The sequence below is a fragment of the Sphingomonas aerophila genome (assembly GCF_014199305.1).
GTDB classification, from domain to species: domain Bacteria; phylum Pseudomonadota; class Alphaproteobacteria; order Sphingomonadales; family Sphingomonadaceae; genus Sphingomonas; species Sphingomonas aerophila.
The window spans coordinates 1-114,401 of sequence record NZ_JACIJK010000011.1 but is presented as its reverse complement, the minus strand read 5'-3'; the positions used below and the strand labels follow the sequence as shown (position 1 = coordinate 114,401).

100 protein-coding genes, 1 tRNA gene and 3 pseudogenes (1 of these 104 running past the window's edge) are annotated in these 114,401 nt (G+C 63.7%); 39 read left to right on the top strand and 65 right to left on the bottom strand.

Annotated features, from left to right (window positions below; all coding sequences use genetic code 11):
- Together FHS94_RS16500 and FHS94_RS16495 are read right to left on the bottom strand one after the other, a co-directional pair.
- Positions 1–288: the 5' end (the start) of a radical SAM protein gene (locus FHS94_RS16500; RefSeq protein WP_184059893.1), read on the bottom strand. The gene continues 1,179 nt to the left of window position 1, outside the view; the window shows 288 of its 1,467 coding nt (coding positions 1–288); it begins with the start codon at positions 286–288; the stop codon falls past the left edge of the window.
- Complete coding sequence (locus tag FHS94_RS16495) at positions 191–964, bottom strand: prolipoprotein diacylglyceryl transferase family protein (RefSeq protein WP_184059891.1); 774 nt, start codon at positions 962–964, stop codon at positions 191–193. The genes FHS94_RS16500 and FHS94_RS16495 overlap by 98 nt, the downstream gene beginning before the upstream one ends.
- A 226-nt stretch (positions 965–1,190) precedes the next feature.
- On the opposite strand from FHS94_RS16495, the gene dinB reads away from it, so the two are divergent.
- Genes dinB through FHS94_RS16480 form a run of 3 tightly spaced genes read left to right on the top strand, consistent with a single transcriptional unit; the run spans position 1,191 to position 3,741 of the window.
- Positions 1,191–2,279, top strand: a complete 1,089-nt coding sequence (gene dinB, locus FHS94_RS16490) for a DNA polymerase IV (protein ID WP_184059889.1) — start codon at positions 1,191–1,193, stop codon at positions 2,277–2,279.
- Entirely contained in the window at positions 2,279–2,839 is a 561-nt protein-coding gene (locus tag FHS94_RS16485) for an alpha-ketoglutarate-dependent dioxygenase AlkB (protein WP_184059887.1), read from the top strand. The genes dinB and FHS94_RS16485 overlap by 1 nt, the downstream gene beginning before the upstream one ends.
- Positions 2,836–3,741 carry a 3'-5' exonuclease gene (locus tag FHS94_RS16480; RefSeq protein WP_184059886.1) on the top strand — a complete coding sequence of 302 codons (906 nt, stop codon included), beginning with the start codon at positions 2,836–2,838 and terminating at the stop codon, positions 3,739–3,741. Before FHS94_RS16485 ends, FHS94_RS16480 begins: the two co-directional genes overlap by 4 nt.
- A 230-nt stretch (positions 3,742–3,971) precedes the next feature.
- Here FHS94_RS16480 and FHS94_RS16475 read toward each other — a convergent pair whose 3' ends face one another.
- Together FHS94_RS16475 and FHS94_RS16470 are read right to left on the bottom strand one after the other, a co-directional pair.
- A complete protein-coding gene (locus FHS94_RS16475) occupies positions 3,972–5,057 on the bottom strand; it encodes a Ca2+-dependent phosphoinositide-specific phospholipase C (protein ID WP_184059884.1) in 1,086 nt (361 codons plus the stop codon).
- 3 nt (positions 5,058–5,060) lie between these two features.
- On the bottom strand, positions 5,061–7,718 hold the full coding sequence (locus FHS94_RS16470) for a TonB-dependent receptor (RefSeq protein ID WP_343055328.1): 2,658 nt from the start codon (positions 7,716–7,718) through the stop codon (positions 5,061–5,063).
- Positions 7,719–8,066: 348 nt separating this feature from the next.
- Between FHS94_RS16470 and FHS94_RS16465 the strand changes: the two genes are divergently transcribed.
- From FHS94_RS16465 to FHS94_RS16455, 3 genes are read left to right on the top strand one after another with little or no spacing between them, the layout of a single operon-like run.
- Positions 8,067–11,132, top strand: a complete 3,066-nt coding sequence (locus FHS94_RS16465) for a TonB-dependent receptor (RefSeq protein WP_184059882.1) — start codon at positions 8,067–8,069, stop codon at positions 11,130–11,132.
- Positions 11,132–12,253, top strand: coding sequence for an alkaline phosphatase (locus tag FHS94_RS16460; protein ID WP_184059880.1), 1,122 nt, complete (start codon positions 11,132–11,134; stop codon positions 12,251–12,253). Before FHS94_RS16465 ends, FHS94_RS16460 begins: the two co-directional genes overlap by 1 nt.
- The gene (locus FHS94_RS16455; RefSeq protein WP_184059878.1) at positions 12,253–13,329 is read left to right on the top strand and encodes a phytase; all 1,077 of its coding nucleotides are present in this window, start codon (positions 12,253–12,255) and stop codon (positions 13,327–13,329) included. Before FHS94_RS16460 ends, FHS94_RS16455 begins: the two co-directional genes overlap by 1 nt.
- 20 nt (positions 13,330–13,349) lie before the next feature.
- On the opposite strand, the gene FHS94_RS16450 is transcribed toward FHS94_RS16455, so the two are convergent.
- Both FHS94_RS16450 and FHS94_RS16445 read right to left on the bottom strand, forming a co-directional pair.
- Positions 13,350–14,672, bottom strand: a complete 1,323-nt coding sequence (locus FHS94_RS16450; RefSeq protein ID WP_184059876.1) for an alkaline phosphatase family protein — start codon at positions 14,670–14,672, stop codon at positions 13,350–13,352.
- Between the two features lie 2 nt (positions 14,673–14,674).
- A complete protein-coding gene (locus FHS94_RS16445) occupies positions 14,675–17,047 on the bottom strand; it encodes a TonB-dependent receptor domain-containing protein (protein ID WP_246348681.1) in 2,373 nt (790 codons plus the stop codon).
- Between the two features lie 311 nt (positions 17,048–17,358).
- Here FHS94_RS16445 and FHS94_RS16440 point away from each other — a divergent pair, with 311 nt between their 5' ends.
- The gene (locus FHS94_RS16440; protein ID WP_184059874.1) at positions 17,359–18,195 is read left to right on the top strand and encodes a TIGR00266 family protein; all 837 of its coding nucleotides are present in this window, start codon (positions 17,359–17,361) and stop codon (positions 18,193–18,195) included.
- Positions 18,196–18,405: 210 nt separating this feature from the next.
- Here FHS94_RS16440 and FHS94_RS16435 read toward each other — a convergent pair whose 3' ends face one another.
- A complete protein-coding gene (locus FHS94_RS16435; RefSeq protein ID WP_343055327.1) occupies positions 18,406–19,176 on the bottom strand; it encodes a S1/P1 nuclease in 771 nt (256 codons plus the stop codon).
- Positions 19,177–19,379: 203 nt separating this feature from the next.
- Here FHS94_RS16435 and FHS94_RS16430 point away from each other — a divergent pair, with 203 nt between their 5' ends.
- On the top strand, positions 19,380–19,613 hold the full coding sequence (locus FHS94_RS16430; protein WP_184059871.1) for a hypothetical protein: 234 nt from the start codon (positions 19,380–19,382) through the stop codon (positions 19,611–19,613).
- Positions 19,614–19,995: 382 nt separating this feature from the next.
- Here the strand turns inward: FHS94_RS16430 and FHS94_RS16425 are convergent, their stop codons facing one another.
- From FHS94_RS16425 to FHS94_RS16410, 4 genes are all read right to left on the bottom strand, one after another.
- A complete protein-coding gene (locus FHS94_RS16425; protein WP_184059869.1) occupies positions 19,996–21,456 on the bottom strand; it encodes a CHAD domain-containing protein in 1,461 nt (486 codons plus the stop codon).
- A gap of 126 nt (positions 21,457–21,582) precedes the next feature.
- Positions 21,583–21,840 (bottom strand): phosphatidylserine decarboxylase, encoded by a 258-nt coding sequence (locus tag FHS94_RS16420; RefSeq protein ID WP_184059868.1) that lies wholly within the window; start codon positions 21,838–21,840, stop codon positions 21,583–21,585.
- A gap of 629 nt (positions 21,841–22,469) precedes the next feature.
- Positions 22,470–23,135, bottom strand: a complete 666-nt coding sequence (locus tag FHS94_RS16415; RefSeq protein WP_184059866.1) for a dihydrofolate reductase family protein — start codon at positions 23,133–23,135, stop codon at positions 22,470–22,472.
- Positions 23,136–23,148: 13 nt separating this feature from the next.
- Complete coding sequence (locus FHS94_RS16410) at positions 23,149–23,877, bottom strand: Crp/Fnr family transcriptional regulator (RefSeq protein WP_184059864.1); 729 nt, start codon at positions 23,875–23,877, stop codon at positions 23,149–23,151.
- Between the two features lie 994 nt (positions 23,878–24,871).
- Here FHS94_RS16410 and FHS94_RS16405 point away from each other — a divergent pair.
- The gene (locus FHS94_RS16405) at positions 24,872–25,105 is read left to right on the top strand and encodes a DUF6894 family protein (protein WP_184059862.1); all 234 of its coding nucleotides are present in this window, start codon (positions 24,872–24,874) and stop codon (positions 25,103–25,105) included.
- A gap of 644 nt (positions 25,106–25,749) precedes the next feature.
- Here FHS94_RS16405 and FHS94_RS16400 read toward each other — a convergent pair.
- A complete protein-coding gene (locus FHS94_RS16400; protein WP_184059860.1) occupies positions 25,750–25,941 on the bottom strand; it encodes a hypothetical protein in 192 nt (63 codons plus the stop codon).
- Positions 25,938–26,093, bottom strand: a complete 156-nt coding sequence (locus tag FHS94_RS16395; RefSeq protein ID WP_184059858.1) for a hypothetical protein — start codon at positions 26,091–26,093, stop codon at positions 25,938–25,940. Before FHS94_RS16395 ends, FHS94_RS16400 begins: the two co-directional genes overlap by 4 nt.
- 666 nt (positions 26,094–26,759) lie before the next feature.
- On the opposite strand from FHS94_RS16395, the gene FHS94_RS16390 reads away from it, so the two are divergent.
- The gene (locus FHS94_RS16390) at positions 26,760–27,257 is read left to right on the top strand and encodes an energy transducer TonB family protein (RefSeq protein WP_184059856.1); all 498 of its coding nucleotides are present in this window, start codon (positions 26,760–26,762) and stop codon (positions 27,255–27,257) included.
- A gap of 375 nt (positions 27,258–27,632) precedes the next feature.
- Complete coding sequence (locus FHS94_RS16385; RefSeq protein ID WP_184059933.1) at positions 27,633–27,815, top strand: hypothetical protein; 183 nt, start codon at positions 27,633–27,635, stop codon at positions 27,813–27,815.
- Between the two features lie 112 nt (positions 27,816–27,927).
- On the opposite strand, the gene FHS94_RS16380 is transcribed toward FHS94_RS16385, so the two are convergent.
- The 9 genes from FHS94_RS16380 to FHS94_RS16340 all read right to left on the bottom strand — a co-directional run bounded on the left by FHS94_RS16380 (position 27,928) and on the right by FHS94_RS16340 (position 39,622).
- A complete protein-coding gene (locus FHS94_RS16380; RefSeq protein ID WP_184059854.1) occupies positions 27,928–28,269 on the bottom strand; it encodes an SWIB/MDM2 domain-containing protein in 342 nt (113 codons plus the stop codon).
- Positions 28,270–28,749: 480 nt separating this feature from the next.
- Positions 28,750–29,643 (bottom strand): sterol desaturase family protein, encoded by an 894-nt coding sequence (locus FHS94_RS16375; protein ID WP_184059852.1) that lies wholly within the window; start codon positions 29,641–29,643, stop codon positions 28,750–28,752.
- A gap of 198 nt (positions 29,644–29,841) precedes the next feature.
- Positions 29,842–30,936, bottom strand: coding sequence for an alpha/beta fold hydrolase (locus FHS94_RS16370; RefSeq protein WP_184059850.1), 1,095 nt, complete (start codon positions 30,934–30,936; stop codon positions 29,842–29,844).
- A gap of 282 nt (positions 30,937–31,218) precedes the next feature.
- Entirely contained in the window at positions 31,219–33,267 is a 2,049-nt protein-coding gene (locus FHS94_RS16365) for an amidohydrolase family protein (protein ID WP_184059848.1), read from the bottom strand.
- Positions 33,268–33,514: 247 nt separating this feature from the next.
- Entirely contained in the window at positions 33,515–36,496 is a 2,982-nt protein-coding gene (locus FHS94_RS16360) for a TonB-dependent receptor domain-containing protein (RefSeq protein ID WP_184059846.1), read from the bottom strand.
- A gap of 662 nt (positions 36,497–37,158) precedes the next feature.
- Positions 37,159–37,836, bottom strand: a complete 678-nt coding sequence (locus FHS94_RS16355) for a hypothetical protein (protein WP_221234826.1) — start codon at positions 37,834–37,836, stop codon at positions 37,159–37,161.
- 387 nt (positions 37,837–38,223) lie between these two features.
- Entirely contained in the window at positions 38,224–39,078 is an 855-nt protein-coding gene (locus FHS94_RS16350; protein WP_184059842.1) for a transglutaminase family protein, read from the bottom strand.
- 22 nt (positions 39,079–39,100) lie between these two features.
- Positions 39,101–39,403 carry a hypothetical protein gene (locus tag FHS94_RS16345; RefSeq protein WP_184059840.1) on the bottom strand — a complete coding sequence of 101 codons (303 nt, stop codon included), beginning with the start codon at positions 39,401–39,403 and terminating at the stop codon, positions 39,101–39,103.
- On the bottom strand, positions 39,404–39,622 hold the full coding sequence (locus FHS94_RS16340) for a hypothetical protein (RefSeq protein WP_184059838.1): 219 nt from the start codon (positions 39,620–39,622) through the stop codon (positions 39,404–39,406).
- A gap of 691 nt (positions 39,623–40,313) precedes the next feature.
- On the opposite strand from FHS94_RS16340, the gene FHS94_RS16335 reads away from it, so the two are divergent.
- On the top strand, positions 40,314–40,490 hold the full coding sequence (locus tag FHS94_RS16335) for a hypothetical protein (RefSeq protein WP_184059836.1): 177 nt from the start codon (positions 40,314–40,316) through the stop codon (positions 40,488–40,490).
- A gap of 31 nt (positions 40,491–40,521) precedes the next feature.
- Here the strand turns inward: FHS94_RS16335 and FHS94_RS16330 are convergent, their stop codons facing one another.
- The 8 genes from FHS94_RS16330 to FHS94_RS16295 form a co-directional block, all read right to left on the bottom strand.
- Entirely contained in the window at positions 40,522–40,704 is a 183-nt protein-coding gene (locus tag FHS94_RS16330) for a hypothetical protein (RefSeq protein ID WP_184059834.1), read from the bottom strand.
- 396 nt (positions 40,705–41,100) lie between these two features.
- On the bottom strand, positions 41,101–41,643 hold the full coding sequence (locus FHS94_RS16325) for a hypothetical protein (RefSeq protein ID WP_184059832.1): 543 nt from the start codon (positions 41,641–41,643) through the stop codon (positions 41,101–41,103).
- Positions 41,640–42,878 carry a metallophosphoesterase gene (locus tag FHS94_RS16320; protein ID WP_184059830.1) on the bottom strand — a complete coding sequence of 413 codons (1,239 nt, stop codon included), beginning with the start codon at positions 42,876–42,878 and terminating at the stop codon, positions 41,640–41,642. Before FHS94_RS16320 ends, FHS94_RS16325 begins: the two co-directional genes overlap by 4 nt.
- A complete protein-coding gene (locus tag FHS94_RS16315) occupies positions 42,875–44,239 on the bottom strand; it encodes a protein kinase domain-containing protein (RefSeq protein ID WP_184059828.1) in 1,365 nt (454 codons plus the stop codon). The genes FHS94_RS16320 and FHS94_RS16315 overlap by 4 nt, the downstream gene beginning before the upstream one ends.
- 28 nt (positions 44,240–44,267) lie before the next feature.
- The gene (locus tag FHS94_RS16310) at positions 44,268–45,179 is read right to left on the bottom strand and encodes a vWA domain-containing protein (RefSeq protein ID WP_184059826.1); all 912 of its coding nucleotides are present in this window, start codon (positions 45,177–45,179) and stop codon (positions 44,268–44,270) included.
- Between the two features lie 258 nt (positions 45,180–45,437).
- Positions 45,438–46,184, bottom strand: a complete 747-nt coding sequence (locus FHS94_RS16305) for a Crp/Fnr family transcriptional regulator (RefSeq protein ID WP_184059824.1) — start codon at positions 46,182–46,184, stop codon at positions 45,438–45,440.
- Positions 46,185–46,463: 279 nt separating this feature from the next.
- The gene (locus FHS94_RS16300) at positions 46,464–48,383 is read right to left on the bottom strand and encodes a hybrid sensor histidine kinase/response regulator (RefSeq protein ID WP_246348678.1); all 1,920 of its coding nucleotides are present in this window, start codon (positions 48,381–48,383) and stop codon (positions 46,464–46,466) included.
- Between the two features lie 116 nt (positions 48,384–48,499).
- Positions 48,500–49,105, bottom strand: coding sequence for a PAS domain-containing protein (locus tag FHS94_RS16295; protein WP_246348677.1), 606 nt, complete (start codon positions 49,103–49,105; stop codon positions 48,500–48,502).
- Positions 49,106–49,264: 159 nt separating this feature from the next.
- On the opposite strand from FHS94_RS16295, the gene FHS94_RS19480 reads away from it, so the two are divergent.
- Positions 49,265–49,585, top strand: a complete 321-nt coding sequence (locus FHS94_RS19480; RefSeq protein ID WP_246348675.1) for a hypothetical protein — start codon at positions 49,265–49,267, stop codon at positions 49,583–49,585.
- A gap of 436 nt (positions 49,586–50,021) precedes the next feature.
- On the opposite strand, the gene FHS94_RS16290 is transcribed toward FHS94_RS19480, so the two are convergent.
- Both FHS94_RS16290 and FHS94_RS16285 read right to left on the bottom strand, forming a co-directional pair.
- Positions 50,022–51,218: a threonine ammonia-lyase gene (locus FHS94_RS16290; RefSeq protein ID WP_184059923.1), complete on the bottom strand. Its 1,197-nt coding sequence runs from the start codon at positions 51,216–51,218 to the stop codon at positions 50,022–50,024.
- Positions 51,219–51,823: 605 nt separating this feature from the next.
- Positions 51,824–53,194 (bottom strand): hypothetical protein, encoded by a 1,371-nt coding sequence (locus tag FHS94_RS16285; protein ID WP_184059820.1) that lies wholly within the window; start codon positions 53,192–53,194, stop codon positions 51,824–51,826.
- A gap of 524 nt (positions 53,195–53,718) precedes the next feature.
- On the opposite strand from FHS94_RS16285, the gene FHS94_RS16280 reads away from it, so the two are divergent.
- Positions 53,719–54,771 (top strand): NAD(P)H-dependent flavin oxidoreductase, encoded by a 1,053-nt coding sequence (locus tag FHS94_RS16280; protein ID WP_184059818.1) that lies wholly within the window; start codon positions 53,719–53,721, stop codon positions 54,769–54,771.
- Between the two features lie 131 nt (positions 54,772–54,902).
- Here the strand turns inward: FHS94_RS16280 and FHS94_RS16275 are convergent, their stop codons facing one another.
- The 10 genes and pseudogenes from FHS94_RS16275 to FHS94_RS16235 all read right to left on the bottom strand — a co-directional run bounded on the left by FHS94_RS16275 (position 54,903) and on the right by FHS94_RS16235 (position 60,635).
- The gene (locus FHS94_RS16275) at positions 54,903–55,220 is read right to left on the bottom strand and encodes a putative quinol monooxygenase (RefSeq protein WP_184059816.1); all 318 of its coding nucleotides are present in this window, start codon (positions 55,218–55,220) and stop codon (positions 54,903–54,905) included.
- Between the two features lie 117 nt (positions 55,221–55,337).
- A pseudogene (locus FHS94_RS19945) lies at positions 55,338–55,592 on the bottom strand (cupin domain-containing protein); the annotation flags it as partial.
- Positions 55,525–55,746 carry a hypothetical protein gene (locus FHS94_RS19810; protein ID WP_343055326.1) on the bottom strand — a complete coding sequence of 74 codons (222 nt, stop codon included), beginning with the start codon at positions 55,744–55,746 and terminating at the stop codon, positions 55,525–55,527. The gene FHS94_RS19810 and the pseudogene FHS94_RS19945, both read right to left, overlap by 68 nt.
- 59 nt (positions 55,747–55,805) lie before the next feature.
- Positions 55,806–56,084 (bottom strand): carboxymuconolactone decarboxylase family protein, encoded by a 279-nt coding sequence (locus FHS94_RS16265; protein WP_343055331.1) that lies wholly within the window; start codon positions 56,082–56,084, stop codon positions 55,806–55,808.
- A gap of 82 nt (positions 56,085–56,166) precedes the next feature.
- The gene (locus FHS94_RS16260; protein ID WP_343055325.1) at positions 56,167–57,366 is read right to left on the bottom strand and encodes an MFS transporter; all 1,200 of its coding nucleotides are present in this window, start codon (positions 57,364–57,366) and stop codon (positions 56,167–56,169) included.
- Positions 57,367–57,485: 119 nt separating this feature from the next.
- On the bottom strand, positions 57,486–58,394 hold the full coding sequence (locus tag FHS94_RS16255; RefSeq protein ID WP_184059815.1) for a LysR substrate-binding domain-containing protein: 909 nt from the start codon (positions 58,392–58,394) through the stop codon (positions 57,486–57,488).
- A 135-nt stretch (positions 58,395–58,529) separates the two neighbouring features.
- On the bottom strand, positions 58,530–58,934 hold the full coding sequence (locus tag FHS94_RS16250) for a thiol-disulfide oxidoreductase DCC family protein (protein WP_184059813.1): 405 nt from the start codon (positions 58,932–58,934) through the stop codon (positions 58,530–58,532).
- Positions 58,931–59,743: a hypothetical protein gene (locus FHS94_RS16245; RefSeq protein ID WP_184059811.1), complete on the bottom strand. Its 813-nt coding sequence runs from the start codon at positions 59,741–59,743 to the stop codon at positions 58,931–58,933. Before FHS94_RS16245 ends, FHS94_RS16250 begins: the two co-directional genes overlap by 4 nt.
- Entirely contained in the window at positions 59,740–60,309 is a 570-nt protein-coding gene (locus tag FHS94_RS16240; RefSeq protein WP_184059809.1) for a DUF4166 domain-containing protein, read from the bottom strand. Before FHS94_RS16240 ends, FHS94_RS16245 begins: the two co-directional genes overlap by 4 nt.
- A gap of 5 nt (positions 60,310–60,314) precedes the next feature.
- Positions 60,315–60,635, bottom strand: coding sequence for a hypothetical protein (locus tag FHS94_RS16235; RefSeq protein ID WP_184059807.1), 321 nt, complete (start codon positions 60,633–60,635; stop codon positions 60,315–60,317).
- 165 nt (positions 60,636–60,800) lie between these two features.
- Here FHS94_RS16235 and FHS94_RS16230 point away from each other — a divergent pair, with 165 nt between their 5' ends.
- Positions 60,801–62,561 (top strand): sensor histidine kinase, encoded by a 1,761-nt coding sequence (locus FHS94_RS16230; RefSeq protein WP_184059919.1) that lies wholly within the window; start codon positions 60,801–60,803, stop codon positions 62,559–62,561.
- Positions 62,558–63,913 carry a sigma-54-dependent transcriptional regulator gene (locus tag FHS94_RS16225; protein ID WP_184059805.1) on the top strand — a complete coding sequence of 452 codons (1,356 nt, stop codon included), beginning with the start codon at positions 62,558–62,560 and terminating at the stop codon, positions 63,911–63,913. The genes FHS94_RS16230 and FHS94_RS16225 overlap by 4 nt, the downstream gene beginning before the upstream one ends.
- A gap of 147 nt (positions 63,914–64,060) precedes the next feature.
- Here FHS94_RS16225 and rtcR read toward each other — a convergent pair whose 3' ends face one another.
- The gene (rtcR, locus tag FHS94_RS16220) at positions 64,061–65,644 is read right to left on the bottom strand and encodes an RNA repair transcriptional activator RtcR (protein WP_184059803.1); all 1,584 of its coding nucleotides are present in this window, start codon (positions 65,642–65,644) and stop codon (positions 64,061–64,063) included.
- Positions 65,645–65,889: 245 nt separating this feature from the next.
- On the opposite strand from rtcR, the gene FHS94_RS16215 reads away from it, so the two are divergent.
- The 7 genes from FHS94_RS16215 to FHS94_RS16185 all read left to right on the top strand — a co-directional run bounded on the left by FHS94_RS16215 (position 65,890) and on the right by FHS94_RS16185 (position 74,122).
- Positions 65,890–65,967 (top strand) — tRNA-Pro (locus FHS94_RS16215).
- Between the two features lie 17 nt (positions 65,968–65,984).
- Positions 65,985–67,544: a TROVE domain-containing protein gene (locus FHS94_RS16210; RefSeq protein ID WP_184059801.1), complete on the top strand. Its 1,560-nt coding sequence runs from the start codon at positions 65,985–65,987 to the stop codon at positions 67,542–67,544.
- A 681-nt stretch (positions 67,545–68,225) separates the two neighbouring features.
- Complete coding sequence (locus FHS94_RS16205) at positions 68,226–69,449, top strand: RtcB family protein (protein WP_184059799.1); 1,224 nt, start codon at positions 68,226–68,228, stop codon at positions 69,447–69,449.
- A 24-nt stretch (positions 69,450–69,473) separates the two neighbouring features.
- Complete coding sequence (locus tag FHS94_RS16200) at positions 69,474–70,271, top strand: nucleotidyltransferase domain-containing protein (protein WP_184059797.1); 798 nt, start codon at positions 69,474–69,476, stop codon at positions 70,269–70,271.
- Entirely contained in the window at positions 70,268–71,281 is a 1,014-nt protein-coding gene (gene rtcA, locus FHS94_RS16195) for an RNA 3'-terminal phosphate cyclase (protein WP_184059795.1), read from the top strand. The genes FHS94_RS16200 and rtcA overlap by 4 nt, the downstream gene beginning before the upstream one ends.
- Positions 71,282–71,487: 206 nt before the next feature.
- Positions 71,488–73,482 carry an AAA family ATPase gene (locus FHS94_RS16190; protein WP_246348674.1) on the top strand — a complete coding sequence of 665 codons (1,995 nt, stop codon included), beginning with the start codon at positions 71,488–71,490 and terminating at the stop codon, positions 73,480–73,482.
- A gap of 214 nt (positions 73,483–73,696) precedes the next feature.
- Positions 73,697–74,122, top strand: coding sequence for an SRPBCC domain-containing protein (locus tag FHS94_RS16185; protein WP_184059793.1), 426 nt, complete (start codon positions 73,697–73,699; stop codon positions 74,120–74,122).
- A gap of 106 nt (positions 74,123–74,228) precedes the next feature.
- Here the strand turns inward: FHS94_RS16185 and FHS94_RS19195 are convergent, their stop codons facing one another.
- The 5 genes from FHS94_RS19195 to FHS94_RS16165 form a co-directional block, all read right to left on the bottom strand.
- Positions 74,229–74,396: a hypothetical protein gene (locus tag FHS94_RS19195; protein WP_221234825.1), complete on the bottom strand. Its 168-nt coding sequence runs from the start codon at positions 74,394–74,396 to the stop codon at positions 74,229–74,231.
- A 183-nt stretch (positions 74,397–74,579) separates the two neighbouring features.
- Complete coding sequence (locus FHS94_RS16180; protein WP_425506195.1) at positions 74,580–76,361, bottom strand: DUF885 domain-containing protein; 1,782 nt, start codon at positions 76,359–76,361, stop codon at positions 74,580–74,582.
- Positions 76,362–76,744: 383 nt separating this feature from the next.
- Entirely contained in the window at positions 76,745–77,938 is a 1,194-nt protein-coding gene (locus FHS94_RS16175) for a hypothetical protein (protein ID WP_221234823.1), read from the bottom strand.
- The gene (locus tag FHS94_RS16170; protein WP_184059789.1) at positions 77,935–79,554 is read right to left on the bottom strand and encodes an alkaline phosphatase D family protein; all 1,620 of its coding nucleotides are present in this window, start codon (positions 79,552–79,554) and stop codon (positions 77,935–77,937) included. The genes FHS94_RS16175 and FHS94_RS16170 overlap by 4 nt, the downstream gene beginning before the upstream one ends.
- A 37-nt stretch (positions 79,555–79,591) precedes the next feature.
- Positions 79,592–82,522, bottom strand: a complete 2,931-nt coding sequence (locus tag FHS94_RS16165) for a carboxypeptidase regulatory-like domain-containing protein (protein ID WP_246348671.1) — start codon at positions 82,520–82,522, stop codon at positions 79,592–79,594.
- A gap of 510 nt (positions 82,523–83,032) precedes the next feature.
- Between FHS94_RS16165 and FHS94_RS16160 the strand changes: the two genes are divergently transcribed.
- A complete protein-coding gene (locus FHS94_RS16160; protein ID WP_184059785.1) occupies positions 83,033–84,595 on the top strand; it encodes a carboxylesterase family protein in 1,563 nt (520 codons plus the stop codon).
- Positions 84,596–84,701: 106 nt separating this feature from the next.
- Here FHS94_RS16160 and FHS94_RS16155 read toward each other — a convergent pair whose 3' ends face one another.
- Positions 84,702–85,571, bottom strand: a complete 870-nt coding sequence (locus FHS94_RS16155; protein WP_184059783.1) for a CE1 family esterase — start codon at positions 85,569–85,571, stop codon at positions 84,702–84,704.
- 336 nt (positions 85,572–85,907) lie between these two features.
- On the opposite strand from FHS94_RS16155, the gene FHS94_RS16150 reads away from it, so the two are divergent.
- Positions 85,908–87,872, top strand: a complete 1,965-nt coding sequence (locus FHS94_RS16150; RefSeq protein WP_184059781.1) for an MGH1-like glycoside hydrolase domain-containing protein — start codon at positions 85,908–85,910, stop codon at positions 87,870–87,872.
- 221 nt (positions 87,873–88,093) lie between these two features.
- Here FHS94_RS16150 and FHS94_RS16145 read toward each other — a convergent pair whose 3' ends face one another.
- Positions 88,094–88,834, bottom strand: a complete 741-nt coding sequence (locus FHS94_RS16145; protein ID WP_184059779.1) for an SDR family oxidoreductase — start codon at positions 88,832–88,834, stop codon at positions 88,094–88,096.
- An 80-nt stretch (positions 88,835–88,914) separates the two neighbouring features.
- On the opposite strand from FHS94_RS16145, the gene FHS94_RS16140 reads away from it, so the two are divergent.
- Positions 88,915–89,559: a TetR/AcrR family transcriptional regulator gene (locus FHS94_RS16140; RefSeq protein WP_184059777.1), complete on the top strand. Its 645-nt coding sequence runs from the start codon at positions 88,915–88,917 to the stop codon at positions 89,557–89,559.
- A 459-nt stretch (positions 89,560–90,018) separates the two neighbouring features.
- Here FHS94_RS16140 and FHS94_RS16135 read toward each other — a convergent pair whose 3' ends face one another.
- The 3 genes and pseudogenes from FHS94_RS16135 to FHS94_RS16125 form a co-directional block, all read right to left on the bottom strand.
- Positions 90,019–90,441 (bottom strand): DUF3768 domain-containing protein, encoded by a 423-nt coding sequence (locus FHS94_RS16135; protein ID WP_184059775.1) that lies wholly within the window; start codon positions 90,439–90,441, stop codon positions 90,019–90,021.
- A gap of 44 nt (positions 90,442–90,485) precedes the next feature.
- A pseudogene (locus FHS94_RS16130) lies at positions 90,486–90,752 on the bottom strand (tyrosine-type recombinase/integrase); the annotation flags it as partial.
- Positions 90,753–90,779: 27 nt separating this feature from the next.
- Entirely contained in the window at positions 90,780–91,064 is a 285-nt protein-coding gene (locus FHS94_RS16125; protein WP_184059771.1) for a site-specific integrase, read from the bottom strand.
- A 588-nt stretch (positions 91,065–91,652) separates the two neighbouring features.
- On the opposite strand from FHS94_RS16125, the gene FHS94_RS16120 reads away from it, so the two are divergent.
- Both FHS94_RS16120 and FHS94_RS16115 read left to right on the top strand, forming a co-directional pair.
- The gene (locus FHS94_RS16120; RefSeq protein WP_184059769.1) at positions 91,653–92,414 is read left to right on the top strand and encodes an energy transducer TonB; all 762 of its coding nucleotides are present in this window, start codon (positions 91,653–91,655) and stop codon (positions 92,412–92,414) included.
- Positions 92,415–92,543: 129 nt separating this feature from the next.
- On the top strand, positions 92,544–93,008 hold the full coding sequence (locus tag FHS94_RS16115; RefSeq protein ID WP_184059767.1) for a hypothetical protein: 465 nt from the start codon (positions 92,544–92,546) through the stop codon (positions 93,006–93,008).
- A gap of 598 nt (positions 93,009–93,606) precedes the next feature.
- On the opposite strand, the gene FHS94_RS16110 is transcribed toward FHS94_RS16115, so the two are convergent.
- The 3 genes from FHS94_RS16110 to FHS94_RS16100 all read right to left on the bottom strand — a co-directional run bounded on the left by FHS94_RS16110 (position 93,607) and on the right by FHS94_RS16100 (position 96,353).
- On the bottom strand, positions 93,607–94,017 hold the full coding sequence (locus FHS94_RS16110; protein ID WP_184059765.1) for a hypothetical protein: 411 nt from the start codon (positions 94,015–94,017) through the stop codon (positions 93,607–93,609).
- A 67-nt stretch (positions 94,018–94,084) separates the two neighbouring features.
- Complete coding sequence (locus FHS94_RS16105; protein WP_184059763.1) at positions 94,085–94,453, bottom strand: hypothetical protein; 369 nt, start codon at positions 94,451–94,453, stop codon at positions 94,085–94,087.
- A 1,597-nt stretch (positions 94,454–96,050) separates the two neighbouring features.
- Positions 96,051–96,353 (bottom strand): hypothetical protein, encoded by a 303-nt coding sequence (locus FHS94_RS16100; RefSeq protein ID WP_184059762.1) that lies wholly within the window; start codon positions 96,351–96,353, stop codon positions 96,051–96,053.
- A gap of 412 nt (positions 96,354–96,765) precedes the next feature.
- On the opposite strand from FHS94_RS16100, the gene FHS94_RS16095 reads away from it, so the two are divergent.
- The 3 genes from FHS94_RS16095 to FHS94_RS16085 all read left to right on the top strand — a co-directional run bounded on the left by FHS94_RS16095 (position 96,766) and on the right by FHS94_RS16085 (position 98,097).
- Positions 96,766–97,227 carry an acyl carrier protein gene (locus FHS94_RS16095; protein ID WP_184059760.1) on the top strand — a complete coding sequence of 154 codons (462 nt, stop codon included), beginning with the start codon at positions 96,766–96,768 and terminating at the stop codon, positions 97,225–97,227.
- 105 nt (positions 97,228–97,332) lie between these two features.
- Complete coding sequence (locus FHS94_RS16090; RefSeq protein WP_221234822.1) at positions 97,333–97,500, top strand: hypothetical protein; 168 nt, start codon at positions 97,333–97,335, stop codon at positions 97,498–97,500.
- A 135-nt stretch (positions 97,501–97,635) separates the two neighbouring features.
- A complete protein-coding gene (locus tag FHS94_RS16085; protein ID WP_184059756.1) occupies positions 97,636–98,097 on the top strand; it encodes a hypothetical protein in 462 nt (153 codons plus the stop codon).
- Between the two features lie 888 nt (positions 98,098–98,985).
- Here FHS94_RS16085 and FHS94_RS16080 read toward each other — a convergent pair.
- From FHS94_RS16080 to FHS94_RS16065, 4 genes are all read right to left on the bottom strand, one after another.
- Positions 98,986–100,872: an ATP-binding protein gene (locus FHS94_RS16080; protein ID WP_184059754.1), complete on the bottom strand. Its 1,887-nt coding sequence runs from the start codon at positions 100,870–100,872 to the stop codon at positions 98,986–98,988.
- A 124-nt stretch (positions 100,873–100,996) separates the two neighbouring features.
- Positions 100,997–102,472, bottom strand: coding sequence for an ATPase domain-containing protein (locus FHS94_RS16075; protein WP_246348669.1), 1,476 nt, complete (start codon positions 102,470–102,472; stop codon positions 100,997–100,999).
- A gap of 157 nt (positions 102,473–102,629) precedes the next feature.
- Positions 102,630–103,025 (bottom strand): BLUF domain-containing protein, encoded by a 396-nt coding sequence (locus FHS94_RS16070; RefSeq protein ID WP_221234821.1) that lies wholly within the window; start codon positions 103,023–103,025, stop codon positions 102,630–102,632.
- A gap of 584 nt (positions 103,026–103,609) precedes the next feature.
- Positions 103,610–105,022: a DUF927 domain-containing protein gene (locus tag FHS94_RS16065; RefSeq protein ID WP_343055324.1), complete on the bottom strand. Its 1,413-nt coding sequence runs from the start codon at positions 105,020–105,022 to the stop codon at positions 103,610–103,612.
- Positions 105,023–105,166: 144 nt separating this feature from the next.
- On the opposite strand from FHS94_RS16065, the gene FHS94_RS16060 reads away from it, so the two are divergent.
- From FHS94_RS16060 to FHS94_RS16040, 5 genes are all read left to right on the top strand, one after another.
- Positions 105,167–105,415 carry a helix-turn-helix domain-containing protein gene (locus FHS94_RS16060; RefSeq protein WP_184059748.1) on the top strand — a complete coding sequence of 83 codons (249 nt, stop codon included), beginning with the start codon at positions 105,167–105,169 and terminating at the stop codon, positions 105,413–105,415.
- A gap of 291 nt (positions 105,416–105,706) precedes the next feature.
- Positions 105,707–107,563 carry a M48 family metalloprotease gene (locus tag FHS94_RS16055; RefSeq protein ID WP_184059746.1) on the top strand — a complete coding sequence of 619 codons (1,857 nt, stop codon included), beginning with the start codon at positions 105,707–105,709 and terminating at the stop codon, positions 107,561–107,563.
- 116 nt (positions 107,564–107,679) lie between these two features.
- Positions 107,680–107,883 (top strand): hypothetical protein, encoded by a 204-nt coding sequence (locus FHS94_RS16050; RefSeq protein ID WP_184059744.1) that lies wholly within the window; start codon positions 107,680–107,682, stop codon positions 107,881–107,883.
- Between the two features lie 9 nt (positions 107,884–107,892).
- On the top strand, positions 107,893–108,411 hold the full coding sequence (locus tag FHS94_RS16045) for a hypothetical protein (RefSeq protein ID WP_184059742.1): 519 nt from the start codon (positions 107,893–107,895) through the stop codon (positions 108,409–108,411).
- A 124-nt stretch (positions 108,412–108,535) separates the two neighbouring features.
- On the top strand, positions 108,536–108,772 hold the full coding sequence (locus FHS94_RS16040) for an excalibur calcium-binding domain-containing protein (RefSeq protein WP_184059911.1): 237 nt from the start codon (positions 108,536–108,538) through the stop codon (positions 108,770–108,772).
- Positions 108,773–109,400: 628 nt separating this feature from the next.
- Here the strand turns inward: FHS94_RS16040 and FHS94_RS16035 are convergent.
- Positions 109,401–109,880 carry a hypothetical protein gene (locus FHS94_RS16035; protein WP_184059740.1) on the bottom strand — a complete coding sequence of 160 codons (480 nt, stop codon included), beginning with the start codon at positions 109,878–109,880 and terminating at the stop codon, positions 109,401–109,403.
- Between the two features lie 565 nt (positions 109,881–110,445).
- Here FHS94_RS16035 and FHS94_RS16030 point away from each other — a divergent pair.
- The 3 genes from FHS94_RS16030 to FHS94_RS16025 all read left to right on the top strand — a co-directional run bounded on the left by FHS94_RS16030 (position 110,446) and on the right by FHS94_RS16025 (position 111,894).
- Complete coding sequence (locus FHS94_RS16030; RefSeq protein WP_184059738.1) at positions 110,446–110,877, top strand: hypothetical protein; 432 nt, start codon at positions 110,446–110,448, stop codon at positions 110,875–110,877.
- A 98-nt stretch (positions 110,878–110,975) separates the two neighbouring features.
- Positions 110,976–111,158 carry a hypothetical protein gene (locus FHS94_RS19190; protein ID WP_221234820.1) on the top strand — a complete coding sequence of 61 codons (183 nt, stop codon included), beginning with the start codon at positions 110,976–110,978 and terminating at the stop codon, positions 111,156–111,158.
- A gap of 370 nt (positions 111,159–111,528) precedes the next feature.
- Positions 111,529–111,894, top strand: coding sequence for a hypothetical protein (locus FHS94_RS16025; protein WP_343055323.1), 366 nt, complete (start codon positions 111,529–111,531; stop codon positions 111,892–111,894).
- A gap of 506 nt (positions 111,895–112,400) precedes the next feature.
- On the opposite strand, the gene FHS94_RS16020 is transcribed toward FHS94_RS16025, so the two are convergent.
- The 4 genes and pseudogenes from FHS94_RS16020 to FHS94_RS16005 all read right to left on the bottom strand — a co-directional run bounded on the left by FHS94_RS16020 (position 112,401) and on the right by FHS94_RS16005 (position 114,248).
- A complete protein-coding gene (locus FHS94_RS16020) occupies positions 112,401–112,691 on the bottom strand; it encodes a hypothetical protein (protein WP_184059736.1) in 291 nt (96 codons plus the stop codon).
- Between the two features lie 88 nt (positions 112,692–112,779).
- Positions 112,780–112,860, bottom strand: a pseudogene (locus FHS94_RS16015).
- Between the two features lie 496 nt (positions 112,861–113,356).
- A complete protein-coding gene (locus tag FHS94_RS16010) occupies positions 113,357–113,788 on the bottom strand; it encodes a hypothetical protein (RefSeq protein WP_184059734.1) in 432 nt (143 codons plus the stop codon).
- Positions 113,789–113,906: 118 nt separating this feature from the next.
- Positions 113,907–114,248, bottom strand: a complete 342-nt coding sequence (locus tag FHS94_RS16005) for a hypothetical protein (RefSeq protein ID WP_184059733.1) — start codon at positions 114,246–114,248, stop codon at positions 113,907–113,909.
- Positions 114,249–114,401: the final 153 nt, after the last annotated feature.

Genomic DNA, 114,401 nt, shown 5'->3' with positions numbered 1-114,401 from the left:
GCCATGATCGGTGCGCGAGTGAATGGCGAGCGGCCGATCGCCGGGCTTGAGCCAGTCCTTGGCGGCGCGCCAATAGCCGACATCATCGGAGATCAGCGTCTTAGTCACGCCGTGCTCGCGACAGCGCTTGCGATAGAAGACGAGTTCGTCTTCGACAATGATCTTGGCGGGCACCGGCCGTAGGCACGTCTCACACAGGCTCGTCGTCTCGCCGAAGAACAGGTACGGCGCCACGCCGCGCAGTGGCGCGCTCGCGTCGGCGGTCGGCAGCGTAGAAAGCGCATCCATAAGCGACCAGCCCCAAGCATAGCAGATGAAAGATGTTTAGCGGCCCGATAAGCATTGGATAGGGCTTGAGGAACTCCCAGGCGAACCGCTGCACGCCATACCATCCGGCAAGTACGTAAAAGCTGCGGCGGTATGCCCAGGACTGCCGTGCGGCCAACGCGATCACAAAGACGAGCAGGAACGCGAACAGCGCGAGGCTCTCATAGACTTCGACCGGATGCCGCCCGATGCCGTCGCCGAGATCGACCGCCCACGGCAGTGCCGTCGGCACACCGTACGTCCGGTCGGGAAGGCCCGCGAAGAGGCATCCCCAGCGGCCGAAGACGATGCCGATCGCCAGCGGGCCGACAAAGGCGGTGCCGGTCGATCCCTTGATCCCGGCGGCCCACTTATAGCCCTCGACGGCGACGATCGCACCCGCGAGTGCGCCGGCGATGCTGTGCGACACCATCGGGGTGGTCATGCGAAGCGAGTTGATCGATCCCATCGCCCACGCACCGGCCAAAGCGCCGGCCGCCAGCGCGGCGAAATAGCCAGGTCCAGTGACCCGCGACAGCCGCTCGGCGGCCTCGCGCAAACGCCAGCGATGCAGCACCGTGCCGGTGAGCGCTGAGGCCGCCCAGGCAAGTATGTCGAAAAGGCCATGCGCCCAAGGCGCGGTCGGGATCGCTAGCATCGCTTGCTGTCGTTCAATGCTTTCAGTCCTGCCGCAAGCGGCACGGGAAGCGCAGGTGAACGAACCGCAGGTTTAGAGGAAAGCCAAATCCGTCTGAATGTCGCCGTCTGGGTCTCACGGATCGTCAGGGGGGCGATAGATGCTATCATCAGGGAAGGACGTTCGGAACCTCAACCCTTTACCACCCCTGTTCTCAACTCGTTCCGTGTTTGATACTGCGACGTTTATGACCGCCGTCGCGCGCAAGATCATCCATGTCGACATGGACGCCTTCTTCGCGTCGGTGGAGCAGCGAGACGATCCCTCGCTTCGCGGCAGGCCCGTCGCGGTCGGTCATGCCGAGGCGCGGGGCGTCGTAGCGGCGGCGAGCTACGAGGCGCGCGCGTTCGGCGTCCGCTCCGCGCTACCGTCGATCACGGCGCTGCGCCGCTGTCCCGACCTCGTGTTCGTGCCGCCGCGCTTCGACGTGTACCGCGACGTGTCCCGCCAGATCCATGATGTCTTCGCGCGCTACACCGACCTCATCCAGCCGCTGTCGCTCGACGAGGCGTATCTCGACGTCACCGCCGACGAGCGTGGGCTGAAAACCGCTTGGCTGACCGCCAAGGCGATCCGCGCCGACATCCTGGCGGAAACCGGGCTGACCGCGTCGGCCGGCGTCTCGTACAACAAGTTCCTCGCCAAGCTTGCCTCGGATCATCGCAAGCCCAACGGCCAGTTCGCGGTGACGCCGGACATGGGGCCGGCCTGGGTTGAGACGCTGCCGGTCAGCCGCTTCCACGGCGTCGGGCCAGTGACTGCGGAGAAGATGAGGCGGCTGAAGATTGAGACCGGGGCCGACCTTAAGGCCAAATCGCTGGCGTTTCTGCAGCAGCATTTCGGCAGTTCCGCCGAATGGTATCACGCCATTGCTCGTGGGGAGGACGATCGTCCCGTCAATCCGCACAGGGTGCGCAAGTCGTCGGGATCGGAAACGACCTTCAACTGCGATCTTGTCGAGGCGGCCGAGATCGAGGCCGGCGTGCTCAAGATGGCGGACGACGTCTGGAACTGGTGCGAAACGCGGCAGGCGTTTGGCCGGACCGTGACGGTCAAAGTGAAATATGCCGATTTCCACCAGATCACCCGGCGCCGCAGCCAGCCCGTTGCGGTTACCAGTCGCGACGCGCTGCACGGGGCGGCGCTCGCGCTGATCCGCTCGCTGCTGCCGACCGAGAAGGGCGTCCGGCTGGTCGGCGTGACGGTCTCCAACTTCGCCGAGGTGCAGACCGAGGCGGCGGACGAACTGCCGATCTTCGTCGAGGCGGCAGCTTGATGCTTGACCTGTTCGACACACCGCTGCTGTCGGGCCTCGCTCAGCGTCCGTCACTCATCAGCGCGGATGAGGAGCGAATGCTGATCGAGCGGATCGACGCCACCGATCTGACGTCATTCCGTTTTCAGGGCTGGACGGGCAAGCGCCTGACGACCTCGTTCGGCTGGAGCTACGATTTCGAAGTCGGGCGTCCGAAGGAGGCCCCGCCCATGCCCGACTGGCTTCTCCCCATCCGCGACAAGGCAGCTCGGTTCGCCGGACTGACGCCGGCGGATCTGATCCAGGCACTGCTCATCCGCTATGACCCCGGCGCTGGTATCGGCTGGCATCGCGATCGGCCGATCTACGGCCATGTCCTCGGCATTTCGCTCGGGGAGCCAGCGATGATGCGCTTCCGGCGCCGACGGGTCGACGGGTTCGACCGCCTATCGGTGCCGCTCGATCCGCGCGGCGGCTATCACATGACCGGGCTCGCGCGACACGAGTGGGAGCACAGCATCGCACCCATGAACCGGCCGCGCTGGTCGATCACTTTCCGCAGCTTGGCGGAAAGGCGATGACCGAGGTGACGGGCGGACCCGTCGCGGAGCAGGCTGGCAGCGTCGGGGCCCCCGACTTCGTCGTGGTCGACGTCGAGACGTCCTGCTCGCAAATCAGCAGCATTTGCCAGATCGGGATCGTGGGGTTCAAAGACGGTCGGGAAACCTTCGCCTATGAAACCCTCCTCGATCCACGCGACCACTTCTCGTCGTTCAATACGCGTATCCACGGCATCACGTCCGATCACGTTACGGGTTCGCCGACGTTCGCTGACGTCCACGCGGTCATTGCCGCGCACCTGTCGGGCCGAGTCACCGTCGCCCACTCGCTCTTCGACAAGGGCGCGCTTGCCGCAGCTTGTTTGATCCATCAGCGCAATCCGATCGATGCGACGTGGCTGGACAGCGTGCGGGTGGCGAAACGCGCCTGGCCAGATTTGCCGAGCCATCGGCTCAACGTCCTGACAAGATTTCTTGGGTTGCCCCACAAGCATCATGACGCGCTGAGCGACGCGCGTGCGGCCGGGATGGTGATCGTGCGTGCGATTGAGCACACGGGGATGGGGCTTGCTGGGTGGCTTGCACCCAGCAAGCCACGGCGGGCCAAGATGCCGCCGCCTGCCCCGATCGGTCCGCTCAAGGGAGAGCGCATCGTGATCCTCGGCGCTGCCCGCGATGGCCGACTTGCCCGAACGCTAGCGGGCGCGGGCGCGCGCATCATGGCCTCTGTCGGAGCAACCACGACCCGACTGGTCATCAGTGATGACCAACCCTTTGGTCGCTTCGTCACCGCGCATGCCGATTATCGCCAAGCGGAAGCACTTCGAGGCGAGGGGGCGAGCATTGCGATTACCACGGAGGCCGAAATGGATGGGCAGCTCGGCGCTCTTGATCGTCCTTCGATCGGCTCTCCAGATAGCTGAAGGAATGACCGAAGGTGGCGAGAGAACTGAATGCGCCGAGCGACCACAATTGGGTCCCCGCGGCCGCGAATGGTGGATCGTTAGATGCAGATTACAGCCCTTTGTCGTGCCTGACGCGTTATCAAAGCGTGCTGCTGGAACAGATCGCCCGGCGCTAATCGTCAGCCCCGTGCGATCTCCTTCGAAGCCTAAGCTGGCAGGGGGAAAGGCGGTCGCGGACTATCCCGGGACTACGGCCGTAGCTTGCAGCCCACCGGCACGCGCACGGGGCTACACCGAGCCATCGCCTTCTCGGGCAGTGTCACCTGGAAGCTGAGGTGGAGGGGATCAGGCGCGCCCGGATAATAGTCGGTGCTGACAGCCTGTGCACCGCTCGCCATCGCAGCCTTAGCCTTGGCAAGGTCGTGACGACGTGCCTCCACCGTATTAGCGTCGGTGCGCGTCCGAACGATGAAGCCTTCGCGCACCCAACGCGTGATCCGCTCGCCATCGACGATCGGGTCCTGGACGATTTGTATGGCGGACTCCGGCTGTTCGTCGGGGTACCAGCCGAACATGGCCCGGCCTGCCAGGGAGGGGTGGCCCGCCCGGTAAGCGTCCGAGACTTGAGGCCGCACGTCTAGCAGAACGAAGATGCGGCCCCGCGCCGCGTTCAGCGTCGGCCAGCCGCGCGTCCGGACCGCCTCCCGCAGGGATGCGGCTTTCCCGCGCACCTCGTCAGGCGTGATCAGGCGATTGCCGCGCAGCACCGAGCGGATTTCCCCGTCCAGCGAGTCGAGTAGCGCGGCGTTGTCGAGCGGCAGGGGCGAGGTGATCCCCGGACGCTCCGATGGCGTGTCGGCGGCATTGATAGTGATCATGATGGGCAGATGATCGGGATGCGACTGCGACCAACCATCCACCTCGCGCAGGCAGCGGACGAGCGTCACGCAGCCGCTGATGTAGTCGACGTCGGGGATGTGGAAGACCTTGAACCCCGGCCTGAGCATCGCGGCCCGGTCAAACCCGGTGCGTTCGCCTGCGGCCCGCGCCAACGCTTCCCCTTTCGGATTGGCGTAGCGGCCGCCGTCGGGATCGGCGAAGATGTCGATCTCGAGCTGGCGGACTCCCGCGTCTAGCTGCCTTGCGAGCGGCAGGTGATAGTAGTCGAGGCCGTCGGCAAGCCGCGGCTCAGTCTCGCGCAGCTTCGCCATGACCGCAGCGGGTATCTGGGACTTGAAGCTGTTGTGCGAGCCGACGACCTGGATGTCGTTCATCGCCTTGGGGGCACCCGCGCCAGCCGAGGCCAGCGCGGTTGCGAGCAGCAGCGCCTTCATCGATCAGAACTCCGTCCGGACGCCGAACAGGATCGTGCGGCCGTAGAAGTTTATCTCGCCATAGCGCAGCGGCAGGTCGCTGTAGCTGTATTGCTTGGCGCCGGCGATGTTGATCGCCTCCAAGCTCACCAGCGTCTTGTTAGTGACGCGGAACGAGATGTTGCCGTCGAGCGAGCCGAACGCGTCCTGGTAGGTCGGCGCCTGTGTCGTGCTGCCCGTGCCCGAGAGGTACTTGTCCCGCCATACATAGGACAAGCGCGCCGAAACGGGTCCGTAATCGTAGAAGCCCACGAGGTTGAAACTGTTCTTGGAAAGGCCGATCAGCTCGTCTTTGATGGGTCGGGCGCCCGCCGTGTAGTCAGCCTGCACCGAGGTATGAGTGTAGGATGCCTGGATGCCCAAGCCATCGAGCGGCTTGGGCAAGAACGTGAACACCTGGTTGTAGGAGGCCTCCGCGCCATAGACCTTGGCATTTCCGCCATTGACCTGAGTGCTAAGCAAGACGGTGCCGCGGCCCGGGATGTCGATGTTAACGTTCTGGGCGGTGATGTAGTCGTCCATGGCCTTGTAGAACAACGCGCCGGTCAGTGAGCCCCGGCGGTTGAAATACCATTCGAGCGAGCCGTCGAACTGAGTGGCCAGGAACGGCACCAGGTCCGGGTTGCCGCCGCTGGCGGTCGGCGCGTCGGTCGACACGCTGATCTGCGGCGAGCTCTGGGTCACGTTCGGTCGGGTGAGCACCCGGCTGGCGGCGAGCCGACCGACCAGGGTCGGGGTGAGCTCCGCGCGCAGGTTGAAGCTGGGCAGCCAGTTGTTGAACGTCTTGGGGAAGCTCGCCGGGGTGGGCACGGTGCCGAGCGTTAGCGTGCCGCTGGCGACCTGGTCGGTGTGCACGTAGCGCACGCCGATGTTGCCGGTGATGGCGGAGCCGAGCTCATAATCGGCTCGGACGTACGCGCTCGCGGTCTTCTCCTTGACCAGGTAGGAGGCGCGCAGGTCGCCCGCGGTCAGGGGACCATTGGCGATCGCGTCGGTGAACAGCTTATCGTAGAAAACGCCAGTGATCGGCACGATCCAGGTGCGCGGGCCATTGCCCGACACCGTGTCCAGAAAGTCGTCGAACGGGATCTGCTGGTAGCCGTTCGGCGCGAATGTATTCAGGGGCACCTCGCCCGGATCGACCGTGAAATCCCGGCGCGCATAGTCGCGCTTGCGCCAGTGGTACTCGCCCCCAGCTGCGATCCTGCTCAGGAAGCCGTCCATGGTATGGCCGACATCCAGGCGGGAGTAGAAGTCCCAATCCTTGCTGTTCTTGGGCGCGATGTTGAACGGGTATAGGACGTAGTTGGCGGGGTTGGTTACGTCGACCGGCGTGATGAAGGTCGGGATCCGCTTGTAGCCGCCCGACGTATCGTAGGTGAGCGGCCCGTTGAACTGTATGCGGCTGCGCACCGTCCCCTCGGCATAGCTCGGGTGGAAGCTGTGGGCGTAGGACCAGTTGACGTTGCCGGACACGTTCCAGCCTTCCGGGTTCCAGTCCTGCTTGAGCCCGACCGTGAAGAGGTCGTGGCGGTTGAGGCTGTACTCGCGGGTGCCCATGAACCGGACGTTGTTGATCGTCGCGCCGACGACCGTGTTGCCCTCGATCTTAGTCAAACCTGGAACGATTCTGGTGCCGGGATCGTCCGGATAGATGTCTAGCCCGAACTCGTCATAGGCGACGTCCAGCCGGGTTGCGAGCATATCGAGGGTGGTTAGCAGCTCAGGCGAGGGCTGCCATTGCGCGGAGACGAGGCCGGACACGCGCTTGCGGTCTTCGGTCTCGATGGTCGGACGCGTGCGGGTCGGCGTATAAAGGCCTGCGGGGAGGCCGCCGGCCGCGGCCGAGGTGAACTTGTTGAGGTTCCAGCTGGTGTTGTACCAACGGTCGTTGCGGACTTCCTTGCCCCAGTACTGGGCACCGGCGAGCAGGCCGAAGGTGCCGTCGGGGCTTTTCCAGCTGGTGATCGCGGTGGCATTCGGCTTCACCCTGTCGGTCATGGTCGTGTAGGTGCCACGCAGGTTCAGCGTCGTCTTGCTGCCCACTTCCAACGGGCGGAAGGTATGGACGTCGATGTTGCCGCCCAGCGCGCCCTCGGTCATGTCCGGGGTGGGGGTCTTCACCACGTCGATTTGCGACACGAACTCGGCGGGCAGCATCTCGAAGCGGAACTGGCGGCCGTTGGCGCCGCCATTCTCGATCAGGTCGTTGATCGCGACGGTGCGGCCGTTCAGAAGCGTGCTCTGAAACTGGGGTCCTAGGCCGCGGACGCTGACATACAGGCCCTCACCGCGGGGACGGGTGATCGCCACGCCGGTGACGAGCTGCAGCGCCTCGGCGACGTTCTGCGTCGGAAACTTGCCGATGTCGGTCGAGGCGATCGAGTCCACGCCAAAGGCTGCCCGGCGCTTGGTCTCCGTCGCGGCGGCAAGGCTGCGGGCGTAGGAGCCGGTGACGACCACATCCTCGGCGTCCTGCTGTTGAGTTTCGGCGGGCGCCGAACTCTGCTGACCCGTACCAAGCCCGGCGTCAACGGTCTGGGCCTGAGCGGGCTGTGAGATGCCCAGCGCGCCCAGCGTGAGCGGAAGCGTGGCCTGAAGCAGGCTATACAAGCGTGGCACGTGTTGATCTCCCCTTCGGCTTATATGCCGTTCGGTGAGGCAGTTATTGTCGATACGTTTCTTCGCGAGGACAGAAGTGTTACGGATTGGTGTCAATCCCAGCTAGCATTCGCACGCCGCGCGACGCGGCGGAGACTGACGTTGGGTGGAGTTTACGGTCGATGTGCCACGGGAGTCCTAGTTTCAGGCTGACCCGGACACTGCTGACCACGTTCGGACTGGCTGAAATTGCTCTCGCCGCTCGCGTCAGGTCTGTCATCATTCCGGAACAGCCGCGTAACATCGCTGTCACGCGCTGTCGGTACCGGCTCCATAAGCCAACGGCACCGTCGGCACGGGGGACATTACATGAGCAACCATTTCGCTGCGCGGCCTCGCTGCGCGGCCCTGATCGCGCGCACGCTGCTCACGGGCACTGCCATAGCGCTCGTGACGCAGCCCGCACTGGCGCAGCAGGAGCAGTCGCCTGCGCCCTCCAGCGCTGATGCCGGGCAGGGCGCGGGCCGGGTGAGCGGAACGATCAGCGATGCCGGGCGTGGCACCTATCTGGACGGTGCGTCAGTCGAGATACCCTCTCTAGGTCTGTCCGCGGTGGCCGATCGTTCGGGCCATTACGAGTTCCTGTCGCTGCCGGCCGGCACCTATGAAATGGTCGTCCGCTACGTTGGCTATCCCGACGTGCGCCAGCCTTTGACGGTCGCTGCCGATCAGCCCGGCATCGCGGACGTGGCAATGAACACCACCACCGAAGCGCTCGGCGACGTGGTGGTCACCGGATCGCGCCCGATCGCGGAATCGGAAGCCGCCGCTCTTCAGGCGCAGCGCACCAGCCCGTCGCTCGTTTCGGTGATTGCGTCCGACTCGATCGGCCGTCTGCCCGACCAGAATGTCGCCCAAGCTGTCAGCCGTCTTCCGGGTGTCGCCGTGCAGCGTGACCAGGGCCAAGCGCGCTACGTCAACCTGCGTGGTTCGCCGATCAACTGGACGACCTTGTCATTTGACGGCATCAACGTCGTGAGCCCGGAGGGCCGCGACGCGCGCTTTGACTCAATTCCGTCGGCGATCGCGTCGCAGATCGTGGTACGCAAGGCTGTGACTCCGGACATGACCGGCGAAACGATCGCGGGCAATATCGACATCATCACCCGCTCTGCTTTCGACTATCCCGGCGCCAAGCTGCAGGCCAAGGGTGGGGTCGGCTATGTCGAGCTCGGTAAGAAGACCGAATATGAAACCTCGCTCGTCTATTCCGATCGCTTCGAGACGGGCATCGGCGACTTCGGCCTGACTTCTTCGGCAAGCCTTTATCGCCGGCACATGGTCACCGACAATTTCGAGACCGATTGGGAAGCCGTCGAGCAGGACCGCCGGCCCGGATTTGAGAACCGAATCTGGGCACGCGAGACCGAGAACAAGCTGTATCGCCTGACCCGCCAGAACTACTCCCTCTCGACCCGTCTCGACTACCGGCCCGACAGCGACAATCGCCTCTTCGCTGAAACGATCTATTCGGCGTTTGAGGACGACGAGCAGCGCAGCAACTACATTTTCGACCTCGACGACCAGCAGTCGCGCACGCCTAACGGCACGACAGCCTGTGCCGCCAACCCGCTCCCTGCTTCCAACACGACCGGCTATGCGGATGTCTGCACGGGAAACGCGCCGCTACGGGGCACCGTGTATGGCATCGATCTGAACTCCAACTTCACCGTCCGTGCGTACAAACAATCCGTGTTCACCAACACGGTGGGTGGCGATCACGAATTGGGCGATTGGAAGGTCAACTGGCGCGGCAACTACACTCGCTCGATTGACGATCGAAGCCAGCCTGCACAGCTCAACTATGACTCGCCGGGCTTTGGCACCAATGGGGCGAGCGCGGGCAATCGCCTGACCGTCGGCTACGACTTGACCGATCCGCAGCTGGCGCGCGTGGAGCTGTTCCGGACGACGCGGGCCACCAACGGTGCACTGGGCCGCGGCGACCGGGTAACCTCGATCGAGGACTTCCCGCGCACCCTGTTGCGATTGCGCTCGCTGCGGGCGAAGGACGTGACCGACGCCTATACGGCGAAGCTCGACGTTTCGCGCGCGGTCAGCCTTTTCGACGCTCCGGTCACCTTCCAAGCGGGCCTGCGCTTTGACGATCGCACCAAGACTTCGAAAGAATATCTGCTGGACGTGAGCAGTGCCGCCACCTTCACCGCAGCAGGCATTTCGAACAGCTTCTCAGCGATCAGCATCCCCGGCGGCTTCCAGGGCGAGATCCCGCTCGGCTACACCTTCCAGTATTTCGGCCGCGACCAGATCATGGGGCTGGTCGACCGCGCGGCAACGGTTGCGCCCTATGCCTTCGTTCCTGCCAACTACTATGACGTGCAGGAGAAAGTGTATGCCGGTTACGCGATGGCAACCGCGACCGTGCCATGGGGCAGCATTATCGGCGGCGCACGTGTCGAGCATGTGCGCAACGACAGCCGAGCCTTCGCGATCAACGGCGCTACCAACGCGATCACGCCTGTTGAGGTGAAGGGCGATAGCACGCTGGTCTACCCCAGCCTTCACTTCAATTGGGACGTGAACAAGCGAATGCGCGCGCGCCTGTCCTTCAATACGGGCGCGGCCCGGCCCGATTACGACCAGCTTCGCCCCAACCTTACCTTTAACGACGCAAACCTGACCGTGTCGGGTGGTAATCCGCAAGCCAAGCCCGAAAAGGCTCGCGGCGTCGATCTGTACGTCGAATACTACACCCAGCCGCGCGGCTTCCTGTCGGTTGGTCTCTTCTACAAGGATGTGCGAGACGTCCTGTTCGACTTCACCGGCACGTTCAACAGCGCGGCGCTGAACTTCGGCGGCGTGGACCGGTCGCAGTACGTTTATTCGACGATCACCAATGGCGGCGATGGTGAGATCTATGGCCTTGAGGCCGCTATCCAGCAGCAGCTCGATCCGTTCGTGGCCGACCTCGGCCTGCCCGACTGGATCGGCGGCTTCGGCGTCCAACTCAACGCCACGCTGAACCACAGCCGCGCCACGACGCCGGATGGCCGCCGCGTCAAGCTGCCGGGCACGTCCGACGCGGTGTACAACCTGATCGGCTATTACGAGAGATATGGTTTTTCCGCTCGCATCTCATATCAGAACCGCTCGGCCTGGCTGGACGGCCTAGGCAGCTTCGCGGTCATCAACGGCGTGAACCGGGGCGTCGACGGCGGCGACTTCTTCTGGGCCAAGGATGACGAGCTCGATGCATCGATCCGCTACCAGCTCACGCCGAATGTGGAGGTGTATGGAGACTTCTCTAACCTGTTGGACGGCCCCGGCCGGCGCTACGTCGGCAGCAGCCAATATACGATCGAGCATGAAACCTTTGGCCGGCGTTATACCGGCGGTGTGCGGGTGACCTTTTGATGACCGATAAAATTCTTCGTCGACTGTTCGCTAGTGTCGCCCTGGCGGCGCTGGCGGGCGGCCCTGCGGCCGCACAAGGCCACCACGCGCGTAATGTGATCGTCTTCCTGGGCGATGCCGGCGGCGTGCCGACCATCAGCGCAGGGGGCATCCTTGCACATGATCGGCCGCAATCGTTGTTCATCCACACGATGCCGAATGTTGGGCTGTCCGACACGTCTTCGCTCGATAGCTGGGTGACTGACTCCGCTGCCGGCATGACGGCGATCATGACTGGGAAGAAGACCAACAACGCGATGGTGTCGGTGGTGCCGAGTGCCGCGAAAGGTGATGTGACCCCCGTCAAGACGCTGCTGGAATACGCCGAACAGCGCGGGCTCTCGACCGGGGTCGTCACCAACATGCCGATCTGGGATGCGACGCCCGCCGCCTGTTATGCCCATGTCGCCTCGCGCAAGAACAAGGACGATATCTTCCGGCAGATCCTTGCGCCGCGTTTCGGCAACGGCGTCGATATCCTGATCGGTAAGGGCCGTGCCGACGCGATCGCGTCGTTTGCGGCGCGCCAGACCACGGCCGAACAGGCGTTCACGGCGGCAGGATACCGGTTCAGCGACGATCCGGCGATCATGGGGCAGGCAGGCCGGGCAGCAGTGCTGCGCGATGCGGATTACGCGCCGACGCCCGCGGTCGAGGCGACGGTGCGCCAGCTTGCCCGCAATCCCAAGGGCTATTTCCTGATGGTCGAATGGGACATGCACACCGACAAGCTCGACAAAGGGCTGCGTCACGTCGTGGAAATGGACGACATGATCCGCCGGATCAGCGCCGTCGCGGGTAAGGACACGCTGATCCTGTTCACCGCCGATCACAGCTTCGGCCTGCGCATGGGCGGCGGCAAGCGAGGAACGCCGCTCGCACAGCAGATTGCGGAGGAAGCGGCCGAGCCGGGCGTTACGACGGCATCCAACCAAGTGGTAAGTGTCGAGGACGGCCACACCGGCGAGGAGGTGATCGCCGCCGCAACTGGGCCCGGTGCCGAGCGGGTGCGAGGCTTTCTCCCGAATACACGCCTGTTCGAGATCATGATGGCGGCTTTCGGCTGGAAAGCAGACAGCTGATGCCGAGCTTGCGCCGCTCAGGCTTGTCGCCGGGGCTGGCCTTCGTGCTGACGACCGGTTGCGCTACCATTACGCCCACAACCGGCCGGGGAGTGGACTGGGCGGCTATCGCGGCCGGCAATCCGGCGCCCATCGTCACCGCAGTAGGTGAGACAGAGGCTGTGGCGACGGCCAATGCCGATGCTGCCGATGACCCGGCAATTTGGCGCAACCCGGTCACGCCATCGGCCAGCCTCATCGTCGCGACCGACAAGCGGGCAGGGCTCAACGTATATGGACTGACGGGTCGGCAACGACACTTCGTCGACGCAGGACGCGTGAACAATGTTGACTTGATCGAAACGACCATCGCCGGCCGGCCGGGCGTGCTGGTTGCCGCGTCGGACCGCAACGACGTGAGCGCGGCCAAGGTGGCGCTCTATCGGCTGAATACAGCGTCGGCGCGTCTAGAGCGGATCGGCGCGGTGGCCGCTGGACCGGGCGAAGCTTATGGTATGTGCCTATCAAGCCATGAGGGCGAGGTGGATGCGTTCCTGGTCCTGAAGGACGGCACGATTCGGCAGGTCGCGCTCGACCTCGCTGGCGTGGTCCCGAGCGGGCGGGTGGTCAGGACCATGAAGCTCGGTACGCAATCAGAGGGTTGCGTGGTCGATCAGCGCAGCCAACGCCTTTACGTGGCGGAGGAGGATGTCGGCATCTGGCGGTTCGACGCCCGCCCGACTGGGAGCAGCGTACCTGTTCGGGTCGCAAGCGTCGACGGGCGGCAACTGGTCGCCGATGTCGAAGGCCTCGCGCTTGCGGCGGAGCCAGACGGTCGTACCCTGCTCGTCGCCTCGAGCCAGGGCGACAACGCGTACGCTCTCTTCGATATCGCGGATAATCGCTTTGTCGGTCGTTTCCGGATCGGCGCGGGTCGGCTGGGTGCGACCAGCGAAACGGATGGGATTGAGGTCGCGTTAGGCGACTTTGGGCCGGATTTCCCCAGTGGCCTGATGGTCGCCCAGGACGGCGACAACGCTCCGCGCACGCAGAATTTCAAGTTGGTCGACTGGCGCGCCGTCCAGCGCGTCCGGTGACGCAAAGGTCTCGATCGCACCTAGAAGACCGACTTCATCTCCGTGCCAGGCAGGGTCACACCTAGAATCCGGGCGATAGACGGCGCGATCGCGCGCATGTCGACCACGCCTAGGCTCCCGCGCTTCACCCCGGGCCCCGCCACGATCAGCGTGGACCGCATGGCCGGCTCCGAGGGAAGGTAACCGTGCATACCTTTGTATGTTGCAGGCTGGGCGACGGGAGCAGCCGGGTCGCGCCCGGTCTCGAAGCCGGGAGCCATTGCGATAAAGAAGCTGGCCTCACTCGCTCCACCCTGTTGAACTACGGCCGTTCGGTCTAGGATCCTGGTGATATGATAGGCCGGGTCGCTCGCCATTGTGTCGAGCATTTTGCGCACCCTGCTGACCAGGGCCGCGTCACTTGGCCGGGCCAGCCGGACCGCCGCAGAGCCTCCGGCCAGCCAGGGCATCGCCTCCCACGACGCGACTTTGCCGTCAGCACCGAGCGTGATCAGCCCGGCATCCAGAAAGGGCCTGAACAGGTTGATGTCGGTCGAGATCGGAAGAAAGCCATGGTCCGACACCAGCACAACGGTGATGTCGGGCATCGCTTGGCGGGCGGCCGCGACAAGGTCGCCCACCAGTGCGTCGGTCTGCTCGATCGCGGCGCTGGCTTCCGGCGATCCAGGACCGCCATGGTGCTCGGCATGATCTATCCCGGCCATGTAGACGGTAGTAAACTGCGGTTTGTCGGCCAACAGCGCTTTAGCAAACCGAACACGACCCGCATCGCCCCCGACGCTCTCGTCGATACCCTGCGGGTAAGGGGCGCCAACCTGCTTCTCTAGCCTGGCCACGAGGCCAGGGGTCGCCAGCGCCGCCAAGAGCTTTGGGTCGTCGGCGGTGCCCGTACGCCAGATCTGGGGCAAGTTAGCGTCGACCCCGGAAGCGCCCACCGTTACCGGCCAATGGACATTCGCCGTGCGAAGACCGGCCTTGTGCGCAGCCTGCCACAAGGTCTCGGCGCGTACATCGGCGGCGTACCAATACCAGCCGCCCTGGTTCTTGCCCTCGGGATCGAAGGTCAGATTATTGCCAATGCCGTGCCGTGATGGCGACACGCCCGTCACCAGCGTCGTGTGGCTGGGATAGGTGAGGGTCGGTAGCACACCAATGACGCCGTCGGCAGTTGCGCCTTCGGCTGCCAGAGCGGTCAGCGCCGGCAGCTTCAGCCCGCGTGCCTTCGCTTTTGCGACATCATCCGGCCGCAGCCCGTCGAGCGAGATCAAGATGACCGGAGAGGCCGCCACCGGTGATGCAGCCAGCAGCGCGGCGACGGCGGCCAGTATGGTAGACGAGCGCATGGTCAGAAGCCCCGGCGTAGCGTCACGAACCACTGGCGGGGCGCGCCGGCGAGCAAGGTCTGGTTGTCCCCACTGGCGGTGAAACCGTTGCTACCGATCGTCGATATATACTTCTTGTCCGTGAGGTTGGTCACGCTGCCCTCAATCGCCAGTCCTTCCAGCACGCCGCCGACATCACGAAGGCGGTAGCCGATGCTCGCGTCCACCAGCACTCGCGACCCGACCGACTGGTCGTTGAGGTAGCTGAAATAACGACGTGACATGTAGTCAGCGCCGACCCGCGCCAGAAAGCGGCGATCGTCATACACGATCTCGCCCTTGCCCATGTGTTCGGGCGTATCGACGACCTTCTTGCCCGCGGTTGCCGTCAGCACTGTGCCCGCGGCGTTCCTGACGTCGTCCTGATAGGTCGCCTTGTTGTACGAATAGCTGGCGAACAGCGTGAGCGGGGGCAGCACACGGTAGCTAGCGGCAAGTTCGCCTCCGTAGCTCTCGACGTCGCCGGCGTTGTTGAGCGTCGGTGGATTGCCGACGATGCCGGCGCCGTTGGAGAAGGTGAGCAATCGATTGGAGAAGTCGACATAATAGGCTACCGCCGATAGCTGGAGGCCACCGGTGCGAAGGCGAACGCCGCCCTCCGCGGTCTTTGACGTCTCGGGCTTCAGCGTTGACCGAATGGCATCGAAGCCGACCTGGGTCGTCGCAAACGGGCCGCTGGTCGCCGAGGAGACGAAAGCCCGCATGTTCTCGGTATAGCTCGCGAACAGCTCCGCCCCGCCGCCTAGGCGGAACAGCACGCCGACCTGCGGCAGGAACCAGTCGCGTGCCTCGATCCGGCCAGCGACCAGCGATCCCACCTTCAGGTTAGCCTGGTTGCGCACTCGCATGCCCTTCCAGCCGCCGTTCAGCGTCAGCCGGCCGAGGTCAAAGGTGTCGGCAACGTAGTACTGAAGCGTCTCAGTGTCGTACTTGCCATCCCATTGGGTGAAGAACGGGTCCGATTGGAAATCGCGGGCGTCGCGGTTGGGCGTGCTGTCGGCTGTCATACCGTAGAAGCGGCGCGCCTGGGTAAAGCTATTGCTCTCATACCAGCCGCCGACCTCGAGCCGGTTGGGCCCGGTATCAAGCGTGACGCGGGTGAGATTGCCCGCCCGGTCGATCCCGTATTCAGTTGTGCGGAAGCCGAGTGGAGACGCCGTGGTGATCGTCCCGCCATGGCCGTCCGGCGCACCAACGGGAGTATTCACGTACGGCGTGATCCAGGAACCCTGGCCCTTGTTGTGGTGGTAGTAGCTAGTCGACACGAGCGACAGCGCATCCGTCAGATGGGCGTCGAATGTGAAACCGCCCAACCAGTCGCGACGAACGCCGGCCGCGTCGAAGTACACGTCATCGACCGTTCCAATGCCGGCTGGCAACGCTAACCCCGCACTGGGGTAGGGGAGAGCCGCAGTGGCACTTGCCGCGCGAGCGTTCTGGTTCGCGTACACTCGGCCGATCTGCAGCGCGAGCGGATAGTCGTTGGTGATGTTGTCGTTGCTGAGGCCACGACGGCGAATGATGTCGTAGCTCAGATCCTGGTAGTCGTTCTCGCGCCGGTCGGAGAAGTTGACGAAGCCGGTGATGCTGCCGCGGTCGCCGATCTCCTTGACCACGCGGCCGTTCACCTGATGTTGGCGCTGCGTGCCATATCCCTTCCACTTATCCGTGGTGAGATAGCCGTAGCTCAAATAGCCCTTGAGGCCGCCGCCGAGATCGCCGCTCTCCGCCCGGACGAACGCGCGGATCGTGTCCTCGCTCCCGTACGTGCCCGATGCGACAAGATCGGCGGTATCGGATGGCGCCCGGCTGGTGAACTGGATCGTGCCGCCGAGATTGCTGGTCGACGCCGTCCCGAGCGCGCCTGCACCCTGCGCCACCGTGGTCGCCGCCAGGTTTTCGGAGATGCTGGCACGGCTGATATGGAGCCCGTTGACGTTTCCGTAGCTCATGTCGCCAAGTGGGATGCCGTCGAGAGTGAAACCGAGCTGGTTCTGGTTGAACCCGCGCAGCGATATGCGCGTCGACCATTCATAGGCGCCAAAGGCGTCGGACGATTGAAAGTTGACCCCGGGCAGCTTCGAGATCGCCTTCAGTGGCGAGGTTCCCGGCGTCAGCCGTTCCAGGTCAGCAGCGGTGACCGTCTGCACCTGGCGGCTTTGTCCGAAGCCGAGGACGACCACGTCTCGTTCGGCCGGTTGATCGGCCGGGCTATCGACCGAGGTTGAGGCTTGTTCGCTGGACGCCGTGCTCTGGGCCAGCTCTTGGGCCCCGGCTGCTTGCGCTGCAAGGATCGCCATTACGGCAACGCCGGTCAGCAGGACGCGCGACTTCATCTTCTTCCCCCGAAGGGCGTAGCGCCCCGGGGGGCGTTGGTGACGGTCTCGCGTTACAATGCAGCGACCGCTTCGCGTCTCCTTGATGACGATCGTGCGCCGAGCTGCGTAAAGGCATTTATGCTTCGACCACTTCGCCTTTTCAGGCTTCCAGAGCGGTTAGGGGTCTTCGGAAGTCGCCGCCATGACGAATCGCAGGTCAGCGATCACGAGCCCTGAACGCTCCGAAGCGAAGGCTGCACATGAGGTCAGCTTCCCCAGCAGGCGAGCAGGCGCTATCGCAAGAGCGACCAATCCGGGAGCTTCAGCCGATGCCCTTTCAGAGCCCATGGCAGCATACTCGTAGCAGCAGCGTCGCTGACGATATCGATTTCGAGATCAAGGGCGAGGAGCTTCAGTTCCTGGAGATCGAGCTGGATCCGGGCGAGAGCGCCGTCGCAGAGGCTGGAGCGTTGGTGTGGAAAGATGCCAGCGTGGATATGACCACTGTGTTCGGTGACGGATCAGGCGGGGAGGGTAGCGGCTTCATGGGGAAGCTGCTCGGTGCCGGAAAGCGGCTGGTGACCGGCGAGAGCCTGTTCACGACCGTGTTCACCCATCATGGAAGGGGCAAGGCGCGCGTTGCCTTCGCTTCGCCGACGCCTGGCGCCATCCTGCCGATCCGCCTGCCGGATGTCGGAGGTCAACTGATCTGTCAAAAGGACGCCTTCCTTGCGGCGGCGAAGGGTGTGCAGATCGGTGTTCACTTCCAGCGGCGGGTCATGACTGGCCTGTTCGGTGGTGAGGGCTTTGTCATGCAGAAGCTCGAAGGCGACGGCTGGGTGTTCGTCCAGATGGGAGGAACCGTCGTGGAGCGCGAACTGGCGCCCGGCCAAGAGATCCATGTCGACACTGGCTGCCTTGCTGCCTACACCCCAAGCGTCGAGTTCGACCTTGTTACAGCAGGTGGCGTGAAGAGCGTTCTGTTCGGCGGTGAGGGTTTGTTCTTCGCCCGACTGGCCGGGCCGGGCAAAGTATGGATCCAGTCATTGCCCTTCTCGCGCCTGGCTGGCCGGATGCTCGCAGCGGCGGGCGGCTATGGCGGTCAGAACCGGGGTGAAGGTTCCGTGTTGGGCGGCCTAGGGAATCTGATTGGTGGCAACGAGTAGCGTGTACTCGGATTCTACTACTGATCGAACTGATCGGCCCTTAGCTATGGCCGCGGCTCTGATAGGCTGATCTGTAAACCCTCAGAGTCGGTCGGCGGCCCAGCCAATTGCGGCGCCAGCCACTGCTCGGGCGCCCGATGCAATGATCAGGAGCGCACCCAATAAGATGTAGCCCCAGAGCGCCATTGGAGGTCGCATCGTCGAGCTCATTCAGCGCTCGACGGCTCCGGCGAACAATCGGTTCAGATAGGCTGCCAATCTGACTCCGCCCTGTTCGAGCCTGAGCTCCATTTCGCCGGTGTGGGCGTAAACATAGCCGTAAGAGAGCGAGGTATCGCCGACTGATGGGTAGATGCGGTCGCGCAAGGCCGCACTTTCCGCAATCCAGGCAGTTGGATCGGGTACGGACCAACTCTTCGCGAGCGCTGGCGTGATCCGGGCGCCTAACCAGTCGGCCATCTCCGAGTAGGATAGCTGCTCCTCACCGATTAGCCCTGAGTCCCAGAGCGCATGCAAGTTCGTAGGGCGGCCCATAAAGGTCACCTTTGTGTCATTGCCGCCCTTGTCGGTGCCGTTGCCCGCGTGCAACGGCTGATGCAGGTCGCCGACGATGTGGATCACGAAGCGGAGCGCGAGTTGCTTGTCGACCTTCGACGCATTGGGGTCCCGAATGACGGCCGAGAAATGCTCTAACGCCGTAAAGGCGTTGCCCTCAGCCGGTGCGCCCACCTCCGCATAGGCCTTGCCCGCTGGCACGGTCACGTAATGCCAAGGACTAGCGGTATGCTGCCAAAAGTCGCTCGGATCCGAGCGCATGAAATCGGGCCAGTTCGACGCTTCGGCCATGGTCTCGGCCCCGAGGATCCGCTTCACGCCCGCCTTGGCCGGTACGGAGAGGTACGGCTCAGCGAGCTTGCCGATGACGCGGTGCCCGGTCTTGCCCCAGGCCAGTGCAGGGACGGGCGTTAGGGCTGCAGCCAAGGCCAACAGAGTATCAAAGGAGTGACGCAGCATGGTGCCGCTATAAGGCGAAACACTGCAATGGTATGACAAGGGTCGACTTAGCGCGGATCACCTGTTCGGGTCGCGCCTCACGACCCCTTAATGAGCCATTGGTGTCGTGAAAGCCTCCAGTCGGCCAGCATGTCATCGCGCTGACACAGCATTGAGCTAGCAGGGCCGCCATGGTCGGAGATGCTGCTGTGAAGAGTGCCAGCCCCTTTATCGCGGACGAGCTAGTAGCCTGTGTGGCAAGCGGCGTACCCGCGACCTGCGACCAGCTCACCCACCTGGCTGCCCGCATCTGGGCGGAGAGCGCTCGGCACCGTTCTGCTTTCTCCTGGGGGGAATTGCCGGTGGGCGCGGCAGACCGCGTGTTTGCGTTGCGATCTGCGGCGCTCGCTCTCAACGGCGCCTGATCAGCAGGCCCCTTGTCCGACATAGGTACAAGACGTTTGAAGGATCAGCTGTCATAAAGGCGTCATGTCGCCTGATGACTCGTGGACCGTTGCTCGCCGAGTTGAGCCTGAACTAAAAGCCCAATGGGGGTTGTACTCTGTGCGGCATGACCGGTGGCTCGACATGGTGTTCAGCAGTGAGCAAGAAGCCGCGCAAAGCCTGCGTATCCTATCCGGCAAGACTAAGGGTCTTCTCTGGTGAGTATCGCTAGCCCGTGGGCTGCCTCAGAGCAGACGCACCGCTTAGCGTAGGCGGCAACCAGCCCTGAACTCGGCGATGGGAGGGAACTGCCGGGGCTGAAGGAGGGAGGACCGAATAAGGGGTCGCGCTCGCGTTATATCTTCACCAGAAAGGCTTTGCATCTACCCACTTCCGATAAGCCCGCTCGGCCTTAGCCAGAAAACTCCCGCGGTGCCCGGGGGGCGAGAAATCATTTACCTTCAGTCCAACACGGGCGACCAAGGCGGGTGCGGTCGCGACGTCGTTAAGCTCGCCAAGGTGGTCCTGCAGAGCTTCCACTCGTTTGAGAAAAGCCCTGAAGCGCTGGCGTGCCTCTTTCCCCGCATACAGCGATTCAAAGAAGCCGGCCGCGTAACGCAACTTCTTACCCAGGATACGCACACGATGGCGTTCCGCGTCGTCAAGCCGGGTCAGGTCGCGCCCGCGGCGCTTCAAGCGTCGGCGTAGCCGTCCCAACACTTGGGCGGCGAAGAGGTCCGCGCGCTCATTTACCGTTTCTGGCTTTACCGGCTGGGTCCGCCACTCACCCAGGATGGCCCATTCGACCAAGTCTAGAAACAGATCCCTCGCACGTTGCGAGTCCAGAGCCGCCAAGGCTTCCGAGTAGGCAATCCTGTGCGCGGCGACGATCGCCTCGTCGGGTTCGTCGCCTACTCGAGCCACGAGAACGTCCAGATCGCGGGCCTCGCCGAGCGAACCCGCAAGCCAGCGCAGCTCGCCCGCAAGGTGCTCAAATTTAGCGTCGGCCAGGATCGGCTTGAACAGGGAAAGAGCTGATCGCAAGCGACGCAACGCCACGCGAGCCTGGTGGAGAGCGGCGGCTTGCGGGTCGCGCCGAAGAATGTCCTCGTTCAATCGAAATTGGCGCAGGCACGCATCCGCGATACTTGCGAACGCCTCTGCTGCAGTTGCGTCCGACCTCAGTGTGAGGCGTTCGGCTTTTACCGAGGCTGCGCTCACGGTTTCGAGCAGTCGATAACCGCGCTGCCCCTTCGTCAGGACACCGACTCGCAAGGGGAGATCGCGCCCAAGATCGCGAGCTAGTCCGAACAAGGCGGCTGGGCGCCCCCGTTTCAACTCCAGTTCGACTTCTGACACGGCAGTGCTGCGGCCCGCCGCTGACACTGCGCCCACGTCTGCAACTATCTCGATGATCGCCCCTCCGTGCTCAACATTCCACTGGCGACGGGCAACCGCGACCGTGAACACAGGGATTATGTGCGCCAGGACATCGCCGGATATCAGCGCATGCAGGGGCGAGGCCGCGTCCAGTTCTGGTGCCGGCCCAGCAACGTCGTGTTCCCATTCCGAACGCGCGAACATGCCAACTGCCGAGCTGGCATTTGCCTTGATAGTTTGAACGTATTGCTCACCTGTGCGCCGCACGCGTAACGATGCGCCGGCGGCTCGAAGATCCTGGCCGGGCGTATCGAAATAGGTCGCAAACAATCCGCGGTCCTGAGCGGCGATGCCGCTCAAAGCACGACTTGCGGCAAAGTCGTTCAGATTTCCTGTAGGGAGGTCGAGTTTCAGCTCGACCTCAACATCTTCACCCGCTGACACGTGACCCGGCAACTCCAACTTATCCCTGCAAGAGAATAACTAACGAGGCTGGATCGATCCACTCCGTGGTTTTCAACGTCGTCGGGGGCTGCCGGGCGGGTAGTCGGGCCGGGATCGTCTAATGAGTCAGCTGGTCAGCTGTGTCATCCTTTGCCCGGCCCTGATCGACTCGTCTTCGCACAAGCCCGGTGCAAGCACTACGCCACTCGGAACGAAGCAGATGATCGTTGAGCCATGCTCGAACCACCCCATCTCCGCCCCTTTACCAAGCGTGACGTTTAGCGCGCGGCGTTTGGGGCTGGGCGCGCGTGCCATTGCACCGGTGTCGGCGAAGTTCAGGCGGATGCTGGCGACCAGGATCGCTGCGATGGTGACGATAAGCATCCAACTCGCGCTTCAATAATGACGCGCTCGTTTCGGCAGAACAGGCGCGACTTGTCAGGCTTGTAGGCCCTGCTCGTTCGCGCCGACGGCTTTGTCGCTCAGGCAAGCGGCAAAAGCACGGACCGCCCTGAGGTCGCCCGAGCTTTGTCATGATGGCTAAGCTGTGAGCGAGGTTACCAGGAGTCCAAGTCATTCAGCGGGCGTGGCGTAGCGGGCGAGACTGGCCATAGTTCAAGATGAACAAGCGTCCGCTTTCGGGATGCGGCAATTGTTGCTGAGCGTCCGGCTTTGGGTCGGTGCGGCCGCCGGGGAATTGAATACGCCCCGCCTGCCCGAGAGTCGGACCAAGAGCTCGTATCCTGATTGCCGCTCTGCGATCTGGTCCATCGCAGCCTCTGGCGCGACGTCCTGGCTCACTTCTTCAATGTCACGGGCAACCTGTTGCTGGATCCCGAGCCGATCAGCACTTACGTCGATCGGTTAAGCCATTGTTGTGGGCACAGGCTAAGATAACAACTTAATTTCAAGGTGTAATTTCGCGCGCTTGTCTGCCGCTGCCGGCATCCGGTTCTGGCTTTCGAGCATTAAGGTAGAGTTCGCGATGGAGTTAGGCAGAGCGCATCACCTGATTACCAAGTTCCTGCCGCCATGCGATGCTGGCGCTCGACCTCCGCCGCGCTGGTGCTTGGGCGGGGGTGGTCGGCCCTCGGGACTGGTCCGGCCGGTACCCAACGCGTGACAATGACGCCTTTTGCGCCAACTTGTTGGTCAAGCAGCCGTAGTGCGCCCGGCAGTGTGCCATCGCCAAAGAGGCGCTTGCCCACGCCGAGCACGACGGGAAAGGTCATCAGCACCAGCTCGTCGATCAGTCCGGCAGCGAGCAGCGGCGGGTAGAGCGTCGAAGACCCCTGGATGAGCAGATCGGGGCCTGCGCTCTCCTTCAGCGCGCTAACCGCAGCGATGCTTTCAAGGCGGTAGCTGTTAGCCCAATCGAGCGGCTGGTCACCATGGGTCAGGACATGCTTGTCGGCCGCTGTCAGCGCCTCGCCCATGCCGGCCATCTCACCCTCGACGAACGGCCAGTATGCCGCGAATATGTCGTAGGTCCGCCGCCCGAGCAGCAGCGCATAGGGCGGATCAAACAGGTCTGCGAGCACCGGATCGATCACGTCGTCGCCGACACCGAAGACCCAGCCGCCTTGGTCGAAGCCGCCGGTCGGGTCCTCGGTCGGTCCTCCGGGCGCCTGCACCACGCCGTCGATCGATGTGAACGCCGCACCGGTCAGCTTGCGCATACTAGATCCTTCCTCATTGTCCCTCGGGCAGATAGCTCATCAGATACCCCGGATCGAAACTCGCTTCGTGAGTCAGCCTCGCCCAATCTGTGATTGTGACGGTCTGACGCTGGAAAAGCACCAGTCTGTCCTCCCGGAGCGCCCGAAGCGTTCTATTCACGTGCACGTAGGTGAGACCCAGGATGCTAGCGAGCTGATGCTGTTTCATCGGCAAGTGAAAGAATCCGGTATCCATGCCAGGCGGCAAACCCTGCCGGACGGCAAGTTCGCAAATTAAATGGCAAAGACTCTGCCTTGCATCGCGACTGCCCAGGCTGACGATCCGCTCGTTCAGGATCAGCACGCGACTGGACGAATAACGCCAGAATATCCCGATCAATCCCGGGTGGCGCTGCATCGCGTCGATGAACGCGCCACGAGCAACCGCGAATACCCTGCTCGGGGCTAGTGCCGTCAGACACAACGGCCCTGACGCCAGGATCAGGGTGTTCAGGTCGCACAGATCTCCTGGCACGTGTAGCGCGGTGAGCTGACGTTCTCCCTCCACCGTGTCGTAACAGCTGGCCAGCAGACCATCCACGACGACCAGGATGCGTTCGGAACTGGATGAGATCCCGTCCGCGAAGTCCAGGTTGGCTGGCGCGTCCAGAAAACGCCCCGGTAGAGAGCGCAAGGTCTGCCTCTCTGGCTCCGACAAAGGGCCAAGCCTCTCAAGCTGCTCGACAAAGCGGGTAAGCGCCAAGTTAGACCTCCCCAGATTTGTTTTCCGAGAGAGTGCCTTATCTTCGCACACCGCACAACGAGTGCCGGCAACCGTCGACAATTCGAGCTGGCGCAGAGAAACTCACCTTGACGCTCGAAGATCGGCGCTGATGCGATCAGACGGTTTGGGGTTACCCGCGGGGCCGGATCACTCGGAGCAAGACCCACCAGCCAACGAACAGGGCTACAACGCAGATCAAGATAGCTGGCGCGACACGCTCCACTGCCGTCCTCCCCTAAAATTCGCCCGTGCTACGACCTGTTATTGGCCGCATGCTTGGCACCCCTCCCGAAGGTATACACGAGCGCAGTGGAATAGCTGTACCTTGATCGAGATTATCGCTGCGAGCGTACCTACTTTGGCACACCGGCGTCATGCTTGATCCGAAGCACTTACCGGTCGCACCATTCTGCTCGCCGCGGAAGACATGTTCACAGGCGAGTACGTGCGTGAATGCCTCTGCGGCTCTGGCGCGCGGGTCATCGGTCCTGCTCCAACCGTGAGGTAATTCGCGGAACTGATCGAAGGTGGAGAGGAGATCGACTGCTCACTCATCAGCCTCACCCTCGCCGGCCGATCACTGGAGCGTAGCGGTAAAAAGCTCGTGGCATGCAGCCGCAACCGACCGCAGATCCTCTTCGGACGTCGGGTCGGACAGCATCTCACGTACAATGTGACGTACAACCCTGCCAGGGCTGCCTAGCTGCGCGATCAACGCCGCAGCCTGTTCGTATTCCACAGAAGCACTCCTGAAATCGCCCGCAGAGCAACTGTCGCTGTATGCCGGGCAAGACATGAACCCGGTTCGGCAGTTAAGGGGCGGTGGTGCAAATCTGGTGAGCGGTGGAGCCCAAGCAAGACCCGCCGAGCCGTCACGGCAGCGACGCGGGCAACCTAGCCGGGGCGAAACTACGTACTGGCCGAAAGTCACCTTCGATGTGGAGTGCATTCGAAGCCAGCGTTAGCTCGACTTATGCCACGCTTCGATATCCACATTGATGACGGCGAGCTAACCGGCTCAGGGGTGGGCTGCACCTTCCCTGATATGGATGCAGCCGTTGCAGCGACGGTTCATGCCGCATCCCTCAAGGCCGAAGAACGGGCCTTGTGTGGGCACCGTGCCCAGCGACTTGTCTGTGAGGTGCTGGAGCACGGCACAAAGAACCGGCGACACTTTGACGTGGTTCTGCGCGCCAGCATCCCCTGATGGCGGAGATCATACTCCGCTGGCTTGTGGTGAGTACGGTAGGCGGCGAATGGCAGAGGTGAAACGCGGCACTCGCGGTCGGCCACGCTCGCGGGATCCACGAAGCTATGGCTTACCCCGATCCTGATACCCTGCGGCTCGTGGCCAACATGGCCCGGATGTGTGCCCGACTGCCTGTGCTTGGAGACCCGAGGCCCGAGCTCGCGCGGTATGGTGCCCAGCGTGCCCTTGAGCAGTTCGCAGCGGACCTGGAGGCGACTGCCGCGAACGTGGAACGACAGGGACCTGGCGCTGACGACGAGAGCTCGTGAGAGCCAATCAAGATCAGGGGAAACCGGCGACGGCTTCTAGCACGCTCGCTATGCTGCGGATTGCCTCCATCATCCCCGGTTTGAGCCTGAGCAGCGCCAAGCCTGGTTCGACGGATTCAGCGAGGGCCGGTGTGAGCTTAAGCGAAGAGACGGGAGGTCTGTCGCTCAAGGAAAAAAGGGCGGCGGGAACCAGTCGCCGCCCCAGTATGCGATTGGAGCTTCGGTGACACAATGATGGCCCGATATGGTTAATAAAGTGTTACGGCGAGCTGCCTCAGCTGCTCAGAAGTCCAATATTCGAATCGGAAGCCAACCTCGCGGTGCGCTTCGGGCCTAAAGAGTACCCCCGCCGATGCGCTCGGCGATCAGGGCCCTAAGCTGCTTCTTGAACGTCTCGCTCTGGAGGTGGCTGTCTACCCCATCACACCGTTCTCGCTTCAGCGTGCGGCGGATATCGTCAACCGTGCGCACCGTGCCTGACCTTGCCAGATCGAGCGCGCGCTCGACGGCACTGGGGGCACTCACAGCTCGATCCCTCGCCGTTCGCACTCGCCCGCCAGCAGGTCGGCCACATCGCGATCCGGCATTCCCTCAGCGTCCCGGTAAGCTCGACGCACATCGTCGTCGGCCATGGTGGCAAGCTCGCGTTCGAGCGCCAGGACATCGTCGTCGGTCATGCCGGTTAGCCTAGCTGGTTCGGTGAGGTGGGCAAGGCGGGATCAGCGTCTAATCGGACGTATCCCGGCCAGCATTTGTTGTGCAGGCACCCAAGCTATAGGCCTGCGCTGCAAGAAGGAGTGGCTACCCGAACGCTCTGCCGCCCGGGGCATGAAGGAGCGACAGGGCGAGCGGCTCGCAAGCTGTCCGGATTGCGCGGCTAGACCCTAATGACTTGTGCACGCGACCGTTCCGGGCCGAACGAGGGCCAAGATCATTACAGAAATCCTCTAGGTGCGTTCACGTCGGGCGCTCGTGACCGCAAAGCCGCGGAGCACGTCCAGCTCGATCATACGCTGCCTGAACGGCGCGTTCTCACCTTCCATGCCCTCGACTCCCGTCCGTCGCTGCTCAGACCAAACTATTCGAACGGATCACCTCACGGTTCCTGTTTTCGGAACGCCGTTGGTTTGAGCCTTCGGCGTCAAGCAGAATTGAGAACGTTCTTAACCTTTGCTGGTGCGAGGTGCACGTCTCCCGATCGGCTCTGAACGCCCTTGGATCGGCTGGGCCGGTGAAAAGATAATGGATCAGCATCTCTCCAGCGTCTCGTCAGGATCAAGAGCCGCGGGGCACCTAAGCCTCTCCTGACCGGCGGCTAGTCCGGCCCACTCAGGAGGGTGACCATGAAGCTGAATTTGCTTGGCGGTGCGATCGGCGCGGTTCTCATGCTCGGCAGCACCTTCACACCGGCCCACGCACAAGAGAAAAGCGCACCGACCTTGGCCGCATGGTCGAGCCGGGTATTCGACGACCTCGGCAAGGTCACGAAGTACCCAGCGTCGATCGGCAACCTGCCAACGCCCGAAGGGGTGGTAGCGGTCAAGTTCAATTGCAGCGAGAGCGGCGCTCCGGAGAACGTGACGCTCATCGAGAAGTCCGGCCATCGCGATCTCGACAACGCTACGCTGAGGGCGGTGCGGCGGATCGCAACGCTTCACCCGCTTCCCGCGGGAATGAAGCATCAGCAGGCGATCATCATCCGTGTCCTGTATTCCAACTCGGAGCAGGATACGCGCCGCAAGCTGGCCAAGCTGCAGGCTGACGCTGCCCGGAGCAACGCCTGGTTCGGCCGGAGCAGTTCAGCAACAGCGGCGCTCGAGGTTGTACCTGCTGGCGGATAGGCCCGCGCAGAGACGGATGGCTGACCGGACCAGTTCACATCTCCAGCCGCAAAGCAGCTGAAGAGGGTTGTGCTGCCGCTTGCGATCGCCCTCGCGGAGCAAAGCACGTTTTCGTGCGGGTTGCTTGTCGGCCGATAGGGACTGTCGAGCGACAAACCGGCGTATTCGGGGTGTAGTACCACGTTGTCCGGCCCTCGTAATGCGCGCCCACCCGCTGCGGCATCCCTGGACCGAATTCTGGTGCCGCGTCGCCGCCCCGCGCTGCGGCCATCAGGCCTGCATGCTGAGAAGAACCGGCCATGATCGCCTTTCCTATCCAGGCGGAAGCAGTGGCACTGATCCGATGATTGAAGGTTATCTGGTGAGGGAGCGAAGATGGCCATGGACAAGGTTGTGGCCGTGGGGCTGCTCACGCAGCGCGATCTGGACCTGCTTGGGGCCGGGTTCGCGAGGATGTACCCGGTCGACGCATGCGAGGTGTTTCAGGATCTCATTAGCAAGCTCGATCAGGTCCCGCCGGTCGGCCAGCCGCTCTCCCACGACCTCCAACGTTCGTAAGTTAACGGCCGGCCGTTTCCGCGTGGTTGCGCAGCTTGGCGCAGCGTGCGCCGATGTTGCGAAGCGACGGCGACGATTCCGTGGGCGCCCGGCCGTGGAAGAACCGGGTCGCTCAGGCCTTCACCGCTGCAAGGTGTCTGCTCAGGTGCTTGTTCATCTCGAACATGCTTGATTGCTTCTTGCCGAAGATCTTCTCCAGCTTGTCGTCGGCGTTGATGTTCCGCCTGTCCTTCTCGTCCTGAAGATCGTTCTTCTTGATGTAGTCCCAAACTTTGCTGACAACCTCGCTGCGCGGGAGATCTTCCTTGCCTACGATCTCGGCGAGCTCGGGCGAGGGAGTGACGGGAGCGGTGATGCCGCCTCGTGCGCCGCCAACCGGCTTGTCCGTCGCTTTCACCTTCTTCTCTGCCGCCTTTGTCTCGTCCTTGCCGCGCTTGCTTGCCGTTCGTGCCATGCATCATCCCCTGAACAGGCGCCGATCTAGCACCCGTGCCGATCAACAAAGATAACGAAACAAAGTTCTACCTCTGGATGCCTCAGGCCCGGCTGCGCGGTCGGACCTACACAGCCGCGGCCAAACCCTACCTCCGGACCCGGACGCCATTGGGCGTGCGAGCTCCCCAATGTGGGCACAGGCAGCTCAGATCAGCACCTAAGGGGGAGACTGCGTTCGTGACGGCTGCTCCGACGATGGACACCCGTGGCGAGACCGCGACTTCGTCGCGCTCGCCCTTCCGCGACCAGCGCTCAACCCGTCCCTTGTTGGTTCCTCATGCGGTCTAACGGTCGACCGCGGGGACTCCCGCGAAGCTGGCGGCGCTGAATACTCGCTAGCTGGGTGTGTCGCCTCAGACTGGCGGCAATGCGCCGCCGCCGCTGATCACCGCCGCGACCCACGTCGCCGTCAGCGCCGCGCTTTGCGGCCGCGCGCGCCTTATGCCGCTACCTCGGCGGACTCCGGCGCGGGTTGGCCACGCCGAGCCGTGAGCCGCGCGATCAGCGGCCGAGCGGGGAACAGGAACTGCTCGCCAATCGAGAGCCGGCGGCGATCGTCCTGGCCAACGATCTCGGCCTCGCCGTCGCTGTACGTGCCGAAGATGCGATCAAGCAGGATCAATGAATTGCCATAATTGCTGCGCGTTGCCTCATAGCTCACCGAATGGTGGAGGCTGTGGTGCTGGATGGTCGTGAAGACGAAGGCGTACCAGCGCGGAGGATCGAAGCGGGTGTTGGCGTGCGCGAAGGTGGAAACCACCGCCAGGACGTTAAGCGCGCAGAACATGGCGGGCTGAGGCAGGTCGAGCAGCGCCAGTACGCTCAGGCTGATCAGGAACAGTTCGATCGGATTGCCGACCGCTCCCTTCATCGCGTTCAATTGCGTCAGGTGGTGGTGTGGCGCGTGCGTCGACCAGAAGAAGGCCTGGTTGTGCATCAGGCGGTGCATCCAATATTGCCCGAACTCGACCAGGAAGATGACCAGCGCGACCTGGAAGACGAAGGGCAGGTGCACCACCCACGGCGTGGTGATCCCGAGCGCGTGCTTGAGCGCCGTGAGCGGCTCGTCGGCGAGCGTCTTCGACGCCCAGGCGATCACCGTGTAGCTCAGCGTGACGTAGAAGGCGTCGGTAAAGAACTCGCGCCAGGTGAGCCGCCAACTCGAGTGGCGCTCGTTAACCCATTCGAGCGCCTGGATCATTCCCGTCGTCGCCAGCGTCGCGATCACAATCGACCAGGCGCTACCTGTCCAGGCGGCGGGGGCGAATGCCCAGAACAGGAGGACGGCCGCGACCATCACCGGCTGCACATAGCTCAACATGATCTTGTTCATCGTGCTTGGCTTGCCTTCACCAGTGCTCTTGCTGGAGAGGCTACCGCAGCGACGGAAGCAACGAAGGTGGGCAAATGACTTAGCCATCGGCCGCTCACTCGACGGCGATCGCTTCACCGTTGTGAATGAGTGGCCGAAGTTGGGCAGCAGGAAAGGCGGTCTGAATGGCCGCAAGTGGGTCTTCGGGACCGTTCACAGCTACTCGGTCCGTTGCAGCAGCTCGACTAGGTCCTTTTTCCAGAACCGGGCGGCGGTGTGGGTGCCATGCCCGCGCGTTTCGCCGCTTTCCGGGATGAGCCGAAACCGCGCATCCTTCATCCGGGCAACGGCACGCTGTGGGAAGTCGAGATTGCGTGGATTGATGAAGTCGTCGGCCGAGTTGACCCAAGTGGTAGGAGCGGTGATCGCTTCCAGTTGTGACCAAGGTGCGTAGTTCCGCGACGCGTCGAGCTGGTAGATAAGGTCGTTCGCATCCGTACCCCTGATCGAGGCTGCAACCCGTTCTCGGGCAAACTTCTCAGCCGTGTCGCGATCGGGGTATTGAGCCTGGAAGTAGAGCGGCGCCGCGCCTGCCACGAATAGAAGGCTGGCAGCCGTGCGCAGGCCTTGCACGGGTGGCGTACGGTACTCTCCACCCGCCCAGGCGGGATCGGCTTCAATCCCGTCGATCGCCAGCTTGCGCCACATGCGGTTCAGTCCGGCAATTTCGATGGGCTCGCAGGCTAGCGGCATCAATGCGCGGGCGAAATCGGGATGCGTTTCACCCCACACCAGGCTGTGCATACAGCCCATCGATGTGCCCATGATCAGCCGCATGTGTCGGATGCCGAGACCGTCGTGAAGAAGCCGGTACTGCGCCTCGACCATGTCGTCATAGTCGTAGTGAGGGAAGCGCATGTGCAAGCCATCCGACGGCTTCGAGGACTTACCGTGGCCGATTCCGTCAGGAAGGATGATCCAGTAGCGATTGACGTCCAGAGGCTGCCCAGGGCCATACAGCTCGTCGGCGAACTGGGGGTTGAGGAACTGGCGGCCAGTGCCACCCGTGCCGTGCAGGACCATAACCGCGTTGTCGATCTCACCTTCGGCGTTCCGGTGGGGTCGACCCAGCATCGCGTAGTTGATCCGCAGCTCCGGCAATTTCTCGCCCGAGCGGAAGCGGAAGTCACGTATCGTGAACTGTGCGTCGCTCGCTGGCCATTTCGATACCGTAGCAGTCGATGTGGCCGCCGGAGTGAGCGGGGGCGTCTGAATGACGGCGGCTTGGAGCAGGAGCGGCAACAGGATCAACATGCCACATCGTTGCGCCCTAAGTCGCCGCGCGCAAGGAATGTCGAAATCGGGCGACATGGAGCTGCGACGGCAGCTCTAGCACGCGAGAGGCGCTCTGGCTGCCTGCAGCCGCCTTTGTCTGCCCGACAACGGCCTGTGTATTACGCCATCTTCGCTGAAAGTCCTCGTGAGCTTCTTGCCAAAACGCCACGTAAGGTGCGGCCGGCACGAGCTTGCGGCCCGAAAGCTACCGACGTTTCGACTTTCCCGATCAAGAGGACGAACTGCATTCACCGCAGCCTGTTATTGTGGTTCACCGCTGAAGCCGCTCGCCTGGCGCAGCGATGCACCTTCCAGCCTGTAACCGTCGAGGAAGACGGTGCGGATATGACGTAGACTGGTCAGGTCGCGCGAGACGTCACCATCGACCAGGATGATGTCCGCAGCCTTGCCCGGCGCGATGGACCCCGTCCGGTCGGCCATGCCGGTCATTCGGGCGGGCACGATGGTGGCAGTCTGAAGCGCTTCAGCGTTCGAGAGTCCGGCCTGCTGGTAGAGCTCCAGTTCGCGGACGAGTTCGAGCCCATAGCCGTCGGTTCCGGCCACGATCGGCACGCCCGCGTCATGCAACTTGCCGACCAGTTGCACCATCTTGTCGAAGCTCTTGCGGTAGTCGTCCCGCGTCAGTCCGTCCGACAGAGGGTATCCGGCGATCTTCCACCCACGCGCGACCGAAGGCGGCGAGATCGAGGCGAAGGGCGCGTACTCCGGCGGGATCGCGGTGCCGTCCGAGGTCATGAGCGGCTCCCAGACGGTCAGCGTCGGATCGATGATCGTGCCCCGCTTGGCGAGCTCGGCATAGAAGGCCTTCATCTCAGGGCTGTCGAGGTCCACGTCCTTGCCATACCGAGCCGGTCCCTCGAGGCGCGCGGCCGTGTTCGCCTTGTCGACCACCTCCTGCGGCATCGCCTGCATCATGATGAAGTTGATGTGCGTGACCTCGTCATAGCCGGCCCGCACGGCGTCGAGGGGGCGCATGCCAGCCGGCACATGTCCATGAACGTGGAGCCCGAGCCGGTGCGCCTCGGCCGCGGCCGGAGCGATCCATGCCGGGGTCATCGAGGTGTAGAACTTCACCCCCCACATGCCTGCCGCCTTGATCTTGCGCACCGCTGCGATCGCCTCGTCCGCCGACAACACCGTGAGCGCGCCTTGTGCCGCCAGAGGGTCTTTCCGGTCGATGATCACCGACACCTTGCCGTCCGGGGCGAGCAGGTCACCCGCTGCGCGACGCTTGAAAATGCTGAGCGTCTCGTCGATCATCGTGCCGGGGCTGCGATAGTTCGTCATGCCGGTCGCGACGTTCTGCAGCAGGTTCCAGTCATCGCCACCGACATGGCGGTGCGCATCCCAGAGCCCAGGCAGGAGCGTCTTGCCTCGGCCGTCGATCACCGTCGCGCCTGCTGGAGCGGCCACCGATCCGGCCGCGCCGACATTGGCAACCTTCCCATCCGCAATCAGCACCGCGCGGTCCGGAAGGTAGGTGCCTGCCACGGAGTCGAACAGGAGCACGTGATCCACCAAAGTCGGCGTACGGTTTGCGGGACTGAGAAAGCGGTGCGCAACATCGCGGACCATGTCGGCGGTCGTCCTGTCCTGGATGTCCTTGAGCTGCGGCCCCGCCGCCTCATAGCCTTCGGGTAGGAGCGAGGTGATGCCGGCGTACCCGAAAAACCGGTTCTGCTCGTCGAGCCAGACCGGGGCTGGTGCGAAGCCCAGGCCTTGAACGAACGCTAGCTTAACGGCCTTCGTGCCCCAGGCACCCTTGATCTGGACCGGGTTGCCTACGCGAATGCTGGCGTGCCCCATGGGCAGAAGGTCGATACCCTTATCACCCGCCGCGACCAGCGCCTCGATGTCCAGCTCTCCCGAGAGCGCCGGGCCACCGTAGGTGTTGTAGCGTTTGCCGGCGAACGGTGCCGAGCCGCCGTCCACGGCCGTCTTCCAGTGGGCGACCCCGCCCGCGTCCACGCTGAAGTCCTCGGTGGCATCGCCGGAGTCGGTGAATCCGCGGATGGCGATCGCTCGCGGGCGGCGATCGGGGCCGACGGTGACCACCTCGTCCGTCTCGGTCACCCAGCCCCGAAGCGACATGGACATGCGGTAGGCGAGCTTGCCGTCGGGCGTCTTCCATTGCCAGACGTCGCCATGCTTACCGGCGACCGAACTCACGGTGTAGTGCCGTGCTCCGGCGGGAGGTGTAAGCAACTGCTCCTTGGTCGCAGGCCCGGCGAGCGCGATTTGCGAAGGCAGTGTCGTGGCGAGCAACGACGCAAGGATCAGACGACGCATTGGCTTAGCCCCCAAGTAGCAGGCGCGCAGACTGCCGGGACACTCTGGTCCGCGCAATGCTCTGCGGTGACCGCTCCTGCCGCTCTCGAGGCGGTTCAGATCACTGCTGATCGGCTCGGAAACGGTGTCGCAACCGAACATCTATGCTGACCACGTCGCCGCGCCTGTAGAGAACATGAAAAGAGGGGCGAACACCGCGGCCGGTGCCCGCCCCTCCATTCGCCCGACAACGAGCCGTTTCTGAGCCTTAGAAGTGGAACTGCGCGCCGGCGTAGAAGCGACGACCGAACGGGTCGTACACGTCGGCCGCGGTCGTCGTGCCCGTGATGGTGCCGTAGAACACGGTATCCTCCAGCTTGGGCGGCTTGCGATCAAAGACGTTGTTGACGCCGAGGAAGAACTCGAAGCCCTTCTCGATGTCGAACGTCACCTGCGCGTCGTGGTACAGGCGGGACTTGATGCTGTTGTGCCCGTCGATCACCGGATCGCCGGTTGCGCTGTTCTCTTCGAACCGGTCAGGCAACTGATCATACATGTGGCTCAGGAAGGTGGTCGACCAGGACAGGCCGACCCCGCCCGTCGTATAGGTCACACGCCCGGTGACCTTGTCGCGGAAGACCTCGCCGAACTCGAGGTTGTCGACGCCGCCACGTACTGGCGCAGCCGGATCGGCCTGGGTCTGATACTTGAAGGTGTGCGTCCAGAGCGCGTTGAAGTCGATCCGGTCGTCCGCCATCAGCCCCAGAGCGCGACCGTATCGAACATCGGTGTCCAGGCCCTTGGTCTTGAGCGAGGCGATGTTCACGTTCTGCGCGTTGACCGTGGTGATGAAGCCGGTGTTGGCGTTGCGCAGCACGTTGTTGCAGAACTGCGGGAGACTGGTCGCGAGACACTGCTCGATCGAGGTCTGGCGATCGACGATGCCGATCGCATTGTCCACCTTGATGTCGAAATAATCGATCGTCGCGGTCAGACCCGGGATCAGGGTGCCCGGTGTGAGCACCACGCCAGCGGTGATCGTCTTGGCCTTCTCCTCCTGCAGTTTGGTGTTGCCGCCGTCGAAGCCGTTGATCCCTTGGATGTCGGCCAGCGTGTAGGTCAGGCTGCCGTTGCGCGCGATGGTGCTCGCGACGCCCGGAAGGGCGCGGCAGGCGGCTGCATACGTGCCGCCCGACGTTGCCGTAACGCCATCGCAGGGGTCGCTGACCGTCGGGAAGGTCTCAGCCGGCGGCGAGAAGAGCTCGTTGATGTTGGGTGCCCGGTTCGCGACCGCGTAGTTGCCGCGGAAGCGTACGCCTTCGACGGGGGCCCACTCACCACCCGCGTTCCAGCTGAACACGTTGCCGATGGTCGAGTAGTCCGAGTAGCGCGCCGCGCCCTGGAGGCTCAGGCTCTCGAAGAAGGGAACGTCCTTAAGCAGCGGAACCTGCAGCTCGCCGAAGACCTCCTTGACGTTGAACTTGCCGATCGTGTCCGGGATTTGGTTGCCGGTGTTCTGGCCGGCGTTGGTCAGCGCGTCCCAATCGTCACTGCTCTTCTCGCGGCGGTACTCGGCACCGAGCGACGCCTGCACGGGTCCTGCGGCCAGGAACTGGAACAAAGGTCCGGCGATGTTGGCGCTGACCACGTCCTCCGTGTTCTTGATGCGCTCCTCGCGGGGAATATCGGACGCGACATAGGCGGAGGCCTGTGGGCTGGCAGTGTTGTAGCCGAACAGGTTGATCGGCACGCAGCCGGCGGCCCGTGCAGCGGTGTCACGGCAGACGATCTGGCCATTGAGCGAGATGGCATCCAGCGCGTTCGCGTATTTGGTGAGGTCCAGGTCCTGGGTGAAGGTATGATCCTTCAGTTCGCCGTGGACGTACGACACCTCGTAGTTGAACTTGTCAGCGAGCGTGCCGTTGAAGCCGGTGGCAACGCGCCAGGTCTCGCGCCGGCTGTTGTTGCTTCGGCTGAACACCTCGTTCTGACGACGCCGGAACGAGATCTCGTCGACGTCGTTGCTGGCGATGCCGTCGCTATTTCGTGCCGCAATCTGCTGCCGAATGGACAGCGGGATGAACGGATTGTCGATTCCGAAGCCGAAGCCGAGGTCGGTGTCGGATCCCAACGCATAAGGCTCGATCGCGGAGCTCGCGTTCGTGCGGACGTAGGTGCCCTCGACGAACAGCTTTAGTGCATCGCTGACGTCGTAATGTGCATTAGCGCTGCCGAGGTAGCGCTCCACCGGAGTCGAGATGCGTCGCACCGCGTTGCGGTTGTAGCCGTAGCCGCTCGGGAACCCGGACACGAGGCTGTTGTCCGGATTGAAGGTGAACAGGTTGCTCGCGTAACCGCCGGCGTTCCCGGTCGCGACGCCGCCGTTGTAGAGCTGGAAGCGCCCCTGGGCGGCGTAGCTGCTGTAGGACTGCGGACCGCAACCGAGGCTGCTGCAATCCTCTGCCGAGATGCTGCGCTTGCGCGAGAGCAGGCCTTCATCACGGTCGTAGGTGAAATTTGCGATGATGCCGCCCTGGCTGTCCGACCCGAAGGTCTGACCGCCGGTCACGCTGATGTTGTACTTGGGGCTGTCACCGCGGCTCGTGATGCCCGTCTGCGCGCGGACGGTGAGGCCCTCGAAGTCCTTCTTCAGGACGAAGTTCACCACACCCGCGATAGCGTCAGAACCGTAGATCGACGAAGCGCCGCCGGTGACGACCTCGACCCTGTCGATGAAGTCGGCGGGGATGTTGTTAACGTCCACGACGGACGTGCCGGCGAGCCCGGCGACGAAGCGACGTCCATTCACGAGAACCAGAGTGCGCGAGTCTCCCAGATTGCGCAGATTGATGGTCGCGACGCCGTTGCCGCTCGTCAGAAAGTTGCTGTTGGTGTTGCTCAGGCCTGGGATGCCGACCTGTGGCAGCTTCGCGAGCACGTCCTGGATGTTGGTGGCGCCCTGGCGCCGGATCTCTTCGTTGCCAACGACGGCCACGGGCGTAGCGGAGTCCAGCCCACGCCGCGCGATGCGCGACCCGGTCACGACGACTTCCTCCGAGGCGGGCCCGGTCTGTGGAGGCGTGGTCGCGACCTGATCGTTACCCTGACCGGCCACGGCCGGGCTGTCCACCGCCTGCGGCGCCGCCTGGGCCATTGCTGTCCCGGTGCTTGCGAGCAAACCGGCAAGCGAGAGAACAGCAAGCGCGCTGCCATGCCGGAGCGTCGCGAGAGAGCACGAGGTTCGGTTCATGTTGTGCTGGAAACCTTGTGAGCCGGCAGACCGGCGATGTGGATGAAAATTACGTACGGGACGGCTGCGGAAATTGTAAAGTTACATTGCTGCGGTGATCGGGTTTGCTCCGAGCCGTTGCAGAATGGTGACACTTTCCCCGCGGCGGTCGCCTTCTGAATAGCATCGTCAGCTCGTCCGCATTTGGGTGGCAGGCATTAGCAGGGAGGCTCCACGGACGACGGCGCCTTCTTTGCACCGGACGGGATCCACTGGGGCCACGACGCTTTTGACCGCGACGCTGGCGGGTACGCGCCACTCACCCGAGCTTCCAGTGCGAGCCGCTTGGGCGCCGCAGGAGGTGCACGGCACGCCAGTTGCGTGCGCTGGGTTTCGGGTGCGCCCGGCGAGCCGCCGGCTATGCAGGCACCAAAGTTGTCATCGCGCACGCGATGGTCGCATTGCCGAACTGTATACGTTTTTCGATCCGCTGTCCGCCTGAGCCCGGGTCGGCAGGACATCCAGGATCGGCCGATGCGGACTAGGAGGTTGGTCGACCGGCAGCTTCAAGACGTCGCGAAGGGAACATGAGCGTCTGGTTTTGGGTCCTTGGAGCCCGCGCGCGCGGTACAATTCAGTGGCCGGGCGAGCTCGTGATCGACCGCGACATCCCGAAGAAGAAGTCAGTCTCCAGCATGCAGCCTCCTCCGCTTAGCCAGCGTTTGAAGAAGCGCTTCATTCCTCGCTGGCTGCTTCACCAAGCCCTCTGGCAGAACGTCGAACGCAAAAGTGATCGCTAGGCCGTTCGCATGTCCAAGAGAGCGCGTACCGGTGTCGACCGACCGCTCCAACCCAGCCAGCCGGAAGGGCGCATAGAAAGTCGCCGGAGCGAGAACGCGTAAGTCTATCCGATCGGCGGTAAGGAGGGAGGGCGCGTGAGCCGGAGGTGCTTCTCGCGCAAGAAGCCATAGGCTGGCATAGCCGAGCAGCTCGACGGCCGCGTATAGGGGCGTGTCGGTTGCGACCTTCAGCTCGATCAACTCGTAATGCTGCTCGCCACGCCGCTGCGCCAAGTCAATCGCGCGCCGTCCGTCCGCCGCGCCAGCGATCAGTCCCGAAGCGACTGGTACCTGGTTCGCCCAGTCGTCACGACCTTCGGCAAGGCATGCCGCCGCAATCGCGCGCTCCAACACGACCTCCGGGCTGCAATTAGTCGCGCCGATATGCGGCTGCAGCATCCAGCGCCAGTTCTGACTCGAGCGATTGACGTTTGTCGCGGCTCCGCCCTCGGCCCAGTTACGTGCAACTGTCCGGTAGACGATTGAGGGCAGATCTACACTCGCGGGCACGGAAAGGGACATCAGCGCCGAGCGGTGTCGCAGCCTTGCAATGCCGAGAGCCTCACAGACTGCCACCTCCACCCTAGAAAGGAGCGACAATCGTTCAAAAACCGGCATGTGCGCAGCTATACCACTCAAGAGGCTCTACTTGGAACCACATCATCTTGTCTGGCTGATCGAGGCTGCGGGCAAGCTGACGACGAGCAACTTAGCCGGCGGATGCGGGTCCTTGGACCGTCGATCACCTTACATGAACGAGCGTCCGGATCTGGGGAGCGGGAAGACCGGTCTGAACGTCCAGTTCTGGGTCGTTGCGACTTCGAACCTGCAGGGGAGGCGCACACGTGCGCTTCGCGCGATCTCACGACAGGCCCGGCGCGGCCCATTCGACCCACCTCGGCTGTACTACTACCCCGGGATGACAGTCACGCTCACGTCCATTTCTTCGAAATCATTGGCGGCGCCCATGTAGTTCCCCGACACAGGCATGATCTGGCCGTTGCAGCGAGCAACGGCGACTGGCACCAGCTGCGCGGCGCCGACCCGCTGGTGCGTTGGATCGAACGCGACCCAACCCGCGCCCGGCAGATACACCTCAGCCCAAGCATGAGTGGAGCCCGCATCGTCAGGCGAGGCGTCAGGGTCGTACATGTAGCCGGATACAGCTCGCGCAGCAAAGCCCAGGTGCCGCACCGCGTCGATGAACAACGCTGCGATATCTCGGCATGAGCCGCTCGCAAGCGCGAGCGTCTCGGTAGGGCTTTGCGTGCCTTCCTCATCGCGAACGCGGTACGCCACCACGGGGAGAATGCCGTTGTTCATGTCCTTGAGCAGCGACAGCGTGTCGGTGGGTGTCGAGAAGATAAAGGTTCTGGCCCAATCGAAGATCGCCCCGTCGGGGTCTGGATATTGAGGAACAAGGAAGCCGCCAAGGTCGATCGCCTCCGCTTCCGTGTAGTGAAAAGGGTAGCTGTGCGCGCGCACAGCGATGGGGAAGACGGGCCATGCAGACGCGCACTGCTCTACGATAGAGCAGCTCTCGATGAGGAGCTCGGCAGCTGGCCTAGCAAAGGTTGCGGTCGCGACGACATTGCCGAACACGTCCTGGCTCCACGCAAGCTGCGCTTCAGGCGTGCAACGGAGCGACGTTTCCAGAACTCGCAGCTCGTGGCTGGCGCGCGGGAACAGCATCAGCGAGTGCGCCTGCAGCGTGACCACTCGAGCGTATCGGTATGTGGTGAGGTGTCGGACAGTCAGCCTCATCGGTCCACCCAGAAGCGCATGGTCAGGCTGCTCGGCCGCGGTCCGGGTTTTCACTCAGCCCGTCGATGAGGCCGTCGCGAGCCAGTGCTGCGTTGAAGTCCGATGGCGGCACCACGCGTGAGATGCTTCGGCCGGTTTCCCGCACGACAAGCTCAACACTCGTCGCCAGGTACAATGGCTCGAAAGCGCCCTCGTGGACGTCTTCATGAGTGTGGATCACGTAAGTGCCGGGCGGCAGCTCGCGCCTGTCCTGCTCAAAGCGGAACGTATTGCGGAAAACGACCGTGGAGGTCGTTGTCCTGGCCCTGACGCTTTCGGCGAACATTCAGCGCGCCCACTTCCGCAACGGCGTTCGCGTGACCGGTCCGGCAATGACCTTCCCTCCGAATGCCACCCTCATAGTTTCGGTCGCGTCGGTGTTCATCAGCACGACCCGTGTACCGCCGGACGCGAGCGTCTCGATCGCGCTGATGATTGCGCCTCGCTTGTGGCACGCCGCGAGCGTTTCAGCCTCGGTGGCGCGAACATTTAATACTCGGGACATGGTCGCTCCTCGACAAAGCGGGAGCACGGAACATCTCTCAGCTGGACCGATGCTCAGATCGAAGACCTAGTAGTCATAAGATGGTGCCGAGCGCACCGTTCCGCAAGAACCAGCGCTTCTGGCCAAGTCGGATCCCGGAGGGTCGCAGCTGTGGTCTCCAGCGCAAGCTAATGGTCCCTTTCCGCCTTGCCGTGCATTGAGGCCGTGTCGCTGGTCGCCTGGCCTTCGGTGGAGGTCCGCGTGGCACAAACATTTCTCGTCATCTGCGCAGTCGGGACGATACTCGCCCTGTTGTTTGTCATCGAGAACAGCTGGAACCGTCACACTCGACGGGTGCATCTACAGCGACGACGAGCACCAGGAGAGCCTGGGGCTGGCGAGGATGTCCGTTGAGCGACGAAGAAGCGCGCTGGGATCACTTGGACGACATAGCGTACCACGGCGGCCGTGTTTACCAGGAACGGGGTCGAGCCGTGCGAGCGACGAGCGAGCAAAGCCGCGATCTGCATAGAGAGTTGTCCGACCGGCACCTGGAGCGCCTGAAGACCCTGAGAAGCGACGTAGCGCGCGGCGGTTGACCGAGCGTGAGCGCACCGGTCGAGGAAAAGCCCGGCCGTAATAGTCGGCCAGGCCAGCTGTACGACCCCGACGTCCCGCATAGAGAGTTGAAGCCCATCAAAGGAGATCGGCCATGGGTGGCAACCGCTCAGACACAACGACTGGTGACGGCCTCGAGGACGACGGCGCACAGGGCGGCACCGAGCAGTCCGGTGCTGCAGGTGGCGGGGAGGATGACAGCAGCACGGAGGTGGAAGGCGACGACAGCCATCTGCACGATGACCAGAAATCTCGCCCGCTCGGGGGCTAGAAGCCGCCCAGAGCGTCGGCTCGGGAGCCAGTTACTCTAGCTTGCTCCAGTCGTCGGCACCTGCTTGCTCGTCTGTGCCGCCGAAAAGCAGTGTCGCACCGGCGATCGTATCGATCATGCCTGACCCGTCGACCGTTGCGGTACCCTTGATCCGGGCCGCTCCCGTCGTGGCGGTCGGCGCGCTCACTTGGAAAGTCGCGCCGCAGTCGGTCATCGTGGCTCCGGTTATGCTGGGGAGCGGGACTGGCGAGGGCCACTGGGGCGGACAGGGTGGCAATCGCCAGCCCCGCTGCCGCCAACATCATTCTGATTTGCACTAGGTGTTCCCTGGCCCGAGGTGCGGGCTGTGCTGGTCAACGCTTCGGTTCAGCGGCCGGGCGCATAAAGCCCCGCGGCGATGAAGGATCCTACAGCGCCGGCCTAAGCGTTGCTTTCAGCCGAACTCCCGGGAGGATGTTGGTCTAATCTCCAATCTCGCTCGCGACCACGGCATAACCACTTTGCCGATGATGTCGCATTAGCTTTCCAGCCAATCGGAATGAACCCTTAGACAGCGAGCGTCCGCTTACTGAAGGCAGCGAGTTAGCCACGAGGGTCGCTATGTCACTCGTCAGAGCAAGCGAAGTAACGCACCTCCCAGAAGAAGCGGTGCCAGCAGGAAGACCGTCGCAAGCAGAAAGGCCAGAAGAAAAAGGCGACCAAGGCAGCCACTCCCGGATGCACGAACTGGGAGATCGAGGGTTTCATCGGCTTCAGCCTTGCGGATTCTGCGGGCTCGGGCCGCATAGGCAAACGCTTCGAGTAGGGTGCCTGCGGAGGGAATGCGCAACCGCTCAGGGCTGCCGTCACGCGGCAGCCGTGACGTCGTCGTCTCCCAAGGAGCCGTCTCGTCGACCGGCTCGGGCGCCGGACGTACGTGCCGCGAGGTGGGTTGAATGCCAGGGCGATCCGGGTGCGAGCGGCGCATAGACGAAGCAGGTGCGTCCTCGCCGAAGCGGGCGCCACAATCAGGGCAGGAGGGCCCGTCGAGCCACTTCCCTGGCGCGTGGTTCGTGCAGAAATATCGGACTTGTGCTTCGTGGCACGCCTCGCACTCGCCAGTGCTTGCCTGCACGGTCCCGCAGTTCGAGCAGCGAAAAACGACGTCGCTCATGGCGAAACATCCTCACCCGCCGCATTGCCCGGCTCGGGAAAGACAGCGTCGACGATGTCGGCGGGGATATGCAGCCGATGAACTTGCGGCAATCCGCCTGCCACGAAGCGCGCAATGGTCGGAACACGTTCTCGCGGCCCGAACGTCTCACGGGGCAGGCGGCGCGATAGCGCCACGGTCGTCAGGATGGGATGGGCATCGTAGGCGGGATAGGTGGCATATCGCTCTTCGACATGGTCGTGCCCGCGCACCATGTGCGTCACTGGTCGGCCAAGCCGGCCCGAGAGTTCGCAGAAGGCCGCGAAATCCTCGTAACCGAACTGGCTGCCTCGCGTGAAGCGATTGGGCATCTTCCGCCGCGCGGTCGGGTGCGCACGCGTCCAAGTGAAATCCGACAGGCACGCTGGATCGTTCCAGTCGCCGGTCTCCTCCAGTCGGGCGTGCAGGTCGCTCAGCGGAAATCCGGCATGGGCAACGAGCAGACCGTCAGGCATGAAAAGGGCGTGTGGCGCTTGCGCGAACAGCCGCACGGCTAGCTTTCCCGCGCGTTCGATCCATTCATGCGCGAGGTTGGCATTGAGGAAATCGGCGAAGTCACTCGGCGACACGCCCGACGCGAAGCGATTGCCGTCGTAGCTCAAGGCCTCGTCGTGATTGCCTACAATTATGCAGACGCAATTGGGCGCGGCGAGAATGAGCTCGAAGATCCGGAGCAGCACCTCCAGCCCAAACCCTCCGTCGTCGAATAGATCACCGAGAAAGATGATGTTCGATCCTGCGTCCGCCTGCTCCGTCCGGATGACAGCCAGCGCAGCTTCGAGCGCGAGAAGATCACCGTGGAGATCGCCCACGATCCACAACGGCGTTGCCGGATCAATCGCGGCTACCCGGATTGCACGGTCCCCAGCTTCCGCCCGGTGGCCGTCAAACAACAAGCCCGGCCCCTCCGCGCGGTCGAGCAGCGCCTCGAACGCCTCGACCGTGGCCCGCATCCGTGCTCGGATCGCCGTTGGAGCTACGGCGTCGTGGACAGCCGCCCAGTCGAGGGCATGAACATCGACGACCGGCGGGATGGTGACCGGAGGACTGGCGAGTTCCACGGCTGGGTCGTCCATAGCTACGTCGGCTGTTGATGGCTTGGGCGTGAGCTCAATAAGCCCGACGTCGGACGGTTCAGCAATGGCGGGCACCTCCTTGGAGGAGCTCACGCCGGTTTCGATGTGCTCGTCACTCATGCGGCCCGCACGGCGAGCGGCAGCTTTGCAACACCTTTGGCCTCATTACCGACCGCGATCAGGTCACCCTGGCTCAGTGATCGTGAGACGGTGAGAGCACGGCCGTTGACGAGTGTCTGGTTCAGGGCAGTGGCGACCGGCACCGCGATCCACTGGCCGCTTGCGTTCCGCTCTATAACGCATTGTCGTTCGTCCCAGAACTCCGCATCCGCGCCAAACTGCCGCATCAACATCTTGCCGAGCTCGGTCCTGACCGCGAGCCGCAATGACTTGCCGGTGGGAGCAACCAGCTCAATCGCATTCGAGGCTAGAGGCGTGCGCGCAACGGGAGGCGCTGGCCGCGCCGTCGCTGGTTTCGCAGGGACCTTCGAGGGGGTGGGCTCTGTCGTCCTGGGCGGCACGGCAACCGTGGGTTTCGGCGGCACGATGGCGACGGGAGGCTTCCTGTCGCGTCCGCTTAAGGTAGCGCGCAACTGAGCCGCGGTCGGCCGGGCGGCGGGATCTGGCGAAAGGCAGCGGTGGAGTGCTGCACTTACGTCCGCATTGCTCGCCGGCCATGGCATCTCGCCCAGCAACGCCGGAGGCTCGGCCTTGTAGCCCTGGACCAGCCGGGCATAGTCGGCCTGATCCTCCGACCAGTAAGGATGCCGTCCCGCCAGCAACTCGTAAAGCATCAGCCCGCAGGTGAACACGTCGGAGGCCAGGCCAGGCACTGCGCCTTTAACCAGGTGCTCGGGCGAGCGAAAATTGTCTGTGCCGACATAGCCCTGGTGGCCGTGCCAGGGCGGTCTCCGATCAGCCAACACGGAGAAGTCCATATCGATCAATTTAAGCTGGTACTCGGCCGCGATGGTCGGGTCTTCGATCAGGTAGGCGTTGGCCGGTTTGAGATCGGCATGAACAACCTTGACGTCGTGCAAGGCACCAATTGCCGCGACGAGTACCTTAGCCCAGGTCGCATGGCGGCCCCAGACCGCAGGGTCGCTGGTGGGCGTCCTTCCGGTGAGCCGATGCTGCTCGCGTTCCTTGTCGAGCACCTGCTGAAGGTCGGCGCCGTTCTCGACGAACGTATATGCCTGAAAGTAGCAGGGGCCGCCCCAGATCTCTTCAAAGGCGTCGACCTGCGCTACGGCGAAGTTGTCGGCCTTGCCTCTAACGACGCGCGCCGACAGCTCCTTCTGGTAGGCCACGAAGTCACGATACCAGACCACGGTCGGTGCCGGTGACTTGTACTGCTTGAAAAAGACTTTCCTGCCCGTCGGTGCCTGCGCAGCGTAGGAGATCGCCATCATGCCGGGGCCGAACACTTTCGTTATACGGTACCCCCGGATGACGTCGCCGATCTTGAGCTTCTTAGCCATGATCTGCCCTACGGGTGCTTGCGGCTGATCAGAGCGCTACCGTTTCGGCAGAGCGAGAGACGCTGGCAGCGAGTTGCTTCAACGTGTTCCTGAAGTTGACGGGGTCTGCGGTGAATTTCTGCAAAGCCTCTTGCGGAGTCAGGCCTTCGAACTCGACGACCTCCCATTCAGACTTGTCGATCTGGCTCAAGCGATCATAGCCCTCGAAATTGGGTGCGAAGACGCTGAGGATGATGCGGTTCGCCATCACCACGTTGGCGACGTCCTGCAGTGATCCGCCTTTCGCCTCGGGGATGCTCATCGTCTCCTTGAACGAGGCATCGGTGAAGACGACGACTACGCGCGCCGCATCGCTGCGGTAACGCCATTTGGTTGCCTCGACGGTTTGCGAGCCCTTCGGCGTCGCCTCCATCGTCGCGACTTTGTACAGGGTGTCGAGTAGCGACTCCGGCTCGTCTCCACCGCCGTTGGCATCGAGCGCGGCTAGCTGCCCCTTGAGCTCGGCCGTATCGCGAACAAAGCTGTTGTCGATGATCCAAGGCAGCCCTTCGCTCTCGGCGCTTTCGAAATCTCGGTAGCCGACGACCTTGGCCCGCCAGTCTTTTACAGGCGCCGCGTTGTTCGCGTCGCCGCGGCTTAGCGAGTCGACAAACGCCTCGATATTCTGCCGCAGCGCATCGATGCACGGCGCCATGCTGCCGCTGACGTCGACAACGAACACGATGTCCGCAACACCCTTCGTCTTGGCACGGCTTTGCGGCGCCGCCGAACTAGGTGCCAGAGCCGCGACACCGGGCGAGCCCTCCGGCTCGAGCGCGCCCTCCAACGGGGTCGCGACTGTGTCAGCAGCAGCCACCTCCTCCGGAGCGGGTGTAACCGGGGACTCTGCACCGGGCGTCTCCACTGTGTCCTGAAGGTTCGAAGGCTCCGTGCCGTTCATCTGCTGCTCCGCGATCGACCTGGACGCCGAACATCGGATCCATTTCCAAGCGAACGAGGGGTCAGGACGTTGGTTCCGGGGCGTCCCGATCACACCAGCCACGCAGCCTAGAAGCTGAGGGTGACCGCGCTAATGGGCTATCCACCGGCTGGCCATTCTTCGCTGTGATCTGGGATGCGGGCTGTGCTGGTCAACGCTCCGACGGGCCGCGGGGAGCATGACCTGCAACCATCCCCTGCTGAGGCGGGTCGAGCAGGGCTACGAAGATCCGGAATCAGCCCTGACGCTTCTCATGCCGGCTTCGAATAGCCTCATGTGCTCACTTTCAGTGACCCCGTACCCGCCAGCTGCCAACGCACGAAGCGAGTCGGCGTCGAGGATGGTCGCTAGTCCACGAGTAGACCTGATAAGTCCGGCCCCCTCCAATTCGTGCAGCGCTGCCGTGACTGCGGTCCTGCGCACGCCAACCATGATGGCGATGTACTCGTGCGTGACCGGGAGCTGCTCCGATGCAATCCGGTCGCGATACATGAGGAGCCACCGTGCCAGCCTCTGCACGAACCGCTGATTTGCATTGCTAATCAGCCCTTCGGCGAGGTGCACCATCTTCACTTGGACAGAACGCAACAGGACATGGCGGAAGTCAGGATCGCTCTCGACGAGACGCCGGAACGGGTGCGCCTTGATCAAGATTCCAGTGATCCGATCCGACTGTACAACCGTGCTGTAGGGCCAACGCTCGCCACCCAAGACGAGCGGAGTGCCGCAAAAGCTCTCCGAGCCTGCGATGCCAATCGCCGTTCCGTGCCGCTCGTGGGGCTTGATGATGGAGGCCACCCCCTCCTCAATGAACAGTGCGGCCGTCATCGGCTGGTCGGCTCGGCTAATCACTTCTCCCTTGGACAGCACCGCGCGCCGGGAATGCGGGGCCATACGGCTCAGGGTCGCGTCACTCATCAATGCAATAAGTGCGTTTCCGCCCTGCTGGAGACTGCTGGCGTCCATGTTGGGTGGCCTTATCGGAATCGCTGTTTGGTGGACCGCTCTGCGGGACCTGTTCGCACCTGCTCCTGAATCCAGCTCCGAAATTCGGGAGCTGACGAGGAAACTGGCGAAAAACCTAAGCTCAGGAACACTCCCATGCCTCAGCGGCTATCAAGAGCGGCAAGTTACTGGTGGCTCCGATCTTCAGCATTGTAGCGGGCATCAAAAGCCGACACGCAGCTACAGCGCGGACAGAAGCTCTGAGGTGTGGCGTAGTGTAGCTGCCGAACGAACCTGTGATCATTTGAGCTTATCGGAATCGGCCTGCAGAAGATCGTTGATGCCCGCTGCGAGCGTTTCCAGCTTGTACGGCTTCCGGAGGATAGGAAACTCTCGCTGGTCTTTCGGTATGAACTGTTTGCTACTGTAGCCACTCGCGAGAAGAACCGGAAGGCTGCGATCTAACGCTCGAATCCGTTCGGCAAGTTCGAGTCCGCTGATCCCGGGCATCACGATATCCGAGAAGACAAGATCAACATGGTGGGCCTTTAGCAGCTCGAGAGCATCGTTCCCGCTTGGTGCCTCGATCACGTTGCAGCCCAAGTCATCCAGCAACTGGCGAGCGAAGTAGCGCACATGTTCGCTGTCCTCGACGACAAGAACCCTCAGGCCCTCAGGAATCTCGATCATCCCGTCCGCGCCAGCGTCAATCTTGCGTTGCTTGGCGGTCCGAGGAAGCCAAAGCTCGACCAGGGTGCCCACGCCAAGCTCGGAGTTAATCGTCGCCGTGCCGCCGGACTGTACGGCATACCCGTGGATCTGCGAGAGGCCGAGCCCAGTGCCCTTACCCGTCGGCTTGGTCGTGAAGAAGGGTTCGAATACCCGTTTCAGCGTCTCGGGCCGGATACCTTCACCTGTGTCACGGATCGACAGGGTTACTCCGTCGCCCTCAGCTCTAACCACGTTTCTGGTCGATATCGTGATCTTCCCGCCACTCGGCATCGCGTCCCGGGCGTTGAGCACCGCATTCACCAACGCTGCTTCGAGACCGGCTGAGTCAATCTCAACGAGCCATAGCGCCGGTGCGAGATCGAGTTGAAGTTCGTAGAGGCTTCCCAGCGTACGCTGCAGCATCTCCCCCGAAGCATCCAATCGGACGCTAAGATCGATGACTTCAGGCTCGAGCGGTTGGCGTCGCGCGAAGGCGAGAAGCTGGGACGTCAGGCTGGTAGCCCGTTCAGCAGTCTCCAGCATGACGCTCAAATAGCGGTTGCGCTTCTCGAGCGGCAGGTCCGGTTGCCGGAGCATGAAGTCCGCCGAGCCGCGCATCACGGTCATCAGGTTGTTGAAGTCGTGCGCGATCCCGCCTGCAAGCTCGCCTAGTGCCTGGAGCTTTTGTGACTGTAGAAGTGCTTCTTGCGTATGGCGAAGGTCCTGCTCCGCCTGCTTTTTGTCGCTAACGTCACGGGTGATCTTCGCGAAGCCGACATGGTCACCGGCTTCGTTGTAAATTGGATCGATGACGACATGGGCCCAGAACAGCGAGCCATCCTTTCGCACCCGCTGAGCCTCGGCTTCGAATTTTCCGCGTTCCAGGGAAGTCGCTAGTGCGGTCCCCGGGGTGCCTCGGACGCGATCTTCTTTGGTGTAGAAAAGCGAGAAATGCTGCCCCAGCACTTCGTTCTCGCTGTAGCCCTTGATTGCCTGTGCGCCAGAGTTCCAGCTTGTAATGCGGCCCAGCGTGTCGAGCATGTAAATGGCGTAGTCGCGGACTCCCTGGACGAGCAAACGAAGCTGCAGGGCGCTGTCGTAGGTCGCTTGTTCGAGGCGCCGTTTCTCGGTGATGTCGCGCGTGATCTTCGCGAAGCCAAGCAACGATCCGCAATCATTGAAAATTGCGTCAACAACCACGTGCGCGAGGAATTTGTGTCCGTCTTTGCGTAACCGCCAGCCTTCCATCTCGAAGCGCTTCTGCTCAGCGGCTGTCTTGAGAATGTGGGCGGGGAGGCCGGCGAGGCGATCCTCCGGTAGGAAGAATTTGGAGAAGTGCTCCCCGACGATCTCGTCGGCCTCATAGCCCTTGAATCGGCGCGCTCCCGCATTCCAGGTCGTAACGCGACCCTGCGGGTCCAACATGTAGATCGCGTAATCGGTGACAGCATCAACAAGGAGCTGGAACGTCTCGGCCGCGGGCTTCTGACCATTGTCCGGTGAATTCAAAATCTAATCCCGTGCTAGCCCCCCGGCTCAACACAACAGACCAAAGTCCATACTCCGCCTCTAGGGATCAGCAACAAAATTCTTATCGGCACTATCGGCAGGCCAGCCTTCTAGGCCTAGAATCCAGCCTCGATCGCCAGACGTAGCGCGTCCGCCGCATTGGCGACGCCCAAGCGTCTCACGAGAGCGCTCCGGTGCATTTTGATTGTCTTCTCCGTGAGGCCCATTTCTTCCCCGATCTGGCGATTGCGCAATCCGCGGGCCATGAGCCGGAGAACATTGCGTTGTTGACCGGTTAGCTGAGCCACCCGCTCGATTGCATTGGCGCTCGAACTCTCGGCAAGCTGAGCGTCGACCTCCATCTGACTGCCGACAAAATGGGTAACCCTCCCATCCTCGCCGAATATGGGAGCAATCATGATCGCGTTGACGAACTTGCTTCCGTCCTTTCGGTAGTTGAGCAGTTCGACGACCTTCGGCGTCGCTGATGCGACAGCTCGACTGAGCGCGGCGGAATGGGCAGGTTCGGTTTCCGGCCCGGCGAGAATCCTGCAATTCACGCCAATGAGCTCCGCTTCCGTGTACCCGGTCAGCTGCTCGAATTGCTGATTTGCGGCAATGATCGGGTTGTCCTCGGCTTGGGCGTCGGTGACGACCGAAGCGATAGGCGAGAGCCTGATTGACCTTACAAGCTCTCGTTCCTCGTCGCCGCGCGTCGTCAAATTACATCCATCCACCATGGTCCGGGCCGGACAATAGCACGGCCCTTCGAAGGAGCTACCCGGAAGCGGGAGGTAGCGGCTGAGGGTGCTGCGATCATCAATGGTGTGCTAGGTCGGACGGACGTGCCTTGCCCGCGCTAGCATGCTAGTAGCGAGTGGATGTCAAAGTCCCACAGTAATGCTGGTGTCGTCCATGTCGATGGGGCCCGATACGACTGGCACTTCCAGCGCGAACCACATCGATCAGATGACGAGGGTTCGAAGGGGATGACGATTGCCCTTCTTCAGCGAGACGCCCAGCGTGAGGCATGGGTGCAATTCCCGCCACCCAAGCGGCTGTTGAAGGGCTTGCCACGCGGTCGTCTCCAGCTCGATGATGCTACAATCGCTCGCTGCGTGCGTGCTGCGATGTCGGCCGGCTGGGAGCCCTCTACTCGTGGGAAGCGGGTGGTGGTCACAGTCGATGCCGTAGGCAATTAAGGCACCCGACGCAGAGGCTGGCCGGCGTGATCGAGCTGAAATCGAACTCCTGACGTGCGCTCGAAGTTGCTCGCTCAAGTACGCTCGACCTGATGCTGAACCTCGGCAGCCGCTCAGTTATGAGGATTGCGTTGTGCGGCCCGCCCAGATTGAAGCCGACGCCGGCTGTGGCCCGGCTCATTCGACCGGCACCTATTGCGTAGGCGGCGTCATCATGCCTGCTAACGTCCAGTCCATGGCCGTCTAAATCTCGGCGAGATACGGTTGCTTGGTCGAGCCAATTGCGGCACCGGCCACTCCGCTCGCCAGCATCAGCAGCAGGATTGTCAGTCGAGCGGGTCGGACGATGATCTCCGGTGGTCTCGAACTGGGAGAGGTCGGCGAACGGCATCTATCCCGTCCGACATGCGCAAAATCGCGCTACGTCCACGTCACTTTAGAGCCGTGAAACCGCGTAATGCTGCTGCAAGGCCTGCACCACGGCCTCGCTGTGTGCGGAGTCCCGCGCCTCGAACATCACCTCGAGACGCGCTGCCTGAACGCTCGGCGAGGTAAAGAGGCGGTGGTGCGACACTTCGATGATGTTGGCGCCCGCAGCCCCAATCCGGCTGGAGATCTCGCCCAGAATGCCCGGCCGATCGGGTATGTCGAACACCAGCCGCATCAGCCGACCGTCGCGCAGCATCACGCGCTGCAGAATGTTCGCAAGCGCGCGATTGTCGATGTTGGCGCCGCAGATCGGCACCCCGACTCGCTTACCCGCAAAGCGCGTCGGGTGCTGGATCAATGCGGCCACGCCGGCGGCACCGGCGCCTTCGGCGACGATCTTCGCCTCTTCCGCCAGCAACGCGACCGCATCCTCGATGGCGCGCTCGGACACCGTGAGCACCTCACACCCGTGCCGGCGCAGGATGTCGAGCGGCAAGCGACCGACCTCGCGCACGGCAATCCCTTCCGCAATGGTCGGACCACCCACGTTGACGGGGGCGCCGGTAAGCTCCTGCGCCATCGCGGAGTAGCTCTCTACCTCCACCCCAAACGTGGTGATTGGCGCGGCGGCGCCCGACGCAGCGATAGCGCACCCGGCGGCTAAGCCCCCGCCGCCGACGGGCACGGCTAGGGTGTCGAGTCCGGGGGCGTCCTCGATCAGTTCGAGCGCGAGGGTGCCCTGCCCTGCAATCACCGCCTCATCGTCATATGGGTGAACGAAGACGAGACTGTCTCGGGCCGCCAACTCCCGCGCATGCGTCGCAGCCTCGGTCAGGCTTTGGCCGTGCAGCACCACCTCAGCACCCCAGCGTGCGGTGCGGGTCACCTTGGTCGCCGGGGTGAACGCAGGCATTACGATCAGAGCGCGGATGCCGAGCAGCGATGCATGCCGCGCGACTGCCTGGGCGTGATTACCCGCCGACATCGCAACGACCCCCTGGGCCCGCTCCGCCGCGGTCAGGATCGCAAGACGGTTGGAGGCGCCACGTTCCTTGAAGGCGCCTGTCGCCTGCAGCGTGTCGAGCTTCAACCAGATATCCGCGCCGACATGCCGGCTGATTGCGTCGCTATAGATCGTGGGGGTGCGCACCACCGTTCCCGCGATACGCGAGGCCGCTTCCACGACATTGCGATGCTCGACCATACCGCTCACGTCCTCAATTTCGACTTAAGGCGGTGTGTTACCCCGCTGGAGGCGGGAGCTCACCAGCATTTTTTTCACAAGCCACGGCAACGCTCATGACGCGCTTCCTGGAGCTTCATCGATCATGGTTCCTGCGCACCGCAGGCGCAAAGCCTTGCGCGAGGTTGTCGATCAGAGCGCGAACGGCTGGTGGCAGTCCACGCCGCGTCGTGAACAGCACTGGACGATGCCAACCTGGGCGCGCCACGCCGGCAGCTTCCGCACCAGCTTACCCGGCTCGAGCGCGGAGCGGCAGACGTGATCGGGAAACAGCGCAGACCAGTCCCGCCGCGGCGGCGGCGAGCAGCTAATCCAGATGGGTGCAACCAAGGCGCGACCTACGCTGAGGTGAGATTAACGAACGGCAGGTTTTGGGAAGGCACGAACCTCGGCTGAATGGCCAAGACTGGGTCGAGATCCTCAAACCGGCGTAGCGGTCTGGCCGACAAATACGGAGTCCGGGCGCGAACAGGAAACTCATGCCGTGACCCATGGCAATGACGTGGTCCGACACCCCGCCGCCGTTTGATGGTGCCGCTCGACCGCAGTCGCGCGCCCTATGATCTTCAGACTGTTACAGGTGGAGCCGGGTCGAGGTAATTGGCCCGGAATGTTGCGGCGCCCGAGTTGTAGTAGGCAGCGGCCAGCGCGCGGTCGACTGCCGAGAGATCGCCGGCGTAAGCGTTGAACGCTTTCGCCTTTAGCTTGGGAAGGGAATCGAACCGTTTGTTGGCGAGGTCGAGTGCTCCAAAGGCACCGTAGCCCGCCGCCCTGACGACCGAGGCGAGCATTCGCAATGCCTCGACGTCTGTGGACACCAACGCCAAGGCGTGGTCCAAGCTCGGCAGGACGGATGCGAAAGAATTTGCCGTACCGAAGTCGGAGTGTCCTGCTCGAGCCTTATACTGATCTTGCAGGCTGCCTAGCAACGTCGGGGAAGTAGCTAGGGCCGTGACAAACGCCGGGGCGGCCGGCGCGGTGGCGAGCACATAATCGGCAAACGCCTTGTGATCGGCCAACACTGCCGCCTCACCGAGGACGCCGACCATGGACGCGAGCGCGTGCGCAGGGTTGCGCAATTCTTGGTAAAGCGCCGTTTCCCCGACCGCCTCCGCGTTTTTCAACAGCAGGGCCGAAACACGCATTTTGTCGGCGGGCGTGAGCGCAGTGAGGATCTCCGGGTCCGTCGTGACCAGCGCTGTGATCGCTTCCGCATTGGCATCGCTCGACGATTTGGGCGTGACGAACCTCTTCACGATCGTCGCCCTAGTCGCCGGTTGTTTTCGACCAGCGAGTGCTAGAACGAACTTCACCGCGTTCGCACTTGCGGTCTGGTCGGTACCTCCATGCAGGCCGGCTATCTTGGCGAGCAATTCTGGCATAGCCGCTTGGTCAAGGTTCTCCGTTTCCTGGTCCACCACCAGCGCGATGTCAGGCATCATTGAGCTGGGAAAAAAGTTCGGATCCGGCAGGCGAGCGACGATCGCATCAACCAACACCGAAGTCTGACGGATCGGCTGCGAGAGAAACTTCTGGACGGCCTCGGAGAACACATAGCGAGCCTCCTCCGCCGTGACGAGGTGGCCCGATGGATGCGCGGCCTTGTTCCGCTGCTTGTTGAGTTGGACCAGAATGTCGGACTCGAGCTGAGTGATAATAGCGTTAGTGCGCATCTGATCGATCAGCTTTTGCTCAAATACCTTCTGCGCGGCCGCATCCGGCTCAATCACGCTGAGCACTGCCTTAGCCGCCGCGTTGGACGACGAGACCGCGTGAAGCTTCATGCGCAAGCCCTCAAACAGGGCCGTATGGACGAGCACGATGCAGCCGCGATATGCACCGGCGCCATAGCAAATGAACGCCTCGCGGAGGTATGTCGCGATGTCCTTTTCGGGCACCGACGCGATAAGCTCTTCCATGTCCGTCAGTCCGGCCATTCTACCTCCGTCAGCCTCATCGCTCGGGCCGCAAATTGCTCAATCCGCTTAGGCGCGGCTGGGGTTCGTGGTTTGCAGGCGGCGAAGCGTGCCAGCAAGGCTAAAACAGGAAGGTGCTGTTGCTGGGGGCGCTGGGGTGGGACCCGACCGGCCCCGATCTGCTCACCGATCTCACCACGATGGACTATTCGGCGCTCACAGAGACCTGATCGGCCAACGCTGCTCGCTGGCTGGCTGGATCGCCGAGCCAGCGAGCGGCGTCATGACCCGCGCCCAAAGGGAAGCATCGGTGGTTTAGGCCCCATACGTGAATGAGCGGCGGTTTCGGGGTACCTTGAGGAGGTCTCTAACGGCGGGTTCTAGGGCTTGGTGGCCTGCCCGACACGGACCGAAGGGGACGCAAGCGCGCCGCGACCGCTGCGCAGCGACGTCGCACTTTCGTTCGCATTAGGTGGCGGCTCAGAAAGACGGACGTTGGTACTCGGGCAATTGCGGCGGGAAGTGACCAGGAGCATGGCTGCGCTATGACGCCGCTCGAACAGCTCGGAGTGACCATCCCGATCGTGCAGGCGCCGATGGCGGGCGTCTCCACGCCGGAGCTGGCGGCGGCCGTGTCGAACGCGGGCGGCCTGGGCTCGATCGGTATTGGCGCGACGGACGCGGCCGGTGCGCTCACGATGATCGAGGCAACGCGCGCCCGCACGGATCGCCCGTACAACGTGAACTTATTCGTCCATGCGACCGCCCAGGCAAGCCCTGCACGGGAGCAGGCATGGCTAGATGCGATGCGTCCTCTGTTCGAACGGTTCGACGCAGAGCCGCCGGCAGCTCTCCGCACGATTTACAAGAGCTTCGCCGATGACGACGAGATGCTGGCCATGCTGGTGCAGGCGGCCCCACCGGTGATCAGTTTCCACTTCGGTTTGCCGGCTCTCGATCGGATCGAGGCCTTGAAACAGGCCGGCTGCGTCCTGCTAGCCACAGCGACGAGCCTGGCCGAGGCACGCGCGGCCGAGAAGGCAGGCATCGACATGGTGATCGCGCAGGGCTGGGAAGCGGGTGGCCATCGGGGCGTGTTCGATCCGGCCGCCCCCGATGATCAGCTCGGCACGATGGCGTTGGTTCGCCTCGTCGTTGAGCAATCTGCGTTGCCAGCCATCGCGGCGGGCGGCATCATGGACGGGGCGGGTATCCGGGCGGCGCTCGCGCTCGGCGCCGTGGCGGCACAGCTTGGCACCGCATTCATCGCCTGTCCGGAGAGCAGCGCGGACACGGCATATCGCGAAGCTCTTGCGGGCGCGGGCGCGAGCCACACGGCCATGACCCGTGCGATCTCGGGCCGTCCGGCGCGGTGCTTGGCGAACCGGTTCACCGAATGGGAAGCGAGCGCGCCGGCCGAGGTGCCCGACTACCCGATCGCGTATGACGCCGGCAAAGCGCTGAATGCTGCAGCCAAAGCCGCGGGCGAGAACGGGTTCGGGGCGCAGTGGGCGGGACAGGGCGCGCCACTCAGTCGCACAATGGCGGCCGCGGACCTCGTCGCGCTGCTTGCTCGTGAGGCGACGCTGGCAGCTTAAGCGGCGATCGAAGCCTTTGCTGGGCAACCTTCCGGACCGCTCGACAGCTTCAGGTCGGGGTAGAACTGGGAGGAAACGGCGTCTGCTTCCGGGGAGAGCCGAAACCCGGCATAACGTACGGAAGCGGGTGATCACCGCTTTGAGCGGAGGGCAATCGGTGTGGTCACATGCAGGGCGAGCGACCTCACCATCGTCGCAGTTGCGGTTTTGTAGCTGATGAAGTGAGGTGAACTCAGGTGCGCCTCGTAGCTGGCCTGATCGGCGTAGATCTCCATCAGCCGGATGTGATCGGGTGCGTCCTTCAGGGCGACCGCGTTGAGCGTCAGAACGCCGGGCTCGAGGCGCACGGAGGCTTCGACCTCCTTGCGCGGCAGCGCCAAATAGGCGTCGAGCTGGGCCGGATCGATCTGAAGCTCGGCAAGCCGCACGATTGGCGTCGGGGTCGTCATCGCTTTCCCGTTCTGCGGCGGGGCCGCCGCTATCAGCGTTAACCCCAGCGCCACCGCTGTGACCCTGGGGTGGCGGGCAGGAGTCCTCGACAGCGGTTTCGGCCGGGGTGGCACGGCTTAGCCTCCGTTCCGAACGCTGCTGTATTCCGCGTCGGTGACCGGTTCGAGCCACTCGACGTTCTTGCCGTCCAGCGCTTCCTGGACGGCAATGTGCGTCATCGCTGTTGCCGGGGTGGCACCGTGCCAGTGCTTGTGACCCGGTGGGCACCAGATCACGTCACCGGCACGGATCTCGACGATCTCTTCACCCTCGCACTGGGTCCAGCCACAGCCGGCGGTGACGATCAGCGTCTGGCCGAGCGGGTGCGTGTGCCAATGCGACCGCGCGCCGGGCTCGAAGGTGACCGCTGCGCACGAGTGCCGGGCCGGTGCTGGCGGCGTTCAGCGGGTCAATGCGCACCGTCTTGGTGAAGTAGGTGGCCGGGCCGGGCTGAGAGGGCTGCGATCCTGCGCGCTTGAGTTCCATGCCAATTGTCCTTGTCTGTCTTGGTGTCGCGGTCGGGCGTGTCAGGCTCGGGCGCCCGGTCAGGCGTCCTTGAGCGCGTCCCGCGCGACGTTGACCGCGGCCATCGCGGTCGGCCAACTTGCATCGAACGCGGTGTGGGTAATCGCGGCGACGATCTCATTCCGGGTCAGGCCGTTCTCCAGGCCCTCGCCGAGGTGGAATCCGAGCTCGTTGTGACGGTACAGCCCGACCAAGGTGGCGATCGTCACGAGGCTGCGGTCGCGGGGAGAGAGCGCGTTGTCGGCCCAGACGTCGCCGAACAGCACCTGGTCGGTGATCTCGGCGAGCTTCGGCGCGATGTCGCCGAAGGCCTTGCGCGCGTTGGTAGGTTAGTCAGCCATGTGCTGCTCCTTCGTTGGTGCGAGTAGGGTGGCTCCTGGGTCAGGCTCCGGCGCGGCCTGTGCGGCAGAGAAGCGCCACCGCCGCCGCCGCGGTCAGGATTGCCGCACTCCCGAGAAACTCGATCCTCGGCCCGACGGCGTCATACGCTAGCCCGCCGACAGTCGCGCCCGACATGATGGCGAACTGGACCACGGCGACCATTAGGCCACCACCGGCTTCGGCGTGATCGGGAGCTGCGCGCGTCACCCAGGTCCACCAGCCGACCGGTGCCGCCGTGCCGACCAGCCCCCATACGGCAAGCAGGACCGCGACGACGGGAACCGACGTGCCGAACAGCGCAAGGGCGATCGCGGCGGCCGCCATCATTGCCGGGATCGCCGCGAGCAAAAGGTGGAGCCTGGGACCGATCAGGCGTCCGATCAGCGTGGTGCCGATGAACCCGGCGACGCCGACGACGAGCAGCAGCGACGATAGTGTGCCCAGACCGACATGTGTCACCTGCTCGAGGAACGGTCGAAGGTAGGTGTAAAGCGCGAACTGACCCATGAAGAGCAACGCCGAGGCGGTCAGACCGAGCAGGACGGTTCCGCGCCTCAGGAGAGCCAGCATGCCGCTGCCGTTGGCACGCCGCTCGGTCGGCAGCGCCGGCAACGCCAGAGCCTGCCAGATGGTGGCCGCGATCGCCATCGGCACGACGCAGAAGAAGGCGCCGCGCCAGCCGATCAGGCCACCAAGAAAGCTCCCGAGCGGCGCGCCGATCACAGTGGCAAGCGCGTTGCCGCCGTTGAGAATCGCGAGCGCCTTCGGCACAGCCTCCGCGGGCACCAGCCGCATCGCGATCGCAGCGGACATCGACCAGAAGCCGCCAATCGCGATTCCGAGGACCGCCCGGCCGAGCATCAGCATGGCGTAGCTCGACGCGTAGGGCACCAGCGCGCACGACACGATCAACAGAGCGGTCAGCCCGAGCAGCACCAACCGGCGGTCGACACCGTTGATCAGCCGACCGAGCGACAGACTGGCCGCCATCGCGAACAAGCCGGAGATCGCGATCGCCTGACCCGCCTGGCCTGCCGAGAGGTGAAGGCTGTCCGCGATAGGGCTAAGCAGGCTGACCGGCATGAACTCGGACGCTACCAGCACGAAGGTGCAGAGCGTCATGGCGTAGATCGCGCCCCAGGCCGCCGGCGGCGCGGCATGGGTATCGTCGGGGGCGTGCGCCAGGGCAGCTGTCGTCACAGGAAATCTCCTCGAGCCTAGCGCGGCAGCGCATCGTATTCTCAAGGTAGGCCGCCCGGCCGCCCGGCATTAGTCCCGCTGCTCTCCATGGACCTGTGAGCAGCGCTCAACATGGCGGGTCAGAGCCCGAGGGGCCGCAACTCCCTGATCAGGTCGATCATCGCCCGGAGCCCGGTCGGCACATGCCGCCGGCTGGGGTAGTAGAGCTCATATCCGGGACCGGTGGTCGACCATGTCCCCAGCACCACCGACAGCGCGCCCGATGCAACATAGGGAGCGAAGAGCGGCTCAACGCCATAGACCAGCCCCGTCCCGCCAAGCGCCATCGCCAGCATGGCGCGGCCATCGTCGGCGGTGATGCGACTGGTAACCGGCACGACGAATTCCCCGTCTGGCCCTTCAAACTCCCACCGGTAAATGCGATCGTCTCCAAGCCGCACGCCGATACAGCGATGCTGGGCAAGGTCGCTTGGGCTGGCGGGGGTGCCAAACCGCTCGAGGTAGGCCGGCGAAGCAGCGACGACCCAGCGCAGGTCGGCGGACAGCCGCTGCGCGATCATGTCCTCCGGCACCGTACCGCCATGCCGGATACCCGCATCGAACCCTGCACCGACCACATCGACAATGCGGTTGCTCGCGACAATGTCGACCTCGACATCCGGATAGCGGTCGGCGAACGTCGCCATCACCGGCCCGAGCAGCAACGTTGCTGCATCGGCGACGACGTTCAGGCGAATTCGACCGGCCGGCGTGTCGCGGAAGCGGTTGAGGCTTTCCACCGCCAATTCGATCTCGGTGAAAGGTCGCTCCATGGCATCGCGTAAAGCCTCGCCAGCTGCGGTGAGCGTGACGCTGCGGTTCGTGCGGTTGAGCAAGCGAACCCCGAGCCGGCTTTCCAGTCCCTTTAGCGCATGGCTCAGACCCGACGCGGTAACACGCAGCTCCAAGCCCGCACGGCTGAAGCTGCGATGCCGAGCAATCGCAAGGAAGTAGGTGAAGTCGGCGAGATCGGATCGGCTGGGTGGCACTGCGTGGGTGTGAGATGCTCGCGGGCAGAAGGCAATCACCGCTCACGGCATTACTCTGGGATCAGTGCCTTCCCTGGATGAACAGATGACCGAAGTTGGGAGGCCAGCGAGGAGGTGTGAACGTCCGAAACTGGGTCAGAGGAGCCGGTCGCGGTCCTCCGGCCGCGGGAGCCAGCAGGTTTTCCGCCGGCCGAACAGTCGGTATCGGTTCCGCGCGACCCAGCGATAGACTGAATCACGGAGAGCACGCGGGACGAGCCGGGCGGCCGCGGCGAGGGTACGCCACGGCCCGCCCAAGCCGTCATAGATGGCGAGCACCGCGTCGCTGTCGCGCTGGATGCAACCTGGCTCAACTATGATGATGGTGTCGGGATCATCGGGGTCGACGTTGTGCTGCAGCGCGAGCGCGCGGCCGGCCTCGCCCTGGATCGAAGCAAGGCGGAAGCGGCGACGGCGGTCGTGGCGCAGCACGAACTGTGCGTTGGCGGAGCAGAGCACGCACAGAGCGTCGAACAGGATAATCGGGCGGTCGTCGCTCATGCTGCGGCTTCTAGCAGGGGAATGTTAAAGGAGCCTCCGCTCGGCCGCGACGGCGCGTCGAGGATCGCTGGCAGAGTGGGAAGATGCACGCCGTAGCTCGCGAGAGCGGTCTCGACCCCGGTCCAGCCGACCGTCTCGCCAGCGTCGAAGGCGGCCAAGCCCTTCGCGATCCGCTCGGCGGTGCTCGCGAAATCGGCGAAGGCGAGCGGGCGGGGCAGATACGCGAAGGCGATGCGCGGGCGGCGCGCGATGCTCCGGGCGAGCGTCCAGTCGCACGCCGCGAACGCCGCCTCGACTGCGGGACCGACGATCGCCTCTTGCTCCCAGCGAAAGAACGTTTCGAACAGCGCGCGCCGCTCGGCCGCGGACAGGCGCACGCCGCCGCGCCGCGCCGCGTGGCACCGGGCCATGGCCGCGAGCAGCTCGGGCGCGACCAGCGCGTCGGCGGCGTCGGCGAGCGCGGGCCGGGCGGTCAGCTGATAGACGAACCAGGTCTCGACGCAGACGCGCCGGTTGATCTCCCGGAACGCATCGGCCAGTCGCTCGAGTTCGGCGATGCGGCGCTCGGCCGCGCGCGGACCGGAGAGGAGGCGGGCAGCGATCCGGCCCCGCGCCAGGTTGCGACGGAAATGGCCGCCGCCCCAGAGCGCGCCATGCGCCGCAAGGAGCGGAAAGGCGTGGTTCCCGCCCGAGTGGCGGTAGAGATGATGATAAACTGCCGCGCGCTGGGCAAGGTCGCCGGCGCGACCGGCTAGCGCGACGGCCTGGGCGCGCAGACCGCGCACCTCCTCCTGGTCGGCTGGGCTCATGCCAGCTTCTCCGAAACGGGGCGCAGTCGGCCCGAATAGCGGATCGCCCGCCCCAGCCAGGGCAAGTCGACGGGAATGTCGAAGGCCAGGGCGCCGTCCTCCTCGCGCTCGGTCGCGATGCAGCGAGGGGTGGCCCAGGCCGGAAACGTGACGCCGGCGAGGCGCACCGCCGTCAGCGTCTGACGCAGCGCACCGCCGACCCCGTCCACGCGGAACAGGAGCGTCGCCCAGCCCATCCGCTCGACGAGCAGCCCGTCTTCCGTCCAAAGGTCGCTGGCGTAGCGACGTCCGGCGAAGTCGCGCGTCCAACGCTCGGCGTCGCCTCGCGGCTCGAACCGCAGCGACACCGGCACGTCGCGCCCCGAGCGGGGCAGGCGCAACAGCTCGCACAACAGCCAGGCGACGGGGTTCCGGCTCCGACGCACGTCGGCGTGGCCGGTCCAGGCCGGGGCGGCGCCGCCATGCGCCCGGACGACGGCGGGGGCCAGGAAGGCGAAGGCGGGTCCGAGGAGCCGCGGCAAGGGCCCGACCTCGGTCGCGGCCCGATCGATCGCAAGCGAACGCATCGCGGTCACGCCTGACGCGGGCTGCGGCTCCACACCGCATAGCCCATGCCGATGAGGGCGAGCAGGACGCCGGTGAGCGCGGCGGACACCGTGCCGCGGACGAGCAGCGCGGCGTCCGTCACCATCCCGCCGATCGACACTATCAGCATGGGCGCGAGCACCGTCATGACGGTTGACCACACCGTCCAGAAGCGCGAGCGCTCCTCCGTCCCGCAGATTTCGCCGAGCAGGATCCTGAGCGGCCGCCAGAGGATGGCGGCGGCGAGCGCGGCAATGCCGAGGGTCAGCGCATAGGTGAGCACGAGCGCGGCGAGCGGCGTCAGCATGGGTCGGTTCCTCCGGGCCGGGATGGCCCATGCCGATTCATCAGCACATGGCATGCCAGTTGCTCCGTTCCGGCCGGGAGCCGCGGAAAACTGTGGTTCCGCTATGGTTCGGCAAGGATCGGGTGCTAACGTCGTGAACAGGAGGGCGGGCTGGCGGTGTCAACTATGGATATAGCGGCAGGTGTGTCGGCCTATCTGGCGGTGCTGGGGCTGACGGCGGCGGCGAGCCTCGCGATCGCGTTGTTTGTCCTGCTGCGCGCGCGCGAACTGCCGGGCGCGCTGCTCCTCGCCGCGTTTCTAGCGGGCGTGGCAGTCTGGAGCGTGGCGCAGGCGCTGCCCGCAGCGCTGGGCCCGCCGGCCGCGCCGGTCGTCACCCGGCTGATCGCGCTGTCGCCCCTGCCGGCGGCGGCGTTCATCCATCTTGTTTTCGCCTATGCGCTGTGCGGCATGCTGCGACCGGTCGCGATGGCGAGCTACGCGGCGGCGGCGGTGGCGACCTCGGCGGGGCTGGCGCTCGGTGTCGGCGCGGTCATACCTTGGCGCGGCTTTCCGGGCATGTTCACGCCGTCGCCGGTCGGATGGGGCGTGCTAAGCGTCGCTGCGGCGCTGTCGGTCGCGGGGCATCTCCGGCTAGCGCAGGTTTGGTGGACGGAGAGCGGCGCGCGGGGGCGGCAGGCGGGCGCGGTGTTCCTGTCGAGCGGGATCGGCCTTTTCGCGATCAGCGGCTTCGCCTTTCCCGCGCTCGCCGTCGACGCCTATCCCTGGCCGGTGCTGGCGCTGCCGCTCTACTCGGTCGCTTTGGTCTACGGTATTCTCCGCCACCGTTTTATGGCGGTGAACCTCTGGGCGAGGCGCGCGCTGGCGTGGGTCATGCTGGTCCTGTTGGCGGGGCTGGTCAGCGCGGGGGTGGCGAGCCTGCCCGTGGCGCTGATCGGGCGGCCCGCAAGCGTGATGGGCGCCTGGGCCGCGACCACGGCGGCGCTCGCGCTCGGCGTCGCGCTGCTCGTGCCACTCAAGCGGCTCGCCGACCGCATCGTCTTCCCGGGAGGCCGTGTAAGCGAGGCGGACCTAGAAGCATGGCGGACGGCACTGGCCGAACCCGGCGACGCGCCCGCGCTGGAGGCGCGCGCCCAGGCGCTGCTCGCGCGGCGGCTGGGGCTGGGAACGGAGGAGGGCGCGCCCTCGATCCGCGTCGACGGCGAGACCGCGCGCCTGGAGGGCTGGGACGAGGCGCCGCCCGCCACCCGCCACGTCGCCGAACGGTTCGCAGGCGTGGCGGCGGAAGCCGCGCGCCGCATCGCCGCGGCGGCCCGGCTCGTCGAGGCGGAGCGCGACCGCCAGCAACAGGCGCGGCTGGCCGAGTTGGGGGAGCTCGCCGCCACCGTCGCGCACGACCTGCGCAACCCGCTCGGCATCGTGAAGATGGCGGCCGTCGCCGCCCCCGCCGACACCCGCCGCGAAATCGGCGAGCAGGTCGAGCGGATGGACCGGCTCGTCACCGACATCCTTGACTACGCCCGCGCCTGGAAGGTCGCGCCCGCCCCGCTGCGCCTCGCCGAGCTGGCCGTCCAGGCGGGCGTGGAGGACCATGTTCCGCCCGACCTGGTCGTCCCGGGCGACCGGCGCGCGCTCGCGCGCGTGGTCGCCAATCTAATCGACAACGCCCGGGCCGCGGGCGGAAGGGTCGCGATCTTCGCCGAGGCGGGACCGCCCGCGACGCTCGACATATGCGACGACGGGCCGGGCGTTCCGCCGGAAATCGTCGACAGCCTGTTCCGCCCGTTCGTCTCACGTCGTCCGGGCGGGACCGGGCTGGGGCTGGCCATCGTCCGGCGCATCATGGAGGCGCATGGCGGCGGGGTCACTCTGGCGCGGCGGCCGGGCTGGTCGACCTGCTTTCGACTCACCTTCGGAGAAGCGCGATGAGCGGCGTGTTGCTGGCGGACGACGAGCCCGCCTTTCAGCGGCTAACGGGCGCGTGGCTGCGCGACCTGGGCCATTCCGTGCGCGTGGCGGGCGACGGCGAAGCGGCCCGGCGGCTCCACCGCGAGGCACCCGCCGACCTCGTGCTGCTCGACCTCGCCATGCCGCCGCACCATGATCCCGAAAAAGGGTTGGAGCTCATCGCCGACTTCGCGCCCGCGCCGGTGGTGGTGATGACCGGCCATGCCGACCACGCCCTGGCTTTGAAGGCCGTGGACGCCGGGGCGTGGGATTTCCTGGCCAAGCCGGTGGATCCCGACATGCTGCGCATCGTCGTCCAGCGCGCGACCGAGCGCGCCCGGCTTCAGCGCGAGCTGTCCGAGCTCAGGGCTCAAGGGGGGGCGGCGGAGGATATGGGGCTGGCGGGCACGAGCCCGGCGATGGCGGCCTTGCGTGACCTGATCCGCCGAGTCGCACCGACCCGCCTGCCGGTGCTGGTGCTGGGGCCAAGCGGGACGGGCAAGGAGCTGGTCGCACGGGCGCTCCATCATGCCTCTCCGCGCGCGGAGCGGCCGCTCGTCACGATCCACTGCGGCGCGCTGCCAGCGGAACTGCTCGAGAGTGAGCTGTTCGGGCATTTAAAGGGCAGCTTCACCGGCGCGGTGGCCGACCGGCCGGGGCTGGTTGAGGCGACGGCGGGCGGTACGCTGTTCCTCGATGAAGTCGGCGAGATGCCGCCCGCGATGCAGGTGAAGCTCCTCCGCTTCCTCAACGATGGGACATATCAGCCGGTCGGCGCGCGCGAGCCCCGAGTCGCGGAGGTGCGCGTGGTCGCCGCCACCCATCGCGACCTGCGCGCCATGGTCGCCGAGGGAAGTTTTCGCGAGGACCTCTACTACCGGCTGAAGGGCGTGGAGCTGCGCACGCCCGCGCTGGACGAGCGGCCGGGCGACGTGGCGCTGCTCGCACATCTGTTTCTCCGCCGCGCCAGCGGAGCCGCCGCCCGGTTCACGCCCGAGGCCTCGCGCTGGCTGGCGGCGCGGCGGTGGCCCGGCAATGTCCGCGAGCTCCGGTCAGTCGTGGAGTGCGCCGCGGCGCTCGCGTCGGGCAGTCCGACCGGCCTTGCGGTGGATGCGGCCGATCTGGCCTTCGCCGCGGGCGAAACGCCACTGCCCGGCGTGCCAGCCGGCCCAGCCGGGCGTCAGAGCTTGGAGGCGGAAGTCGCGGCGCTCGAGCGCGTCCGGATTGAGGAGGCGTTGGCGCGCACAGGACATAACCACACCCATACTGCCCGTGAGTTGGGGCTGTCGCGGGTGGGGCTGTTGAAGAAGCTCGACCGCATGGGGCTACGTTGACGGGGCGCGTCGTAGCATCGGGAATATGGAGAGACAGCCGATGTACAGCCGCGGACTCAGCTCAGTGACCGAGCGTCTGCTTTAGGGCGGCTCTAGCGTTGAGCTGAGCGTCCGCTTGTGGGTCTAATCTATGAACGCGTCATCCAGTCAGGTCAGCTGTGCCCAGCTTAGGTCAAAGCGGGCGAGGTACTTTCGCAGCCGGTCCGCGTCGTTCGACGAAGTCTTCTGTGCTCGTGAGGCGATGAACAGCACACGGCCTGCCTCCGATAACGAGCGGCTCGCTCGGCAAGTGGCGACGACGTGCGCGAGCTGGACGCGGTCGAACGGGTCGAGTGTGGCGAGGGCCGCGTCTGGCAGCAAGTCCGCGAGCTGGTCGGTCTCGACCTGGTTGCCGGACCAGAGACGCTTCAGCCGTGCGATCTCCGACTCCACGCAAGCGAGGTCGATACGGCCCTTGGGGCTGAACGTCGCCATGCGGGTGACGCTGGCGGCGAGGTCGCGGAAGTTGCCGGGCCAGCGCGCTTCCGGGCCGGTGGCATAGGCAAGGTAGCGTTCGCGCGCTTCCTTGTTGAACGTCACCCGGTCGCCCTCGCGCTCGGCGTGGCGGTCGAGTTCGTAGTCGAGGTTCGGGGCAATGTCCTCGCGCCGGTCGGCTAGGCCGGGGAGCGCGAAGGTCCACAGGTTGAGGCGGGCGTAGAGATCGTCGCGGAAGCTGCCCTGCGCCACGCAGGCGGCGAGGTCGCGATTGGTGCCGGCGATCAGCTGGAAGTCGCTCTCCACCTCCTTGTCCGAGCCCACGGGCAGGAAGCGCTTGTCCTCGATGGCGCGCAGGATCATCGCCTGCTCGTCGAGCCCGAGCTCGCCGATCTCGTCGAGGAACAGCATGCCGGTATCGGCCGAGCGGAGCAGCCCCGGCCGGTCGGCGACCGCGCCGGTGAAGGCGCCCTTCCTGTGCCCGAACAGCGCCGACATCGCGCCGTCGCCCTTCAGCGTGGCGCAATTCACCTCGACCAGCGGCCCCTTCACCTGGCGGCGCGCGCGCTTCAGTTCATAGATGCGGCGCGCGAGCTGGCTCTTGCCCGCGCCGGTCGGGCCCATCAGCAGCAGCGGCGCCTTGGAGCGGATCGCCACCTGCTCGATCTCGTCGATCATGCGGTTGAAGGCGGCGTTGCGTGTGTCGATGCCGGACTTGAGGAAGCTCGTGCTCTCGGCGGTCGCCGCAGCGAAGCGGGTGGCGATGCTGTCATAGCGCGACAGGTCGAGGTCGATCGCGGTCCAGGTGCCCGCCGCCTCGGTCGTGCCACGCCGCGGCTGCGTCTGGAGCAGGCGGCCGGGCAGGTAATGCGCCTCGGTCAACAGGAACAGGCAGATCTGCGCGACATGGGTGCCCGTGGTGATGTGGACGAGATAGTCCTCCGCCTCCGGATCGAACGGATAGGCGCGGGCGAAGTCGAGGAGCTTGCCGTAGACCTCCTCGAAATCCCAGGGGTCGGCGAAGTCGATCACGTGCGGCTCGACCCGCGTCTCGGGCGAGACGGCAGCGATATCCTCGGCGATGTAGGTGGCGAGGCGGGTGTGCTGCACGCCGTGAAGCAGGACGAAGCGGTCGACGCGCAGGTCCTCGTGCATCGTCAGTCCGACCGACGGCCGCCACTTGTTCCAGCGCGACGGGCCGAACTTGCTGGCGTCCAGGGTGGAGCCGAGAAAGCCAAGGACGACGAGCGGTTTCATGCTGATACGCTAGGATAAGAAGAGATACGGGTCGATAGTGTTTTGCGGCCTCGGACTGCAACCTACCGGGCGAGCGGCCCTAGTCACATCAGGAGAATGCTCGCTATCGCAGATGCTTAGAAGATTTCTGATCCTGGTGCCTGCCAGTTGGCACGCCCCCTGCAAAACTCCTCACGTCGGATCGGAAGCGGTTCGGCGGATACGCGGCAGGGGCGGTCGGAATGGGCCGGCCGCCCCGAAGCGAACAGGGCGTAGCTCAGGCTGCGTAGAGCGTCCGCCTTGGGAGCGGAAGGTCGCAGGTTCAAATCCTGCCGCCCTGACCAGATTGGAGGGTTGGACGATGGCCAACAAGGGATTGTTCGCGAGCGCAGTGGCGAAGCTGCTGCCCCAAAGCGCGTTGGTGCCCGATGCGGTGAACCGCGAGGCGGCGCCGGCCTATGTCTATGGGCCGGAGGCGAAGCTGGCGCAGTTGGCCGCGACGGGCACACTCGCCGACAGCTTCTACGCGACCGCGGAACAGCACCTCGCCGAGGCGCTGGAGGCGGCACGCGGGTGCGATCCGGCATTCGTCGCCAAGGCTGCCGTCTACGCCCGCCAGGTAGGCGCGATGAAGGACATGCCGGCGCTGCTCGCGGCGTATCTCACCGTTGCAGAGCCCGACCTCGCGGTCCGCGTGTTCGGGCGGGTGGTCGACACCGGGCGGATGCTGCGCAGCTATGTGCAGATCCTGCGCTCGGGCCAGGTCGGGCGGACGTCGCTCGGCTCGCGGCCGAAGCGGTTGGTGACGCAGTGGCTGGAGCGCGCGTCCATTCGCGACCTGTTGGCCGCGGCGACGGGCACGTCCCCGAGCCTCGCCGACATCGTGCGGATGGTGCACCCGAAGCCTTCGGACGCCGCTCGACGGGCCTTCTACGGCTGGCTGATCGGCAAGCCGTATGACCTTGCCGCGCTGCCGGCCGAGATCGCCGCGTTCGAGGCGTGGAAGCTTGAGCCGTCAGGACCGCTGCCGCCTGTGCCGTTCGAATGGCTCACCGCGCGTCCGCTAACCGCGGAGCAGTGGGGCGAGCTGGCGGGGCGGATGGGCTGGCAGGCGCTCAGGATCAACCTCAACACGCTGGCGCGTAACGGCGCGTTCGGCGTGGCGGGGGTGACCGAGACGGTTGCGGGGCGGCTTGCTGACCCCGTGGCGCTGACCAAGGCGCGGGTGCTGCCCTATCAGCTGCTGGTCGCGTTGCGGTCGGTCGGCGAGGACGTGCCGCTCGCCGTGCAGGCGGCGCTGGAGACGGCGCTCGAGGCCTCGCTCGCCAAGGTGCCTGAGGTCGCGGGCAATGTGGTCGTCTGCCCGGACGTTTCGGGCTCGATGAGCTCGCCGGCGACCGGCTACCGCAAGGGTGCGAGCTCGACGGTGCGGTGCATCGACGTGGCGGCCTTGGTCGCGGCGGCGATGTTGCGGACCAACCGGCACGCCCGCGTGCTGCCGTTCGAGGTCGGGGTCGTGAAGGTGGCGCTCGATCCCAACGCCCGCCTTGCCGTCAACGCGGCGAAGCTGGCGGCAATCGGTGGGGGCGGGACCAACGTGTCGGCGGCGCTTGGCGTCCTCAACAAGGAGCGGGCGGCGGTGGACCTGGTGGTGATCGTGTCGGACAACGAGTCCTGGGTCGACGCCCGGCGCTCCGGCGCGACGGCAACGATCCAGGAATGGGAGCGGCTGAAGCGTCGTAACCCGAATGCCAAGCTCGTCTGCGTCGACATCCAGCCGCACGGGACGACCCAGGCGGCGGGTCGAGCGGACATCCTCAACGTCGGGGGCTTCTCCGACGCCGTGTTTGAGACGGTAGCGCGCTTCGCCGAAGGGCAGACGCGCGACTGGGTCGAGCTGGTCAACGAAACGGAGGTTTGAAGAACAGGCCGTGGCGAATGCCGGGGGGAGTACATGTCACCAGGGGAAACCCGCACGTCCAGAGTAGAGCAGCCGGGAAACCGGAAGATGGGGTTCGAGACCCCCGGCAGACACCGTAGCTCAAAGGACACTCTCGCCACCCCTCGTCGCCACGGCCTACCAACACACACGGCGAATGCCGGCAGGACTACATGGTGTCGCGGGTTCGAGTCCCGCCCCGCGCAAGCGGGTAGCTCAGCTGGGTAGAGCACAAACCGTCCTCCATCACCTCGTCGCCGTAATCAAACAAGCTGGCGAATGCCGGCGGGACTACATCGGTATAGGCGGTTCGACTCCGCCCCGGGGCAACCCGGAAGTCTCGCCACTCTCGTCGCCAGACCTAAGTCAACGCCGGCGAATGCTGGCGGGACTACATGGGAGAGCACCCGTGCTTGCCACGGGAGGTCGGCGGTTCGATCCCGCCTCCGGTTCGCCGGATAGCTCAGAAAACGCGGTCTCGCCGAACCTCGTCGTCGGCAACGAACGAACAACAAGCGTGGCGAATGCCCGCGGGACTACATCGGACCTTGAGGGTCGCCGGTTCGACTCCGGCCGGGGCTTCGGCCCCGTAGCTCAGCGGTTAGAGCATCAGGCTGTCTCGCACCCAATCGTCGCCACGACCGGATACAAGGACCCAAGACCATGACGACGACCTACGAGTTCCAGCCCGTCGAGGGCGGCGTGCCGATCAAGAGCTGGACGCGCGGCGTGCCGGTCGACGACAAGGCGCGCGATCAGCTCGCGCGGGCGGCGCAGATGCCGTTCGTGTTCAAGCATGTCGCCGCCATGCCCGACGTCCATGTCGGCATCGGCGCCACCGTAGGCTCGGTGATCCCGACCAAGGGCGCGATCATCCCGGCCGCGGTCGGGGTGGACATCGGCTGCGGAATGATGGCGGCGCGCACCTCGCTGATGGCGAGCGACCTTCCGGACAATCTAGAGGGGGTCCGCTCGGCGATCGAGCGCGCCGTCCCGCACGGCCGCGACGTGAAGCAGGGCAAGCGCGATCCGGGATCCTGGGGTTCGCCCCCGCCTGCGATCGTGGAGGCCTGGGCTACGCTGGCCGCGCGCTTCCAGCTTATCACCGACAAGTACCCGAAGCTGGCGAAGACCAACAACATGGTCCACCTCGGCACTCTAGGCACCGGCAACCACTTCATCGAGCTGTGCCTCGACGAACACGGAGCCGTGTGGGTGATGCTGCACTCAGGCTCGCGCGGCGTCGGCAACGCGATCGGCAGCTTCTTCATCGAGCTGGCGAAGCAGGACATGCGCCGCTGGTTCGTGAACCTGCCCGACGAGGACCTCGCCTATTTCCCGGAAGGCACCGATCATTTCGACGACTATGTCGAGGCGGTCGGCTGGGCGCAGGACTATGCGGCGCTGAACCGGCGGACCATGATGACCAACGTCATCGCCGCGCTGCGGGGTGCGATCGCCAAGCCGTTCGAGGCGGAGCTGGAGGCGGTGAACTGCCACCACAACTACGTCACGCGCGAGAACCACTTCGGCGAGAACGTGCTCGTGACCCGCAAGGGCGCGGTGCGTGCGGCCAAGGGCGTGATGGGGATCATCCCGGGCTCGATGGGCGCCAAGTCGTTCATCGTGCGGGGGCTGGGCAACCCGGAGAGCTTCGACAGCTGCTCGCACGGCGCCGGCCGGGTTATGAGCCGGACCCAGGCGAAGAAGCTGGTGACGCTCGACGAGCACATCGCCGACACCGCGGGTGTCGAATGCCGCAAGGACGAGGGCGTGATCGACGAAACGCCCAAGGCCTACAAGCCGATCGAGGCGGTGATGGCGGCGCAGGCCGACCTGGTCGAGATCGTCCACACGCTGAAGCAGGTGGTGTGCGTCAAGGGCTGACGTACACCACCCCAAGGGGGTTCCATGGATACGGTGCAGGAGGACGCGATCGCGCCCGCGATCCGTCAGGAGATCGACGTGCGGCTGACCGCGATCGAGGAGGAGCACGACGTGCGCCTGTTGCTGGCGGTCGAATCCGGTTCGCGCGCCTGGGGCTTCCCGTCGCCCGACAGCGACTATGATGTCCGCTTCGTCTACGTGCGGCGGCGCGACTGGTATCTGTCGCTCACGCCCGGTCGCGACGTGATCGAGACGCCGATCGAGGACGAGATCGACCTGAACGGCTGGGACATCCGCAAGGCTCTCGGGCTGCTGCTCAAGTCGAACGCGGTGGTCAGCGAGTGGATCGGTTCTCCGATCCGCTACCGGCCCGACCACGCGGTCGTGGCCCAGCTGGCGGGGCTGGCCGATGCGGTGCTCGATCCGCGTGCGCTGGCGCAACACTATGCCGGCCTCGGCCGCAACGCCGCAGATCGCTGGCTGGCGGGCGACGATGCCGTGCCAGTGAAGAAGTACTTCTACGCGCTGCGCCCGGCACTGGCGATCCGCTATCTGCGCGAGCGACCGGGCGAGCGCCCGCCGATGAACCTGCAGGCTTTGATCGCTGCTGTTGAGTTGCCGCAATCGCTCGCGACGCAGATCGATGATCTGGTCGAGGCCAAGCGGCGGACCAACGAGCGCGCGAACGGGACGCGGCTACCGGACCTCGATGCGCTCATCCGCGACGAGCTCGCGCGTGCAGCTGAGGTTCGGGCAACGACGCCCGACCCCCAGCTTCAGGCAGAGGCCGAAGGGCTGTTTCTGGAACTGGTGAACACATGATCACGATCGACGGATCGGAAGGCGAGGGCGGAGGACAGGTGGTGCGCAACGCGTGCGCGCTGTCGCTCGTCACGGGCGAGGCGGTGCGGATCACGGACGTCCGCGCGCGCCGGTCGAAGCCGGGGCTGATGCGCCAGCACGTAACCGCGATCGAGGCGGCGTGCGCGATCGGCGGGGGCGAGTGCGAGGGGCTGACGGTGGGCTCGTCCGAGGTTACCTTCCGGCCGGGGCGGGTCACGCCCGGCGAGTACCGGTTCGCGGTCGGCACCGCGGGCTCGACAGGGCTCGTGCTCCAGACGGTGCTGATGCCGCTGCTGCTGGCGGGCGCACCTTCGCGGCTTATGCTGGAGGGCGGCACGCACAACTTCGGTGCGCCGCCGTTCGACTTCATCGACCGCGTCTTCCTGCCCATCACCAACCGGATGGGGCCGCGGGTCGATGCAAAGCTGGTGCGCCATGGCTTCTACCCGCGCGGAGCCGGCCGGATCGAAGTGGAAATCGAGCCCGCGCCCCTACGGCAGATCGAGGGCTTGGCGCGAGGCGCGGCGCTGGGGGTGAGCGCGTGCGCTTTGTTCGCCGGGCTCCCGTTCTCCATCGCCGAGCGGGAGATCGCCGTCGTCCGTAAGGACCTCGGCTGGTCGGAGCGGGAGAGCTACGTCCGCGAGCTGCCCGAAGACCAAGGTCCCGGCAACATCCTGCTGCTCGAGGCCCGCTTCGAGCAGGCGACGGAGGTCGTTAGCGGCTTCGGCCGGCTCGGCGTGACGGCCGAGAGCCTTGCGCGTCAGGCGTGCGCGCGAATGCGCGGCTATCTCGCTTGCGACGCCTTTGCCGGGCCGTATCTCGCCGATCAGCTGCTGCTGCCGATGGCGGTCGCGGGCGGCGGCGCGTTCACGACTGTGAAGCCGAGCGAGCATGCCCGTACCGCAGCGGCGGTGATCGAGCGCTTCACGGGCAAGCGGACAAGCTTCGTGCAGCAAGAGGGAGGCGAGCACCTGGTTACGGTCGCCTGATTGCGACCGTAACGATTGTCTGCTATCGGCAGCGCCGTTCGCCCTTATGTTTGAACGCTCAAGGAGTGACTGCATTGCTGGACCTGACCGCATATCGCGGTGATCGGTCCGGTGACTGCCGACCCTTCGCGTAAGACGTCCCACGACGCAGCGGCTGGCCGGGACTCACCGGCGCCGCACCTCGACACAGAACTGACGAGACCAGGATGCGCGTGCTGCGGCCGCGCGTCCTCTACGATTGTGGGATCATCATGGACGAATATGCGATCGTCCGGAGCATGCTGCTCCGGGTGGCGGGCGGCGTGCCCGCGACGGCGCCGCTGGCCAAAGCGGTGCTGGAGTGGGCGCAGCCGCATGCCGAGTGGCTTGTGCCTGCCTGCGAAGACGAACTGACCTGGGATGCGTTGCTGACCCGGGTGGCGGAGCCGCGCGCGCCGACGGCCCGGCCGCAGGTGCTGGAACTGGCGGAGGCGCTGGCTGAGCTGCTGGCGCTGGCGCCGTTCGATGCCGCGCTGCTGCGGCTGATGGTCGCGTGCGACCGTCTCCCGCGCGTCGGCGCGCTCGGGCGATTGGCAAGCCGCCACGGGTATGACCTGCCGCTGCTGCTGGGCGAAATCGCCGGCGCGGTGCCGGAGGAGGCGGACCGAGCGGTCCGGCGCAGCGTGCCCGTGCGGCTTGACCTTTCGAGCTTCGTGGCCAACCGGCAGGGCGAGGTCGAGGTCAGCATCTGCTGGACGCTGGAGCGGCTGCTCGACCGCGCGCCGGTCGGCGGCGAGGCGATGCTCGACGCGCTCGTCGGTCAGCGCCAGCCGGCGACGCTGGCGCTGGCCGACTTCGCGCATGTCGCGAACGCCGACTTTCTCGTCCGCCTCCTTGCCGGCGCGCTCGCCGAGGGTGCGGCAGGCATCAACATCCTGATCCACGGGCCGCCCGGCACCGGCAAGACCGAGCTCGCCCGCACGCTCGCCGCGGCTGCCGGCGCCGCGCTTCATGCAGTCGGCGAGGCGGACGAGGACGGCGAGGAGCCGAACCGCTGGGAGCGGGTCGCGGCACTCGGCCTGGTGCAGCGCCTGCTCGCGGGCCGCAAGGGCGCGGTTCTGCTGTTCGACGAGATGGAGGACCTGATTGGCGACGCACGCCCCTCGGGCGGCGATTGGTTCGCCAAGCGCGAGGGCAGCAAAGTGTTCGTCAACCGGCTGCTCGAAGCGAACCCCGTGCCGGTGATCTGGACCACTAACGCGCTCGGCAACATCGACGGTGCCATCCTCCGGCGGATGAGCTTCGTCCTCGAGCTCGATCTGCCGTCGCGCCGCGCGGCGCAGGCGATGCTGGAGCGGGTCGCGGCGGACGAGCGGGTGACCCCGGGCGCGCAGTTCGGCACCCTGCTCGACGCCGCGCCCGAGACCGCGACGGTGCTCCGCGTCGCCGCGCGTGCGGGTCGGCTGGCGGGCGAGGCGGATGGCGGCACGCGGGCGGCGGAGGCACTTGTTCGCGCGCTCCGGGGCGGCGCGATGCCGGCGCCCGGTGCGCCTGCTTTCGACCTCGACCTGTTCGAGACAGATCTTGCGTTGGACCGCCTGATCGCAGGCATGGCCAACGCGGCTGACGTGTCGCTGCTCCTCACCGGCCCGCCCGGGACAGGCAAGACCGCCTTCGCACACCACCTCGCCCGCGCCGTCGATCGCCCGCTGCTCGTCAAGCGCGCGTCTGACCTGCTGTCCAAATGGGTCGGCGAGACCGAGGCGCAGATCGCCGACGCCTTCGCCGAGGCACGCCGGCGCGAGGCGGTGCTGCTGTTTGACGAGGCGGATTCGCTTCTATTCGACCGCACCACAGCGCGGACGAGCTGGGAGGTCGGGCAGGTCAACGAGCTGCTGACTTGGCTCGACCGCCACCCACTACCTGTGATTGCGGCGACCAACCACGAACACCGGCTCGATCCTGCAACGCTGCGTCGCTTCGTGTTCAAGCTGCGCCTCGCGCCACTCGGTCGGGAGCGGGCGGCGCGCGCGTTCGAGCGGTTCTTCGGGACATTAGCTCCGGCAGCGTTGGCGGAAGTCGACGGCCTCACCCCCGGCGACTTCGCTATAGTAGCCCGCCAGCTCCGCTTTGCGCCGGCTCGAGGTGCGGAGGATCTGGTAGGACGCTTGCGGCTTGAGGCGGCCGCGAAGCCATCCTCGTCGGTCAAGATCGGGTTTTAACCGATGATCCGGTGATCTCGAGGGTGTAGCTTGGGCGTGATTGCCGAGTCTGAACGAGTGTCTGGTGTCGGGTGCCGCTCCAACGCGTCTGGACGTCCGACTCTGGGTCTCTCGCGACCTCGATGTTGGCTGGGATCAGGCGCCAACATACATGGACCAGTTGGTTGCAGTTCGGTCAGCATGTTATGTGGTCGATCCAGCTTGGGAGAGTTGCATGCCCTCTGAGAAGATCACTGTTGCCACAACGGTACCGCTGCCAATCGAACGTGCCTGGCAGGTCTACACGGACCCAAGTGAAATCACCCAGTGGAACTTCGCCGTCGACGACTGGCACTGCCCAGCGGCGAGGACAGACCTTCGGGTCGGCGGCCTGCACCAAGCGCGGATGGAGGCAAAGGACGGGAGCTTCGGCTTTGACTTCGAGGGTACCTACACCGAGGTTGAGGCGCCTCGCGCTCTGACGCTTCTGCTGGGCGACGGTCGCCAGAGTCGGACGACGTTCCAGTCGTCGGGTACTGAAACGCTGGTCGAAACGACCTTTGACGCTGAGGCCGAGAACTCGATTGATATGCAGCGTGACGGATGGCAGGCAATCTTGTCAAATTACCGCAAGCGCGCGGAGCAGGTGGCGGCGAGCTGAGACTACCTGCGCTTTTCCGCGACCGGCCGCAAAACGTGGGTCTCAGGACCAGCATTACGAAGAGGTCCTGATCTACCGCGGCGGATGCTCCCGTTGCGCGATCTGATTATCTCTCGCCTTCAGTAGCGGACCGAAGAGCTGCCGAGATCATCGCAGCGAGTGCCTCTTCCGCCCGCTCGCGCGCGCCTGGCTCCTTCGACAATAGATCGTGCCGCATCCATTCCGGCGCCCGGTGAACAACGCCGGTGATGATCTCGTGCTGCTGACCCGTCATGGCGTCATCTCGCTCGGATCAGATCTTCACTGCAAGCGGTTCGAGCGAGGCGAGTGGCCGACGAGACGACATGAGAGTAGCCGCGCTCGCGCGTGTTCGCCTCGGCCACGTCGTTTCGTCTGTCGACCCGAGCGCTGGACGTACTGGCGGTCAGATGAGTCATCGCGTCTTAATTTGGGCGGATCACGCCTGGGCGGACGCGATGTACTCGTCCACGCGGCGCTCGAGCACGAGCAGCGGTAGAGGTCCGCCGAGCAGCAGGGCGTCGTGGAAGCGTCCCGGACTGAAGCGTGAGCCCAGGGCCGTCTTCGCCTTGTCGCGCAGCCGCAGGATGGTGACCTTGCCGACCATGTAGCTGCATGCCTGGCCGGGGCTCACCGCGTAGCGCTCGATCTCCTGGCCGGAAAGCGAGATCGGGTCGCCATCGATGCCTGACAACGTCTTTACCGCCTTCTCCCGGCTCCAGCGCTTCGAGTGGATGCCCGTGTCAACCACGAGGCGCCCCGAGCGAAGCAGCGCGTCGTGTATGTAGCCGAGCTCCCACGCGGGCTGGTCCTTGTAGAAGCCCATCTCGTCGGCGAGCTGCTCGGCGTATAAGGCCCAGCCTTCGACATAGGCCCCGAAGAACAGCATCTTGCGGTACATAGGAAGATCGGACTCGCGTTGCAGCGTGATCTGCAAATGATGTCCCGGGATGCCCTCGTGGAACGTCGTCGTCGGCATGTCCCAGAACGGCGCCTCCGCCGTGTCGCGCAGGTTGAGCCAGTAGATGCCCGCTCGCGTGCCGTCGAGACTGCCCTCGGTGTAGTGGGTCGACGCACCGGCCTCGGTCGCGGGGGAAATGCGGCGGATCTCCAGCGGCGTTCTGGGCAGGGTCGCGAATTGGGAGGGCAGCCTCTTCTGCATGGCCTGCACCAGCGCGTTCAGGTCGGCGATCTCCTTGGCCTTGCCCGCATCCGTGTTCGGGTAGAGGTACTTGGGATCCTTGAACAGGACGGCGTAGCGCTCGGCCACCGTACCCTGGCTCATGCCAAGCCGACGGAACAGCACGTCCGCCCGCGCGGAGAGCTCGCGCGTGACGTCGAGACCCATGCGGTGCACCTCGTCGGGCGAGAGGTCTGTGGTGGTCTGCGCCCGCAGACTGGCCGCGTAATATGCATCGCCGTCGGGCAGTCGCCAGACGCCGGCATCGTGCACGGCCTTTGGTCGCAGAGACGCGAGCAGCGCCATCTGACGGTCGAGCGCGGGCAGGAAGCGCTTCTCGTAGACCGCGACCGCCCGCGCCTGCCAGTCCCCCGAAATTCGCTTCGTGGCAGTCCGGGAGACGAGTGAGGTGACCAGGCTGGACTTGGCCGCGGGCTGGCGCAGCACCTTCATCTGGGCAAGCGCGCCGTCGATCGCGAAATCGGGCGGTACGACGCCGAGCGAGCCGTCGTGGCGGACGCGCTCGACCTCCTGGTCCATGAGACTAGCCAGGCCGTCCAGGCGCGCGAGGTAGGCCTCAGCGTCCGCACTTGTCTCGATCGTATGCTGGCTGTCGAGGAAGTCCGGCACGGAGGCGTAGGCGCCATTGAGCTGGCTTAGGACATATGGGCTGCCCGCGCCGGTGCCGCCGTAGCTGAAGCGCCGGTTGGCAGCGTCAGTCGCTGCGAGGTCGTATAGGGCAGCGTCATAGTCGAGCGCACGAGCCGGGCTGAGAGCGGTCCGGTCTATGGTGCGCAGGCGTGCCAACTGCGCTGTTGTTGTCGCCTTGCGCCGCGCCACGGCCGCGAGCGCCCCGTCGTCCAATCGGCTCTTGGCTGCGCTCCGAGCACCGACGTCCAAGCCTAGCGAGGTTACCGTTGTCGGGCTGTCATCGAGCGTTGCGGCCACGAAGGAGTCGAGCGCAGCCGTTAGCGCTGCATCCGCACTGCCGGCAGCGGCGCTCAGCCGGGCAGGAAGCGTTAAAACAGCACCGGAGCTCACGATGAATGCACGACGGTTCAGCAAGTTGGTTCTCCGGTCCGAGCCGCACCGTACCGAGCCGTTCGGTCGGGGCAAGCGAGCGCCATCCAACATGGCCGGCAGCTTGCGGCCAAGCTACAGTGTTCCGGGTCTCTCAGCCCGGCGCTGGCTCTCGCGGACGCTATAGGATGGCAGCCTGGGATGGCCTATCGGTTCGGCAAGACTCTCTTAGACGTGCTCGTCTGGTGAGGACTTTCTCGCCTTAACATCGTTGGCCAGCGCTGGCGGCGGCGCCTGGGTCCTGAACGCGCCCGCGTTGTTGCGGGTGCCATCCGAAACGATGAACGAGTGACCGCGATCGGGAAACGACTGATTGCACCTGAGTGACCGACATTGGGTCTGTGTTAGCCGGTCGGCGAGTCTGACTGCCTCTCGAACGCAGGCGCAAGTGGCTTGGTTGTTTCGCCCGTCCACCGCATGAGTTGCAGCGAGGCGCTCTGGAAGCCCTTGGCTCCGGTATTCGACGCAATGTAGTAGCGGCCGTCACCGAGCGGCTGGAACCCAACATTCGCCCTCTGCATCCAGCCTTTCACGCCGGTCTTCGGATCCCGCATGCCACCGCCCGCGAGCGGCAGGAAGAGACCTCGCTCAAGGCCGCTCCCGCTCGGATCGGCCACCCCGGTCAGTACACCCATCTTGGGAGTTGCTTGCGCGTCCACAGCGAAGAGCAGGTAATTGGGCCAGTTCGGCTTGTGGCCCTGATACACTCCCAGGAACCAACGACGCAGCGTCGTGTCGTAGGACAGGTTCTGCACGCCAAAGCGGGTGTTCCCAGTGCGAACGAAGTACTTGCCGTGCGGGTTTGCGGGCCCGCTTCGATGTGGCGCCGCTTCCAGCAGTGGCCTTGCGTAGCGGCCCCAGTCGGACACATCATACTGGAGCAGGACCTGGTTGTCGTTGTCGGTACGCTGGTCGTTCCCATAGATGCCGTAAGCCACCGTGAGATACTGCTTGCCGCCGACACGCCCGAACTCCGGCCCGAAGGCCACTCCGTCGATACCTGAGCAGCCGTACCGGTGGTCCGGCGAGCTCGGATCGTACTCCACCTTGCCATCCTGGTCGAGATCGGCGGAATAATCCTTGGCGACTTCGGGCAGGTAGACCGTCCGGAAGAGATCTGCGCGGCGGGCGTCCATGCCAACACTGTTCAGCCGGGCGACGTCAATAACCGCAACGTAGAAGCCGTCGGTCCGCTTGTACTCGAGCGACCCGTAGACCTTTCCGTCGGCAGGGTTGAAGTCGAGGTCGCCCAGATGCCCCGACCAGCCGAGCAGGGTCCCAACCAGCCGGCCATCGAAGTCGACCTTCACCAGCAGGTTGGTGAAGGAGTAGTAGATGAAGCCGCCACGCTGGTCGACTGCAATACCTTGGACGTGACCTGAATCCCACGGACCGCTGACCTGCCGAACTGGTACGCTGCGCATCGGCTTCGCGCCGTAAACTGTGCCGAATGCGCCCGGCGCTGCCAGCGCGATTGCGACGATGCCTAGGCGGATCAACAAGCCACGCCCTTGTGACCGGTGCGCAAGCGTTGTCACGCGGCGAAGGCCTTGCGCTTCGCCTGCACGGTCATGCGGTGATTGCCGGACAGCTTGTCGTCGCGCATCGCAATCGTGCGCAGGAACCGCCACTCGCCCGTGACGCTGGCTGGCCTGACGTCCATCATCATGTAGCCGCGCTGGCTGGTGTCGGCCCATTTCAGCTCGGGATTGGCACCGACGAACCCGCGAGCGACCACCTTCGGATCTGCAGCGCAGCTGCCCTCCATGCCGCCGGACGTGACACTGTGGCCTGCGAACTCGACCCCTGCGCGATTGCCACCCTCAGACAGTTCGTAAGCCCAGGCGTTGTGGCTGTCGCCGGAAAGCATGACCAGGTCAGCATCCGCCTTCTGCGCTGCTCGCAGAAGCCGCGAACGAGCCGCCGGGTAGCCGTCCCAGCGGTCCATCCACATCGGCACGCCCTGCTTTGCAGCTCGTATATCGTTGCGGAAGCTCTTCACCTTGTTGGCGCTGAGATCGGGTCTCAGCCAGTCCAGCGCGTCCGAGGGCATCACTGTACGGCCGAGGATCGTGCCCATGCCGAGGAGCTGCCAGCTGGTCGACTTCGCGTTGGCTGCAAACGAGTGCGCCAGCCAGCTCTCCTGCGCCGAGCCGAGCATGGTCGCCGATGGATCCTGCCAGGCGCCATCGCGAAATGCGCGTAAGGCGGCATCTGGATCCGCGGCACGGAAGGTGGCGTCGATGTCCGCCTGCCTGGTGCGCGCCAGCAGACGAGACTCGGTCCGGTACAGCGTGGCGAGCGTTCCGATCGTGTAGGCCTTCCATGGCTCGTCAGAGACGGGCATCCACTCGCGGTATGCCTGGATCGCAGCAGCGCGACGGACGGACCAGTCACCCTCTGCCGCAGGCTGATGGTTCTGGGCGCCGCCTTCCCAGCTGTCGTTGGCTGACTCGTGATCATCCCAGAACGCCACCATCGGCGCGGCCTGGTGGAGCCGCTGAAGGTCGGGGTCTGCGCGATAGCATGCGTAGCGCATCCGGTAATCGGCGAGGGCCAGGATCTCGCCCGCGGGCTCTAGCGCCCGGCCGGCCATCAGTTGTCCGTAGTCGGCGCCATATTCGTAGAAGTAGTCGCCGACATGCATCCAGAGGTCCAGGTCTGTCTGCACCGCCGCATGCGCATAGGCATTGAACCAGCCAGCGGGCAGATTGGAGCAGGAGAACACGGCAAGGCCGAAGCGGCTCACCGGCCCGACCGGCAGGGTCTTCGTGCGGCCGACCGGCGATCTGCTCCCGTCCGGGGCGACGAACCGATACCAGTAGGTCGTCCCAGGCTGCAGCCCATCTACGGTCAGCTTGGCGGTCCAGTCCCGGTAGGGTCCGGTGCGCACGCTGCCGCCCGCGATGACGCGGGTGAAGTCGCGATCCAGCGCCAGCTCTGCATCGAGCCGCACCGCACCGGTGGCAGCACTCGGCACGAAGCGCGTCCACAACAGCATGGAGTCCGGACCTGGCTCACCGCTCGCTACAGCGTGGGTGAAGCCGGTTGCCCCAAGAAGGTCCGCAGAAAGCGCGTGCCCGGGCGCCAGGGCGAGAGCGCCGAGCCCCAACGCTGCGCCGGTTACCAGGCTGCGGCGGTCGATGGTCAACATGAACGGTACTCCTGAAGGGGAGGCATGGTGAGCAAGGTCAGAAGACCGCGCGGATGCTGGCATTCCACAAGGAGCCGTAGATGCTGTACTGCTGCACCCGGCTCTTCACGTTCGAGTAGATGATGTCCGGCGCGTTGAAGATGTTGCGGCCGGCTACGACCAGGTCGACGTTGCGGGCGAGCTTGTAACTGGCGCTCAGGTTCCACAGCGTGCGGGCGTCGTGGTAGAGGACGCCGTTGTTGGCCGTCGTCGGCGTGTTGCTGAGCGCGCTGGTCCTGAAGGTAGACTGGTAGTTGCCCGTCAGCTGGATGTCGGCTGGACCATAGCTGTAGCGAATGCCCCAGTTCGCCGAGTCCTTCGGCAGGTTCACACGGACGCCGTCCGGGTCGACTTTGGTGTAGGACGCGCGCAGCCCGAAGCCCTTCAAGGCTCCCGGCAGGAAGGTCAGCTGCTGGTCATACTCGACGGTCAGGCCGTTGTTGGTGCTGACGCCGGGGGCGTTCTGGGCGCTGCGGAAGATGTAGCCCGCGTAATCGTCCGGATTGTAGCCGACGGCCGTCGCATCGACGGTGATGCCGGTTACTTGCATGTCCTTCACGTCGAGCTTGAAGCCGGACATGGCGATGATCCCTGACGGCTCGAGATAGTATTGCAGGCTTGCGTAGAATTTGACCGAGTGCTCGGGCTTGAGCTGCGGGTTGGGCACTGAGACGATCAGCGTGTCGTCATTGACCGAGACGACGCCACCGAGGTTGGCGTAGTCAGGCCGCAGGATCGACTGGCTGAACGCTATCTGTCCGACCAGCTTCCGGGTGATGTCGTATTTGACCCCGCCGCTCAGGAACCAGTCGTCGTAGCCGCCGCGCCGCGTCGAATAAGAACCGTCATTGTACTGGTAGAGCAGCCCCGGCACGGTGCTCACGCTCAGCCCCGCGGCGATGACATCCTTCACCGGTCGGATGTCCGCCACCTTGGCAGCCGTCCGGGTCGCTTCGTAGCGCAGCCCGATGTCGAACTTGGCGGGACCGACGCGGGTTTGAGCCTCGATATAGGCTGACCTCACATCCTCCTGGATGCGCTTGTCGTTGTCCAACTGACGCTTGAGATTTCCGACGGTGTCGGGGACGAAGTACTCGGGATGCGCCGCGTAGATGTCGTACACACCGTAGTTGCTGTCGGCACGCCAGTTCTGGGCGTTCAGGTTGCCAGCGTCGAAGCCGATGATGCCGAATTTGTAGTTCTCGGTTGCCGGGATGACGGCCTGAGGCGCCTTCTGCGTCAGGTCACCGGTTGAGCCGACATACTGGAATTGCTGGTAGGATCCTTCATTCGTGCGCCAGTCATTTTTGCGGACTCCAGCGCCGGCCAGCACCGAAACCTCCGCGGTGTCGATCGAGAAGCGCCGTTTCAGGTCGGCGGAGACGCCGTACATCTTGTCGCTGGCGTCTGACTCCGCCGTGCGGACATTGTTGCCGATGTCGTCGTCGCGATTGTAGCTGGCCGGGTCGCCCCATGGCCGCCCCGCTGTCTGCGTCAGCGTCCAGGCCCGCGAACTCTCCGATGGCCTGTCCAGCGTGAAGCCGATGCGGGTCAGCCAACTGTCGTCTCGCTGGAAGAAGCCCTTGCTGTTGTCGCGGAAGTTGAACTCCGAGCTGGAGTAGCTGCCGCGCAACGTCGCCTCCCAATCGTCGCCCCGGTATTCGAGCTTGGGAGCAATGAGATAGGCGGGGGTGCCTGCATGGCGGTGTGAGTATTGCGTCGAGAGCCGGGTGTTGGTCCCGTTCGGATTGACGACGATGTGGGTCGGTGTGGACGCGGCCGTGGTCTGCGACGTGGTCGTCGTCCCGAAGATCAGATAGGTATACTGGTTGTAGTATTCGACGTCGTAAAAGGAGTAGTTGCTGCGGAGAGACAAAGCCAGATCGTCGGTGATCTTGTAGTCTGCAGCGAAGTTGACGGCGTCGCGATGAGTCGTCTTCGGGCCTGGCCTGAACATGACTTGGTAGGGGATGATCCGACCACTGGCGAGATACGACCAGTCGATCTGCTCGCGGTCCTGCTGAACGTAATTGGCATAGTGGCTGGCATTCACCGCGACGCCCAGGCGTCCACCGAAGAAGACGTCGGCGTAGCTCAGCTGCGCGGATGGAAAGATGCGCGTGTGCTTGCGGTCGTCGGGCAGGTAGATGCGCGAGAAGCCCGAGTCTGAGGTGCCAACGCCCCCGAGCTGAAGCGAGACTCGCCGACCCCTCCGTTCGAAGGCGTATTTGCTTCGCAGGTTGATGTTGCCGCCGGGTGAGTCGGCGTCCATCGCCGCAGTGAGCGTGTTGTTGAGTTCGATCGACTCGACGCCTGTGATGGACATCTGTTCGAACGAGTTCTGGCGGCCCGCATTGTTGTTCGAGGTTGCCGTGGCCAGGCGCGCGCCATCGACCGAAAAGGTCGAGTATTTCGGGTCGAGCCCGCCGATCCGCACTGCCGTCGCATCGACCTCGGTGTAGTCGAGCGACAAGCCCGGCATGTTCTTCAGGAACTCGCCGACGTCGCCCATCGTCTGGAAGCCATAGTTGTCGGCGGACACCACCGTCTTGGCATTCACCGACGCCCGGCGCTCTTCGATGGCCGCGGCCTGACCGCCGCGCCGGGCAGTGACCGTGACGATTTGCCCTTCATCTTCTGACGTAGCCAGGACCGCCGATGCGAGCTCGAAGTCTTGGGTGACCGTGTTGCCTGCGGTGACTTGTACGCTGGCGCGGCTTTCGCGAAGCCCTGTGTACCGGACGATGATCTCGGCAGTACCAGCCGGCACGCCTGTCAGCCGGAACCGGCCATCGCCTTCCGAGCGGACGGCCATCGTCGTGCCAGCGATGCTGACTTCCGCGTTGCGAAGGTAGTCACCGCTGACCGTGTTCAGAATGCGACCCTGCACCGCACCGCGACCGTCCATCTGGCTGGGATCGACGGGCATGGTGCCGCCAACGGATGATTGCTGCGGTAGGGCCGGCGCTGCGGTACCAGCGTCGGACGGTGAAGGCTGGCTTTGCGCAGCGGCCGGCGTCGAGACAGCCAGAGCTAGCTGCGCAGTTGAAGACAGCCACATGACGGCGCGGCAACCAGTTGTGTTGTTCATGACCCCCCGGACGGCAGGCCGGTCCCCAAGTGCGGGCCTGCTCTGGCCCGGCGAGTAAGTGTGGCATGCGTCGATCCGACGACGATTGAGTTACGGATGAATGACAGCGATGCTGTCTCAGGCCTTCCTGAAACGGTAGCGCCGTTTCCTGAACGAATGTCCGGTTCTGGACTGGCGGCGCATGTCGCTGAACGGCGACTTCTGGGTCTTGACCCAGTTGCTCCTACCGTCTTCCTTCGCGCTGCCAGCGCACGGGCGAAAGGAATGGTAACGTCGCGAGGGTTGCGCCACATCAGCTTCATCCCGTAGCCAGCTGAGGCGAGGCGACCACCCTATGGAGGGTAAAACGTGAAGACGCGCTTCTTATCACTTCTGCTCGGACTTGCAGCGACGCCGGGCCTGGCAGGTCCGGTCGTGACGGTTGCACAGGGCAAGGTAGAGGGAAGCTCGACCGCAGGTGTGTCGGTGTTCAAGGCCGTTCCTTATGCGGCACCTCCGATCGGCAAGCTGCGTTGGAAGCCGCCCACGCAGGCTTTGAGTTGGGCCGGCGTGCGGCAAGGGACCGCGTTCGGTGCGGTTTGCTCCCAAGCTCCGGTTGATTGGGCAGGACACGATCTTGATCGCACGAGCGAGGACTGCCTGACGCTCAACATCTGGACGCCCCAAGTCTCAGACGGGGCAAGGCTGCCGGTTTTGGTGTGGTTCCACGGCGGGGGTTATACGGGCGGCGCTGGTTCTCAGAGAACCTACGAGGGCAGCAACCTTGCCCGTCGCGGCGCTGTGATCGTCACGGTCAACTACCGGCTCGGTGTCCTTGGCTACATGGCGCATCCGGCATTGAGCAAAGAGGCGCCTCTGGGCACTTCAGGCAATTATGGCCTCCTGGACCAGATTGCGGCCCTTGAATGGGTTCGCGCCAACATTGCTCGGTTCGGCGGCAATCCGGCCAATGTCGCTGTTGCGGGCCAGTCGGCCGGAGGCGGATCGGCCATGTTGGTGACCGTGTCGCCGCTTGCACGTGGCTTGTTTCAGAAGGCGATTTTCGAGAGCGGCGCAGCGCTCGACCTGCCCGGCACAGCTCAAGGGAGTAGCTTCAAGCGGGCCGAATTAGCGGGCGGCGCCTTTGCGAAGAGATTGGGCGCGACTACGCTCGATAAGCTGCGTGGTTTGCCAGTCTCAGCCCTGATCGCGCCCGGCGCGCCTCGCGCAATCACCAGCCCGGTGCAGGACGGCAGGGTAGTTCCTCTCGACATTACGGCGGCTTATCAGGGCCGGCACGATGCTGGGGTCCCGGTCCTACTCGGTTGGAACAGCAACGAAGCTGCCCGGTTCGTCACCCACGCCACGCTGGCCACTTACGCCGCCTCGGCAAGTGCAGATTACGGCCTGCTGGCGCCGGATTTGCTGCGGCTCTATCCTGCGGGTGACGATGCTACTGCGACGCGTGCCGCGCAGAACCTGATGAGCGACGCGGGGTTCGGCTGGCGGAGCTGGAGTATCGCGCAAGCGCGAAGTTCTGGGAAGCCCGCCTCGGTGTTCCTCTACCAGTTCGACAACCCGCCGCCTGGACCAGACGGGTCGCGAGCCGACGGCGCCGTGCACTCCGATGAGCTCGACTATGTATGGGGCAATGCGGATGCGAAAGACCGCTGGTCCGCGGCCGACATTCTGCTGAGCGATACTATGCAGCGTTATTGGGTCAACTTCTTGCGAACGGGCGATCCGAACGGACCCGGCCTGCCGCTGTGGGCTCCCTATCGAGCGAGCGAGACAGCTCTCTGGTTGCGTCGGAACGAGCTCCGGAACGAAGCGCCTCTTCGAGAGGAGAAGCTCAGAAATATTGACGAGCTAAGTCGCAGGGCTAAGGCCGGTGCCGCTCGTTCAAGGCAGATGGGAGCCGCAAGGAGATAATCGACTAAGGACCGCCGCCGGAGCGTGGGGCAACCGTCAACCGGTTTAGGGGAGTGCAGTCGGACTTGTGAATGGCCGCTTGTGGGTAGAAGTCCTAGCGTGCGGCTTAGCGCAGATGGCGCGACAAGAACGCCCACATGGCTTCATTGTCGACGACCGACCAGCTGTGCTGACCGCCGCGTGTCACACGTGCCGCAACAGTCGCGCCGCCCTGGCAGCCTACATAGCCTTGCTCGTATACCGTCGCGCTCAGGTTGCGAGCATAGGGTGCGGAGCAGCGGTTCAACACTGCCCAGCGCTGCAGGGCGATGGCCTGTCCATATTGCCAGTAGGACGCGCCGCCTCCGGAGATGGGGTTGGTCGTGTCAGCATCGCCGGCGAAGGTTAGGATCGGCAGCGGCACCCGAGGGCGACACGTCATGGGATCGGCTTGTGTTCGATCGGAGGCGAGCGGGCGTCCAGCACGCAGCCCGACAACCGGCGCGATCGCGGCGAAACGCCGTGTCTCGACGCAACCGAGCCAGGAGGCCATCCGTCCACCGCCCGACAAGCCGGTCACGTACACGCGCTTGGCCTCGACGCAGCCCGTTGCGACAAGCCGGTCAACTAGGCCCGCCAGATAAGCCACATCGTCCCGTGCGTCATTTCGCGGCAAAGAGCCCGTGACAGTTGGCACGCCGGGGATGTTCCAGACAAAGCCGCGACCTGCCGGGATACCGCCGTCAGGCGCTACGACGACGAAGCCGTGCCGATCTGCCGTGTCTGCAAGATGGCTGTCTCGCAGCATTTCCGCTCCATTGCCTGTGCTGCCGTGGAGCAGGATCACAAGCGGCAGGGACTGAGTTACGTGCGCCGCAGGAAGGTGAACCAGCGCCCGTTCGGGTTGGGCGTCAATGTCACCCAGGCGGCACTCGGCACGAGCAACCCTAGCAGAAAAGCAGAGGCTGAGGACAATCAAAAGGCGTGTAAGCAGCATTATTCTGATCCACGAGGCTTGCCGTTAGCGCCTGAACGCGTTGCAATGCCGATCAGCGAGTGTCTAGGGTTGGAAGGCTGGCGAGACGTTCTCGGCGGCGGCCTGTGGGTCGTCGCCGCAACTACCGCGGTACGTGAGCAACGCCTCTCAAGACTGTCGGCTATGACGGAGCCGATCCGGGAATCATGCGAATCGCTTGTACCACCGCGTAACGGGCGTCGATGCTCCAGAGCGGGCGATGTGGTCGCGTTTGAAAGCCGCGATGACACGTCGAGATGGTCGATACCTATGTTACAGCCCCGGACCATGACTTGTCGTTTGCAAATAGGCTGGCTCATGCGCCTGGCCTTTGTCGTCGCATTCCTGCTCTCGGCCGGTGAGGCCGCGGGTGTGCCGGCGCGCTCGCCCGAATACGAAGCGGTCCAGGCCCGGTTGCAGCGCGGCTGGAACAGCTGGGACACGAACACAGTCGCCGGGCAAGTGCTGCTACCTTACGGCCTCGCGATCCGGCTGGGGGTGAAGAAGGAGAGCGCGGAGAACACGAACGCCTTTCTCGGCACCGCGCTGATCGGGCGCAGGGCCGCGGGCGACGAGATGGTATATCCGGGCCCGCACAGCTATGATGGGTCCTATACGGAATTCCGACTGACGTGGCGCGGCATCGCGCTGCGGCTTGAGACGGCGCATGTCGGGACCGACCTGGTGATGCTGGTCACGCCATTGTCCAGGCCAGCGCCTTCCCCGACCGCTCTGGGCGCGGCAGCGAGCCGGGTGAAAACGACTTTCCGGTCCGAGGAGGAAGCGACCAGCCAGGCACCCGTCGCGGTCCTGTCGGCGGGCATGGTCTGGAACAGGCCGGGCAGTGTCGCGCACGAGGGTAGGAACATCGTCGCGCGCCTGCCGGGCGACATCATCACGATCCACCCCGCCGGGCCCTTGATTGCCGACGCGCAGGTGCCGCTGACCGGCCCGTACTTCGCCTTTCGGCTTGATCGGCCTGCCGGGATCAGCACTGGCCAGGCCCGAAGCGTTGCCGAGATTACCGCGATCGTCGACAGAGCCCGGGCCGGATTTGCCGCTCGCGCGACTGCGGCTGGAACAGCAGGGGAGGTGCGCGCCGCGATTGAGACGGTGCTCGGCTGGGACAGCATCTACGATCCGGTCGGCGGGCGGGTGCTGTCTCCTGTCAGCCGGATCTGGAATCAGAACTGGGGTGGCTATGTCGTTTTCGATTGGGATACCTTCTTTGCTGCCACCATGGCTTCGCTCGGCAGTCGTGACTTGGCCTACGCCAACGCGCTGGAGGTGCTGAACGAGGCGACGCCGGCAGGCTTCGTCCCGAACTTCGCGCGCAGCGGTGGCTGGAAGAGCTGGGATCGGTCCGAGCCGCCCGTCGGCGCGGTCACGATCCTCGGACTGTATCGCCGGTTTCACGACCGTTGGCTGTTGGTGGACAGCTACGACCGGCTGATGAGATGGAACCGGTGGTGGCCCGCGAACCGGAGTGTCGGCGACTACCTCGTGTGGGGCAGCGACGCAGGCCAGGGTCCGATCAATCCGGACGACCTCAGCGTCGGCACTCTGCAGGGCGCAAAGTATGAGTCCGGCCTCGATAACAGCCCGATGTACGATGGCGCGGGCTTTGACGGTCGGCTGATGCAGCTTGCCGACGTCGGCCTGTTGAGCCTCTACATCGCTGACTGCGACGCGCTGGCCAACATCGCCGTCGAGCTCGGCCGACCTCAGGATGCCCCCGAGTTGCGCGCCCGCGCCGCTCGCTTCCGACGTGGTCTGGCCACGCTGTGGGACCCGGCTTCACACATCTATAGGAACAAGGACTTGCGGACCGGCCGGCTAAGCGAGCACCTGTCGCCTACTAATTTCTACCCGCTGCTCGCTCGTGCCCCGTCGCCGCTCGCAGCCGATCAGATGATCCGCGAGCATCTCCTCAACCCGGCCGAGTTCTGGGGTGATCGCGTCGTGCCCGCGATCGCCCGCAGCGACCCGGCGTTCAAGGACCAGGATTACTGGCGGGGACGCATATGGGGCCCCATGAACTACCTGCTGTGGCAGGGCCTTGGTGCCTACGACACGGCCCTGGCGCGATCGGCTCGGCGGCAACTTGGCGAGCGGTCGCTGGCGCTCTTCATGGAGGAATGGCGCGCCAAGGGGCACGTGCACGAAAACTACAGCGCCGTGTTGCCGGACAGCGACACCGTCACGACCAGTGATCGCTTCTACCATTGGGGCGCGTTGCTCGGCTTCATCGCGCCGGGCGTCGCCGAGACGCCGGCGCGGTAGTTCGCCTCCGCGTGCTGTCGGTCAGCGCACGCCAATTCCTAGTCGTGGGCAGCGGCCGAGCCAGCTCACGCGACAACCGATGCCCGAAATGAACGAACGGCTGGTTGCGGGAAGCTGCTGGGCGGCGCTTAATGGCGAATATCGGCTCATGAGAACTCGAGTGGCCGAGGTGACGCGGCACGGCGTACGCTAGGAGGTCATGCGCCGCGCCAAAGTATTCCTCAGGTGAGCGCCCCACCGTCTATGTTGAGAATGGCGCCGGTGATCTGCCGGGCAGCGGGGGTCGCGAGAAAGGCCACAGCTGCGGCAACATCCTCGGGCTGACCAAAACGGCCAAGCGGGATGAGGCTCCGCTGAAAGTCGGCAAACTCGCCGTCCTCAGGGTTCATCTCAGTGTTCGTCGAGCCCGGCTGGACGAGATTCACGGTGATGTCTCGCGGGCCCAGTTCCTGCGCGAGGCCGCGCGTGAAGGACTGGAGTGCCGACTTCGTCATGTAGTAGACGGTGCCCGACGCTCCCACGATCCGGTCCGCGCCGCCTGAGCCGATGTTGATGATACGGGCGCCTGCCTGGAGATGCGGGATCGCGGCCTTGGTCGCGAGCACGGGCCCGCGCACGTTTACTGCTAACAGGGCGTCAATATCCTCGACGGTGAATTCGGCGATGCTGTTGTAGCGGGCGATCGCGGCATTATTGACGAGGATGTCGAGGCCGCCAAGTGCATTGGCCGCTCCGTCTACCGACCGCTGGATCGCCGCCGGGTCGGCGCTGTCTGCGTGGATCGCCACGCCCTTGCGACCCTTCTGCTTTATGGCCGCGATCACCTCGGTGGCACGTTCGGCCGATCGCTCATAGGTGAGCGCCACATCCGCCCCCTTGTCGGCCAACGCGATCGCAATGGCCGCGCCGATGCCCCGCGAGCCGCCGGTGACGAGCGCCCGCTTGCCGTTCAGTTCCTGCACTGTCGAATCCTTTCTGTGTCGACTGATACAGAACAGATGTGCGCTTTGCAGACGCTCGTCAATGGATTATGTAGCGATTGATGCAGAATCCGGAGTCAAGCGGCGAGGGGTGTGGAACGGTTCGCCGCGGCCGACCGCGCGCGTTTGATCGCGAGAAGGCATTAGCCGCTGCGATGCATCTGTTCTGGCGCAAAGGATATTCCGCGACATCGATCTCCGATCTGACCGCGGCGATGGGGATCGGCTCGCCGAGCCTCTATGCGGCTTTCGGCTCGAAGGAGGCGCTCTACGCCGAAGCACTCGAGCATTATGGCCGCATGCATGAAGCGACGGCTTGGGGCGGCTTCTTAGCGGCGGCGACCGCTCGGGATGCAGTCGAGGCGTTTCTCCGCGATACGGCGGCAGGGCTCAGCGAGGCTGCGAACGGTTGCATGGTGACCTTGTCCGCGGTCGGGGCTGAGGGGCACGAGGAGCTAGGCGCGCTTGTTACCTCGGCGCGCAACGCCACGCTCATTCGACTGGAGGAGCGGATAGAACAGGCGAAAGCTGCCGGCGAGATTGATCGGTTGGTGGATACCCACCGCCTCGCTCGCTTCGTACAGACCGTGCAGAACGGCATGTCGCTGATCGCACGCGATGGAGCAGAACTCGGCGAGCTGATCGCTGTTGTCGATATGGCCATGCTGGCCTGGGACGCCCAACTGCGTGAGCCGCCGCACGTTTAGCTCACTTGCGATCGTCCGCTGCGCTCTGAACCAGTAGCATTCTGCCCCGATCGGCCGGCTGAACGAACGACCGGTCTCGGGAAGCGCTTCCGGTGAATCGGGCGTCCGCGTTTGGGTCGTGTCGGACGAACGCGGGCGACCTATCGGTGATTCACCCGACGGCGCTTCCAATCTAGGCAGGGCGACGCGCTGAACCCGGGCGCAGTGCTCAGATCACCCGCGAGGACGCCATCGCGCGGGGTCTTGCAGGCTGGAAAGTACTTCGCAGGCAGCGAGCGCGTCGAACCTGTCGACGCGGTCCGCGGGTGGTCGCCATGAGTCAGGACGGCCCGTGCCTCGCGGCAAATCCTGGAGGCTTTCGCCTCCTGGATCGTGACGCCCGTCAACTCGCGTAGCGCGTGCGCTGTGCATGGAGGCGTAAGGGCGTCATTGCGACTTCCAGTTGAGCGTTCAGCTCTACTACCGATTTTGGCAGCGATCAATCGCGAGCACGACGAGGACACCCGGGGCGCTGAGAGCGACCAGCATGATCGTGAGGACACGCGTCGTTACGGCAGGGTCGGTCGGATCGGGCGAAGCAAAACGCCGGTCCCGGTCGTAGTAGTCAATCTTCCACATGACCCGTTCGCCGGCGATCTTCAGCACGCCGAGGTCATGTTCGTCGTAGGGGTCATTATGGACGTCGAAGCTGTCGAAACTGCGTACCCCGTCGAGAACGGCCATGATCCGCTCTTCGCCGAGGTTCTGAATGCCGGAGGTGAGGCAGATGATGCCGGCGCGTGCAAAGCGGCGTAGGCCGTCGTTAAGCTCGCGTAGGCGAGCCTCGCGGCTGACGTGAGGCGATGTGGTGGGGACGCGCGAAAGCCGTCGGCGAGCCGTCATGGTCGCTTCTCCTGATGTTTGACGATGTGAGAAAAGGGTAAGGGCTAGATCAGGCGGACCAGCTTGCGCTGGGCGTCACGGTCGCCCTCGATGTAGCGCTGGGTCGTGCTGAGGTCGCGGTGGCCGACCAACTCCTGGATGTCGCGGAGTGAGCCGCCGGTCTTGGGCAGGATGCGGGCAGAGCGAGTGATGAACGTACGGCGGCCTGAGTGGGACGAGCAGCCCGCCATCCCAAGGTCAGCGTACAGCCTGCCGAACCAGTTCACGATGCTCCCTGCGGTCATGTGGCCGCCACGCTCTGAGCCGATGACGGGCCCGTCGGTGGGGTTCTCGCAACTCTATCGCAAGCCTCGTAGCGCCTGCTTCAGCTCAGGGTGGATAGGCACCCGGCGCGGGTGGCCGTTCTTAGCAATGTAACCCGATATATGGAGTAGCTGGTCGATGCGGCCGTCAGGCCGGAGCAGCATCTCCCATCGAAGCCCAGCGATCTCACAGGCACGAAGGCCTGCCTTGAAGCTGAGCAGGATAGCCACGCGATTGCGGTCCGGGTACCGCAGCAGTGAGGCGTGCCGCAGCATGCGGCGCACGTCTCCTTCTGCCAGCACCCGTGCAGGGTTTGACATCTTCGTCTCCAGCTATGTTGAGGAACAGCTAGCTTGTAGCCGTCTTATAACAATAACACACTTAGCGTCGTATGTCAAAGATGAGTAAGTGCTCGCTCAAAACCTGGCAGGGTCGGGACGCGCTTGTTTCGCCCGGATCACCGAGCTGAGCCCAACAGCCGATGGTCGAGAGCAGTGAGCAGAATTCGTGCTTTTGAGTAGGAATGCGGGCCCCGCCAGAGCGGTCGCCGTCCGTAGCGATCAACTGATTGAGCTTAGTGGCCAGCTCGGAGAAGCGCCAAAACTAACGTATTCTGGGCGGGAAGCGGAACGGCCGCTTTCGCGCGGCAATCGTGGTGAGCGACCGTTCGTTCAGGCAGCTAGACGGGAACCACAAGCCGGGTTCTGGTGGGCAGCAGAAGGGCAGCTTTCGGCAAGGCATCCCGCATCCCAGAAGTCGGCTCGTCCATCGGCAGCGCTAAGCTGACCGGTCTTGCCCTACGCAGTTTGCGCTGGCAGCTTGCGACCGCCCGGACGAACCCTGTCCGGCGGCAGCGCATTCGGAGGACAATGTTCGGGAATTTGTCTCTGCTTGTCGGTGCAGTAGCTATGCTGGCCGACGCCCCGGCCTCGGCCTCGCTGCCACCCGCTGGGCATTGGACGGTCGAGTACAAAGCCGGAGATTGCACCCTGTCCCGCAGCTTTGGCGGCCCGGCCAAGCCGATTGTCTTTGGCATCAAGCCCACGGTCGATTTTACCGCGGGAGAGCTTGTCCTCATCATTCCGGGCTCGGCTGGAAAGTCGGCCAAATACGGAACAGGGAGCCTTCGCCTCTTCCCGGTCGACAATGGGAGTACAATCCGTTGGGCAGCGGCTCCACTGAAGGACGGTCAAGGGCACGGAGTGCGCTTCGACGCCCCCCGAGAGTTTTGGGACGACCTTCCGACCTCGACCGAGGTTCGATTGCAGGTAGGAGAAGGGCGGCCGATAAGGTTAGCGCTCGGGCCGATGAAAGGAGCGATTGCCGCCGCACAGAAGTGTGGCGACGATCTAATGCGCAATTGGGGTGCGAACCCGGCTGCGGTTCTCAAACCACCCGCATCTCAAACCATAGGGATCTTCTCGACCGACGACTATCCCGCTGAGGCACTCCGCAATCAGGAGCAAGGGCGCGTCACAACTCTGACCACCGTGAATCTTTCAGGTAAGCCCATCGGCTGCACCGTGCTGAAAACCTCCGGTCATGCTTCTCTCGACGAGGCAGTCTGTCGGAAGATCATGCGGGTCGGGCAGTTTGCGCCGGCAGGCGAAAGTGGGCCGGATAAGCGCTTCGTGTTCCTGACAGTGTCCTGGGAAGCCCCTGAGTTATAATGCTCCCAGCGCCGGAAGGCAAAAAAGCACCTTTGAATAGCGGAAGGCTGACCGGCAGGCTTTAGCGGTCGGATGTAGTAAGCGGACTCTGACCGTGACAACGTCGCCTCCTCAAGCGAGGTTGGCAGGATGGACCACAATCTGTTTGGACCTATCGTGCTGTGGGCCGCCATTGGCGGTCTAAGCGCCACCGCATCCGCTTCGGACGAGACCAAGCCACCGTGCCTTGCGGGTATGCGGCCAGCTCTCGTGCAAGCGCATTTCACCGGACCGATCATTTGCTCAACGAAGGATGCATCGTTCGTTCTTGTGGGTCGCACGAGAAGAAGCGGCTTCCGCATCTATGACTACCGCTACAAGTTCAGGCCGCAACACGGCAATGTAACGCACGGCGGTCAGAGAGTGGTCGTCGTTCGAGGTGGCATCTATGTAGGGCAATACTTACTTGCGCCGCCTCCATACGCAAAAGTGACTGTCAGTGGTCCCTATGTCTCGCTCCAACGCCTCGGTGCAGCAAAGGTGAAGCTCGACTTCGAACGGGAGCCACCCAGGCAGACTTTGTTCGACGGAGAAGTAGAATTGTTCAGCCGCTGACCGAGCCGTAGATGAAAAAGTGGCGGGAAAAGTGTTCAACGAGGGCAGCTCGGAGCGTCAGAGATTGGGTGGTTACCTGCCGCTCGCCATCTCGTCAGCGCTCCGACCGTCTGTAAGGGTGAGTAGCGAAAGTAGGCAGGCTCCAGCAATCGGCACTGGCGAGACCATCATCAAGATGCCCAGTCCAATGTTTGCACCCCCGCCATCGTAGGGGCGGCTCGTGACGTAGGTATAATAAGCCCAGAACGCGACCGTGACGCATAGACCAACTATCCACGGTCGACGTGCGCTTACCCCAAACAAAGACAACATCATGAACGGACCGCTGGCAATCAGGATCTGAAAGCTGCTCGCGTCGTCCCACCCCGAAAGCAACGAAAACCCTGCGATCGCTGTCCAAACGGTGTTGCTAATTGCAACCAACGCAACTCCGATCGCCACAGCAGCGACAAGTCCGCAAAGCGCTCGTTTTGGATAAGTGCGCGCTACGTCCGACATGGGTCCAGCCTACCTCACAAACCAATGTCCGCAAGTGGGCGACAGCGGACCTCGGAACAGAGGGAGGCAGCCTACCCGGCTCGGTGAGGTGGGCAAGGCGTCAACCGTGAAAGCCAGGCCGCATCGACGGGATCGATTGAGACGGCTTTCGCTCAACCTTGCCCGGTTGGCCCAGCTTGACGCTAAACTTCACTCGGCTGACCGCCTCTTCCCGCTGTTCATGGATCGCCTCGCCGCCGGTCTGGGCTTTGGCCCGAAGCGAAACGACCGCCAGGACCCCGCCCGCAGCACCCTCGATGTTGTGCGCATCCTTGTCGCGATCGCTCGTGGCAACGGTCACTGCCACGTCGAACTCAACATCGCTCGGCGCAGCGTGCGGCGGGCCCGAGCTATAGGTCGTCTCGGGATTAACCGCGGCGCCGATGCCTAGCCCCTCAATGTGTTGCTTCGCGTCGTTCACGCCTTCGACGATTTGGATCAGCGTCTGCGAAACGAAGGTTTTCAGGTCCATTTTATCCAGCCTACCCGGTTCGGTGACGTGGGCAAGCAGATGCCCTATCTTGGGTCGAATGCGGACTTTAGGGCGAGAGACGGTCGATAGCCGTCTGCACGTCCTCGGCCGTCACTTCATCGAGGTCCCCCATCTCAAGCAACCAAACCGCCTCATTCACCGCATCGTCGGCGAACTCAAAATCACCAAAGATAATGCAGCTTGCCGTGTAGTTTGCGATCTCAAAGGTTAGGCGCTGGTAAGCAACCGCTTTGAGTAGGCGCTTTGCATGGTCTCGCGTTACGATGGTGTCCGGCCCATCGGTAATGACTATTCGACCTTCTCCGTGCGAGCGACACGCTTCGTTGCAAGCAGACACTTCCTCAACGACTTCTGTGCTGAACTGTTCGGGCGTGAGTTTGCCTTCTAAGAAAGCAACCAGTGACGAGTGCTCCATCCATTCAGATTAGCCGATCTCCGAATTTCCGCAATTGGGGCGGAAACCGACACTGCCGCAAGCCGTGCTGAGCGTCATGATCACGGCAAGCTCTGTGGCGCGGGAACCGGAAGGGACTTCAGTATCGCCTGCAGCTCCGTGTTTCTCGCCGCAAATCTGTCGCGATCGCAGCCATAATCCACAGAGTAAAACTGATCGCCTCGTTTGCCAGACCAGCGAAATGAAATGCCACCGCTGTCCGTAACGTGAGGTCCCTTGCAGGCGGCGCCGCGCAGGACGTATTCTCGCATGTCTTTGCCTGCGATCGTTTCAGGAGATCGCCGAAACACTTCCAAGCGTCGAATCAGGTTTTGGAGCTGCGTCGTGGTTAGCGAGAAACGTCCGTGCTTCCCGTCTGGTCGATTAAAGAAACGGCCACCTCCCTGACCGTCGATGATTATCTCAAGACCCGGTGCCCAAACCGCTATTTCGCGCAGCGTGGGAGGGTTCGGCTCGCTGCATGCGCCTAGCCAGAGTGCGATCGCGGGAACGATCAAGGGCCGCATAGACCAAGAGTGCGCGTAGGTGGGGATGTCCCGCAAGTGGGTAGGGAGCGAAAGGTGCGCTTTCGGAAACCCGCTCGGGATCAGCGGACCTTCCTCACGGCGCCCTGTCCGTTGCGATGTATCAGTCCAAGTAGCATCTGAGCGTCGGCACAGATGCTGGGCCAAATCGGATGTCCGATGATCGCGTGCCCCCACTCTCCCAAGGTCTCAGCGCCAGCAAGCGCATGCAGCTTGGTTGCCAGATCGTCAGCGACGGGGACTTCGTCAGGGAACAGCCAAAGGTCTTTGCCCTGACGAGGATCGTCATATAGCTCTATGTCGTTGAGCAGCAATTCTGCCGCTCCGCTGACACGCGCGGAAGGCGCTCGAGGATCAGCTAAGGTCAGGCACGCGCGATAAAGGTCGCGTCGCTCAGGCCACACCCACTGGTCGTCGTGCATCTGCTAAGCCTGAACCAAGGTCCGCTACCAAGCAAGCTGCCGAACCGCGCGAACGGCGGAGTTGGGGCAACGTCGCGACAACGTCGCGCCCGAATGCTTACGAATGAGTGGAACCCGGGCATTCTTGAGCGCATACATCTTGCCATGCGACCCTTGATGATTGCTGCTGCAGGGTGCCTCGCGCTCCCGAGTTGTTCAGATGACAAGCAAGCTAAGTCGACTGACCTGTGGGTAACCGCTGCTTCTCTCGAACCTCCGAGGGTCGCCTACACACCCAACCCTATCATTACCGCTCGCGAAACTCGGGACGGTCTTTGGGACTGGCGCTGGGAAAAGCGACGCTATCAAGGTGAAACCGAGACAGGAGCTATCGACCAAGCACTTATGCTGAGCGAAGTTGCTGCCGCAAAGACACTCCGGCCAACCCCTATGATCCTCTTCAGCTTTGCGGAGCACGCGAATAGTTCTGAGCTTAGCGAACTTAAGGCACGGATTGCCGGCGCTGCCGGCTGCTCACGAGAGTTTCCGTGCATCGAGGGGACGCCCGAGCAGCTCCGCTAGTGAACGGGAGCGGCTGTCATGGGTGGTCAGCGGACCGCCTCACATGTGAGGCTAATCGTCCTCCAACGGCATCAAGATCTGAATGATGGCCGCTTTGCGTTCCCGGTATTCCTCGGCCACGATCGGCTTGCGCGGATCGAAAGCGTCACCGTATGCATGACGTGTCGAGGTAAATGCCCACGCCTGAATTGCTCGGTTGCAGCGCTGGGCAACTTGTTTTCTCACAACTTCGGAGAGCCGTCCGGTCCCATGCACCTGCAGCCGCACGCACTGTTCCGCGTTCCTCACGACGTTCTGCTCTCTTGTGCAGCTCTGAGCAATCAGTGTTGACGCCAGTGCAGCAGTAATCGCCATCTTCTTCGGGGCGTTCCCCAGCCTCGCAAGATTGGACGAGCAAACCGCCCTAGAACAAGCCGAGGCACCATCAGTTCGGCTGAAGTGTGCCTTGGCAATCATGACTGTGCGATAGGCAGGTCAACCTTGATCGCGTGCGTCTTCATAGGCGTCAGCAATATTATGCCTGCGCTTAGCAGGCCTATGATCCCCCACACAAACCTACGTGCGCGAAGGTCAAAAACCGCCTTGATCAAGCAGTAAATGACAGCGATCAGAGCCGCGACGTTCCACACAAGAAGGGACCACATGAGGCGACGCTATCTCGGCCGCTTGCGATCAGCAATGTCCGCAAGTGGGTGGTTTGCCGACAGGCCGCTTTCGGGAAGTCGTTGCCTATAGCGGACGCTCTCTAGTTCGCTATGGTCGGAACATGGACGACGCGCTCGCCGCGATTACTGAACTTTTGCATGATGATCACGGCATCCCCGTAGCTCGGCTCAGCCCTACGGCCAGGATCAGCCATGACTTAGGCGTTGACGGCGATGACGCATCCGACCTGTTCCAGAGGCTTCATGAGCGCTTCGGAACCGACTTCTCGGCGCTCAACGAGCAATGGACGGAGTTCTTCCACAACGAAGGCGGCTCGCTGCGAGGGTTGTTTTTGGGTCTCGCAACAATGATCCCGTCAACAGCGCTGGCGGTGTGGATCGCCATATTCTTTGATCTCTCGACCCACATGGGAGGGTTGCTCGGCGTGTTGGCGTTCTTCGGATTTCGGCTCTGCAGTGGCTGGCTGTTTCCAGCCAAGCCGAAGCGCCATCTTACGCTCGAAGGGCTGTCGCAGGTAGTTCATGAAGGCGCTTGGCCTACCGACCCCACGAAGGTCCGCTGACAGCGATCCGTTAAGCAGGACGGAAAGGTCGCAATTGGGCGCGAGCCGAACGTCCGCTTGAGGCAGCCGGTTGGCGCAGCAGCCGTGCCACTGTACATCTGCCGGATGCCGCAAGATGAAGCCCAAAGCTTCTACGCGTCCATGCTGAACGCCATGGCTGGACTTCAAGATGACCTCGATGCCAACGAAGCGCCTCAGGCCGCTAAGGATTTGCTGGCCGAAGCGCTAGAGGAATGCCGGTCTGACTACAGAGTCCGGTTCTCGGTGAAGTGATCGACCAGCACCGAGCGACCTCAGAAGAGCGGCCGGAGTTGGATGGAAGTCTGACCGGCAAGTTTTGGCGGTCGGATGTGGTAAGCAAACTCCCACCGTGACAACATCGTCGCCTAATCAAGCGAGGTTGGCAGGATGAACTACAAGCTGTTTGAACCTGTTGTGCTGTGGGCCGCCATCGTCGGTTTAAGCGCCACCGCATCCGCTTCGAACGAGACAAGACCTCCTTGCCTTGCAGGTTTGCGGCCGGTTCTCGTGCAGGGGCATTTTACCGGACCAATCGTGTGCTCAGAGGAGGCGTCGTTCATACTTGTTGGGCGCACGAGAAGCAGCGGCTTTTACATCTATGACTACCGCTACAAGTTCCGGCCGGAACACGGCAATGTGACGCACGGCGGGCAGAGACTGGTCGTTGTGCATAACGGCGTCTATGTAGGGCAATACTCACTTGCGCCGCCTCCATACGCAACCGTGACTGTCAGTGGCCCGTATGTCTCGCTCCGACGCCTCGGCGCAGCAAAGGTGAAGCTCGACTTTACACGAGAGCCACCTAGGCAGATGCTGTTCGACGGAGAGGTAGAACTGTTCAGCCGCTGACCAACCCTGAATGAACAAGTGGCAGGAAAAAGGGTCAGCGAGAGCAACTCGGAGCGTCCACTCCTGGGCGTTAGCCGACGTCCGTGCCGGGGGCGTTGGGCAGGGTATTACGGTAATGTCGAGCCGCGAGGACCGGCAGAAAACCCGGCTCTACCCGCGACCAGGGCGGAGGGCCTATCCGCCGCGATCGTGCGAATGTCTGATCTTGGGTGGAGGGCCGACGTTGCCCCGCGATCCAGCCGTATTGCCACTATTGCGCTCGGTCGAGCAACTTCCACGCATCCGTTGAAAGCCTGCCGCCGGCGTCACCAAAATAGAGAATGATCTTGTCTTTGGCGATAAGTTGGGGGCTGTCGGGCCCACACGTGCCGTGTACGTGATCGGCCATCTTGATTGTCAGGCGGCTCGGGAGCGGTTCTGCACCGCGCGGCCTCTGGACGATCGCGTCGCGCCGTACCTCGTACACCGCTGCAAAGTCCCTCCCACGGACTCGTGTAACCGTTGCCGTCACTGCTGCGGCCGCGTTTGTCGGAGCATACGGTTGAAGGGGAAGCGCACAGGCCAGAGCGTCGCTCGGGACCAGGCTTGCTGACGTTGAGCAAAACAGGCTTGCTGCTGCGATCCGTCTCAAAATGAAAACTCCCTTTCAAACGAACGTTTATCAAGTCGCTCCACGTCCGCTATTGGGCGATAGCTGCCCGTCCCGTTTGGGATGGTATTTCTGGGACTGTCCGGCTTTGGGTGGGGTGCGGACCGGCGGCTTTCGGGTGAGTGAGCGTGCATAGGAGATGTTCGCTACCCCGCCGGCTCTCCCGAAAGGATGCTGTTTCGGGAGGTGTGGATATGCTGGTCGAGCTCTGTACGCGGCGCAGGGCCGAGCCACTGCGATTACATCAGTCTCCGGCGCGCCAAGGTCTTGCTCAACATGCGCGAGAGTTGCTCGATAGAGTAAGGCTTGTGTAGCAGCTCGAATCCATGGCTGCTGTCTTCTGCCAGAATGTGACTGTATCCACTGGCCAAAACCACGGGCAAGTCAGGGTAGAGCCTTCTGATTTTGCCAGCGAGCTCGACGCCACTCATCCCTGGCATGACGACATCCGAGAAGACGATCTGGAACCGGTCGTGTCCGGCACTTAGCTCCGCCAAAGCCCGAGTTCCGTCTGGTGCAAGCACACTAGCATATCCAAGCTCGCGAAGAGCTTGTGTAGCGAACGCGCCGACTTGCTCATTGTCCTCGACAACGAGCACGCACACGCCTTCGCCCTCTATTGGCGTAAGCGTTGGCACCACGGCTTCAACGTCGACCGGCTGCGTATCTGCGCGAGGCAGATAGAGCGTGAAGGTCGTGCCTTTTCCTACCATGCTGTCGAGCTGGATGTCGCCGCCCGACTGTTTGGCAAACCCGATCACCTGACTGAGGCCAAGCCCAGTGCCTTGGCCGACAGCCTTGGTCGTGAAGAATGGCTGGAAGATCCGTTCCGCGTCTTCTTCGGAGATCCCGCTGCCGCTGTCGGTTATGGAAACGGCAAGGAAGTCGCCAGCAACCGGCGCATGGCCGCGTATGGCAGGTATTCTGCTCACCGTAGATGTCGCGATTGTTAACGTGCCTTCGCCGTTCATGGCGTCACGCGCATTGACCGCCATGTTGACTATGGCCGTATCGAACTGGCCGCGATCGGCAAGGATGAAGGCCGGGGTAGCCGGCCGCACAAAGTCGAGCTGTACGCGTGACCCGATCAGGGTGCGAATGATGTCGGTGACTTCAGACAAGCTGAGACCAGCGTCGAAGAGTTCGGGCGTCAATGCCTGCCGGCGCGCAAATGCAAGCAACTGACCGGTCAGCTTGGCAGCCCTGTCTGCAGTCGAGCCGATCGCATCGATATACCGAGCGCGTCGTTCTTCGGACAGGTCCGGACGTCGGAGCAGATCGACTGAGCCCCGGATCACGGTAAGCAGATTGTTGAAGTCGTGGGCGACGCCACCGGTGAGCTGGCCGATCGCTTCCATCTTTTGTGCCTGGCGGAGTGCGTCCTGCGCCTGCTCACGTTCCCGTGTGCGTTGCTCCACCCGTTCCTCAAGCTCGTCGGCGTGTATCCGGAGCGCAGCTTCGGCTTCCTGCTGCTTGGAGATGTCTGTCGCCGTGCCGAACCAGCGGGTCACCTGGCCCTGCGCGTTGCGAACGGGATCAACGCGTATCAAAAATGAGCGGTACGAGCCGTCAGCTGCGCGCAGAGGCACAGTGGTCTCGAAAGGCTCGCCTACCGACAAAGCCGCGTTCCATCGCTCCAGCAGTGCCGGCATCCCAGCTGGTTCGTGGACGGATCGCCAGCCGCGGTCGCGAAGGTGCACAGGCGTCATTCCCGTGTAGTCGTACCATCGCTGATTGAACCACAGCACGGTGCCGTCCGGGTCCGCCGTCCAGCAAAGTGTCGGGATCGAGTCGGCCAGGGTGCGAAATTGGCGCTCCCCCTCAACGAGCTGTTCGAGGCGCGCGCGTGCATCATATTGCCGGCGACGACCGCGCAGCGCCGCATCCGCAAGGCTGATCAATGTCGTCGGATGGAAGGGACGTTCGATGAAGGTCACGTTGCCAAGGATGGCAAGGGCGCGCGCGGCTCGCGGGTTGCGCTCGAGGCCTCCACCCCGATGAGTAAGAAGAACGAAGGGGAGATCGGACCATTCGGGCTGCGCGTCGATCCAGGCAGAAACCTCGCGCATGTCGCCGGTCGCCAGAGCCTCCTCCGTAACGACCACGAGCCCGGCACCAGCCTGCATTTCTCGCACAAGGACAGCAAGGTCCGCGCAGGGCTGTGATCGGATGCCGGCCTCAGACAGCATCCGAGCGGCAACCTCCGCGTCACGGCCGAGCGGGGCCAAAATCAACGCACGTTCGGGGCGTTCAGTCGTCGGCAAGCGGGCCGTCCAGCAAGGGGTTTCGCCCACCGCCGACATAGGTCGGCACGCCCTTTAGTACGCCCTGAAAGTCCTCAAGCGGCTCGCCCAAAGTGATGCCATCGCTATCGATCCGGTATTCCCGGATGGTGTTCTCATGCGAGCCCGTGCGCTTTTTGATCACCGAAATGGCGCGCAAAACGCGACCGAGCGCCTCGAAATAGCGGAGCAGGACGACGGTGTCGGCGAGGTAGGTGACATCGACGGGGCTCTTCATGTCACCGACCAAGCCATGCTGGGCGACCGTCAGGAAGGTCGCGACGCCTTGTCGGTTCAGATATTGCAGCAGCTCGTGCATATGCAGGATCAGCAACTGCTCCTCGGGCATCGCGGCCTGATAGCCGTTCAGGCTGTCGATCACGACGGTGCTGACGCCGTTCTCCTCGACGACATCGCGAACCATATGAGAGAATTGGCCGGGGCTGAGTTCAGCGGCGTCTACCTGGGCGAGGAAGAGCAGCCCGTCGTCGATCATCGACTGGAGGTCGATCCCGAGCCCAAATGCGCGCTGTAAGAGCAGCCCGCGCTCCTCGTCGAAGATGAACAGGGCTACCTTTTCTCCGCGCGCGACTGCAGCAACCGCAAAGGTGAGCGTGAGGAGCGACTTGCCAGTGCCTGCCGGACCAAGGATCAGGGTGCTCGATCCGCGCTCGATGCCCCCGCCGAGCAGTGCGTCCAGCTCGCTCGAGCCACTCAGCATCACGTCGCGTTTGAACTCACGGCGGTGTTCGGCCGAAATGAGCCGCGGAAATGCGCGTACCCCGCCATGCTCAATGATGAAGTCGTGATAACCACCGCGGAAACGCCGCCCGCGGAACTTGATCACCCGCAGACGCCGGCGCTCCGCGCCATAACCGGGTGCGTTTTCCTCCAGTCGAATTACGCCATGCGCAACGGAGTGGACGGTTTTGTCCAGTGCCTCAGTCGTAAGGTCATCCAGCATCAACACTGTGGCGTTCGCACGGGAGAAGTAGTGCTTGAGCGCCAGGATCTGTCGGCGATAGCGCAGAGAGCTCTGCGCGAGCAGCCGGATCTCAGAAAGGCTGTCGATCACGACTCTGGTCGGGCGAACGCGCTCAAACGCGTCGAAGATGCCGCGGGTAGTCTCGCCCAGCTCCAGATCCGATGAATACAGCAGGCTCTGCTGCTGGTCCGCGTCGAGCAGCGTCTCCGGCGGGACCAACTCGAAGATCTCGAACCGATCGCCAATGTCTCGACCATGCGAGGCGGCACTCTCGCGCAGCTCCTCCTCAGTCTCTGAAAGCGTGATATACAAACCGCGCTCACCCGCATCCGCTCCGGTGAGAAGAAACTGTAGCGCCGTGGTCGTCTTGCCGGTTCCCGGGCTACCTTCGAGCAGGAACACGCGACCGGGCGCCAGACCACCGCACAGGATGTCATCGAGGCCGGGCACGCCAGTCATTGCCCCTTTTGAACGGCTCGTCATTTTGATCCCCAAATCCCTCCTTTTCGCGCTGCACGAACCAGGCGGGGGGAGCAAGCCGAAGAACAGCCGCTGCGCTAGCCAGTTGAAGGCTCGTGGAGAGCGTCGCCGCCTGTGCGGGGCTGCTGATCAGCGATCAGGCCTCAGACGCAACAAGGATTTGATAAAGCTGGTGCGCTGAGGCAGTCCGTTCTCCCATAGCGAAGCCGACGAGAAATGCTGTACCCGCCATGGTCTCGGATCCGCCAACCGACCGGATCATGGCCCATTCTCCAAAGAGCCTCCGAGTTACGGTGCGGTCGGATACAAGCTCGACGTCGAAGTGCCTTGGATCTGCGAGAATACGCTTCATCGTCTCGTCCACGGCGTCATGCTCGCCTTCGAGCACCTGGGCAAAGCAAGCGTCGTTCGACCATAGCATGCCCGTTACGCCGGCGACGTTGTTGAGAGCGCTGGAACGCGCAACGATCGCGTCCAGCTCGGTAGGATCAGACCCGACCCTTGATTTGCTTATATAGACTACGCGGCGCACTCGGATCAGAGCGCAACGTGATCTTGGAAGTTCCACCTGGTACCGGCCTGGTCGGGTCACTCGCTTCCCGATTGAAAAGGTTCAAGGAGACAGCCGGTCTGTCATGGTAGGCCCTTCGGCCTCCACCGGGGCCAGATTCCCAAAATCTGTTCCCAATTGCTTTTTCCCGAAATTGACAGGGAGAGATGGAGTTTCGGGACGACTATCGTGTCTCGAAAGTCCTAAGTGCTGCAACAGCGGCAAAACGCACCTACTTGCCTCGTTGCGACGTGTTGCAAATGTCTGTCGCAATGCAATCTGGTTTTGAAGCATGTTTGCGACATGCAGATCGGCTACGCGCGCGTGTCGACCGACGATCAGGGCCTCAGGCTACAACGCGCCGCGTTGAAGGGCGCTGGGTGTACTCCTCTTCACTGGTGCGTCGACCCACACGCAGCTTTGTTGGTCGCCAGACCCTGCTAGAAGCTGATGGCGGCAGGTATAGTTGCGGGGCGATGCTGCCTTGGACAACATGTGGCATTTCCGGGAGAACACTGCCAGTTGCCGTCCAGGAGCGGCCGCCCAAAGAACCGCGTCGGCGAGCCTCAGCGCCGTTCAATGGCGAAGCAGTAAACCCTTTCCTGATCGCGCCCGCGCCCGAGGCTCTTCTTAGGCTTGCGATGCCGGCTTTTCCGGTCCTTACCCAGCCGCGCCCCCTCGCATTCCTGGCACCCCCGCACGTCCTCGGTCTTCTTGATGCGGTCCCAATCAGGAAACGCGGCATAAATTTGTTCAGGTCGGATGTACACTTCAGTCTTGGAACCCACACTTCGTCTGTAGGCCACCGCAGCCTCCCGCTGCTCATCCGAAACGGTGGAAGGTTTGTGACCCCCGCCAAGGTCGATGGTTTTTGGGTCAAATGCCAAGCTTGCCAGGCGCTCCAAGAAGAGGCGGGGTGGACGGGTATTCGCGTACATGCGGTAGCTTGCAAGCACTGCGGCATCTGTGTCGAGCTTGCGGGGCAGGGCGCCACACCGCGTAGCGAGTTGGCCCGCCGCAGCGATCAACCCGAAGCGTAACGCGTCCCGGCGCGCTGAACCGTCCTGACAATCGCCGCCCGATTTATCAGCGAACTCCCGCATCATCGTATGAATTTCGGCTCTCAATGCGGCATCGTCGTCGAAGGCAGCCTTGAGCAGACTCGCGACGAGCTGCCGGCCGGCGTGACCATATTGCATCGTGATCAGACCGTTCAACTGTTCCATCAGCTCGGGCCCGTTTACCTCGTTCTTGTCGTCCGTCGGCTCAGCGACGCCACTCTTCCGCGTGGGCAAAAGAATGGTCAGAAGCCCAGTTCCAAGTCGGTCTCTTAGGCCCTGCTCATCCCCGCATAGCTCTCCTAAAGCGTTGCTGGTTGCTGTCAGCACGATCAAGCGAGTTGGTGAGAATGCGGTAGAGTTCCATCGAGCGGTCTTGGCCTCGAAAATGGAGGCGAACAGCCGAGCCTTCTCAATCCTCTGTCTACTATTTTCGAGGGCAAACCAGCTGTCGAGCCCATCAATAATCAGCGGATGGTCATTTACCGACGCAATCTGCTCAAGCGTCTCTAGCCGATCAAAGAATGAGCTATCCTCGACCTCGCCGTATTTAGGGCGGCCCCACGCCGATGCGGCTAGTCGAAGCAGCGAAGTCTTGCCGCTTCCAGACTTGGTGACAAACGACAGGGTAAAACTATCAAGGTCGGTGAAAGCCAAGACGCAAGCGGCCAGGCTCGCGCAAATTGCTGTTGTGAGGACGTGCTGGCCCTTTAGCAACGGCTTCAAGCCCTTGCGGTACTCGGCTAGCGATCCATTCGTTTCCGCCTTTCCAAAGATCTTCGGGCAGGCGATCGCGGGGCTGATGATCTCGCCACGGGAGGTGTAATCGTCATCGCTCCGGTTAGGGGCTGCATCGTGCACGATGTACTCGCCATTGCGCATGGCGAAGAACTGATCATTGTAGCCGGGATGCTCGATCAAGTACGTCGATCGGAAGCTATACACTTGGGTCACCTCCTTGAAATAACGGCTCAACTGTTCAGTGCTCAGCGGCGAAAAGCCCCGGCCGTACAGCAAGCTCTTGAGACTCGCGGGACAAGTGCGAACTGATCTATTTAATATCATATGCTGACAGTGTCACAGTGCCGGGCCGCTAGAGGCCTGCTCGGTTGGTCAGCACAGGACCTGGCGGATCGGGGCGGCTTTGGTGTCGCGACAGTTCGCCGGTTCGAAGCAGGCCAAACCGTCAACGTGGCCTCCATTCAGAAGATCGAGGCCACACTTCAGCACGCTGGTGTCACCTTAGTTGCCGCGGGAGATGCGTCGCCGAACGGAGGCGAAGGCGTCCGGCTCGCACCTATCCAGTCGGAGTGAGGTTCACGGCGCGTTAGACGGGCTGGCGCCACTGCACGCGGCCGCGCCGAATGACCGTACCACTTCGCCGCACTACTCATGCCGTCTTTCCTCTCTGATTGCCTTTAGCAGCCAGATTCTGATCCACAGCTGTACGGTGGCGCAGGGCCGTCCAATCGAGCCCGGCGCATAATCTGCGCGATCTCGCTCTGCAGACGCACCGAGACTTGTGCGCCGTATCGCCTGATGCACAATGTGCGCGGGGCGCTGGTCTGAGCCAGCGAATGGGGGACACCGTTGCGAGCTATTCAAGTGAACGAGCCCAGCCGGGGGAGTTGGGGCCAGATTGTTGCGCTGGAGGCGCGCTTTGCTCCGATGGTGGAGCGGCTGGAAGCCCGGGCGGCTACGCACGCGCGGAGCTATAGCCGAAGCGTGGTTGCGGCAGGGCTGTTGGGCTATGCCGTCCTTTGCGCCGTAGCTGGTCTCATCCTGGCACTAGTGTTCGGCTTCGTAGCTCTTCTGTACTTCTTCCCCTTGGCGATTAGCGGGTTGTTGAAGCTTGTCGTGCCGCTCGGAGCCGTGGTGCTCAGTCTTGTGCGAGGGTTGCAGGTTAGCTGGCCCGCGCCGGACGGCTTTGAGGTCACGCGGGATCAAGCTCCTGCTCTCCACGCCCTTGTCGAGCGGATCCGCCTCGCGACTGGCGGGCCGCGCGTGCACGAAGTGCGGGTGACTGATGTGATGAACGCTTCGATCACACAGCAGCGCCGCTTTGGCCTGCTCGGGGCTCGGAACACCCTGTACCTTGGCCTGCCACTCCTGAACGCGATGCGCGTGTCGGAGATCAAAGCAATTGTCGCTCATGAGATGGGACACTTCGTAGCCCAGCACGGACGATCAACAGCGTTCGCATACACTCTTCGAACCCGTTGGCATCAGATCGGTGAGCGACTGCCGGACGGCATTGTCGCGGGCGTTCTGCGCCGGTTCTTTGAGTGGTACGGTCCCTGGTTCGCGTCGTACAGCTTCGTGCTAGCGCGCCGCCAGGAACTTGAGGCGGACGCGATTGCCGCGAAAGCTGCTGGAGCTAGGGCCGCGGGTCACGCGCTCATTAGGGTCGCACTGCAGGCGAGGCTCCTCGACGAGGGTTGGCGCTGCATTTGGTCGCAGTCCGTTCTACGCCCCGACCCGCCGGTTTCACCGCATCGCACGCTCGCCGCCGCCGTGCTCGAAGTGAAAGACGGGCTGGATGACCTGCTGGTGGACGCCTTGCAGGTCAGACCAGACCTCGACGATACACATCCCAGCCTAACGGCTCGGCTAGCCGCCCTAGACGTGAGCCCCGCGCCTCCGCCGCAATTGATTGAGCCGGCGGCTCCGATCCTTCTCGGTGAAGCACTAGGACCGGTCACGGACAAGCTGGACGCCCAGTGGCACGATGCCGCCGACGAAACGTGGGCAGAGGTTTACACCCAGCGGCAGGAGTACCACCGCGAGCGCGAAGATCTGGATGCGCGGGGGTTGGAGGGCGAGCTCGATGTCGACGAGCAATTCAGGCATGCTGGCCTGATCGAGCTTCTAGATGGACCAAAGGCTGGCGCCGCTGCGTTTGCGGCGCTCGTAGCGGCTCACCCTGACGCGCACGGGGCTCGGTTCCGAAACGGCGACGCGCTCCTCGACGCCGGAGACGAGGACGGCGTGGCGTTGCTCCTCGAAGCGGCGGAGGCGGAGCCAGAACTACGCGTCCACGCTTGCCGACGGCTTGCTCAGCACTTTCATGCGACCAATAGGCCCGAACGCGCACAGCCTTACTGGGACGAAGCAGAAGAAGCAGAGCAGCGCCAGTTGGCAGCGCGCAAGGAAGCCGAAACCATTGACGAGCGTGTCACTTTGCGGCCGCTCGACGCCGCTACACGGACACGTCTGGCGGATCTCCTCATTGGTATGGAAGGGCTTCGCCGGATGGATGCGGCCGTCCGGGATCTCTCAACCGGGCCGCAAATCGTTTTCGTGTTTGGCGCTCGCCGAGGGTGTGTCGCGGGTGAGTTGCTGGACCGCGTGATCGAAACGCTCCTGCCAGAGCACGACCTGCTCGGAATTGAACATTCACAACGGCGTAGTTGGCTCCGCAAGAGATTGAGGGCGCTACCGAACAGCCGAGTTGTTGGTTGAGCGGTCGTAAATTCAGGGCCTCAAAGATCGCTGCTCCAGCTTGCAATCTGTTCACGGCTTGTTCTACCTAGCGGGACGCCGCTGAAGCGGTGACTCGACACTGCTGGAGCAACCTGATGCAGCACGATTTGCAACTGCGTGCGGCTGCGCGGGCGATCTACGATGCGTGCTACCCAACGGACGATTGGGCGCCGGTGGGCTTCGATGAGGCCGAGCGCTTCGGGACCGTGCACTACCGCCAGGCTGTTGGCGCGGCCCAGCAGGCCCGTGCTGTCCTGGCAGGCCGGGGAGAACAATTGCAGCTCCCAGCGTTCGCCTGACCAAGAGGCGTGGTCGGCCCGCCCAAGAACCTGTCCGACCTTCACCGTATCGAGGCGCAGGTCAGGGCGACTTGCAAGAGCTGCAAGGCGACCGAGGTATGGGAGCTGGACGCGCTGTTCGCGGAGGTGCGCAACAACGGCGGCAACACCGACTGGCACGCGGCCAAGCACTCGGTGAAATGCCCCAAGCGCTGCCCGTCCCCTATCGTGTCGCTCGCCCCGATCCCATACGGCAAGGAGCGAGCGCGGCGGCAGGCGCACCGCCATGCGCTGATCAACCTGGCGCTGACGATCCTGCGTGAGGCTGCCAACCGGTCAGCGTACCAGGCGGTGGGCACGATCGAGGTCAGGCTGGCGCTGCACGTCCTCCGGCCGTTCGTACGGGATCAGCACCTGCTCAGTGAGTATTGGCGGTCGGCGACGATCCAGCCGCGGCATCCCTGGACCAGCTGTCAGTTGCCCTACCGGCGAATCGCCTTGCGGCTAATCGAGCTTGAGGCGCCGGTTGAGGAGGAGAACCGGCCATGATTGGTCCCGCCGCGCATACCTGTCGTTTACCCCTCATCGGCCATGTAGGGCCGTGGTGCGAAACGATAGATCATCAGCGTTGCCTATCCTGGCAGGGGCCGGCGTTCTTGGTGCGCTGATCGGCATGGGATCATTGACAGCTACGCCTCAGGGCCGCGGCGCTGTATCTGCAACGGCCAAGAGCGTCGGAGTGGCAGGCGGCTTCACTCGGGCACGTGCTCCTCAACCAGGCGACCATTGGAGCGGCTGCAACGACGCACGAGCCGTGGGCACTGCGCCCATCTACGAAGGGGAACCTGGCTACCGTCCCGAAATGGACGGCGACAGCGACGGAATCGCCTGCGAGCCGTACCGGGGCTGAAGAGGAGGCAGCTATCGCCCAATCGTTGCCGCTCAGCCCAACAGCGACGATCCCCGATTGCTGAGGTTGTGCACCGGCGCCGTGTCGTCTGAGGACTAGGTCTTGAACCTACAGCGGAGCCGCTATCTGGACGGGTGAACGCTTATAAACCTTTCGATGAGGACGGTTCTAGTGGCGTCACCAAGGTAGCGTTTCTCATGCGGGTTGAGGCTTACTCGGCCGACCAGCTTTACTTCGAACGTCCCCCATAGTGGGTCAGGCTTTCTCCAGCCGGCCGCCTTTAGGGCTGCCGCGTACAATTGTCTGCATACCCCTTGAGCACACTCGATTGATGCGCCGTCGCCAGCCTGCAGCACTTGTCCCGTGGCGTCCTGACACTGCTCGAACCGGCTGTTCTCGAAGTTGGTGAACCATGTGCAGGTAAGATTGCGTTGCGCTCCGAAGGGTTCTCCAGCGAAGGTGAGGCTTCGTTGGCCGGCCGGGGCCATGGACGCCAAGGCTAGAAGAGCAATCTGCCACATATAAGACTCATATCCTCCCGCTCGCCGTCCGCAGTCGTACCAGCATACCTTCGCATCGCCCGCCCATGTTAGTCGTGTATGGCGTGGCCCTATCCTGGAGGCCGTTCTTAAAGCGTCGAGGAGTGGCTCTGATGCTGAGCTACGATCGTCATCAGGCTTATCATGTTCTGACGGCTGGTTGACCGATCAGAGATCACGAGCGCACACCCACCACTTACCATTATGAATAATCGCGAGCCCACCATTCTTACCGCGCCGACCGTGCTCCACTTGTAAGTGACCCGCGCATTCGGAGTCTCGGCAACGAGACCTTCCGGGCTATGCTCAAGATAGATCTCGTTGCTGCCCTTTCGTGATCGCAGTGCCGGAGCGATCACAAACATGAACAGAACGAACAACATGCCAAATCCGGCAGTCTGCGGCTCGCCAAGAGCAAGGCCGCCAACAAACATCACAACTCCGATCACCACTAATAGCGAGGCTTTGACCCGAGCGGATTTGTCTCCAGTCAGGAACGATATGACTATCGCCGCGGCTACCATATCGCCGCGCGTAACGCCGTAAGGTCCAATCTTTTCGAAACCCATATCACCCCCCGTCATCAGACTTACGACGCTGCAGTCCAACGTCGCGCTTCTTTTTCGCTGGCGTTACTGGAAGCCCTTCTCGGGCCATTGCCGCCAGTTCCACCCCTCACTGCACAAGGATCTCGGCCCGCTGCAGAGTGGGGTCGCATCCATGATCATCCGAACAGCCTCAACGCGGTCGCACGCCGCGGTGGGCGCGACCTCCAGAATAGCTTGGGGCTCTGGGTTCATGTCACTCATCGTCATCACGTAACGCCGAAAGGTGTCATCTGAGATGGCCGCCTTGTTCCATAATGTTGAGCCATCCGAACCGATGTAAATCGGCTGAACGGTCCGCAGGTGTCCAATTCCATCCTTTTCACGCCCCCAATGTGGAAGGGGAGTCGAACAGTTCGCGGCGTAGGTACGGGGCTGGTGATTGCACCCAGGCGTGAGAGCGACGAGTAGCAAGCCTGATGCGGCGATGAGGGATTCCATAGGGTTATGATGCCGCTGGGATACCTGCGCCACAACGTTTGCTTACGCCTAATTGCGGCCGTCCCGCCCAGATGCGAACGTCACGCTGGTGAAGCTCTATCTGATTCTCGCGGCATTTCTCGCCACAACAGCCTGTGACCCGCCTGAGGCGCGTCGCCAAGCCGAACTTATGAACACCATCGAGAGGAAGATAACGCTTCCGCCGGGAGCAGGGGCGGTCGAGCGTTTCGCCCGTGCCTACAAGTTCGCCTCTCCGGATCGAGTCGAAGCTCTCTATTTCATTCCAGAAGAAGAGCCTGACCGTATGTTTTGCGAAGGAACGAAGAGGTATGGACACAAGAATGGACAAATTGCTTTAGCCTGCCCTCCACCGGACGGGATGAAGGCTGGCGAGCGCCGTTGGTTTGCCGATGATGTAATCCTGCCTTTCGTGAGCGACGGGGCGTGCGCTTACATTGACGTCGAGTATCAGGTCGGGTCGAAGACGGTCCCAAAAGCAAGCTGTCATGGCGAGGGGTGAGGCTTGGCTTCCTGTCCAGCTCGCCCGTTGTCGGCCTTGCAGCGCGCGGCAGTAGCTTCCTGGTTGCGGACCTTCATACAGCGATGCATCCTATTTCGATGGAGCATGCTACACTCGTTGGGTTCTTGACCGGCGTTCTTTCGCCAGAGGTGTTGGCTGACGAGATCGCCGAGGAAGTGGACGCCTGCAATGCGGCCTGCCGAGCGGGTGAGAATGGCTACATCATTATCACCGATGGTCCTGCCTTCCAGGTGACGAGGGACTGCGCACGACGGCTCTAGCCGCCGTAGCGGAGGAACGTCTAACCTTCGAACTCGCAAACTATGTCGCGGACTGCCTTATTATGAGCGACGACTTCCATTTCGCGGACGATGGGGTGCGAAACGCTGTTTATTTCGTAGAAGACGACAGCAGACCGCCGACGCACCATGAGACAAACGAAGCGCTTGCGTTGCTCGGCTGAACGGCTGCTCTCGCCGCTTCCTACTCGAAGCCGGACCGCCAGCTTACCACCCACTTGCGGACGTTCCGACGCACGCGCACTCTTGATCCATGCGGCCCGTGATCGTTCCCGCCCTTGCACTCTGGCTAGCTGCATGCAGCGAGCCAAGCCCTCCCGCGCTGAGACAAGTGGCAATCTGGGCACCGGGCGTGGACATCACGATCGACGGTCAGGGGAATGGCCGTTTTCTGAACCGATTCGACGGGAAAGATGGGCGCTTCTCGCTCAACTCCAAGCAGCTTGAACACCTTGTCCGACGCATGGAAGTGTTTCGGCGGTCCCCTCAGACTATGGCGGGCGGAGATGTGCGGGCATTTGCCCTGCGCGGCGTCCCTTGCGACGGACCTTACGTTACCGACAACGGCGGTATATCATTTCGTTGGCTCGGCACCTCAGTCGACCAGCTCTATTCTGCAGACTTTGGCTGCGATCGCGACAGGTATGCGGCGAGGAATAAGGAGCTTCGGGCGATACTGAAGTCCCTTCCCGTTCCCGAGCCACAGAGCCTGCCGTGATCGCGACGGCCCAAATGGCCGCGGCGATGCCTGCTCCCGCCCATTTGCGGACATTTTGGGCCTAAGCTAGACAGCCGCATGGCTCAGGAACTCACAACGCCACCGGCGCAGAAGGGCGGCCCTGTCCAGTCGAACTACCTCCATCCTTACGCGTGCTTCCGGTGCCGGAAGAGTTTCAAGCGCGGCAGTCGAGAGTCGGCAGTCCTACCATGCCCCGAGTGCGGAGGACCGAGCATAGGGCTAACGCGCAAGTTTAAGCCACCAAAGCAGTCTGACGGGAAGCAGTGGGAGAAGGTCGAGGCCTTAGTGCGACACGGCTTTTTATTCTGGAGTCTGGGCGACCCTTACCCCGATACTTTGCGGGAGGTAGCGGCATTCGCGGCGCGACACGCTGCCTTCGTAGCTAAGGAAAGGGCGCGACGACCCGAGGCTCATGGTCAGATTGACGCGGCACTATCGTCAATCTCACGGTGACGAACGTCCCCTCTCTCCACCCAAGATGGTCATCAGAGGCGAACTAGCTGAACTGCTCCTCCGAGTTCCGCTTCCCAGTTTGCCGCGAACTGAATCGCGTCCTCCACCGCTTCGTCGGGGTGCATCGTGGTCGTGATGTAGCGGCCCGTATCGGAGCCATCGCCTACAACAAGCTCGTCAATCATGTCGTCAACACGGCTTGCACCTTCACCGACGACGGCGATGAGCGATACGCCATCTCGTAAGCACGCTTCGACGAAGGATTGAAGCGCCCGTTCGTCAGATAGGGGAAGTTCGAGAACAATCTTGGAAGCGTAGGCCACGAGCGAGTTTCACGCGCCGCCTCAAGGACTGCAATCCACCTTTTCGCATTAAAATCATCTATCCCGCATTCCACTCAGTTGCGGACATTGCCAGCGGCAGGGGATCGAACCCGCACCTCGTTGCCGAGGATCGCTGTAGCGATACGTCTACCAATTCCGTCACGCTGGCCCACCGACATAGCACGCGAGCGCGACCAAGCGGAACGTCTTACGCCCAAACCCGGCCGGTCCGAGGCGCTTGGCGCGATCCTGATTGCGGGGCCTCGGCTTGCCGCGCACTCTGAGACAATGACACAAGCCGCCCGTCTCACGCTCCTTGCCGTCTGTTGTGTTTCGACGCTGTCCGGCTGCGATCTGCACCGACGACCCAATCTGTCCAAAGAGGAGGTGCGCGTTTGTCTCGGGCGAGGCGGACGCGAGAGCCGAGCACCTTTCGGCTCGCCAATTTGCCAAGTACCCTACAGGGATGCAGGTAAGGCTTGCAGCGGTAAAGCCGATTGCCTGGGCCGATGTCTGAGCGACGCCCCCGAGCACGCGGTTTCGGTCAGCACCGGGACGCCCGTTACAGGCATGTGCGAAGCCGAAAGCAGCACCTTCGGCTGCTACGGACGTGTCGAAGGCGGGAAGCTGGTCGGAGATTACATCTGCGTTGACTGACCTGAAAGTCAGCTTTGGGTCCGGGCTTCGTATGCTTCCAGTAGCTGCCGCAAGCCCGCGGAGGTCGCGCCCTGCTGCTCGACCGCGTTGCGGAGGGCGTAGAACTCATCGTTGCTTTTGATGTGACCACGGCGGACAACTCGCTGCACCAGCTTAGAGAACCTTGCGCGCACTTCCGACAGCGTCGGTAAGCCCGATTGCGAAAGCTCGTGGTCGCACGCGGTCACGTCGCTGGCGGGCCAGTCACTCGTAAACTCCACAACGTCGCCGATCGCCATACCAAGGCCGCTCCGCGCTTTTGCGGGGGTTTTCACCGCCATTCTATCGAGCACAGCCGTGGGATGAGTATCAGGGTTGAGCAGATCCGAGGGGAAAACCTTGGGAACCATATGGCTGAACCAAGATCGCAGGCGCTCGTATTCGGAGGGTTCAATCCGCATGACCATGATGCTGCCCGCGCCGAGACTATAGGGCAACGGCAGTTTACCCGCCTTCAGATCCCCTGATCGCGACGTCAGCTAACGCCCATCACCGGACACTAGCGGCGCTGTTAAGTGGTCACGCGCAGTGGCGGGGTTCGCTCTCCTCGTATTCCGCTCGCTCCGCCGACCAGCAGTGGTCGCCCTTCAAATTGGAGCGCATCCACGTATCAAACTCGGCAAACGTAACCTCGCGGGGATAAATGCTCGGCAGCCCCTTTGCTAAAGCCTGCTTTTCGTGAGTGCCTAAGGCCTGATGAAACGACCAAAGGGCCAGTTGCTGCCAGTCGTCGTCCTGCGGGAACGCGTTCTCGTGGCGCTGGTAAATCTCATTGGTCGCGTTTGATTTGCCGGATACCCTCACTTCATCCGGCCATAAAGCTTTTGTGGTTTCAAATAGCGCGCACTCTTTGATGGTCACCAAAGTCCTCTGCACTCTCGATAGTGCGCCGACGCATCGGGCAGCGCAACGTCCGCTTTCGCCCGATTGTGTTGAAAAACTCGGCCTTGCAGTAGTTACGGTGGTCTGATTCAATCTTCGCGAGGCGAGCGGAGACGGACCCATGATGGGCGA

Coding starts and splice junctions, on each gene's coding strand:
- FHS94_RS16495 (WP_184059891.1), bottom strand. CDS start 964: ATGCTAGCGATCCCGACCGCGCCTTGGGCGCATGGCCTTTTCGACATA.
- dinB (WP_184059889.1), top strand. CDS start 1,191: ATGACCGCCGTCGCGCGCAAGATCATCCATGTCGACATGGACGCCTTC.
- FHS94_RS16485 (WP_184059887.1), top strand. CDS start 2,279: ATGCTTGACCTGTTCGACACACCGCTGCTGTCGGGCCTCGCTCAGCGT.
- FHS94_RS16480 (WP_184059886.1), top strand. CDS start 2,836: ATGACCGAGGTGACGGGCGGACCCGTCGCGGAGCAGGCTGGCAGCGTC.
- FHS94_RS16475 (WP_184059884.1), bottom strand. CDS start 5,057: ATGAAGGCGCTGCTGCTCGCAACCGCGCTGGCCTCGGCTGGCGCGGGT.
- FHS94_RS16465 (WP_184059882.1), top strand. CDS start 8,067: ATGAGCAACCATTTCGCTGCGCGGCCTCGCTGCGCGGCCCTGATCGCG.
- FHS94_RS16460 (WP_184059880.1), top strand. CDS start 11,132: ATGACCGATAAAATTCTTCGTCGACTGTTCGCTAGTGTCGCCCTGGCG.
- FHS94_RS16455 (WP_184059878.1), top strand. CDS start 12,253: ATGCCGAGCTTGCGCCGCTCAGGCTTGTCGCCGGGGCTGGCCTTCGTG.
- FHS94_RS16450 (WP_184059876.1), bottom strand. CDS start 14,672: ATGCGCTCGTCTACCATACTGGCCGCCGTCGCCGCGCTGCTGGCTGCA.
- FHS94_RS16445 (WP_246348681.1), bottom strand. CDS start 17,047: ATGAAGTCGCGCGTCCTGCTGACCGGCGTTGCCGTAATGGCGATCCTT.
- FHS94_RS16440 (WP_184059874.1), top strand. CDS start 17,359: ATGCCCTTTCAGAGCCCATGGCAGCATACTCGTAGCAGCAGCGTCGCT.
- FHS94_RS16430 (WP_184059871.1), top strand. CDS start 19,380: ATGGTCGGAGATGCTGCTGTGAAGAGTGCCAGCCCCTTTATCGCGGAC.
- FHS94_RS16420 (WP_184059868.1), bottom strand. CDS start 21,840: ATGCTTATCGTCACCATCGCAGCGATCCTGGTCGCCAGCATCCGCCTG.
- FHS94_RS16415 (WP_184059866.1), bottom strand. CDS start 23,135: ATGCGCAAGCTGACCGGTGCGGCGTTCACATCGATCGACGGCGTGGTG.
- FHS94_RS16405 (WP_184059862.1), top strand. CDS start 24,872: ATGCCACGCTTCGATATCCACATTGATGACGGCGAGCTAACCGGCTCA.
- FHS94_RS16395 (WP_184059858.1), bottom strand. CDS start 26,093: ATGACCGACGACGATGTCCTGGCGCTCGAACGCGAGCTTGCCACCATG.
- FHS94_RS16390 (WP_184059856.1), top strand. CDS start 26,760: ATGAAGCTGAATTTGCTTGGCGGTGCGATCGGCGCGGTTCTCATGCTC.
- FHS94_RS16385 (WP_184059933.1), top strand. CDS start 27,633: ATGGCCATGGACAAGGTTGTGGCCGTGGGGCTGCTCACGCAGCGCGAT.
- FHS94_RS16380 (WP_184059854.1), bottom strand. CDS start 28,269: ATGGCACGAACGGCAAGCAAGCGCGGCAAGGACGAGACAAAGGCGGCA.
- FHS94_RS16375 (WP_184059852.1), bottom strand. CDS start 29,643: ATGAACAAGATCATGTTGAGCTATGTGCAGCCGGTGATGGTCGCGGCC.
- FHS94_RS16370 (WP_184059850.1), bottom strand. CDS start 30,936: ATGTTGATCCTGTTGCCGCTCCTGCTCCAAGCCGCCGTCATTCAGACG.
- FHS94_RS16365 (WP_184059848.1), bottom strand. CDS start 33,267: ATGCGTCGTCTGATCCTTGCGTCGTTGCTCGCCACGACACTGCCTTCG.
- FHS94_RS16360 (WP_184059846.1), bottom strand. CDS start 36,496: ATGAACCGAACCTCGTGCTCTCTCGCGACGCTCCGGCATGGCAGCGCG.
- FHS94_RS16355 (WP_221234826.1), bottom strand. CDS start 37,836: ATGTCCCTTTCCGTGCCCGCGAGTGTAGATCTGCCCTCAATCGTCTAC.
- FHS94_RS16350 (WP_184059842.1), bottom strand. CDS start 39,078: ATGAGGCTGACTGTCCGACACCTCACCACATACCGATACGCTCGAGTG.
- FHS94_RS16345 (WP_184059840.1), bottom strand. CDS start 39,403: ATGTTCGCCGAAAGCGTCAGGGCCAGGACAACGACCTCCACGGTCGTT.
- FHS94_RS16340 (WP_184059838.1), bottom strand. CDS start 39,622: ATGTCCCGAGTATTAAATGTTCGCGCCACCGAGGCTGAAACGCTCGCG.
- FHS94_RS16335 (WP_184059836.1), top strand. CDS start 40,314: ATGGGTGGCAACCGCTCAGACACAACGACTGGTGACGGCCTCGAGGAC.
- FHS94_RS16330 (WP_184059834.1), bottom strand. CDS start 40,704: ATGACCGACTGCGGCGCGACTTTCCAAGTGAGCGCGCCGACCGCCACG.
- FHS94_RS16325 (WP_184059832.1), bottom strand. CDS start 41,643: ATGAGCGACGTCGTTTTTCGCTGCTCGAACTGCGGGACCGTGCAGGCA.
- FHS94_RS16320 (WP_184059830.1), bottom strand. CDS start 42,878: ATGAGTGACGAGCACATCGAAACCGGCGTGAGCTCCTCCAAGGAGGTG.
- FHS94_RS16315 (WP_184059828.1), bottom strand. CDS start 44,239: ATGGCTAAGAAGCTCAAGATCGGCGACGTCATCCGGGGGTACCGTATA.
- FHS94_RS16310 (WP_184059826.1), bottom strand. CDS start 45,179: ATGAACGGCACGGAGCCTTCGAACCTTCAGGACACAGTGGAGACGCCC.
- FHS94_RS16305 (WP_184059824.1), bottom strand. CDS start 46,184: ATGGACGCCAGCAGTCTCCAGCAGGGCGGAAACGCACTTATTGCATTG.
- FHS94_RS19480 (WP_246348675.1), top strand. CDS start 49,265: ATGTCAAAGTCCCACAGTAATGCTGGTGTCGTCCATGTCGATGGGGCC.
- FHS94_RS16290 (WP_184059923.1), bottom strand. CDS start 51,218: ATGGTCGAGCATCGCAATGTCGTGGAAGCGGCCTCGCGTATCGCGGGA.
- FHS94_RS16285 (WP_184059820.1), bottom strand. CDS start 53,194: ATGGCCGGACTGACGGACATGGAAGAGCTTATCGCGTCGGTGCCCGAA.
- FHS94_RS16280 (WP_184059818.1), top strand. CDS start 53,719: ATGACGCCGCTCGAACAGCTCGGAGTGACCATCCCGATCGTGCAGGCG.
- FHS94_RS16275 (WP_184059816.1), bottom strand. CDS start 55,220: ATGACGACCCCGACGCCAATCGTGCGGCTTGCCGAGCTTCAGATCGAT.
- FHS94_RS19810 (WP_343055326.1), bottom strand. CDS start 55,746: ATGGAACTCAAGCGCGCAGGATCGCAGCCCTCTCAGCCCGGCCCGGCC.
- FHS94_RS16250 (WP_184059813.1), bottom strand. CDS start 58,934: ATGAGCGACGACCGCCCGATTATCCTGTTCGACGCTCTGTGCGTGCTC.
- FHS94_RS16245 (WP_184059811.1), bottom strand. CDS start 59,743: ATGAGCCCAGCCGACCAGGAGGAGGTGCGCGGTCTGCGCGCCCAGGCC.
- FHS94_RS16240 (WP_184059809.1), bottom strand. CDS start 60,309: ATGCGTTCGCTTGCGATCGATCGGGCCGCGACCGAGGTCGGGCCCTTG.
- FHS94_RS16235 (WP_184059807.1), bottom strand. CDS start 60,635: ATGCTGACGCCGCTCGCCGCGCTCGTGCTCACCTATGCGCTGACCCTC.
- FHS94_RS16230 (WP_184059919.1), top strand. CDS start 60,801: ATGGATATAGCGGCAGGTGTGTCGGCCTATCTGGCGGTGCTGGGGCTG.
- FHS94_RS16225 (WP_184059805.1), top strand. CDS start 62,558: ATGAGCGGCGTGTTGCTGGCGGACGACGAGCCCGCCTTTCAGCGGCTA.
- rtcR (WP_184059803.1), bottom strand. CDS start 65,644: ATGAAACCGCTCGTCGTCCTTGGCTTTCTCGGCTCCACCCTGGACGCC.
- FHS94_RS16210 (WP_184059801.1), top strand. CDS start 65,985: ATGGCCAACAAGGGATTGTTCGCGAGCGCAGTGGCGAAGCTGCTGCCC.
- FHS94_RS16205 (WP_184059799.1), top strand. CDS start 68,226: ATGACGACGACCTACGAGTTCCAGCCCGTCGAGGGCGGCGTGCCGATC.
- FHS94_RS16200 (WP_184059797.1), top strand. CDS start 69,474: ATGGATACGGTGCAGGAGGACGCGATCGCGCCCGCGATCCGTCAGGAG.
- rtcA (WP_184059795.1), top strand. CDS start 70,268: ATGATCACGATCGACGGATCGGAAGGCGAGGGCGGAGGACAGGTGGTG.
- FHS94_RS16190 (WP_246348674.1), top strand. CDS start 71,488: ATGCGCGTGCTGCGGCCGCGCGTCCTCTACGATTGTGGGATCATCATG.
- FHS94_RS16185 (WP_184059793.1), top strand. CDS start 73,697: ATGCCCTCTGAGAAGATCACTGTTGCCACAACGGTACCGCTGCCAATC.
- FHS94_RS19195 (WP_221234825.1), bottom strand. CDS start 74,396: ATGACGGGTCAGCAGCACGAGATCATCACCGGCGTTGTTCACCGGGCG.
- FHS94_RS16170 (WP_184059789.1), bottom strand. CDS start 79,554: ATGTTGACCATCGACCGCCGCAGCCTGGTAACCGGCGCAGCGTTGGGG.
- FHS94_RS16165 (WP_246348671.1), bottom strand. CDS start 82,522: ATGCCCGTCGATCCCAGCCAGATGGACGGTCGCGGTGCGGTGCAGGGT.
- FHS94_RS16155 (WP_184059783.1), bottom strand. CDS start 85,571: ATGCTGCTTACACGCCTTTTGATTGTCCTCAGCCTCTGCTTTTCTGCT.
- FHS94_RS16150 (WP_184059781.1), top strand. CDS start 85,908: ATGCGCCTGGCCTTTGTCGTCGCATTCCTGCTCTCGGCCGGTGAGGCC.
- FHS94_RS16140 (WP_184059777.1), top strand. CDS start 88,915: ATGCAGAATCCGGAGTCAAGCGGCGAGGGGTGTGGAACGGTTCGCCGC.
- FHS94_RS16135 (WP_184059775.1), bottom strand. CDS start 90,441: ATGACGGCTCGCCGACGGCTTTCGCGCGTCCCCACCACATCGCCTCAC.
- FHS94_RS16125 (WP_184059771.1), bottom strand. CDS start 91,064: ATGTCAAACCCTGCACGGGTGCTGGCAGAAGGAGACGTGCGCCGCATG.
- FHS94_RS16120 (WP_184059769.1), top strand. CDS start 91,653: ATGCTGGCCGACGCCCCGGCCTCGGCCTCGCTGCCACCCGCTGGGCAT.
- FHS94_RS16115 (WP_184059767.1), top strand. CDS start 92,544: ATGGACCACAATCTGTTTGGACCTATCGTGCTGTGGGCCGCCATTGGC.
- FHS94_RS16110 (WP_184059765.1), bottom strand. CDS start 94,017: ATGGACCTGAAAACCTTCGTTTCGCAGACGCTGATCCAAATCGTCGAA.
- FHS94_RS16105 (WP_184059763.1), bottom strand. CDS start 94,453: ATGGAGCACTCGTCACTGGTTGCTTTCTTAGAAGGCAAACTCACGCCC.
- FHS94_RS16100 (WP_184059762.1), bottom strand. CDS start 96,353: ATGGCGATTACTGCTGCACTGGCGTCAACACTGATTGCTCAGAGCTGC.
- FHS94_RS16095 (WP_184059760.1), top strand. CDS start 96,766: ATGGACGACGCGCTCGCCGCGATTACTGAACTTTTGCATGATGATCAC.
- FHS94_RS16090 (WP_221234822.1), top strand. CDS start 97,333: ATGCCGCAAGATGAAGCCCAAAGCTTCTACGCGTCCATGCTGAACGCC.
- FHS94_RS16085 (WP_184059756.1), top strand. CDS start 97,636: ATGAACTACAAGCTGTTTGAACCTGTTGTGCTGTGGGCCGCCATCGTC.
- FHS94_RS16080 (WP_184059754.1), bottom strand. CDS start 100,872: ATGCAGGCTGGTGCCGGGCTCGTGGTCGTTACGGAGGAGGCTCTGGCG.
- FHS94_RS16075 (WP_246348669.1), bottom strand. CDS start 102,472: ATGACTGGCGTGCCCGGCCTCGATGACATCCTGTGCGGTGGTCTGGCG.
- FHS94_RS16060 (WP_184059748.1), top strand. CDS start 105,167: ATGCTGACAGTGTCACAGTGCCGGGCCGCTAGAGGCCTGCTCGGTTGG.
- FHS94_RS16050 (WP_184059744.1), top strand. CDS start 107,680: ATGCAGCACGATTTGCAACTGCGTGCGGCTGCGCGGGCGATCTACGAT.
- FHS94_RS16040 (WP_184059911.1), top strand. CDS start 108,536: ATGGGATCATTGACAGCTACGCCTCAGGGCCGCGGCGCTGTATCTGCA.
- FHS94_RS16035 (WP_184059740.1), bottom strand. CDS start 109,880: ATGGGTTTCGAAAAGATTGGACCTTACGGCGTTACGCGCGGCGATATG.
- FHS94_RS19190 (WP_221234820.1), top strand. CDS start 110,976: ATGGAGCATGCTACACTCGTTGGGTTCTTGACCGGCGTTCTTTCGCCA.
- FHS94_RS16010 (WP_184059734.1), bottom strand. CDS start 113,788: ATGCGGATTGAACCCTCCGAATACGAGCGCCTGCGATCTTGGTTCAGC.